A 114,707-nucleotide genomic window follows, 5' to 3' on the forward strand; every position below is an offset into this window, starting at 1 on the left:
GAGGTCGACCACGGTCCCGCTGTCGTCCGTGTTCATGACGACGGCCGGGCTGAAGAGATCACCGTCGCGCCAGATCGCGTTCGATCCTTCGGTGCCCGCCGGATGCACCTCCACGCCGAGCGACTTCCCGCCGGAGAGGTCCGTGGCGGTGGTCACCGCTCCGCTCTCCTGGTCGTCGAACTGCCAGGTGTGGTCCGAGGTGATCAGCGTCTGCTTCGGCTGGACGGTGATGGTGGCGCTGCCCGCCTGGAGGTTGGTCACCAGCCAGGTGGTGGTGAGCGCGCCGGCGCCGACGGTCCACAGGTCCGCGATGCCGTCGCCGTTGCTGTCCCCTGCCCGCAGGGACAGGGAGGCGCCGGTGTTCCACCCCGAGGCGGCGAGGGTACGGGCCGTGTAGCTCACCTGCCCGGTGTTCTCGTCGTAGCGCAGGTCGGTCCAGAGGTGCAGGGCCCCGGTGGTGCGGTTCCACAGGAACACGGCGTTGCCGGTGCTCGTCGGAGCGGCGGTGATGGTCCAGTTGTTCCAGTCGGTGCCCCCGGTCGGGGTGAGCGCGCCGGTCGAGGCCGTCCCGTAGTAGCCGGCGGTGGTCGGATTGGTGAAGTAGTAGGTCAGCTGGTAGCCGTTCGTGGCGTCGCCGCTGGTGCCGACCAGGTCGGGGAAGACCCATCCCGAGCCACGACTGTCGCCGACGTTGGCCAGCTGGATGGGGGAATTGTTGTTCTGGTCCCACAGTGACTGCGGATCGATGTTGACCTGGACGCTGTGCTCCGGCATCAGGACCGAGCCGTCACCGTTGCCGGCGATGACCCCGCCACCACCGGCGTTGTCGCCGGCGGGGTAGTAGACCAGCACATCCTGGAAGCTGCCCCCGGTGAACCGGCCCGTGAGCACCTGGGCGCCGTTAAAGTCGGCGGGGGAGTTGTTGCCCGTGACGCCGTTGCCCCGGGCACCCATGTTGCTGATGGCAGGGTTGAGGCCCGCCTCGCCGTTGTTCTCGGCCAGCCAGAGCCCGGGCCCCAGGTTGTTGGTCGAACCGACGGTCAGCAGATCCGCCCTGCCGTCACCGGTCAGGTCCCCCTCCGGGGCGGGCGTGGGCGGCGGATTGGAGTTGAAGGGGAGAACGTCCGTCTCACCGAAGTTCTTCCCGGCGGCGGTCACGCTGGTGACCGCGATCATGTTGGTGAAGCGGGTCGGCGTGACGGTGATGCTCGCGTTGCCGTTGCTGTCGGCCGTGACGGGCACCGGCGGCGCCGCGTTCAGCTGGTAGGCGTAGCTGGTGGGGGTGGTCCCGCTCGCCGGAGGCGTGATCGTGAAGGTGGCCGGTTGGCCGATCGTCATCTGACTGGTGGGCGGGACGATCTTCGGCGGGCCGGCGCGCGTGGCGTCGAAGGTGAACCTGCAGGTGGCCGACCAGTTGCTGGCGGTGCGGAAGTCCGTGACCTGGACCTTCCAGGCGAAGGTCGTCTTCACGCCGTTGCTGACGTCTGGGACGACGCCCGCTGCCTTGGCGAGCGTCTCCCGGGGCACGATGTAGACCGCGGTGCTACCCGAGGAGTCCGTCAGCGAGTTCGGGTCCGTGGAGGCAATCGGGGTCTGGGCAGGGTCGTCCTTCCAGACCTTGAAGGTGACCCCGAGGGTGCCCCTGTTGGGATCGGAGACCGGGGCGTAGAGCGAGACCGCGGTGTCGCCGACGATCGTGGGGGTGGCCGCGGCGCAGGACGTCGTCGGCGAGGTGGTCATCCCCGTCGGGGTGTTGGGCTTGTGGTTGTAGCGGATGGTCAGCGTCGGGCTGGTCTCGAGGAACTCCTTCCAGCTCTGGGTGTCGCTGGCCTCGTTGGCGGCGACCATCCAGAGGGTTCGGGTGTCCTTCTTGTTGGTGACGTCGGTCCTGATCTGGCTGCTGACGTCGAAGGAGACGGCGGCGGCGTCGCAGCCGCTGTAGCCGTAGGCGAAGCTCTTGGAGGCGGCCAGCGGGCCCTTGCTCTGTGACTCCCAGTAGTTCCAGGTGGCGTTGCTGGAGGTCAGGGTCGTGCCGGGGGCGTAGACGTTGACGGTCTTGTCGGTGCAGTTCCACGACTTCGTGTTGGTGATCTTGAAGAACGCGTCGTAGATCTCCGCCCCGGTTAGGGTGCCGTGGGGGACCGGAAAGTTGATCAGGGTGTTGGAGCGTTGGAGGCCGGAGTTGCCGACCTGCATCCGGCCGATGAGGTCGGGGGTGTTCTTCCAGTAGTTGGTCGACTGGTGCTGGAAGGAGATGGTCGCCCAGGCAGACATCTTCTGGCCGATCGGCGTCCAGGTGAACGTCGGGTCGATGTAGACCGGGTAGACGGTCCTCGCGTCGTCCAACATGCCCCGGTCGGGAGTGAGGCGGAGCTTGCCGGCCGCGATCTTGACGCCGATGGCGGCGGTCCGGGCGCCGCGGCCGGGGGCGGCGGGGCTGGACGTGGCGGCCCGGCTGGTGGGGCCGGCCTGGCTGGTGGCAATGGCGGCGGAGTCCCACATGGCGGGGGCCGGCGCGGCGAGCACAGTGCGGCCGGTGCGGTCGCGTCCGCTGATGTTGCCGGCCGGGTCGGCGGCCAGGTTGACGTTCCTGGCGGTGGTGGCCAGGTCCAGGGTGCTGAGCCTTGGGTTGGCGGCGGCGGTGCGGTTCTTGACCACGAAGACGTGGGAGAAGGCGCCCTCGCCGGTGACCCGCACGGTGAGGTCGACGCCGGGTAGCACGTCGGCGTAGGTGGCGGTGGGTCCGTCGAGGGTCGGCGCGGGTAGGGCCAGTGGTGCGGTGACGGACAGGGCTCGATCACCGCTGGTCATCTCGGCCAGGGGGCCGGTGCCGCCGGCGGAGACGCGGATCGGGTTGGTGGTGACGGCGGCGGTGATGCTGCCGTCGGCCTGCCGGACCAGGGTCGGGTCGAGGTCCTTCCACCGGCCGTCGACCCGGGTGCGGGTGGGTACGGCGGACTGGGTCAGCTCGACGGTGCCGTCGGGGCGGGCGGTGTACGTCGAGGTCGAGGTGCCGGCCGCGGTCGCCTCGACCGGCTTGCCGGTGCGCTTCGCCTGCGCCATGGCCTGGTCGACGCTGAGCGCGCCACCGGCCGGCTTCGGGGCCGGCTTCGTCGCCGGCGCGGCGGCGGCCGGCGAGATGGTCAGGGACGTGGCCGCGGTGGCCAGGAAGAGGCTGGCGGCGACGCCGGTCGCGACAGCTCTGCTCCCTCTCGTCCGATCTGGAGGGCCGTTTCTGGGCATGAAGAGGTGCCTCCCCCGTGTGGCTGTCTACGGGCCCGCGTCGCGAGTCCGGTGAGCGGCCACAGTGAAACAGTTGATATGGCTTCCGGGGAACGCCTTTCGTCACTGCAAGTTGTCCCGTTCGGACTCTCTGCGACCGATCTGGACAGTGTGATCTTCATCTATCGTTATCTTTCCGTGACCTTGATCGATCGAAGACATGAAACATTGTTCGCGCCACGGGGGTGCGCGACTGAACACTCTGCGTGGCTTTCCTGGTATCTCGCAGAGGTGAGGTTCGGATGGTCGAGCACGGGGGCTTACGCCTGTTGACTCGTCCCAGACGTCTGGTCGCGGTAACCGTGGCCACGTCACTGGTGGCGAGCTTGTTGTCGGGATCGCCCGCGATGGCGAAACCGGTGGACGACGCGCAGCCGAAGCTGCCCGCCGTCTCGCCGGGCCGGTCGGTGAAGGGCGTGAAGCCCCTTCCAACCAGATTCAAGGCTCCGCCGGACCAGGCGAAGACCACCTACAAATCGACCCGCACGACGTGGCCGAAGTCCACGTCCGTACGGGTGGAAGTGGGTACGTCCGGGCCCACGGCCGGGGGTCGGGTGGCAGCTCCGGCGAAGGTGCGCGCGGCGGGCACCCCCGTGTGGGCGCAGCCGGTGGCGGCGAAGGCCGGCCGGCCGGCGGGACCGCGAAGCCTGGACGTGCAGGTCGCCGATCGGAAGGCGGCGGAGGCGGCCGGCGTGGACGGCGTACTCCTGTCGGTCACGCCGGACGTCGCCTCGGGTGCCGTGCGGGTCGGCGTCGACTACGCCGACTTCGCCGAGGCGTACGGCGGCAACTACGGTGCCCGGCTGCGGCTGGTGCAGCTGCCGGCGTGTGCACTCACCACGCCGACCCTCGACGCGTGCCGCGCTCCGAAGCCGCTGCGGTCGACCAACGACGCTACGGCGAGCACCGTGTCGGCCGAGGTCACGCTGGCGCCAACCGCCTCCGGGGCGCGGACGACCAGCACGACGGTGGCGCTCGCGGCGGTCGCCACCGCCGGTGAGGAGGGCGGCAGGGGCGGCACCTATGCCGCCACCGACCTGATGCCCTCCGGCTCCTGGAGCGCGGGCAGCAGCACGGGTTCCTTCTCGTACTCCTACCCGGTGACGGTGCCGCCGAGCCGGTCGAAGCTCGCCCCCCAGGTCGCCCTGGCTTACGACTCGGGTGGCGTCGACGGGCAGACCTCTTCGACAAACGCGCAGGCGTCCTGGGTTGGCGACGGCTGGACCACCCCGAAGTCGTACGTCGAGCAGACCTTCGTCTCGTGCAAGGACGACCCGGGCGGCAGCCCTTCCCCGGTCAAGACCTACGACCGCTGCTACACCGGCCCGATCCTGACCATCGCGCTGAACGGATCGTCCAGCTCGCTGATCTGGGACTCCGGCAAGAGCGTGTGGAAGCTCCAGAACGACACCGGAGCCGTGGTCACCAAGGTGACCAACTCGGGTAACGGCAGCGGCACGTACAACACCGACTACTGGCGGGTCACGGAGCGCGACGGCACGACCTACGAGTTCGGTCGCAACCGCCTGCCGGGCTGGACCACGGGCAAGCCGGAGACCAAATCAGTCGACCACACCCCGGTCTACTCGCCGCACTCGGGCGACCCCTGCTACAACTCGGCCGGGTTCTCCTCCTCGGTCTGCACGATGGCGTACCGGTGGAACCTCGACTACGTCAAGGACGTCCACGGCAACGCGATGGCCTACTACTACAACCAGGCCACCAACTACTACGGCCGTAACCAGGGCGCCACCGACGTCTCCTACGTCCGGGACAGCTACCTGGCCCGAATCGACTACGGCTTCCGGGACAACGGCGCCTACGGAACCGTGCCGAACCGGATCGTCTTCAACACCGGCGACCGCTGCCTGGCGGCCACCTGCCAGCCGCTGAATTCCACCACCAAGGCCAACTGGCCGGACGTGCCGTTCGACCTGGTCTGCAACTCCGGCACCGACTGCCAGTCGTGGAGTCCGTCGTTCTTCTCCACCGTGCGGCTGACCTCCATCGAGACCCAGCAGTACGACACGACGACCTCCACCCACAAGCCGGTGGACCGATACACCCTGGCCCACACGATGCCGGCGACCGGGGACGGCACCTCGCCGACGCTCTGGCTGTCGTCGATCACCCGTAGCGGGCACGACACCACCTCCGGTGGCTCCACCGCCGCCATCACGCTGCCCTCGGTGTCGTTCAGCGGCATCAAGCTGGCCAACCGGGTCGACGTCACCGGCGGCCTGCCGTCGTTCTACCGGCAGCGCATCTCGGCGATCACCACCGAGACCGGGTCCGTCGTCTCGCCCAGCTACGAGCTGCCGCAACCGTGTACCGCTCCGGTCACGGTCACCCCGGCGTCGAACACGAAGTCCTGTTACCCGACCTACTGGACTCCGGACGGGTACACCAACCAGACCCTGGACTGGTTCAACAAGTACGCCGTCACCCGGGTCACCGCCACCGACCCGACCGGCGGCGCCCCGGCCACCTCCACCAGCTACGAGTACGTGGGGGGTGCCGCCTGGCACTACGACGACAACGAGGTGGTCAAGGCCAAGTACCGCACCTACGGCCAGTTCCGCGGCTACGGCAAGGTGCGGGTGCGCAACGGCGACGGGGTCAACGATCCCCGCACCCTGGCGGAGACGACCTTCTACCGCGGCATGAGCAGGAACAACAACACCACCGTCGTCAACGTCACCGACTCGGCGGGTGGCGTCCACGAGGACGTCGACCAGCTCGCCGGCCGCGCGCTGGAGACCACCAAATACCTCGGTGACGGCGGCCCGGTGGACAGCTCGACGGTCACCTCGTACTGGGTGTCGGGAGCGACCGCGACCCGCAGCCGCACCGGCCTGCCCGCGCTGACCGCCACGTTCAGCGCCCCGGTGCAGACCTGGCGGCGGCAGGCGGTGACCAGCGGTGCGACCACCACCTGGCGGTACAGCCAGACCGACATGTCGTACGACACATCGACCAGCTCGGCTACCTTCGGTCTGCTCAAGCACACCTACGACCACACGGTGCCGGCGAACGCCGCCTACGACAGGTGCACCACCAAGACGTACGCCCCGGCGAACACCGGCCTGAACCTGGTCGGCCTGACCAGCCAGATCGAGACGGTGTCGGTGGCCTGCGGCGGGTTCACCCAGGGCTCGCCGACGTCGGAGCCGGGCAGCGTGAACACCCTCACCGAACCGGCCACGGTCAACCGCCCCGCGCAGGTCGTCTCGCACATTCGCACCTACTACGACGACCCGACCTTCGCGACCACCTTCCCGCAGGCCGCGCCCACCAAGGGCAACGTCACCATGGTCCGGCAGGCGTCCGACTGGGTCTCCGGCGCGTACGTCCACCACACGACCGACCGGGCCGAGTTCGACGCGTACGGTCGGGCCACCGGTGGCTGGGACGGCAACGGCAACAAGACCACCACCGCCTACACGGACAACGCCGTCGGGCTGACCACCGGCGTGACCGTGACGAACGCGGACGGGCACGTCTCCACCAACACCGTCACGCCGCTGCGCAACCTCACCACCTCCAGCACCGACCCGAACGGCGTGGTGACCCGCACCCAGTTCGACGCGCTCGGCCGCACCACGGCGGTGTGGATGGCCTCCCGGGCCACCAGCACCCCCGCCAACGTCAAGCACACCTACACGGTCTCGAAGACCGGACCGACGGCGACGACGACCGAGACGCTCAACATCAACAACGGCTATCAGAAGTCGACCACCATCTACGACGCGCTGTACCGGGTGCGGCAGACCCAGTCGGTCACTCCGCAGGGCGGCCGGATGGTCACCGACTCGTTCTACGACACCCGCGGCTGGGTGCGGGCGACGTACAACGGCTGGTGGGACGCGGCCACCGACCCGGACACCACGCCGGTCTACGCCGACAGCCTGGTGAAGAAGGCCCTCAACCAGACCTTCAACACCTACGACGGGCTCGGCCGGGTGATTCTGACCGAGGCTGCCCGGGACGGCTTGGTGAAGTCGTCAACTAGGACCGTGTACAACGGCGACCGGACGACGGTCATCCCCCCGGCCGGCGGCACTACCACCGCCGTGCTGACCGACCCGATGGGCCGGGGCGAAAAACAGCTCCAGTACACGACGGCACCGACGCTCAGCAGCCCGGCCAACCCGTTCACCGGCGTCTTCCATCTGACCGGTGGCACGACGGTCGCCACCAGCTACGGCTATGACAGCAACGGCAACCAGTCCACGCTGACCGACGCGGGCGGCAACGCCTGGACCAGCCAGCGCAACCTGCTGGGACAGGTGGTGAGCAAGGACGATCCGGACGGCGGCGTCAGTACGATGCGCTACGACGGTGTCGGCAACGTCGTCGAGTCGACGGACGCTCGCGGCAAGACGGTGTCGTACACCTTCGACAAGCTGAACCGGAAGACCGGCAGCTACGCCGCACCGGCTTCGGCGCAGTCCACGAGCAACCAGCTCGCCACCTGGGTGTACGACAACGACAATGCCGCCGTGGCGTCGATGACCAACCCCATCGGCAAGCTGACCACGGCGACCGCGTTCCGCAACGGCGCCGCCTACGGCACGCAGTGGGTGGGCTTCAACGAGTTCGGCTCCTCCAAGGGGGAGACCATCACCATCCCGGCTGTGGAGGGGTTGCTCGGCAACTCCTACGGCTTCAGCCACAGCTACAACGCCTCAACCGGGAAGCCGATCACCGACACCTACCCGGCTCGGGGGAACCTGCCCGCCGAGACGGTCCTGCACGGCTACGGCGGCGTGCTCGACACGCCGACTAGGACGGGTGGCCTCGCTGTTTACAGCGATTCCACGGAGTACGACGCCTGGGGTCGGGTGATCCGTGGCGTCGTGGGATCGGCCACGAGCCTGGCCTCGATCGTCAACACCTACGACGACCACAACGGTCGGCGTAAGCAGCAGTTGGTGACCAAGACGACCACGACGACCACCAATGTCGACAAGCAGGACTATGAGTACGACCTGTCCGGCAACATCGTCAAGACGGTCGACACGCGCTACGAGCCGGCCACGGTGTCGGAGACGCAGTGCTACCGGTACGACCCGCTGCGGCGCTTGACCAAGGCGTGGACGGCGACCGACGGCTGCGCGGTCACCCCCACGACCGGCAACCGCGCGATGGTCGGTAGCGGAATCGGCGCGACCAGCGCGTACTGGACCGAGTGGGACATCGACTCCCTCGGCAATCGCAAGAGCCAGAAGCAGTACTCGCTGACCGGTGGCACCGACACCACCACCACCTACACCTACGACGGCAACGGCAAGGGGCAGCCGCACACGCTGACCGGCACGACCACCACCGGTGGTCTCACCGGCAGCACCTCCTACGCCTACGACGGCGCGGGCAACATGACCACCCGTCAGGCCGGGCAGGGCACGCAGACCCTGAACTGGGACGACAGCGGCGAGCTCGCATCGGTGACCGGCGGCACGGACGGGAACAGCTCGTTCCTGAACGACGCCGACGGCAACCTGCTCATCCAGAAGGACCCGGGGGTGACCACTCTCTACCTGCCGGGTGAGCAGATCGTGTTGAACACCAGCAACCAGACGCTGAGTGGTACCCGGTACTACGCGCTGCCCAGCGGCGCGATGGCGTACCGCACGGGCAGCGGCAGCGCGTACGGCTTCACCGTGCCGGACCACCAGGGCACGCCGAGCCTCTACCTCAACAACACCGCCCAGCAGCCGACCTGGCGGCAGTACACGCCATACGGGGCGCCGCGAGGTGCCACGGTCTCGGTCCCCGACAACCGGGGCTTTCTCAACCAACCGCTCAACCCGAACACCGGCCTGACCCAGGTCGGCGCCCGCAACTACGACCCCAACATCGGACGCTTCGTCTCGCTCGACCCGCTGCAGGACGTGGCGGATCCGCAACAGTGGAACGGCTACTCGTACGCCAACAACTCCCCGGTCACGATGAGCGACCCGAGTGGCCTCATCCCGAGCGACTGCCTGGAGTTCGACTGCCGCGGGTACGATCCGCGCCCGCTGAAGGAGGGAGACGGTCGAGGCGCCGGCGGATGCCCGGGCGGATGTGGAACCGACGCCAACATCGCCTGGGGCGAGCGTAACGGCAAGAAGAGTACCAAGTCTCGTAAGTGGGACCACCCGCGAAACCTGGGCTACGGCATCATGGTGCCGGAAACGGTGCCGCACGAGGAGTTCATGCGCCGCTGGGCCGCACAGCGGGCCGCGCACTTCGCGGCCAAGAGCCAGGGCAACAACGACGAGCTGATGCGGGTCGACACCCGGGGCCTCGCGATGAACATCTGTCACGAGATGGGTCGACCCGGCGGGTGTGACCAGTGGATCGAGGAACTCTGGTCCGACCACTTCGAGTGGGGTGCAGAGAACCTTCCCGATGATGACCGGCTCATCTCGGGGGTCGGCAACCTAGGCGGTCTGGGCAAGGGCAAGGGCTCGCGGGGCGGGTGCAACTGCGGCTGCAAGAGCTTCAGTGGTGACACCGAGGTGCTGATGGCCGACGGCACCAGCAAGCGACTTGACGAGGTCGAAGTCGGCGACGAGGTGATCGCATCCGACCCGGAGACCGGTGAGCAGGGGCCTCGAACGGTTACGCACGTGTGGGTTCACTACGACGATCTGATTCTGCTCGATCTGGTGGGCGCTGCAGTCACAACCACCGAGGACCACCCCTTCTGGAACCAGACGGACCGGAAGTGGCAGCGGGCAGATGATCTCGACCCGGGTGACCTCGTGTTGTCGCCGGATGGCGGAACGCGGAGTGTTCGGGGTCTCCGTGCGGATTCCAGCTTCAACGACCTGGCCTACAACCTGACGGTGAGCGGGATCCACACCTTCCATGTGTTGGCCGGTGGCACGCCAATCCTGGTGCACAACACTGGGCCGGATGGTTGTGTCCCTGGTGCGCCCGGGCCCTCCTGGAAGAACGACTTCGACAAGCTGCCACAAGGTCGCCAGGGAAGCGTGAGGACGGTCGGCACCGAGGTCGAGCTTCGGGAAGTCTTCAATCAGTGGACTCGCGGCGCTGAACGTCTCCCCGCTCGCGGGCCAAAAGTTCCTGACGTGTTCAAGGGGGCGGACGGCACGGTCATTCAATGGCGAACCGCTTCAAAATCCGGCGGTGCTACGATCGACATTTTCCCGGCGGGTTCGAGGGGTCTCAAGGTTCATGTCCAGGAGTGACGCCAGCATCCGCGAGATTCTGTACGAGGGCCTGGATGACTGGGTGCCGATCGACCAAGTCATCGCCTCTGCCCGCGAGCTGGCCGTCATTGATGGGAGTGACTTTCGGGAGGTTTCCTCCATGCTGATTACACGCTTGATCGAAGAAGGGCTGATGGTCCCCGGCTCGCTCGAGTCGCAGGGTTTCGAGGCGTGGACGGGTTTGCCTCGCGAGCTCGTTGATCGCGTTCTCGCGGACTGTAAGAAGTTGAACTGGGAGCCGTTCGGTGCGGGCTGTTGGCTGGCCAACACCGATTATGGTGACGAGGTCGCGAAGGGCTGAGCTTCGTCGGGCAGGCATGGTGGGCGGGCGAAATGTCCGCCCACCATGTATCCAGGCAACAGTGCTTCGAGCCCCCGATGTCGATAGGCGAGAAGGGTCGCCGCGCTGGTGCTCGAGTGCCAGGCACTGGATGGACTGCATTGTCTCGTCCTCGACCGAGGCTGACAAATTTCTCATCGCCGTTGCGCGATGGCAGGGGTTGCTCCTGGGTTCTGTCCGCGCCACGACGCATCGAGCCAACGATTTCGATGCTGGCGGATGGTGTGCCATCCGGCTTCCCCGTAACATCGATGGGTGCGCCGCCCTCCTCGGCCGCGGCCTCTCGCAGCCACGCGGCCCCGCCTGCTCACCGCCCTGCTCGCCGTCACCGTCCTGACCGGCACCACCGCCGCCTCGTGCGGCGACGACAAGCCGAACGTCACCCTCGCCTCGGCCGCCAAGAACGCCGTCGCCGAGGTCATCGACGCCCCGGCGACCGTGACCGCCCGGGCCGCCGCCACCCTCACCGCGCCCGCCGACGGCACCCTGGCCAGCCTGCGCGTCCAACCCGGACAGCGGGTCAAGCGCGGCCAGGTCCTTGCCGTGGTCGACTCGCCGTCGGCCCGGCAGCGGCTCCGTCAGGCCAAGGAGGCGTTGACCGCCGCGAAGCGGGCCGGCCGGGGCGTCGGCGCCGGCGACCTGTCCGGCAGCCGGCGCGGCACCGACAAGGCCGCCGACGAGGCGTTCGACGCGGCCCGGGACGCCGCCGACAAGATCGCCGACAAGCAGCTCAGGGACGCGCTGCTGGCCCAGGTGACCGCCGCCCAGAAGCAGTACGCCGCCGCCGCGCGCAGCGCCGACCGGGCGGTCCGTTCGGTGCAGCGGGGCGTCGCCGGGCTGAACTCCGCCGTGGGCGCGCTGTCGTCGGCGCAACGGCTCCAAGCCCAGCAGGCGTACGACCTGGCGAAGGCGACCGTCGACGCGTTGACCCTGCGCGCCCCGATCGGGGGTGTGGTGCAGCCCGGTGGCACCCCGAGCGGTGGCGGCACCGATCTGGCCGCGCTGCTCGGCGGCGGTCAGCTCCCTGCGGACCTCGGCCCGTCGGCGCCCACCGGGTCCCGGGCCGGCCCGCCGCCGGGGGTGGACGACGCCATCGGTGTCGGTGGCCGCGTCACCGCCGGCGCAGCGGTGCTGACCATCGTCGACACCGGGGCGCTCGGCCTGGCCGCCGAGGTCGACGAGACGGACGTGCTGCTGGTCCGGCCCGGGTTGACCGCCACGGTCGAGCTGGACGCGGTCACCGGCGCGACGTACGAGGCCACCGTCCGCTCGGTCGACGTGCTCCCCACCAGCTCCGCCCGGGGCGGGGTGACCTACCGGGTCCGCCTCGCCCTCGGGGCCGGGAAGCTGGGCGAGGGGGAGGCCGCGCCGACGCCCCGCCCAGGCATGAACGCCATCGTCCACCTCCAGGTACGCCAGGCCGCCGACGCGGTCACCGTGCCCGCCTCGGCGGTCTTCTCCGCCGACGGCCGGGACGCGGTCTGGGTGGTCCGCGACGGGAAGGCGGACCGGGCCACGGTGACCGTCGGCGTGCAGGGGCCCGACCTGGTGCAGATCCTCGACGGGGTGCAGGCCGGCGACCGGGTGGTGGTGCGCGGCGCCGACCGGGTCACCGACGGCCAGGAAGTCCGGTGAGCCCGGCGCCGGCGATCGAGGCGGTCGACGTCTCCCGGACCTACGAGCTCGACGGCGTCTCGGTACCCGCCCTGCGCGGGGTGTCGCTGACCGTCCAGCCGGGCGACTACGTGGCGCTGGTCGGGCCGTCCGGCTCCGGCAAGTCCACCCTGATGCATCTGCTCGGCGGGCTCGACCGGCCGACCGGCGGCCGGCTGGTGATCGGCGGCCGGGACGTCGGCAGCCTCTCCGCGCCGGAGCTGGCGACCTTGCGCAACGAGACCATCGGCTTCGTCTTCCAGGCGTTCCACCTGCTGCCGCGCACCTCGGCGGTGGACAACGTGGCGCTGCCGCTGGTCTACCGGGGTCTGGGCGCCCGGCAGCGGCGGGAGCGGGCCGCGGCGATGCTGGGCCGGGTCGGCCTGGGGCACCGGCTGGACCACCGCCCCAACCAGATGTCCGGCGGTGAGCAGCAGCGGGTGGCGATCGCCCGGGCACTGGTGACCGACCCGACGGTGCTGCTCGCCGACGAGCCGACCGGCAACCTGGACAGCGCCACCGGTCAGGCCGTGCTGGCGCTGCTGGAGCAGCTCAACGCCGAGTCGGGGGTGGCCCTGGTGATGGTGACCCACGACCGGGAGGTGGCCGCCCGGGCCCGCCGGCAGATCGCCATGCGCGACGGGGTGGTGGAGTCCGACAGCGCCGCCGAACCCCTGGTCACGGCCGCGCCCACGGTGCCGGCGAAGGGTGCGCCGCGGCCGGTGGCGGCGGAGTCGCCCGCGACCGCGGCGGGCCATGATCGACCGCTGTCCGGCCCCGACGGGCGACCTGAGACACTGAGGGCCGCTCCCAGCGCGGAGCCCCGGTCCGCGTCCGGAAGCGGCCCGGGGTACCCGCCCGGTGGCTCCGGTGGGCCCGCCGGAGCCACCGGGCGCCTTCCGCGCGGCGCGGCCGGCCGTACCCCCGATGGTGCCGGCGACGGCTCCACCGCCGAGCGGACCGGGCCCACGGCGGACGCCGGGGGTGACCGGTGAGGGTCGCGGAGGCGTGGCGGGTGGCCCTGGACGCGCTGCGGGCCAACCGGATGCGCAGCGCGCTGACCATGCTCGGCGTGATCATCGGGGTGGCCTCGGTGGTGCTGCTGGTCGCCATCGGCACCGGTACGAAGCAGAAGGTCGAGCAGCAGGTCGAGGGGCTCGGCTCCAACCTGCTGCTGGTGGTGCCCGGCAAGATCGAGGTGGGTACCGCGCCGGTGGTGTCGCCGCTGACCCTGAAGGACGTCGACGCGGTCTCCCGGGTGGTCGGCGACCCGAGCCGGGTGGCGGTGACCGTCGCCTCGGGCGCGACCGCCCGCGCCGGCAACCGGTCCGACTTCACCACCGTGCAGGGGGTGCTGGAGACCACCCCGACCGTCTTCACCCGGTCGCTCGCCCGGGGCCGCTACCTCACCGGGGCCGACGTGGACACCAGCCGGCGGGTCGCGGTGCTCGGCGACTCGGTGGCCCGCGCGCTCTTCCCCGACCGGGACCCGCTCGGCCAGCAGGTGACGCTCGCCGGGGTCCGGTTCCGGGTGATCGGCGTCTTCACCCCGTTGGGCCAGAGCCTCGGCGTCGACCGGGACGACGAGGTGCACGTGCCGGTCACCGCCGCGCAGCGGCTCTGGGGCACCCAACGGGTGGACGGCATCGCGGTGAAGGCGCCGGACCGGGAGCGGATCGACGAACTGGGCGCCCGGATCGTGGCCGAGCTGGGCCGGCGGCACCCGGACACCGAGTTCAGCGCGGTCACCCAGCAGCAGATCCTCGGCGTGCTCGGCGACATCCTCGGCGTCCTCACCGGCGTGCTGGCCGCCATCGCCGGCATCTCGCTGCTGGTCGGCGGGGTCGGCGTCTCCAACATCATGCTCGTCTCGGTCCGGGAACGGACCCGGGAGATCGGCCTGCGCAAGGCGGTCGGCGCCCGGCCCCGGGACATCGGGGTGCAGTTCCTGCTGGAGGCGGTGCTGCTCACCGCCATCGGCGGGCTCACCGGCATGGCGCTCGGCGTCGGCGCCGCGCTGCTGGTGGACGCCTTCTCACCGATCCCGGCCGCGATCACGTGGTGGTCGCTGGCGTTGGCATTCGGCGTCTCCGCCGCGGTGGGCATCGTCTTCGGCGTGGTTCCCGCCCAACGCGCCGGGCGCCTAGACCCCGTCACCGCCCTCCGCGCCGAGTGACCCCCGGGCCCCACTTTCGTTGATCAGGAAGTCGGGTCGGGACCCGGGCCCGCCGCGTGCCACCGCAAGGGTGTCCGTCGCAGGTCTCGACAATGGGACGGGGGGCGCAGGCGGGGAGAAAACGCCTGGTCACGGTCGGGTGATCGCGGGCTCAGGCATGATCAGTTGTACGAAGGGATCGCGCCGGTAACAGCCGCCCCGCTACCGTACTGGTAACACGCGCGTTGCCGCCCCGGACGCACACTTCGGTCGCTCGGCACGCGCCGGGCATGGGATGGGTCGGGTGAGCCATGGCCGGGTCGCAGTCCGACGGTCGGCTGTCGGATGTCAAGTTCCTCACCGTCGCCGAGGTGGCGGCGGTGATGCGGGTCTCCAAGATGACGGTCTACCGCCTGGTGCACAGCGGTGAGCTCACCGCGGTCCGGGTCGGCCGCTCGTTCCGGGTTCCCGAGCACGCGGTGCACGACTATCTCCGGGGCGCGTTCCAGGAGACCGCCTGACCCGTCGACTGCGACGTAACGGGCATCGACGGGGCCGCGTTGGTCCTGCTGACGCTCTCCGGCTACCCTGGAGCCGACCGTGACCGCACGCCGGTGCGCCCCGACGACGCCACCAGGCTGGTCCGGTCCGTTGTCCGCACGCGGTCGCCGGCACCACCGAGGTGGTGCCACCCGTCCGCCCCGCACGTTGCATCGAAAGGCTGTCGTATGGGCTCGGTGGTCAAGAAGCGCCGCAAGCGCATGGCTAAGAAGAAGCACCGCAAGCTGCTGCGCAAGACCCGCGTCCAGCGTCGCCGTCTCGGCAAGTGACCGATGCCGGGCTGCGGCCCGGCATCCGGCACCACTTGCCAACTGTCGACCCTCGGAGGCTCAGGTGATCAGGCCGTGGACGTCCCGGCTCGATCCCGCCTGCCGGTCAAGGCGTGCGAGATGACCCCCGGTGGCACCGCTGGTGCTCCGGGGGTCGTCGTCGTGACCGGGGTCGGTCGCTACCTCGGCGCGCACGTCGCCGCCCGGCTCGCCGCCGACCCGCGGATCGAACGGGTGATCGGGGTCGACCCGGCCACCCCCGGGCCCGAGTTCACCGACCTGCTCGACCGGGTGGAGCGGATCCGGCTCGACCTGGGCTCGCTCGGCGGCCTCCTCGCCGACCTCGACGTCGACGCCGTGGTGCACCTGGCGCTGGTCAGCGCCCCCGATTCGCAGCACGGCGGCCGGGCGGCGATGAAGGAACAGAACGTCATCGGCACCATGCAACTGCTCGCCGCCTGCCAGCGGGCACCCAGGCTGCGCAAGCTGGTGGTCCGCTCCTCCACCGCCGCGTACGGCGCGTCCTTCCGCGACCCGGCGGTCTTCACCGAGGAGACCGAGCCGCGCGAGGTGCCGCGCGGCGGTTTCGGCCGCGACATCCTCGACATCGAGGGGTACGTCCGCGGGTTCCGTCGCCGTCGCCCCGACGTCACCGCCACCGTGCTGCGCTTCGCGCCGTTCATCGGCTCCACCGCCGACACCACGCTCACCCGCTACTTCTCCCAGCCGGTGGTGCCCACCGTCTTCGGCCGCGACCCCCGGTTGCAGTTCGTGCACTTCGACGACGCCCTGGAGGTGCTGCACCGGTCCATCGCCGAGGAGCACCCGGGGACCTACAACGTCGCCGGCCCCGGCGTCCTCTCGCTCTCCCAGGCCATCCGTCGGGCCGGCCGGGTGGCGATGCCGGTGCTGGAGCCGGGGCTCTCCGGCGCCGCCGCGATCGCCCGCAACCTCGGCTTCGGCCGCTACGGCCTCGACCAGGTCGACCTCTTCGTGCACGGCCGGGTGGTCGACACCAGCCGGCTGGAGCGGGAGTACGGATTCACCCCGCGCTCCACCGCCGCCGCCTTCGACGACTTCATCCGCGCCCACCGAGGCGGAGTGGTGCTGCACCGCAACCAGTTGGCCGCGGCCGAGCAGCTGGTGCTGGAGCGCATCCGGCAGGTCCGCTCGGCCGTACGGGAGCGGTCGTGACCGGCCCGGACGAGCGCCGCGAGGGCGCCGGGGCCGACGGCCGGTACGACGTACCGCTGACCGCGGCCGCTCCGGAGTCGGAGCCGGCGCGGCGCAACGGGCACCGGCGCCCCACGGCGGCCGTCGCCCCCGACCGGACCCGGCTCGACCCGGCCAGCTCCGGCGAGCCGGACCTCTCCGCGACCGACGAGCCGATCGCCGAGCCGTCCCCGCGGCCCGACCCGGCGAACGGGACCGCTGCCACGGGCGGAGCGGACCCGGCGAACGGGACCGGCCCGGCGGCCCGGCGGCCGGCGGTGCCGGACCGGCACGACCACTGGGACCAGAAGGTCGCCGCCGGGCTGGCGTTCCTGCGCCGGCGCCTCTCCGGCGACTACGAGGTGGACGAGTTCGGGTTCGACCCGGACCTGACCGGGTCGGTATTCCACCCGCTGCTGCGGCTGCTCTACCGGGACTGGTTCCGCACCGAGGTCACCGGCCTGGAACATGTGCCGGCCGACGGGCCGGGCCTCGTGGTGGGCAACCACTCCGGCACCGTGGCGCTGGACGCGCTGATCCTCTCCACCGCACTGCACGACCAGCACCCGGCGCAGCGCTACCTGCGGTTGCTCGGCGCCGACCTGGTCTTCCGGATGCCGGTGGTCTCCGAGATCGCCCGCAAGACCGGCGGCACGGTCGCCTGCAACCCGGACGCGGAGCGGCTGCTCGGCAACGGTGAGCTGGTCGGCGTCTTCCCCGAGGGGTTCAAGGGCATCGGCAAGCTCTACGCCGACCGCTACAAGCTGCAACGCTTCGGCCGGGGTGGGTTCGTCTCGGCGGCGCTGCGCACCGGCACCCCGATCGTGCCCGTCGCCATCGTGGGCGGCGAGGAGATCTATCCGATGCTGGCCGACATCAAGCCCCTGGCCCGGCTGCTCAAGCTGCCGTACTTCCCGGTCACCCCGACGTTCCCGTGGCTCGGGCCGCTGGGCATGGTGCCGCTGCCGAGCAAGTGGCTGATCGAGTTCTGCCCGCCGATCCCGACGGCGCACCTGACCGACTCCGCCGACGACCCGCTGGTCGTGTTCAACCTCGCCGACCAGGTCCGGGAGACCATCCAGCAGACCCTGCACAAGCTCCTGGAACGCCGCCCCGACCCGTTCGGCCCCTGAGGCCGGTGCGCCTCGGCGCCCCATTCGTCCCGACGGGCCCCGGGCGGGCACGGCGCACCCCTACGATGACCCCGGTCGATGACCGGACGGGGGAGACACATGGGGACGCACTGGGCGACGGCGCGGCGGGTCGCGGCGGCCCTGCTCGGACTGATGATGGTGGCATTGATCGCCCCCGCCCCCGCCCAGGCCGCGGAGTATCCCGGCGGGCGGCGCATCTACAGCGTCGCCCTCGGCTCCGTGCCGGCCAACGGCGACCCGGCGACGGGTCCGGTCTGGGTCCGGTTGGCCATGTACTACTTCTACGCCGACGGCACCATCCGCGAGAGCTTCTGGTACTGGAACCACGCCACGGCGGTCGGTGACGCCCGTACCGGCTACCGGACGACGGGGTGCGCGGGGCACGACTGCGAGGTGCGGACGGCGAAGAACTTCGAGCCGACCGCGGCGGCCAAGACCCTCTACGGCACCTGGACCACGTCCGGGGACACCACGACCATCTCCTGGAGCGAGGGATCCGTGGAGACCTGGCGGGCCAGCGATCCGGTCAGCGACCTCACCCGGCTCGACCTCGTCGGCTCCAACTACGGGGTCACCGAGGGCTGGGGCTTCGGCAGTCTCGCGCCGAACGACACGTACACGCCGATCAGCAGCGTGCCGTTGAAGCAGTACCGGGGCGAGTACGCGGCCTACAACAACGTCCGCGGCTACGCCGGGCCCAGCCAGATGGACCTGCAGCTCTTCTCCCGGTGCAGCGCGAACTGTCTCAGCCGCCTGAGCGAGCCGACCACCGCGTGCTCGGCGTGCCCGACCGGGGCGTCCTCCTCACCGGTCCGTTACTACCTGGCCGGCTCCGGCCGGCGGAACTTCTACGAGCACTGGTGCACCTGCCTGACCAGCGCCGCCTGCTACACCGGCGGCTCACACCGCAAGCCGCAACTCCAGGTGATCGGCGACAACGGCACGTTCCACGGCTGGATCGGTGTCGAGGCGTCCAACTTCACCGCGAACACCGGCTACTTCGCGGTGCACTACCACCTCGACTTCTGACCGTCGCGCCTCAGCCGCTCCATTCGGCCCGTCATCGAACCGTCTGTTGATCCGTACGCAGGGGAGTCCAGTCATGTGTGACAGGTGGAGGGCGGTCCGGCGGTCGTTGGCGGCCGTGCTGGTCGCGGTGACCATGGCGACTTTCGTCGCGCCCACGCCGGCACAGGCGGTGGACTATCCGGGCGGGCGGCGCATCTACACCGTCGCGCTCGGCGCGATCCCACCGGCGGGCGAGCAGGCCGGCGGCCCGGTCTGGGTGCGCCTCGCCATGTACTACTTCTTCGGCGACGGCACCGTCACCGAGGGCTTCTGGTACTGGAACCGCGCCACCGCCGTCGGCGCCTCCGGCACGGGTATCCGCACCACCGGCTGCCCCAACCACGACTGCGAGGTGCGCACGGCCACCGGGTTCCAGCCCGGCGCGGGCAACAGGAGCCTCTCCGGGACCTACACCACCTCGGGTGACACCGTCACCATCTCCTGGAGCGAGGGCTCCCGGGAGACCTGGCGGGTGGGCGCGGCGGGAACCAACCTCGCCAGGATGGACTTCGTGAGTTCCAACTACGGGGTCACCGTGGGTTGGGGCTTCGGCAGTTCCGCGTCCAACAACGCCTACGTGCCGGTGGGGGACATCCCCAAGGTGATGTATTCGGGTGAGTACGCCGGCTACAGCGGGTCGACCGGGGTGCGCGGCTCCAGCAACATGCACATCAACCTCTTCTCCCGGTGCGGCGCCACCTGCCTGAGCCTGCTCGGCCAGCCGACCACCGCGTGCTCGGCGTGCGGCGGCGGGGCGACCTCCGCGCCGATCCGGTACTACCTGGCGGGAGCCGGCCGGCGTAACTTCTACGAGCACTGGTGCACCTGCCTGACCAGCGCCGCCTGCTACACCGGCGGGTCACACCGCAAGCCGTACCTGCAGGTGATCGGTGACGACGGCAGCTTCCAGGGCTGGGTCGGCGTCGAGGCGTCGAACTTCACCGCCAATACCGGCTACTGGGCGGTGAACTACCACGTCGCCGGCTGACCCGGCCGGTCAGACGGCGCGGCGACGGCGGTGCAGCGCCAGGCCCGCGCTGACCGCGCCGGCCAGCAGCCCGGCCGCCGCGGTCGACGGTACGGCGATCTTGACCGCCCGCCGCCCGGTGCGGAAGTCCCGCACCTCCCAGCCCCGCTGGCGGGCCTGCCGCAGCAGCGTGCCGTCCGGGTTGATCGCCACCGCCCGCCCGACCGCGGAGAGCATCGGCAGGTCGTTGGCGGAGTCGCTGTAGGCCGCGCAGCGGGACAGGTCCAGCCCCTCCACCGCGGCGAGCTGACCGACCGCCTCCGCCTTCGCCGGGCCGTGCATCAGGTCACCGACCAGCCGCCCGGTGTACGCGCCGTCGACCACCTCGGCGACCGTGCCGACCGCGCCGGTGAGGCCGAGCCGGGTGGCGATCACCCGGCCGATCTCCACCGGGGCGGCGCTGACCAGCCAGACCCGCTCACCGGCGTCGAGGTGCCGCTGGGCCAGCCGTCGGGTCCCGGCCCAGATCCGGGGGGCCATCAGCTCGTCGAAGATCTCCTCGGCGAGGCGCTCCACGTCGTCCACCCGCCAGCCCTCGACGAAGGCGAGAGCGGCCTTCTTGGCCTGCGACATGTCCCCGGCGTGCTCGGTGGCCAGCAGCCGGAACCGGGCCTGCTGCCAGGCGAACCGGGCCAGGTCCCCGGTGGTGAAGTACTTCCGGGCCGCCAGGCCGCGGGCGAACCAGTAGATCGACGCGCCCTGCATCATCGTGTTGTCCACGTCGAAGAAGGCGGCGGCGGTGGGATCGGGGCACGGTGGCGCCGGCGTCTCCAGCTCGGCGTCCGCCCACCCGGCGGTGTGCCCGTGGGCGTCGGTGCTGACCGTGACCTTACGGCTGCCGGTCATGCCACTTCCCCTCGTCCGAACCGTGACGTCTGCACCGCCGAGCCTAGCCGGACGCCGGAGAACGGCGGTCGGGCGAAGGGTGAACTGTGGCGTGCGCAGCTCCGCCGACCGGTCGGCTCAGCGGTCGGCGGGGCAGCTGTCCGGCGCCGGACCGAGGGCGTCGCTGGCCGCCGGAGCCGGCAGTTCGCAGGCGATGGCGGCCCGCAGCGCGTCGGAGCGCTCGCGGATCGTGTCCAGCAGGGTGAGGGAGCGCCGGGTGCGGTCCCGCTCGGCGCGGCTGGCCCCGTCGAGCAGCCCGGTGACCGCCCGCCGCTGCCCTGCGACGAAGGTGTTGACGGCGTCCAGCCCGGCCGGGTCCGACCGCTGCGCCGCGGTCGTGGTCAGCAGCCGTACGCCCTGCCGGGTGTCGGCGTCCATGTCGTCGAGCACGGCGCTGTAGCCGGCCAGGTCACCGTGCAGGGTGGCGGCCTCGTCGAGCCGGGTGCGGGCGAAGTCGAGGAAGAGCTGCCCCCGGCTGAGGTCGGAGCTGGCCAGGGCGAGCTGGGCCCGCTCGGTGGAGCGCTTCATGCCGTACAGCGCGTCGCCGGGGACCGCGTCCTCGCTGGCGGCGGAGATCCCCGACAGCGCCACGGCGCCGGCGGCGATCCCGACCAGGATCGCGCCCCGGGCGCGGACCTGGCGCGCGGTGACCGCGCCGAGCAGCGAACCCCGGGAGGTGGCGGTGGCCGGCGTGGTGCCGGTCGCCGCGCCGGCGTTGGCGCCGACCCCCTCCCGCTCCGCGGTGGCCACCAGCATCGCGCGGAGCCCGGTGCGGAACTCCGGGTCCACGTCGACGTCCGGGCGTTCGGTGACGAGCCGCCGCCCCACCGCCACGAGGGCGGTGAGCTGGTCGTCGGCGCGGGACCGGACATGGTGCCGCCGGCCGCCGTTGGCCTCGTCGAGAAGCTGGGCGAAGCGTGCGGCCCGCCGACGGGAGAAGAGGTCGCTGTCCACCGCAGGCACCCCCTCTCGCTGGTCACGGCCGGTCGGCCGCGGTGGTTCCCAGCGACCGGCGGCGGCGTACGCCGACGGGCGGAGTGCGTGGCCGGCGCTGTACCGGACCGGGTGGGTCCGGCGGCGCCGGGACAACCACCGGTCGCACCCGGAAAAACGGTCCGCGAGGGGCCGGGGTTACGGGGCGGCCGGCAGCGAAATCACGATGCGTGATCGTCGTCGCCGGGCGCTCAGGGTTGGAAACCGTCCGGGAGCAGGCGGGCCAGGGCGCGCACGGCACGGTACTGGAGCGCCTTGATGGCGCCCTCGTTCTTGCCCATCGCCCGGGCCGTCTCGGCCACCGAGAAGCCCTGGAGGAAGCGGAGCACGATGCACTCCTGCTGTTCCGGGTTGAGCTGCTTGACGGCGGTGAGCAGCGCGACGTTGGTGATGTGCTCCACCACCGCCGCCTCCGGGCTGCCCTCCGGGCCGCGGTCCTCCCGGTCGGCGTCGAGCACGTCGCCGGTGGTCACCTCCAGCCGGTAACGGCCGGACTTGAAGTGGTCGGCGACCAGGTTGCGGGCGATGGTGACCAGCCAGGCGCCCAGGTCGCGGCCCTGCCAGGTGAAGCTGCCGATCCGCTTGAGCGCGCGGAGGAAGGTGTCCGAGGTGAGGTCCTCGGCGAGCTGCCGGTTGCCCACCCGGAAGTAGACGAAGCGGAAGACGGTGTCGACGTACCGGTCGTAGATCAGGCCGAACGCCTCGGACTCGCCGGCCTGCGCCCGCTCCACCAGCCCCCAGACCTCGGTGGCCGGGTCGGACGGGTCGGGCCGGCTGGGAAACCCGGTGGCGGGTGTCGTGGCGGCCGGCACGGCGGGGATCACGGCGGTGTCACCCGCCGGCACCGCCGGCAGCACCGCGGTCTCGGGGCCGGACGAGTCGGCCACCGCGGGCGGCTCGCCGACCCGCCGGCTCTGCGCCGGCATGCTGGGCCGGGCGGGGGACACCACCCGGCCGCCGTTCGGCTTGGCGTTGCCGCCCGGTACGACCTGCCGGGCCGGTGCCTCGTTGTGTCGGTTGCGCAGGCGCCGGGACGCGCCGTCGGCGCGGCTGCGGGTGTCGTCGGAGCGGACCGGCTCCAGGCGTTCGTTCGGCGACGTCCGGGGTGTCGGGCCGGTGAGGCCGTTCAGGCCGGCGGGTCGTTCCGCGTAGCCGAAGGTGGTCACCGTGCCTCCCCGGTGCGCGCGGCCGGACGCGCCCGGTGGCGACGGGACGCCGTGGCGGCGTCCGGTCGGCCCCGGGCGGGCAGGGCCTTACAGGGGTGTGCCGACGGGCGGCAGATCCCCTTGAGGTGCTGGTCCAATGCGCTCACAGGCACGGGGGCCTCCTCGGGCTGAGGGGTGTCGACTCACGGCAAATCGGGTGAGCCGACCCGAGTGATGATAGGGCCAACGTCACCCGCGCGTGGCAAGTCCGTTACACAGGGCCAAAGTATTTCCCCCTGGGTCGCACGAACGGCGGACCGGTTGTCCGTCGTGTGCGGTTGACTTTCACGTCGTGGCTTGATCCGGAGTGGAAAGTCCTGGTGGGAGCCGTCGCCACCGGCTCCCCGGCGGGTCGCGGGCCGGACGACTCCGGCCGCGTGGCGGATGCCCCGGGGACCCGGCGGGACGGGTCCGGTCGGCCGTGCGGCCCACCCGTGGTGACCGGGTGTCGGCGGGGCATGGCCGGGCGGGGTGCCGCTGTGCCAGACTCAGCCACCGTGCAGGACCCCGCCGACAGCCCCGCGCCGAACCTCGCCGACCGACTCAGCCGAGCGGCGGTCGCCCACGGCGACCGCCCCGCGCTGCACCACCGCGATCGCACCGTCACCTGGTCCGAACTCGACGCCGCGGTGACCGCCACCGCCGCCGCCCTCGCCGCGGAGGCACCCGCCGCGACCGACGGGCACCCGCCCCGGGTGGCGATCGCGCTGCCCAACTCGCCGGACTTCGTGGTGGCCTACCTGGCCGTGCTGCGGGCCGGGCTGGTCGCGGTGCCGGTCAACCCGGGCTTCACCGCCCGGGAGCTGCGCCACGTGCTCGCCGACTCGGGCGCGACGGTGCTGCTCTGCACCGGGGCGGTCCGCGACCGGGTCGCCGGGTTCGCCGCCGAGCTGCCGGCCCTGGCGGCCGTGCACACCGAACTGCCCACGGGCGGGCCGGCGGCGCCGCCGGCCCCGGCGCGCGGCGGCGAGGACCTGGCGGTGCTGCTCTACACCTCGGGCACCGAGGGCTGGCCCAAGGGGGCGATGCTCCCGCACCGGGCGCTCGCCGCCAACCACGACCAGCTCGACCGGATCACCCCGCCGGTGGTCGGGCCGGACGACACCGTGCTGCTCGCCCTGCCGCTGTTCCACGCGTACGGGTTGAACTCGGGGCTGGGCGCGGTGGTCCACCACGGCGCCTCCGGGGTGCTCGTCGACGACCTCGGCGACACCGGCGCGCTCGACGTGATCGCCCGGCACCGGGTCAGCGTGCTGGTCGGCGTACCGTCGATGTTCCTGGCCTGGGCCGGCGCGGACGCCGACACGGTCGCCGCGGCCACCGCCTCGGTGCGGGTCGCGGTCTGCGGCGCCGCGCCGCTGGACCCGGCCACCGCGGCCCGCTTCACCGAGGCCACCGGACACCGGGTGCACGTCGGGTACGGGCTGACCGAGACCGCCCCGGTGCTCACCTCGACCCTGGTCGGTGGGGAGCCGAAGCCCGGCTCGGTCGGCCGGCCGCTGCCCGGCGTCGAGCTCCGCCTGGTCGGGCCGGACGGGGTCGACCTGTGGCGGGACGGCGCGACGGCGCCGGAGGACGACGGGGACGACCCCTTCCTGGTCGACCCGTCGCCCGGCACCGACCCCGGCCAGGTCGTGGTCCGCGGGGCCAACCTCTTCGCCGGCTACTGGCCGGACGGCCGGGGCGGCCCCGACGCCGACGGCTGGTGGGCCACCGGGGACGTGGCCTACGCCGACGACGAGGGTGACCTGTTCCTGGTCGACCGGCTCGGCGAGCTGATCCTGGTCAACGGCTTCAACGTCTACCCGCACGAGGTCGAACTGGTGCTCGACGGGCACCCGGGGGTCGTCGGCTCGGCCGTCCTCGGTGTGCCGCACCCCCGGACGGGGGAGACTGTCCGGGCGTACGTGGTGCCGGCGCCGGGGCGTCCGGTCAGCGGCGAGGAGCTGCTCGCCCACTGCGCGCGCAACCTGGCCCGGTTCAAGTGCCCGACCGACGTGGAGTTCGTCGACGAGCTGCCGTACTCCGCGATCGGCAAGGTACGCAAGACCCAGCTGCGGCCGGCGCCGCCCGCCCGCTCTACGGAGGTGCCCGATGTCCACTGACGCCCGGCTCGCCCTGATCACCCGGCCCGGCTGCCACCTCTGCGACGAGGCCAAGGCGGCGCTGGACCGGGTGGTGGCGGTCACCGGTGACCGGTGGGTGGAGAAGGACGTGACCGGCGACGTCGAGCTGGAGCGCGAGTACGGCGACCGGCTGCCGGTGGTGCTCCTCGACGGCCGGGAGCACGGCTACTGGCGGGTGGAGGAGGAGCGGCTGCTGCGGGACCTGACCACCCCACAGCTCTGAGCCGGCCTTATGGTGCTGCGATGACCCCTGCGCGCCACCACCTGGTGTGGGACTGGAACGGCACCCTGCTCAACGACCTCGACCTGGTGGTGGAGGCGACCAATATCGCCTTCGCCAGCGTCGGCGGGCCGTCGGTCACCACCGACGAGCACCGGGTCCGGTTCCGCCGGCCGATCGCCGACTACTACGCCGAGATGCTGGGGCGGGCGGTCGACGCCGAGGCGTTCGGCGAGCTGGACCGGATCTTCCACGAGGCGTACCGGAGCCGGCTGACCACCTGCGCGCTGGCCGACGACGCGACCGCGGCCATCGCGGCCTGGCCGGGCAGCCAGTCGCTGCTCTCGATGTGGTTCCACGACGAGCTGGTGCCGACCGTGCACACCTACGGGCTGACCCCGCACTTCAGCCGGGTCGACGGGCTGCGCGCCACGGTCGGCGGGGGCTTCAAGGCGGAGTGGCTGGAGAAGCACCTCGCCGAGCTGGGGCTCGACGGTCGCCAGGTGGTGCTGATCGGCGACTCGCTCGACGACGCGCACGCCGCCGAGAGCGTCGGCGCGAGCTGCGTCCTCTACACCGGCGGCCTGTCGGACCCGGCCCGCCTCCGCGCCAGCACCCACCCCACCGCCGACACCCTCACCCAGGCGGTAACCCTGGCCACCACCCTCCCGTAACCTCCCCCCGCCTCCCGCCCCGCCCCCGCCCCCAGGCGCTTCCGGCGTCGATCATGAAGTTGCCGGCGATGTGGATCTCCCTGGCGCCGTCAACTTCATGATCGACGGGGAGAGGGAGGGGAGAGGGAGGGGAGGGGGAGGAGTGGGGGTCAGGCGCGGAGGTGGGCCAGGACGGCGCGGACGCGGCGGTGCTGGTCGGCGTCGGGGGGCAGGCCGAGCTTGGTGAAGATGTTGCCGACGTGCTTCTCGACCGCGCCGTCGGAGACCACCAGGGTCCGGGCGATGGCGGTGTTCGAGCGCCCCTCGGCCATCAGCGCCAGCACCTCGCGCTCGCGCGGGGTCAGCTCCCGCAGCGGGTCGTCCCGGCGGCGGCGGACCAGCAACTGGCCGACCACCTCCGGGTCGAGCACCGTGCCGCCGCCGGCCACCCGGGCCAGCGCGTCCAGGAACTCGTCGATCGCGGCCACCCGGTCCTTGAGCAGGTAGCCGATCCCGCCGCCGCCGGCCTCGCCGGTGCTCGCCAGCAGGTCGTCGGCGTACGACACCTCGACGTACTGGGAGAGCACCAGGACCGGGGTGCGCGGCACCAGCCGGCGCGCCTCCACCGCCGCCCGCAGCCCCTCGTCGGTGTGCGACGGCGGCATCCGCACGTCCACCACCGAGACGTCCGGCCGGTGCGTCACCACCGCCTCGACCAGCGCGTCGCCGTCCCCGACGGCGGCCACCACCTGATGCCCCGACTCGGTCAGCAGCCGGACCAGCCCCTCCCGGAGCAGCACGGCGTCGTCCGCGATCACCACCCGCATGGTCCGGTTTTCTACCACGTCGTCCGACCTCACAGCGGCAGCGTGGCGCTGATCACGGTCGGGCCGCCGACCGGGCTGACCACGTCGAGCGTGCCGCCGGCGGCCCGGGCCCGGTCGGCGATGCCGGCCAGGCCGTGCCCCTTGGCCAGGTGCGCGCCGCCCACGCCGTCGTCGGACACGACGATGGCCAGCTGCCCGCCGGCCCGGGTCACCTCCACCCGGCAGGTGCTCGCGCCGCTGTGCTTGGCCACGTTGGTGAGCGCCTCGGCGACCACGAAGTACGCGGTGTTCTCCACCGCCGGGTCCAGCCGCCCGGCGGGCGTGCCGAGGTCCGGGTCGGTCACCAGCTCGACCGGGGCCAGGGCGCGGCCGGCGAGGGCGGCCAGCGCGCTGGGCAGGCCGCGGTCCACCAGGATCGGCGGGGCGATGCCCCGGGACAGGGCCCGCAGCTCGGCGAGGGCCTCCCGGGTCTGGGCGACCGCCTCGTCCAGGGTCCGGCCGGCCGCGTCCGGGTCGGTCGCCAGCTGCTGCCGGGCCCGGCTCAGGTCCATCGCGAGGCGGACCAGGCGCTGCTGGGGGCCGTCGTGGATGTCGCGTTCGAGCCGGCGCAGGGCGACCGCCTCGGCCGACGCGGCGGCCCGCTTCTGCTCCTCCAGCGTCGTGATCCGGTGCCGCATCTCGGCCACCCCGGTCAGCAGCGTCCGGGCGAAGCCGGCCTGGAGCAGGGCGCAGCCACGGGCCACCAGAGGCAGGGTGAACAGGGCGAACAGCCCGAGCGCGGTGTTCAGGGCGATCCGCGCGACGGAGCTGTCACCCATCCCGAGGAGCTGACTGAGGTCCTGGTCGTCGGGGCCGTGCGGGATGGCCCAGTCGTACGCCCAGTAGAGCGCGCCGGTCACCGCGACGGCCCACCAGACCAGCGTCAGCGCGAAGGTGACCAGGGACACGACCAGCTTGGAGATGCCGTGGGCCAGGTCGAGCCAGGACTGCGCGTCGCGCATCGGCACGAAGACCCGCCGCCAGAGCTTCGCCCCGGGCTCCGGCGTCCGGTACGCCGGCCGGACCCGGGGCTGGCGCAGCACCGCCGGCAGGCGCAGCCGCTCGATGTCGGCCAGGCCGCGGGCGGCGTAGAGGGTGCCGGCGAGGATCGGCAGGCCGACCGTGGTGACCAGCAGCCCGACGCTCAGTGCGAGCCCCACCACCAGGAGCACGAAGCTGACCAGCGCCAGTGGCAGGCCGAGCAGCACGTAGCCGGAGTCGCGCAGGAGCTGGCCGGCGACGCCGCGGGCGGGCGCCGGGGCGGGCAGGGTCGCCACGGGGAGAGCGGTCATGCCGTCGAGGCTAGGTGCGGGGCCGGCACCGGCCCATCCCGTTCGCCGGCCTTCCGGGGGTGGGGTTCTCCCTACCCGGAGCGTGAGGCTCGCCTCGGAGCGAGCGATGACACAGCGCAACCGGGCGCGTGCGATTGGTCAGAGAAGTCGGGATTGAGCAATAATCGCCGTGCGGCGTCGCGCGGGCGCGGTCTATCGATCTTGCGGAATGGAGGGCCTGGTGAAGGGGCGTCGCGAGCCGGCAAGATCGCGATTTGTGCACGTCTTCACAAGCGCCTACTCTGTAGTTCCGACGCGCCCTGCTAGCACAGCCGGCAATCTCGGTCGCCAGCGGGAGTCCCGATACGGCCGGTCGCCGGCCGAGGATCGCACCGCACGGAGTCTCATGAGTCAGCACCGTCACCCTGGCGCGCCCGGCCGCGCCGGTGCCGTACCGGCGCTCCCGGACCTTCCGGAGGCGACCGTCGCGCGGCTCCCCGAGTACCTCCGCGCTCTGCACAACCTCGCCGAGGCCGGGCACGAGACGGTCTCCAGCGAGGGGCTGTCCAGCGCCGCGGGGGTCAACTCGGCCAAGCTCCGCAAGGACCTCTCCCACCTCGGCTCGTACGGCACCCGGGGCGTCGGCTACGACGTCGCGCTGCTGATCGACCAGATCGAGTCGGTGCTCGGGCTCACCCACTGCCGCTCGGTCGCGCTGGTCGGAGTGGGTAATCTCGGTCACGCCCTGGCCGGCTACGACGGCTTCGCCAGCCGGGGTTTCCGGATCGCCGCCCTCTTCGACGCCGATCGCGCCCGGGTCGGCGAGGTCATCAACGACCTGGTCGTACGGCACGTCGACGAGCTGCCCCGGGTCGCCGCCGAGGAGTCGATCGCGATCGGCGTCATCGCCACCCCCGCCCCGGCCGCCCAGCGGGTCGCCGACCAGCTCGTCGCCGTCGGCGTGACCAGCATCCTGAACTTCGCGCCGTGCGTACTCTCGGTGCCGGAGGGGGTCGACGTGCGCAAGGTCGACCTCGCCATCGAGTTGCAGATCCTGTCCTTCCACGAGCACCGTAAGGCGTCGCTGACCGCGCTCCCCGCCGCCGGGGCAGCGCTCACCGCCCTGCCCGGCGGGCTCGCGGCCACCGACACCCAGGAGGCGATCGGCACGTGAAACTGCTCGTCGTCGGCGCGTCCTACCGCACCGCTCCGGTCGCCACGCTGGAGCAGCTGGCGGTCGCTCCCGCCGATCTCACCCGCACCCTGGACCGCCTCGTCGCCCAGCCGTACGTCGCCGAGGCGGTGCTGGTCTCCACCTGCAACCGGGTGGAGGTCTACGCCGCCGTGTCCGGTTTCCACGGCGGACTCGGCGACATCTGCGCCGTCCTGGCCGAGCAGGCCGGTTCCCCGCCCGCCGCGCTCGCCAACCACCTCTACGTGCACTACGACGCCGCCGCGGTCGACCACGTCTTCCGGGTCGCCACCGGGCTGGACTCCATGGTGGTCGGCGAGGCGCAGATCCTCGGCCAGCTGCGGGACTCGTACCACTGGGCCAGCGGCGCCGACACCGCCGGCCGGCTGCTGCACGAGCTGATGCAGCAGGCGCTGCGGGTCGGCAAGCGGGCGCACGCCGAGACCAACATCGACCGGGCCGGGCAGAGCGTGGTCACCGCCGCGCTGGACCTGGCCGCCGACCACCTCGAGGGCGACCTCGCCGGCCGGCCGGCGATGGTGGTCGGGGCGGGCGCGATGGGCTCGCTGGGCGTGGCGACGCTCTCCCGGCTGGGCGCCGGCCCGATCACCGTCACCAACCGGGGCGCCGACCGGGCGGTGCGGCTGGCCGAGTCGTACGGCGCGAACGCCGTCCCGATGGCCGATCTCGTCACCGCGCTCTCCACAGTGGACATCGTAGTGGCCGCCACCGCGTCCACCGAAGCGGTCCTCACCCTCGACGTGGTGACCCGGGCGCTCGCCGCCCGCGACGCCGAGCGGGGCCCGCTGGTCCTGCTCGACCTGGCCGTGCCGCGCGACGTCGCGCCCGGCGTGGCCGACCTGCCCGGCGTCGAGGTGATCGACATCGACCGGATGGCCACGCTGCTCGCCACCGGCGAGGCCGCCGCCGACGCCGCCGAGGTGACCCGGATCGTCACCGGCGAGGTCGAGGCGTTCCTGTCCTGGCTGCGCGGCGCCGACGTGGCGCCCACCGTGGCCGCCCTGCGCGGCCGGGCCGACGACGTGGTCACCGCCGAGCTGCGCCGGCTCGCCCAGCGCCGCCCCGACTTCAGCGACGACCAGCGCGCCGAGGTCGCCCGGACGGTGCACCGGGTGGTGCAGCGGCTGCTGCACCAGCCCACCGTGCGGGTCCGTCAGCTCGCCGCGGAGCCCGGCGGTGACCAGTACGCCGCCCTGCTGCGCGAGCTGTTCGACCTGGAGGTCCCGCAGACCTCCCCGGTGGACAGCGTTCCCGACGTCGTCGACAGCGACGGCGGCCGGCCGTCGTTCGGTGTCGCCGACGTACCGCCGTCGTTCGGCGTCGCCGACGTACCGCCCACCGGAGGTGAGCGATGAGCAAGCCCCTGCGCCTCGGTACCCGGGGCAGCGCCCTGGCGATGGCCCAGTCCGGCCAGATCGCCGAGGCCCTGACCGCGGCGACCGGCCGCGAGGTCGAACTGGTCGAGGTGGTCACCGCCGGTGACCGGTCGACCGCCCCCGTGCACCGGCTCGGCGTCGGCGTCTTCGTCTCCGCCCTGCGCGACGCGCTGGTCGCCGGCACCATCGACCTCGCGGTGCACTCGTACAAGGACCTGCCCACCGCCGCGGCGGCCGGGCTGCACATCGCGGCGGTGCCGCCCCGGCAGGACCCGCGCGACGCGCTGGTCGCCAAGGGCGGTCGCACCCTCGCCGAGCTGCCGCCGGGCGCGGTGGTGGGCACCGGCGCGCTGCGCCGCATGGCCCAGCTGCACGCGCTCGGACTCCAGCTGGAGGTCACCCCGATCCGGGGCAACGTCGACACCCGACTCAACCGGGTACTCGGCCCGGACGGCGACCTCGACGCGGTCGTCCTGGCCCGGGCCGGCCTGGCCCGCCTCGGCCGGACCGACGTGATCACCGAGACGCTCGACCCGATGCTGATGCTGCCCGCGCCCGCCCAGGGCGCGCTGGCGGTGGAGTGCCGGGCCGACGACCCCGAACTGGTCGAGCTGCTCGCCGTGCTCGACCACGCACCGTCCCGGGCCGCGGTCACCGCGGAACGGGCGTTGCTGGCCACCCTGGAGGCCGGATGCTCCGCCCCGGTCGCCGCCTACGCCGAGCTCGCCGAAGGCGACGCCGGTGATGAGATCTACCTGCGCGGGGCGGTGATCAGCCCGGACGGCACCCGAGACCTCCGGCTGTCCCGCACCGGAACGCCCGCCGACGCGGCGGAGATCGGCAAGGCACTCGCCGCCGAACTCCTCGAACTCGGCGCCGACTCGATCCTCGGCCACGAAGGACACACCGGCCCGGGGACCCAGCAATTTGGGAGCACAGAATGACCCGCACCCGTAAGCCCGTAGGCCGGATCGCGTTCGTCGGGGCCGGCCCCGGCGACCCGGGCCTGCTGACCCGCCGGGCGCACGACGCCCTGGTCGACGCCGACCAGGTGGTGTACGACCGGGGAGTCCCCGAGTCGCTGCTCGACGCCGTCCGCGCCCAGGCCAGGTCCGACGCCCAGTTCAGCCCGGCCGAGGGCGCCCCGGGTGACGTGGCCAAGGTGCTCATCTCCGCCGCCCGCTCCGGGCTGAACGCGGTGCACCTGGTCGCCGGTGACCCGTTCGGCCACGACTCGGTGGTCAAGGAGGTGCAGGCGGTGGCGCGTACCGCCGCGCACTTCGAGGTGGTGCCGGGCGTCGGCCAGGCCGAGGGCGTCGCCACCTACGCGGGCGTGCCGCTGCCGGGCGTCCGGACCGCCGCCGACGTCGAGGACGTCAGCACGCTGGACTTCGAGGCGCTCGCCGCGGCCGTCGGCCGGGGCTCGCTGGCCCTGGCCGTTGACGCCGGTGACCTGGCCGCCATCCGGGACGGCCTGCTGGCCGCCGGGGTCGACGGCGGCACCGGCGTCGGGGTGACCGGCGACGGCACCGGCGAGACGCAGTACACCACCACGTCGACCGTGGACTCCTTCGTCGCGGCGGCGCTCGGCTTCACCGGCCGGGTGGTGCTCACCATCGGTGAGGGCGTCGGCCAGCGCGACAAGCTGAGCTGGTGGGAGAACCGGCCGCTGTACGGCTGGAAGGTGCTCGTACCCCGGACCAAGGAGCAGGCCGGCGCGATGAGCGCCCGGCTGCGCGCGTACGGGGCGATCCCGTGCGAGGTGCCGACCATCGCGGTCGAGCCGCCGCGCACCCCGGCGCAGATGGAGCGGGCGGTCAAGGGCCTGGTCGACGGCCGGTACGCCTGGGTGATCTTCACCTCGGTCAACGCCGTCCGGGCGGTCTGGGAGAAGTTCGCCGAGCACGGCCTCGACGCCCGCCACTTCGGCGGCGTCAAGATCGCCTGCATCGGTGAGGCCACCGCCGACGCGGTCCGCGCCTTCGGCATCCAGCCGGAGCTGGTCCCCGCCGGTGAGCAGTCCTCCGAGGGCCTGCTGGCCGAGTTCTCGCCGCACGACGAGATCCTCGACCCGGTCGGCCGGGTGCTGCTGCCGCGCGCCGACATCGCCACCGAGACGCTCGCCGCCGGGCTCACCGAGCGCGGCTGGGAGGTCGACGACGTGACCGCGTACCGGACGGTCCGGGCGGCCCCGCCGCCCGCCGAGATCCGCGACGCGATCAAGTCGGGCGGGTTCGACGCGGTGCTCTTCACCTCGTCCTCCACGGTGCGAAACCTGGTCGGCATCGCCGGGAAGCCGCACGCGCGTACCGTTGTTGCAGTCATCGGGCCCAAGACGGCGGAGACCGCGACGGAGTTCGGCCTCCGGGTCGACGTCCAGCCGCCGCACGCCTCGGTCCCCGACCTGGTGGAGGCGCTCGCCGCCTACGCCGTCGAGCTGCGCGAGAAGCTCGCCGCCATGCCGGCGAAGCAGCGCCGCGGCTCGAAGGTGCAGGGGCCGACCGCCCTGAGGTTCCGCTGACAGGAGGCTCCCGTGTCGTACCCCGAGATCCGGCCCCGCCGGCTGCGTCGTAACGCGGCCGTGCGGCGGCTGGTCTCCGAGACCCGCGTCGACCCGGCCGAGCTGGTCGTGCCGATGTTCGTCAAGGAGGGGCTGACCGAACCACGGGCCATCGCGTCGCTCCCGGGGGTGCTCCAGCACTCCCGGGACTCGCTGCGCAAGGCCGCCGTCGAGGCGGTCCAGGCCGGCGTGGGCGGCATCATGCTCTTCGGGGTGCCGACGTCGCGCGACGCCACCGGCTCCGGCGGCATCGACCCGGACGGCATCCTCAACGTCGCCATCCGGGACGTCGTCTCCGAGGTGGGCGACGCCACCGTGGTGATGAGCGACCTCTGCCTGGACGAGTTCACCTCGCACGGGCACTGCGGGCTGCTCACCCCCGACGGCGGCGTGGACAACGACGCCACCCTCGCCGCGTACGCCGAGATGGCGGTGGCCCAGGCCGCCGCCGGGGTCGGCGTGGTCGGGCCGTCCGGGATGATGGACGGCCAGGTCGGCGTGGTCCGCCGGGCCCTCGACGCCGCCGGGCACCAGGACGTGGCGGTGCTGGCGTACGCCGTGAAGTACGCGTCCGCCTTCTACGGCCCGTTCCGCGACGCGGTGGAGTCGGCGCTGGACGGCGACCGGCGCACCTACCAGCAGGACCCGGCGAACCTGCGGGAGTCGCTGCGCGAGGTCGCGCTGGACATCGCCGAGGGCGCCGACATCGTGATGGTCAAGCCGGCGCTGCCGTATCTCGACGTGGTGTCGGCGGTCCGGGCCGCGGTGGACGTCCCGGTCGCCGCCTACCAGGTCTCCGGCGAGTACGCGATGGTCGAGGCGGCCGCCGCGAACGGCTGGATCGACCGGGAGCGGGTGATGTTGGAGACGCTCACCTCGATCCGGCGCGCGGGCGCGCAGATCATCCTCACCTACTGGGCCGTCGAGGCCGCCCAGCTGCTCCGCGACCGCTACTGAGCCGGTGGCGGCCGCTGCCGCCACCTCCCTCTCCCGCACGCTTTGCTCTGCTGCCGCCCACGCAACGGTGGAGCGCTTCCAGTGTTGCCGTCGGGACAGCAGAGCAAAGCGTGCGGACGGGGTGGCCGGGTGGCCGGGAGCCGGGTGGCCAGGTGGCCAGGTGGCCGGGTGGTCGGGGTTGCCCGGCCGGCGCGTCGGGCGCCACGGCAGCGGCACGGGTTTTCCACAGCTTTGTCCACAGGGATTGCCGGTGGTGGCGGGCGGCGGGCAGGGTGCCGGCATGGCCTCCGCGCTCGACCCGCCGCCCACCGGCCCCACCGTCGGCCAGTTCCCGATCGCCGGCCTGGTCCGCAGGGCCAGACGTCTCGCCGGCCTGGGGCAGCGGCAGATGGCCCGGTTCGCGAAGGTCGCCCCGTCGACGGTGGGCCGGGTGGAGACGGGGGAGATGACTCCCAGTCTCGCGGTGCTGGAACGGCTGCTCGGCGCGGCGGGCCTCTACCTCGCCGTGGTCGACCCGGACGGCCGGGTCATCCAGCCGATGGCGGACTGGGACGACACCCGCGACGGCGCGGGCCGGCGGTACCCCTCCCACCTGGACACCATCCTCGACCCCGAGCCGGGAGAGTGGTGGGGCGACATCTACGGCCTGGCCCGGCCCCCGGAGACCTTCCACCGCTGCCCGATCGACCGGGAGGCCCGCCGGCGCCGCAGCCAGTGGGAGGTGCGGGTGGCGCAGCACCGCCACCTGCCGCCGCCGAAGGACATGCGGGAGCGGTACTGAGACGGCCCGCCGCCCCGGGGAGAACCCGGGCCGGCGGGCCGTCGCCCGTACGTCGGACGGTCAGTCGTCGTCGGTGATGGTCCCGACCGCCAGCGGGTCGGCCAGCCGCAGGCTCAGCGGGCCGGCGACCGCGATCGCGATCCGCTCGTCCGCCTCGACCTTCCGGTCACCGCGGACGGTCACCGGGAAAGCCAGCGAGGTCTCCCCGGCGGGCAGCACCCGGCAACCCAGGTACGGGTCGAAGTCCGACCCGGCCGTGGCGGTCAGGCCGTCGGCGGCGGCGCAGATCCTCGTCGGCACCGACAGCGGCCGCGACACCGTCGCGGTGAACGTCAGGGTGCTGTCACCCTTGTCGCCCTCCACCACCGAGGCGTCGCCGACCCGCAGCGACGGCTGGGTACGGAAGCGCGCGACCTGCGGGTCGTGGTCGCTGGCGCCCCGCGAGCCGTCACCGGTGAAGTCGGCCGGCCAGTCGGCGTTGACGTGCGCGGCCCGCACCTGGACCAGGTCCTCGTGGAGCGCGTCGTTGACGAAGAGGTGGTCCAGCGTCTGCGCCGAGCCCTGGAAGCTGTACGAGTAGGCCGCCGAGGGCACGTCGGCCACCAGGTCGTCCCAGAGGTTGTGCAGGCCGGCCTCGTAGAGCGGGGCGAGCTGGTCCGAGGGGGTCGGGTTCGCACCGGTGGCGACCGGATCGTCCGGGCGGGGGAAGACGTTCAGGTCCCCGCCGTAGACCACCCGGGCGTGCCGGTCGGACTTCTCGATCGCGGCGACGATCGCCGCCCCGTACCGGGCCTGCTCGGTCCGCTGCCCGACCTTCGTGTCCGGGCCGGACGAGTAGTGGTTGCTCAGCGCGTACAGCAGGTGGGACTCCGCGGAGTCCGGCGTCGCCCGCACCACGAACTTGCCCAGCTGGGGCGCGCGGGTGAAGACGTTGGTGCCGTCCCGGCCGGTCGAGGTGTCCGTGTCCGCCGGCAGCAGCGCGTTGAGCGCCTTCGGGTTCTGCACGTCCGCGTTGGACGGCAGCCCGGCCGCGCGGTACTCCACGGTCGGAGCGGTGCCCAGCAGCGGGTCGGTGGCGGTCGCCCCGGCCAGCGAGAGCCGGTCGGTGCGGTAGAGGAACGCCGAGGTGATGCCGCGGGCGTCCGCGCCGGTCCGGTCGTACGCGGCGGCGTACGCCGGGCCACCGGCGGCGGCGACGGCGAGCGCCAGGTCCTGGAGAGTGTCCGGGGCGCCGTCGGCGTCGTTGGTGTCACCACACACCAGCTCGGTGCCGGAGACCGTGCAGATGTCCTGGTCCTCGGTCTCCTGCACCAGGATCAGGTCCGGCGAGTGCAGGTCGTTCCGGATCTGGTCGGCGAGCTCGGTGAGGTGCTCCCGGTACTCCGCCTCGTCGGCCGGCACGTAGTCGAACGGTGGGGTGACGCCGGTGCAGCCCGGGTTGCCGGTGAAGTCGCAGCCGTCGAAGGGGTCGTCCCGGTGGTCGTACAGGTTCTCCACGTTGTAGGTCGCCACGGCGGCCTCGCGGGAGCGGTTCGCCGGGCTCGGCGGGTGGTTCGCCGACGGGTCGGCGCCGGCGGTGAGGGAGAGCGCCTCCGGCTGCACGCTGAACTTGCTGAAGCCGTAGGAGACCGCCCCGTACGCGTCGGCGGCGAGCGTGTCGAAGGTACGGGCCGGCGGGAGCAGCGCGGTCGAATCGCCGGCGGTCGCCTTCACGCCGCCGCCGCCGAGCAGGATCCGCTGGCCGTTGCCGTTGTCGAAGCGCTGCCCCGGCACGTCGTCGAGCGGGTGGGAGTCCCGGAACACCCGACGGGCGTACGGGTCGGCCCGCGTCATCAGCGGGTCCTCCCGGTCGACCACCCAGACCTCGGAGTCGGCGGTGGAGCCGAAGACGTCCCGGGGGCCGGTCACGCCGCTGCCGGCGCGGACCCGCAGCCGGGCGCCCTCGTGCCGCTCCCAGAACCGGTCCGCGGCGCCCGCGTCGGCCGGCGGGGTCGCGTCGTGGACCGCGACGTCGGTGCCCACGTCCAGTCCGGAGGCGAGCTTGCGGACCAGCGAGGCGCTGGAGAGCTGGGTCTGGTTGAAGTACTCCGACACCCGGGCGCGCAGCACCACCTCGTCGCCGACGGTCGGCGCGTAGCCGCCGATCAGCGTGGTGAACGAGCCGGTGAAGACGAAGACGCCGTCCGAGCTGAGCGGGTCGCCGTCCTCGGCGCCGGCACGGCTCTGCAGGTAGAAGCCGTGCTGGTTGGCCCCGGCCGAGGTGCGGGTGAGCGACTTCTGGGTGATGACGCCGCGCACGTCGTACAGGGCGGAGCTGGTGCCGTTGCCGCTGGCCGGGGCGAGCGGGGAGCGGTCGGTCCGCGGGTTCTCGCCGTCCCGGGTCGGGCCCTGCACCTCACCGACCGAGAGCACGGTGGTGACCTGGACGGTGAGCGTGCAGGTGGCGGTGCCGCCCTCGGCGTCGGTGGCGGTCAGCGTCACCGCGTACGCCCCGCCGGGCAGGCCGGTCGCGGTGACCGTGGCGGTGGCGGTCCCGCCGGCCGCGGTGGCCGGGGTGAGGGCGGTGCGGCTGATCGAGCCGGTGGCCGGCGTCGGGCTCACCGCGGTGACGGCGAGGTCGGTGATCGTGTCGTCCGCGTCGGTGGCGGTGACCTGGCGGGTGGCGGTGGCTCCCGCCTCCAGGGTCAGCGTGCCGCCGCAGTTCAGCGCGGCGGGCTGGTCGACCGGGCCGCCGTCGTCGACGGTGTGCGCGCCCAGCCCGTCGAAGGTGTCGGTGGCGAAGCCGGCCCAGGTGGCCGCCGGGTCGAACGCGTTCGACGGCTCGGTGTCGCCGGACGTCACCGTGGGCAGCCGGCGCAGCGTGTTGTCGGCGGTGCCGGTGAGCCCGGCGCCCCACTCGGTGCCCGGGTCGACGCCGACCTGGCCGATCGAGTCGAGCACGGTGGTGCCCCGGCGGAGCACGATGGCGTCGTCGCCGTTGAACAGGCTCGCGCCGGTGGTCTGGTCGGCCTGGGCGAGCACCACGGGGGCGGCCGAGGCGGCGGCGAACACGAAGACGTCACCGGCGGCGACGGTGCCGCTCAGGGTCACGTTGGTGGGCGTGGTGGAGCCGTTGAAGTGCAGCTGCAGCTGGTAGCCGCCGGCGGTCAGGTCCACCGGGGAACCGGTGCCGTTGTACAGCTCGATCGCCTTGTTGTTCGACGAGCCTTCGACGTACTCGGAGATGAACAGGTCGGTGGGCGCGGCGGTGGCCGCGGTGGGTGCGACGCCGATGACCGGGATGGTGACGGCGGCGGCGGTTGCGAGCGCGGCGTAGCTGCGGCGCGGGCGCATAGGGCCTCCACGATGGGTGGACGTGACTAACGCACGTTAAGCCGCGCTGCTGGCCGCCGTCCATCCTCCGGACAGCGCGGTGGTGAACGACGGTCAGCGCGCGGCGTCGAGACGGTGCACCAGCTCGGCCACGTCCACGCTGTACTCGCACCAGTCCCGGTCGGGGCGGTAGCCCAGCTCGGCGTTCACCTTCAGCATCGCCTCGTTGGCCTGGGCGTTCCAGGTCTGCACCTCGGCCACTTCCGGCTCGGTCGAGCGCAGCTCCAGCAGCATCCGGGCCTTGATCGCCCGGTCGATGCCGTAGCCCCGGTGGTCCTGGGCCACGATCGTGTCGTACTGGTCGGCGCGGGTGGGGTGCTGGGCCGGCACCACCACCTCGGTCAGCCCGGCCACCTCGCCGGTCTGCTCGTGCAGGGCCAGCACGATGTACGGCTTCATGCCCCGCCGGTGCAGCGTGTCGAGGCTGTCCCGCAGCCGCTGCGGGTCGTACGAGCTGGGCCGCAGCTCGCCGTCGTCGACGTCGCGTACCTCCGCCTTGGCCCGGGCGTACGCCTCGATCAGGTCGTCCGGCGGGCCGCCCGGGCAGAACTCCAGGTGGTAGCCCGCGCCGACGCCGGTGGCCATCTCGGCCAGCGCCGGCCAGTCCACCGCGCCCAGGTCGAGCACGCTGCGGGTCTCCACGTACTCCTTGGCGAAGCCGAGCGACTCGTAGAAGGCGACCGCCGGGGTGTCGCCGACCACCTCGACCCCGATCGACTGGAAGCCCTCCTGGTAGACCCGGCGGGCGGCCAGCAGGACGAGGTCACGGCCCAGCCCGGTGCGCCGCACCGAGGGGTGCACCAGCACCTCCAGCACGCCGATGTCGCCGAGGAGCAGCACGTGCACGTGCCCCAGGATGGGGCCGGGCCGGCCGTCGGCGCCCGGGTCGCCCTGGGCCACCCAGGAGATCCGTCGTTCGCCCGGCATCACCTCGGAGAGGTATTCCCGCAGGGAGCTCTCCCGCCAGGGCGGGTCCTGCGGAAGATCCGCCGCCAGGACCGCGTTCAGCGTGTCCAGCAGCGACGCGATCTCGTCGGACGACGCGGTCCGGGGTTCCCACTCGCGCACCATCACCCCTACAGCTTGCCGGCAACGGTTGCCCGGGGGAAGTGTCCGGTCCGGCAATGTACGCGGACGATCACGTCACGTGTGGGTGGCCCGACCGTAGCCGTTGGCCTTGTCGAACACGTCCTGGGCGTACCGGCGCACGTCGTTGTAGGAGAGGATGGCGCCCCACCAGTCGCCCGGAATGGTCATGTTCCGGCCGCCCTTGCAGAGGTACCGCCCGGCGGCGAGCGCCGCGTCGTCCAGGTCGTGGGGGTCCTTGCGGCCGTCGTTGTCGGCGTCCGCCCCGATCTCCTGCCAGGTGGTGGGGATGAACTGCATCGGCCCGATGGCCCGGTCGTAGACGGTGTCCCGGTCGAAGAGCCCCCGGTCGGTGTCGGTGATCCGCATCCGGCCGCCCTGACCGTCGAGCGGATCGCCGATGATCTCCGGCTCCGCCCGGCCGTCCGGCTTGAGCGTGGCCCCGACGGCCTGGCCGTGCCGCGACTCGACGTACCCGATCGCGGCGAGGGTGGTCCAGCTCAGCTGGCAGCTGCGGTTGGTCTGGGCGAGCACCAGCTCGGCGTAGCCGTACGCCTGCATGGCCACCGGCGAGACGCCGATCCGGGCCCCGGTGGTCCGCGCCCACTCGGCGAGCGCGTCGGCGGGGCGGCCGGTGGCGGGCGGGACGACCGGCCCGGTCGGCGCCGCCGTGCCCGGCAGCGGGGTGGCCGGCAGCGGCAGGGCGGTGGTGGCCGGCAGCACGCTGCCGCCGGCCGCCGTGGGCGCCCCGAGGCCGGTGCCGGCGGTCGCGTCCACCGCGACCGGGCGGGGTGCCCGGACGGCCGCCGGCACCACCAGGGCGCCGACCGCCGCGGTCGCCGCGACCAGCGCGACCAGGAACAGCGCGGGCAGGGCCAGCCGCCCGCTGGGACGCCGGGACCAGGCCCGGGTGGCACGAGCCGCGTCGGCGACCGCCTGCCGGGGCGGCGGCAGCCGCACGGCGTGGGCGAACGGCACCCGCCGCCGCGCCGCCCGGCCGGCCGGGGCGGGCGAGCCCCCGGCGGCGGTCTGCTCGGCCAGGGCCGGCTCGCCGGTGCCGGTGTCCTGTTTGTCCTCGACCCGGGTGGCCCGGTCCGCGTCGGTGGTCGGCGTGGCCCCCGCCGGCTCGCCGGTGCGGGTGTCCTCTTCGGCCTCGGTGGTGGGGGTGGTCCGGTCCGCGTCGGCGGTCTCGGCGGTCTCTTTGGCCCCGGCCCCGGTCTGGTCACCGGACGACGGCGGGGGTGCCGTCTCGCGGGTCGCCCGGCGGGGGCGGGGCAGCGGATTGGCCTCGGGCGCGGCACCGGAGCTGGCGAGCGGGCCGTCGGGCGGCGTCGCCGGTCGCAGGGGGCGTACCGTCGATCTGTCCTCGCCGCTGGCCACCTGACGAGTATCACCCATGTCCGTCGGGGCGTCAGGCCCGGCCGTACGCTGACGGCATGCCCCGGTACGAGTTCCGTTGCCGCGCCTGCGGCGACACCTTCGAGGTCAACCGCCCGATGGCGCAGGCCGGTGAGCCGGCGTCCTGCCCCCAGGGCCACGCCGACACCGTCAAGCTCCTCTCCACCGTCGCGGTCACCGGCCGCGGCGGCGGCCCCGTCGGCGGCGCGCCACCGGCGCCGGCCGGCGGCGGCTGCTGTGGTGGTGGCGGCTGCTGCTGACCCCACCGGGGGAATCGACCTTGCCGGTGCGCAGGTGGAGTGGCACCTTGGGTTCCAGGTCGCCCGGCCGTTCTCACGATGCGTGACGACTCGACCATAGGGCAGCATGAACCCGACGTCAGGGGCGGAGGTTCCACGCATGTCGCCACGGATCCACCTCCCGAGCGGGTGGGTGACCTTCGTGTTCACCGACATCGAGGGTTCGACCCGGTTGGCCCAGCTGCTCGGGCCGGGCTACCGCCCGGTGCTGTGGGAGCACCGGCGGCTGCTCCGGGACACCCTCGCCGGCACCGACGGCGCGGAGCTGCTGACCGAGGGGGACTCGTTCTTCCTCGCCTTCCCCGACGCCGCGGTGGCCCTGACCGCTTGCCTGACGGCCCAGCGCGCGCTGTCCACTCACGACTGGCCGCACCCGGACGCCGCGCCGAAGGTGCGGATGGGGCTGCACACCGGCTACGCCGAACCGCGGGACGGCGAGTACGCCAGCCCCGAGGTGCACCGGGCGGCCCGGGTGGCCGCCGCCGCGCACGGCGGACAGGTGCTCTGTTCGGCGTCGACGGCCCGGCACGCCGACCCGCTCCCGGCCGGCGCCGCCCTGCTGGACCTGGGGCTGCACCGGCTGCGCGGCTTCGACGACCGGGAGCGGCTCTTCCAGCTCGTCGCGCCGGGCCTGGAGCGGCAGTTCCCGCGCCCGCGTACCGCCGACGCGGTGGCGCACAACCTGCCCACCCAGGTCACCTCCTTCGTCGGGCGGGAGACCGAACGGGCCGAGCTGGACCTGCTGGTGCGCCGGCACCGGCTGGTCACCGTGCTCGGCGCCGGTGGCGCCGGCAAGACCCGGCTGGCGGTGGAGCTGGCCTCCGGGATGGTCGAGGCGTACCCGGACGGGGTCTGGTTCGTCGACATCGCCACGGTGACCGACCCGGGCCTGGTGGCGTTCGCGATCGCCGCGGTGCTCGGGCTGCGTCCCGAGCCGGGCCGTCCGATGGTGGACACCCTCGTCGAGTACGCGGCGGTGCGCCGGATGCTGATCGTCCTGGACACCTGCGACGCGCAGCCGGCGGCGTGCGCCGAGCTGACCGCGCGGCTGCTCGCCGGCGGGAGCGGGGTGGCGGTGCTGGCCACCAGCCGCGAGTCCCTCAACCTGCCCGGCGAGGTGGTGTGGCGGATCCCGCCGCTCTCGGTCGACCCGCAGCCCGGCCGGGGCGAGAGCGACGCGGTCGCGCTGCTGCTGGACCGGATGGCGGCGGCCCGGGGCGGCCGGCCGCCGGACTGGGCCGAGGCCGGTGACCTGCGCCGGGTGGTGCAGCGGCTGGACGGCCTGCCGCTCGCCATCGAGCTGGCGGCGGCCCGGCTGCGGGTGCTCTCCGCCGGGCAGCTCGCCGCCCGTCTCGACGACGTGCTCGGCACGCTCGACGCGGGGCGGGGCGACCCGGAGCCGCCGGTGGAGCGGGGTTGGGCGGGCAACCAGCAGGACACCGTCGACCTGGTGGCCGCGGCGGCCGGTGGCGCACCGCCTTCCCCGGCGCACCGGGCGGTGCAGCGTTCCGCCACCGAGCGGCACCTCACCATGCAGGCGACGGTGACCTGGTCGTACCGGACGCTCGGACCGGGCGCCGCCCGGCTGTTGCGCTGGCTGGCGGTCTTCGCCGGCCCGGTCGACCTGCCCACCGTCGAGTGGCTGCTCGACGCCGACCCGCTCGACCCGCTGTCGGTGCTGGTGGACAAGTCGATGGTGCTGGCCGAGCCGCACGCCTCGGGGAGCACGTACCGGATGCTCGACCCGATCCGGGCGTACGCGGCCCGGCGACTGGTCCAGGCGGGCGAGGAACGGACCGCCCGGGACCGGCACGTGGCGTGGTCCGCGCACGCGCTGGAGGCGGCCCACCTCGGGCCGGACGGGCGCCCGGTCACCCTGTCGCTGTACGCACTGGACCCGCTGGCCGGGGAGCTGCGGGCCGCGCTGCGCTGGTGCACCACCGGGGGGAGCGCCCGGGCGGGCCTGCGGTTGGCCGGTGGGCTGGACCAGTGGTGGCGCGAGCGTGGGCTCTCCCGCGAGGCGCGGCTCTGGCTGTTCCGGCTGTACGGGCGGATCGCCGAGACCGGCGAGGCGATCCCGGAGGCGGAGCTGGCGGCGGCGTACCACCTGCATTCGCTGCACGCCGGCGCGGACGGCGAGTTCGCAGAGGAGTTGCGCTACTCGCAGCGGGCGGAGGCGGCGGCCCGGCAGGCCGCCGACGCCGGGCTGCTGGCCCGGGTGCTCGCCGGCCGGGCCGCCCCGCTGATCGACATGGGGCAGTTCGCCGAGGCGGAACGGGTCTGCCGGGAGGTCATCGACTGGGCGCACGAGCAGGGGGTGGCCGGCGACGCGCTCTTCGCCATCTACAACCTGGCCGAGCTGCTGTGGCGTCGGGGAGCGTTGGACGAGGCGGCGGAGCTGCTCGGGGCGGCCCGCCCGGTGGAGGCGGCCCGGCCGATCGAGCGGGGCCGGCGCTCGGTGGACATGCTCCTCGGCATGGTGGCGCTGGCCCGGGGCGACCTCGTCGCCGCGCACGAGCACCTGCTGGTGGCGCTCCGGTCGCGGATGAGCCACGGTTACCACGGTCGGGCCTGCGACACGGTGAACGCGGTGGCGGTCCGCTGCGCGGCGGGCGGGGACTCATCGACCGCCGCCCGCCTCTTCGGCGCCGCCCAGGCGACCCGGACGCAGTTGCGGGCCACGCCCGGCATCTACGGCACGTACTGGTTGGAGCAGCAGGCGGAGCTGCGCCGGGTGCTGGGCGACGCGGACTTCGACGCGGCGTACGGCGAGGGGGCCGAGCTGGGCCTGGAGGAGGCGGCGGCGCTGGCCCTGCGGGTGGAGCACCCGGATCTGGGGGCGGACTCGGTCCGCTTCGGCGTCTCCGGCGCGACCGCCCCGCGCCAGAGCGGCCCGGACCTCGGTCGCGGCGCCACCAGCCGGCTACCCGGGCCGGGGCGGTGACCGGGCCCCCTGTCCCGCCTCCGGCGTCGACAGGGGGCCCTTCGTTCAGCGCAGAGCGGCGCGGCGCTCGGCGTCGGCCTTCATCCGGGCGGCGCGGTCGAGGTCGGACTGCTGGACGGCGGCGGTGGAGCCGAAGATGCTGACCGCCTCGTAGTAGGTCCAGGCGAGGCTGTAGCAGGCCGGGCGGACCACCACGTGGTAGGTGGCGCAGACCCGCTTGAGGTCGGCGTAGAAGGCGCTGTCCAGGCGGGACTTGTTGGCGGAGAACTGGCCCATCGCCTTGTAGTTGCGGTAGCCGAAGTCGTGCCGGTAGCAGGAGAGGCTGAAGGAGAAGCCGAGCGGGTTGTCCGGGCTGGACGAGCAGTAGTCGGTCGACCAGTCGAACGCGTACTCCGACCAGGCGGCCTTGTTGAGGCGGCCGGAGTTCCAGGCGTGGTAGCTGGTCGAGCTGGTCTGGGTCCAGCTCGACAGGACGCTGAGCTTCTGCTCGGTGCTGACGGCGGCGGACGCGGGGGAGGCGAGGCCGAGCAGCGTGAGCAGTGCGATCGTGCCGGCGGCGAGGAGGGTGGCGAGGCGTCTGGACACGGGTACCTCCGCGGTGGTGTGCGGGCGGTGGGTTACCGGCGGGTCACCGGATGTCGATCAGTGTCGATCAAGCCCCGAACGCCGAGCGGCAGTCATCGTGAACTATTGGTGACATACGTTGAAACAGACGAATGCCCCGGACGCGGGAGGCGTCCGGGGCATCCGCCCGACGTCAGTGCACGAAGCGCGGCGGGCTGACCGGGCTCTCGTTGGCCAGCCGGTCCAGCGCGGTCAGCTGGTACGTGTACCGCCGGCCGGGCACGGCCGTGTCGTCCACCCAGGACTGGACGTCCCCGGCGGAACCCCGCACGGTGGCGACCAGGTGGCCGGCGTCGGCGAGGTCGCACCGGTCGGCGACGTCCAGCCCGTCGAAGCGGTAGACCGCGTACGAGGTGGCGTGCCCGAACGGGCCCTCGCCGTCGGCCGGCTGCCGCCAGGTCAGGCGTACCCCGTCGGCGGTCCGCTGCGCGCCGGTGACCACCGGGGGGAGCAGCGGCTTCGCCGGCAGGTGCGGCATGGCCGGGACCAGCGCCGGCCGGGAGTAGTGCTCGGCGGCGTAGATGTCGGTGGCCCCGAGCCGGTTCGCCTTCACCTGCACCGCGGAGAAGTGCACGTTGCCGAGCACCTCCGGGTACGACCGGTTGAGCGTCAGGTGGTCGGAGAGTTCGCGCGGGTTCTGCCAGTACGGCCCGTACGCCGGGTCACCGCTCTTGTAGTCGGCCTGGCCGATGTAGAGCTGCACCCGGGTGCCGCGCACCTGCTCGGCCCACCACGGCACCAGCCGCGCGTAGTCGGCGGCCGGGTACTGGCCGATGTACCAGTAGAGCTGCGGCACCACGTAGTCGATCCACTCCTGCTTGATCCACTTGCGGGTGTCGGCCGAGATGATGTCGTACGACTGGCTGCCGGTGGTGTCCGAGCCCAGCGGGTCGACGGAGGCGTTCCGCCAGATGCCGAACGGGCTGACCCCGAACTTCACCCACGGCTTGGCTGCCTTGATCCGGCCGCTCATCTCCTGGATCAGCAGGTTGATGTTGTCCCGTCGCCAGTCGGCCCGGTCGGTGAAGCCGCGGTTGAACTCGGCGAAGGTGGCGTCGTCCGGCACCTGGTGGGTGCCGCTCGGGTACGGGTAGAAGTAGTCGTCGAAGTGCACGCCGTCGACGTCGTACCGGTTGACCGCGTCCATCATCGCGGTCTGGACGAACTCGCGGACCGCCGGGATGCCGGGGTTGTAGTAGAGCCGGCTGCCGGCGACGCCGGCCGGCGGGTAGGCGAAGGTCCAGTCCGGGTGGGCGCGGGCCGGGTGGTCCGGCGCGAGCTTCGTCAGGTCCGCGCCGGCCCCGCCGGGGGCCGGCATGGAGATCCGGTACGGGTTGAACCAGGCGTGGAACTCCAGGTTCCGCTTGTGCGACTCGTCGACCAGGAAGGCCAGCGGGTCCCAGCCCGGGTCCTGCCCCCGCACCCCGGTCAGGAACTCCGACCAGGGCTCGTGCGGCGACGGCCAGAAGGCGTCGGCGGTCGGGCGGACCTGCACCACGACCGCGTTGTGGTTCAGCTTCTGGGCGAGGTCGAGCCAGCCGCGGTACTCGGCCTGCTGCGCGGCCACCCGGTCGGGGGCGGTCTGGGACGCCTTGCTCGGCCAGTCGATGTTGACCACCGAGGAGATCCACATCGCCCGGAACTGGCGCTTCGGGGTGGCCGGGTCGGTGGTGCAGGTGGTGGTGGAGGTGTCGGCGGTCGCGTCGGGTGCGGCGCTCGCGGGCGTGCCGGCGACGAGCGCGCCGAGCAGCGCCACGGCCAGCCCGGCGGCCCCGAGCCGAGTTGCCTTCATGCGGTGTGTCCCTTCGTCGGGCTCCCGTGGGTGGCGGCCGCCATCGGCAAGATTCGCCGCCGGCTATGTGCCGCTGGTAGAAAATTTTCACACCGTACGGGCTCAGCGCAAGGGTCTGACCCGGATGTCCGGATACCGGAGCCCGGGCAGGTCCAGCGGCGCGGCCCGCGCGGCGGAGAGTGACCAGATGCACACGGCGAGTCGATGCCGGGTTGGGGTGAGAAGTCGTGATTGGCGAGGGTCTGTGCTGGGTAGCATCGCCGGTCACCGGCCGCCACCAGGGTGGTCGCACGGTGGGGAGGAGTGCTCGGGTTGTCCATGCTGCGTACCAAACCGATCAAGGACGTCATAGCGCAGAGCGAGGCCGACGGCAGCGACGGCACACCGGGGCTCCGGCGCCGCCTCGGCGCCCGCGACCTCACCGGCTTCGGCATCGGCATCGTGATCGGCACCGGCATCTTCACGCTCACCGGCATCGAGGCGCGCGACAGCGCCGGACCCGGCGTGGTGATCTCGTTCGCCATCGCCGGCGTGGTCGCCCTGCTCGCCGCGCTCTGCTACGCCGAGCTGGCCTCCAGCGTGCCGGCCGCCGGCAGCGCCTACACCTACGCGTACGCCACCATGGGCGAGGTCGTCGCCTGGATCATCGGCTGGGACCTGCTGCTGGAGTTCGCGCTCGGTGCGGCGGTGGTGGCCCGTGGCTGGTCCGGCTACCTCGCCGAACTCCTCGGGCTGCCCACCGCCTGGTTCGGCGAGGAGGGCAGCATCGTCAACGTCGGCGCGATCGGCATCGTGCTGCTGCTCGGCATCGTGGCGATCGTCGGCGTCCGCGAGTCCGCGCGGGTGACCAACCTGCTGGTGCTGGTCAAGGTCGCCATCTGCGTCTTCATCGTGGTCGCCGGTCTGTTCTTCGTGAAGGCCGCCAACCTCACCCCGTTCATCCCGCCGTCGGAGCCCGCCGGTGGCGGCGACGACGGCATCAAGCAGCCCGTCACCCAGGCGCTGTTCGGGCTGGAGCCGTCGGTCTTCGGCTTCGTCGGGGTGCTCAGCGCCGCCGCGGTGGTCTTCTTCGCCTACACCGGTTTCGAGGCGGTGGCCAACCTGGGGGAGGAGGCCCGCCGACCCCGGCGCGACCTCACCCTGGGCCTGCTCGGCACCCTGCTGATCTCCACCGTGCTGTACATCGGGGTCTCGCTGGTCGTGGTCGGCATGGTGCCGTACACCGAGATCGACCGGGGCGCCCCGATCGCCTCCGCCTTCAACGCGGTCGGCGCCGGCTGGGCCGGGGCGCTCGTCTCCATCGCCGCCGTCGCCGGCCTGACCAGCGTCATCCTGGTCGACCTGGTGGCCATGGGCCGGATCGGCTTCGCCATCTCCCGGGACGGCCTGATCCCGCCCTCGATCGCCAAGGTGCACCCGCGCTGGGGCACCCCGTACCGGATCTCCGCCGTGATGACCGTGGCGGTGGCGCTGCTCGCCGGCTTCCTGCCGCTGTCGGCGCTGGCCGACCTGGTCAGCATCGGCGCGCTCTGCGCCTTCGTCATCGTCTCGGTCGCGGTGCCGATCCTGCGCCGCCGGCGCCCCGACCTGGACCGGCCGTTCACGGTGCCGTTCTCCCCGGTGCTGCCGATCGTCTCCGCGCTGGCCTGCTTCTACCTGATGCTCAACCTGTCGGTGGAGACCTGGATCCGGTTCCTCATCTGGATGGCGCTCGGCGCGGTCATCTACCTCGGCTACGGCTACCGCCGCAACCGGCTCGCCGCCCGCGGGCAGGGCGTCGCCCCCGAACCCCGGCAGCCGGCCGCCGGCAGCTGACCGCTCGTACGAACAGGCCCCCGGTCATCGCTCGGCGATGACCGGGGGCCCGTTTCACGTACAGCTCAGGGGCGCGGCTGCGGGCCGGCGGTGGGCCCCTTCACGGTCGGCCTGCCGTCGGTCCAGGTGACCTCGTCCAGCCAGACCTGACGGCCCGGGTCGGTGGTGCCCTCCTGGCCGGGTGGCCAGGCGTGGTACACCAGCCAGGTCCGGCCGTCCTTGACCACCATCGAGGCGTGGCCGGGGCCGGAGGCGACCTCGTTGGTCCTGAGGATCGGGTTCTCCGCGGCCTTCACGCAGGGACCGGTCGGGCTCTCGCAGACCGCGTACCCCTCGGCGTAGTCGGCCTTGTCGTAGGCGTTGGCGGCGAAGAAGAGGTACAGCTTCCCGTCCTGCCGGTGGAAGAACGGCCCCTCGATCAGGGTGCCCTCCCACGGCTCGGTCTGCTTGAGCAGCTTCGTCGGCTCGCCGACCAGGCTCAGCCCGTCGTCGGAGAGGCGCTGGGACCAGAGCCAGGTGTCCACCCCGATCGCGTTGCCGTCGTTCTTCCAGAGCAGCCACAGGCTGCCGTCGGCGTCCCGGAAGGGGCTCGCGTCGATCGCCCCGCCCAGCTCCGCCTGACAGATCAGCGGCCCGGTGGAATCGTCCCGGTACGGCCCCTGCGGGCTGCTCGCCACCGCCCGCCCGACGCACTGCCGGCCGGACTCCCGGCCGGCGACCGTGTAGTAGAGCAGGAACCGGTCCGGGGCCAGCTCGATCGCCTCCGGCGCCCAGGTCTTGCCGGCGTCGGCCCAGTCGGGCAGCTCGGGCAGGGCGTCGCCCGCCTCGCTCCAGTCGACCAGGTCGGCCGAGCGCAGCACCGGCACGTTGCGCCCGCCGCTGTTGGTGTGGAAGAGCCACCAGGCGTCCCCGGCCCGGATCACGTGCGGGTCGGGGGCGTCGGCGCGTACCACCGGGTTGGTGAACATGGTCGGGTCGCTCCGCGTACTCGAAGGGGTCGGCTCGTCGCCGCACCCGGCGACGAGCAGTGCGGCGGCGAGAACCGCCGCCGCACCACGTCGCCGGGACACCGGCCTCATCCCTTGAGGCCGCTGCGCGACACGCCCTGGATGATGTGCCGCTGTGCCAGCACGAACAGGATCAGCACCGGCACGCTGGCCAGCACCGCCCCGGCCATGATCACCGGGTAGTCGCTGACGTAGGCGCCCTGGAGCAGACCCAGGCCGGGCGGCAGGGTGAGCCGCTCGGGGCTGAACAGCACGTAGATCGGCCAGAGGAAGTCGTTCCAGTTGGTCAGGAACGACAGCACCGCCAGGGTGGCCAGGGCGGGCTTCGACAGCGGCAGCAGCACCCGGGTGAAGATCTGCCAGTGGTTCGCGCCGTCCAGCACCGCGGCCTCCTCCAGCTCCGGGGGGATGGAGATGAAGAACTGCCGCAGGAAGAACACCCCGAACGCGCTCGCCGCGCCCGGCACGATCACCACGGTCAGGGTGTCGAGCCAGCCCAGCCGGTCGGCGATCACGAAGTTCGGGATGATCAGCGAGGTGGGCGGGATGAACAGGGTGCCCACGATCAACGCGAAGCCCACGCCCCGGCCGCGGAAGCGCAGCCGGGCCAGCGCGTACGCGGCCATCGAGGCGGTCACCAGCACCAGCAGCGAGTGCAGGGTGGCGGCGAGCATGCTGTTGAAGAACCAGCGCAGCACCGGGTTGGAGGCGTTGCTGAGGATCTGCTCGTAGCCGTACGTGGAGAACGGGTTCGGCACGAAGCTGGGCGGGATCTTCTGTGCGTCGCCGTAGGTCTTGATCGAGGTGATGACCATCCAGACCAGCGGGGTCAGGAAGATCAGGGCCAGCAGCACCAGGACCGCGTAGCGCGCGGAGCGGCGGAGAGTCGTCATGGTCGGCCCCTCAGTCTTCCCGGTACCGGAAGAACCGGAAGTTGATCAGGCTGATCACCGTGAGCGCCAGCGCGAAGACGATGCTCATCGCGGCGGCCCGGCCGGCGTCGTTGTCCCGCAGCCCCTCGTCGACGATCCGCCACACCACGGTCCGGGTCTGCTGGCCCGGCGCGCCCTGGGTGATCAGGAAGGACTGACCGAAGACGTTCGCCGAGGCGAGGATCGTGGTGGTCAGCACGAAGAGCATGACCGGGCGCAGCCCCGGCAGGGTGACGTTGCGGAACCGTTCCCAGCCGTTGGCGCCGTCCATCCTCGCCGCCTCGTACAGCTCCGGCGAGATGTCCTGGAGGCCGGCCAGGTAGATCACCGCGTTGAACCCGGAGGTCCACCACACGGTCACCCCGACCAGCGACACCCACGCCCAGGGGACGTCGGTCACCCACGGGGTGTCCGCCGGCAGCCCGACCAGGCCGAGCAGCCGGTTGACCAGGCCCAGGTTCGCGTCCAGCAGGAATCGCCAGAGCAGACCGATCACCGCCACCCCGAGGACGTACGGGGCGAAGTAGATCGCCCGGAAGAACGTCCGGCCGGGGAACGACTTGTTCAGCAGCAGGGCCAGCCCCAGCGGGATGACCACCAGCAGCGGCACCGAGAAGACCGTGAAGATCGCGGTGGCCCGGACGCTCGACCACCAGTCGCCGTAGATCGCCGACTCGCTGTCGAACAGGTCCTTGTAGTTGTCCAGCCCGACGAAGGGCCGGTACGGCAGTTGCAGGTCCCACTGGTGCACGCTCAGCCAGACACCGAAGAGGATCGGCAGCAGGCCGAAGGTGAGGAACAGGAGCAGGTACGGCGCGAGGAAGAGGTAAGGGGTCGCGCGGTTGCCCCGGTTCGACACGCCCCGGCGGGTCTTCCCGACCGCCGGGGGCGGCGCGTCCTTGCGCGCCGCCCCGACCTCGATCACGTCCGCCAAGGGACTCAGCTCCCGTACTTCTTGCGGTTGTCCTCGAGCTGCTTGTTGGCCTTGGCGACACCGTCGTCCAGGGCCTGCTTCGGGGACTTCTTGCCCAGCGCCGCCTCGTTGAACGAGTTGTAGAAGGTGGTCATCACCTCACCGAGCCCCGGGGAGGCCGGCGGGAACGCCGCGTAGTCCAGCTCCGGCGCGAGCGAGGAGATCTGCGGCAGCGCCTTGAAGTCGGCGCCCTCGCGGACCTCCTTGCGGGCCGGCACCTGGCCGCCCTTGGCCCAGTCCAGCGAGTGCTCGCTGAGCCAGTTGATGAAGACCTTCGCGCCGGAGATCTTGTTGTTGTCGGCGCTGCGCTGCTTGACGATGGTGAAGTTGTGCGAATTCGCCCAGGCGGCCTGCTGGGTGCCGATCTGCGGCAGCGGGGCGACCCCGATCTGCGCGTTCGGGTCCTTGGCGATGTCGTTGATCTGCCAGATGCCGTTCCAGTTGAAGGCGTTCTTGCCGCTCTTGAGCGCCAGGTAGTCGGCGTCCTGGCCGACGTTCGCCGGGGAGTGGCCCTGCTTGATCAGGTCGACCAGCCAGGTGCACGCCTCGACGGCCTGCTCCGAGTTGAAGGTCGCCTTGGCCACCTCGGCGTCGAAGAGGGTGCCGCCCCACTGGTGCAGCAGCGAGTAGAAGGTCATGCCGCCGGTGAACTGGAAGGGGCTGATCCAGAAGCCCTGGATGCCGGACTTCTTCAGCTCCGTCAGCGCCGCGGTGTACTCGTCGCGGGTGGTCGGCGGCTTGTTCGGGTCCAGGCCGGCCTTCTGCATGACGGCCTTGTTGTAGTAGAAGCCGAGCGGGTGCATGTCCAGCGGGATGCCGTACCGCTTGTTGTTGTAGAGCCCGCCCTTCCAGACGGTGGGGGCGAAGTCGCCCTCGCTGAGCTCCAACGCCTTCGACACGTCGTCCAGCTCGGTGATCACACCGCGGGCGGCGAAGGTGGCCAGCTGGTCCATGTGCATGACCGCGATGTCCGGGCCGGAGCCGCTGGAGACCGCACCGGGGAGCTTGCTGTAGTAGTCCTCCCACCGGTACGTGTTCACCGCGATCGCGATGTTCTGGTGCTCGGAGTTGAACTGCTCGACCAGCTTCTTGAAGATGTCCCCGTCGCCGCCGGTGAACCCGTTCCACAGGTTCAGCGAGACCTTGGGGCCGGTGTAGTCCTTGCCGCCGTTGCCGGAGGCGGTGGACTTGCTGGCACTGCCGCCACCGCAGCCGGCGAGGGTCAGCGAGGCGGCCGCGCCGAGGCCGACGCCGAGCCCGAGCAGGCGCCGCCGGCTCATTTCGTTCTGCATCATGCGGTTCTCTCCTTGGGGGGGACGGAATTAAGTATTACCTGGTCAGAGCCGGGGCGCGAAGCGCAGGACGTTCCAGGAGACCGCCGGCAGGCGCACGGAGCACCGACCGCCGTCGGGGGTGGGGGTGGGCAGTTCCCGCGGCGTCACCCGGTCGGGCTCCGCCTCGGTGTTCATCGCCTCCGGGTCGTCGCCGGCGGCGAGGCTCAGGTGCTCGACTCCGCGCAGGCCCGGCAGGCCACGCAGGTCGAGGTCCAGGGGGAGGTCGTCGGAGCCCCGGTTGACCGCGAAGACGGTCAGCTCGCCGGTCTCCTCGTCGTGCACCGCGACGGTGTCCAGCACCGGGACGGCGCCGTACTTCTTCGTCTCGTAGTCGGGCGAGATGGGCTCGGTGCGCAGCACGGTGCCGCGGGCGTACCGGGCGGTCAGCGCGAACGGGTGGAAAATGCTCTGCCGCCAGGCCGGGCCGCCGTTGCGGGTCCGGATCGGGGCGATCACGTTGGCCAGCTGCGCCTGGCAGGCGACGCCCACCCGGTCGGCGTGCCGGAGCAGCGTGATCAGCAGGTCGCCGACCACCACCGCGTCGACGGCGGTGAAGTCGTCCTCGATCAGCGCCGGCGCCTCGACCCAGCCGCGCCGGTCCAGGTCGGCCTGGAGGCGGGACTCGTACCAGACGTTCCACTCGTCGAAGGAGATCTTGAGCTTGCGCTTGTGCCGCTGCTTCGCCGCCACGTGGTCGGCGGTGGCGACCACCTCGGTGATGAAGTTGTCCATGTCCACGGCCGAGGCGAGGATGCTGGCCCGGTCACCGTCGGACGGGTCGTAGTAGGTGTGCGCGGAGATGTAGTCGACGTGCTCGTAGGTGTGCTCCAGCACAGTCGCCTCCCAGGAGGCGAAGGTGGGCATGCGCCGGTTGGAGCTGCCGCAGGCGATCAGGCTGATCGAGGGGTCGATCATCTTCATCGCCCGGGCGGCCTCGGCGGCGAGCCGGCCGTACTCGTCGGCGGTCTTGTGGCCGACCTGCCACGGGCCGTCCATCTCGTTGCCCAGGCACCAGAGCCGGACCCCGTACGGGTTCTCCGCGCCGTGCTTGCGGCGCAGGTCGGAGAGCTGGGTGCCGCCCGGGTGGTTCGAGTACTCGAGCAGGTCCAGCGCCTCCTGGACGCCGCGGGTGCCGAGGTTGACCGCCATCATCGGCTCGACGCCGGCCTCGGCGGCCCAGGTCATGAACTCGTCCAGCCCGAAGGCGTTGGTCTCGATGGTCTTCCAGGCCAGGTCGAGCCGGCGCGGCCGGTCGCCGACCGGGCCGATGCCGTCCTCCCAGCGGTAGCCGGAGACGAAGTTGCCGCCCGGGTAGCGGACCACCGAGACGCCCAGCTCGCGGGTCAGGTCGAGCACGTCGCCGCGCAGGCCGCGCGAGTCGGCGGTGGGGTGACCGGGCTCGTAGACCCCGCCGTAGACGCAGCGCCCCATGTGCTCGACGAACGAGCCGAAGAGCCGCCGGTCGGCGGGTCCGATCGCGAAGGCCGGGTCGATCGTCAGCTGAGCACTGCGCAAGGGGTGCCACCTTTCCGTTCACTGTGCCGGGTGACCAGGAGTCACTCCGTCCCTACGGTTTCTACAACGTTGTAAGCAACGTTGTAAAGGGTTCGTTACACGATAGAGTCCGAGGCGGTTACCCGCAGGAGGGACGAGATCGTGCGACACAGGCTCAAGGACGTGGCCGAACGGGCCGGAGTGTCGGTCAAGACCGTTTCGAACGTGGTCAACGGCTACCTGCACGTGAGACCGGACACCCGGGCCCGGGTCGAGGAGGCGATCGCCGAACTCAACTACCGGCCCAACCTCTCCGCCCGCAACCTGCGCAAGGGGCGGACCGGGGTGATCGCCCTGGCGGTTCCCGAACTGGACATACCGTACTTCGCGGAGCTGGCCCGGCACGTGGTCGCCGCCGCCGCCGAGCACGGCTGGACGGTGCTGATCGACCAGACCGGCGGCGGCCCCGAGCAGGAGCGGGTGGCCGCCTCCGGCATCGCCGACCACATGATCGACGGGTTGATCTTCAGCCCGCTGGCGCTCACCGCCGACGACCTCGCCAACCTGGACGGGATGCCGATGGTGCTGCTCGGCGAGCGGGTCGACCACGGCCCGGCCGACCACGTGGTGATCGACAACGTGGCCGCCGCCCGGGAGATCACCGGCCACCTCGCCGGTCTGGGCCGCCGCCGGATCGCCGCCATCGGGTCGCAGCGCACCCCGGAGGGGGCCAGCGCCCGGCTCCGGCTGGAGGGCTACGCCGCCGGGCTCGCCGACGCCGGCATCACGTACGACGACCGGCTGGTCGCTCCCGCGCCGGCCTGGCACCGGGCCGACGGCGCCGCCGCCATGCGGCAACTGCTCGACAGCGGGGCCCGCCCCGACGCCGTCTTCTGCTTCAACGACACGCTGGCCCTCGGCGCGCTGCGCGCCCTGCACGAGGCCGGCCTGCGGGTGCCCGAGGACGTCGCGGTGGCCGGCTTCGACGACATCGAGGACGGCCGCTTCTCCATCCCCACCCTCAGCACCATCGCCCCCGACAAGGAGCGGATCGCCCGCCTGGCGGTCGAACTCCTGGCCGGCCGCCTCAACGGCGACCGCGCCGCGCCCCCACGCGAACTCCAGGTCCCCTACCAACTGACCCCGCGCGAATCCACCCGGTCCACCACCACCTGACCACCCCCGGCGGGCGCGGTCAGTCGAAGAAGCGGGCCAGCTGGGTGGGGGTCGGCCCCTCGGCGCCCGGGGCGAGCGGGGTGAGGTCGGCGAAGATCGAGGCGCCGTCGCAGCCGGCGTGCAGCGGATACCAGCGCGGGGTGCCCGGTGGGCGCTGACCGCAGATGCCCTTGACCGTCTGCACGTCCAGCAGGCGTACGTGGGTCGGGTCGGCGACCGCGTTGACATGCCCCCACCAGGGGCTCATCACGTGCAGCACACCGCCCGGCCGGAGCACCCGGTGGCACTCGTCCACCAGCGGCAGGAAGTCGATCAGGTGCTCCAGGATGTGCACCGCGAAGAGCGCGTCGACCGAGTCGGTCGCCAGCGGCAGCGAACCGGAGAGGTCCGCCACCGCGTCCACCCCGGGCGCCGGGAAGATGTCCAGGCCCAGGTTCGTCGGGTACTGCTTCTGGCCGCCGCAGCCCAGGTCCACCACCACCGGGTCGCGCCCGTCGACGCGCACCCGGTCCCAGACCCCGTACACGCCGGCCAGCCGGCCCACCAGCGCCCGGACCAGCCGCAGCTCGTCCGGCTCGGCCACCTCGCCGGTCAGGTGGGCGACGCCCCGGTCGAACCGGACCTCCACGGCGAGGTCCCGCAGCCGCTCGTCGTGCCGGGCCTGGTCGGCCCAGGACTCGGCGAGGAACCCGTCGATCGCCCGCAGCCGGTCGGCCGAGGGCGGTGTCTGCGCCAGCGCGACCATGGCCACCTCCCGCCGGCCGTTACCCGCAGCGCCGCCCGGTATGCCTCGCCACCGGACGGTTCAGCCGGAGATGGTCCGCCGGGCGGTCCGGCCGGCGCCCCGGACCCGCTGGCGCGGCGTCGCGGCCTTCGGCCGCTTCAGGTGGTAGCGGTGCAGCTCGTTGTTGCCGGGCAGGGAGGGGTCCTCGCTCATCGCGACCAGCTCCCAGCCCTGGTCGCCGGCCCGGTTGAGGTGGGCCAGCGCGGTGTCGCCGTACGGCGTCACGTCGATCATCGAGCCGTCCGGGCCGTACCAGATGAAGACGACCTCCCAGCCGACGTCGGTGGTGGCCGCCTGGCGGCGCCGGACCAGCAGCGCGTACTCCCACTTGAGCATGAGGTCATTCTCACCCCGCGCGCGCCCGGCGGCACGGATCAATCCTCGGCGATCCGTCCGGCGTCCACCCGGAGCCGCCGGTTGACGCTCACCGCGTCCAGCATCCGCCGGTCGTGGGTGACCAGCAGCAGCGTCCCCGGATAGTGGGCCAGCGCCGACTCCAACTGCTCGATCGCGGGCAGGTCCAGGTGGTTGGTCGGCTCGTCCAGCACCAGCAGGTTCACCCCACGCCCCTGCAACAGGGCCAGCGCGGCCCGGGTCCGCTCGCCGGGGGAGAGGGTCGCCGCCGGCCGCAGCACGTGCGCCGCGCGCAGGCCGAACTTGGCCAGCAGCGTCCGCGCGTCCGCCGGGTTCAGCTCGGGTACGGCGGCGCCGAACGCGTCCAGCAGGGGCTGGTCGCCGAGGAAGAGCCCGCGGGCCTGGTCGACCTCGCCGACCACCACCCCGGGGCCGAGCGCGGCGTGCCCCTCGTCCAGCGGCAGCCGGCCCAGCAGCGCGGCGAGCAGGGTCGTCTTGCCGGAGCCGTTCGCCCCGGTGATCGCCACCCGGTCGGCCCAGTCGATCTGGAGGTCCACCGGTCCGAGGGTGAAGGCCCCCCGGCGGACGACCGCGCCGCGCAGCGCGGCCACGACCGCCCCGGCGCGGGGCGCCGCGGCGATCTCCATCCGCAGCTCCCACTCCTTGCGCGGCTCCTCGACCTCGTCCAGCCGTTCGATCAGCCGTGCGGTCTGCTTGGCCTTCGCCGCCTGCTTCTCGGTGGCCTCGCTGCGGAACTTGCGGCCGATCTTGTCGTTGTCGGTGGCCTTGCGTCGGGCGTTCTTCACACCCTTCTCCATCCAGGCCCGCTGGGTGCGGGCCCGGGCCTCCAACGCCGCGCGGGTGTCGGCGTACTCCTCGAAGTCGGCGCGGGCGTGCCGGCGGGCCACCTCCCGCTCCTCCAGGTACGCCGCGTAGCCGCCCCCGTAGTGCCGGACCTGCTGCTGGGGCAGGTCCAGCTCCAGCACCCGGGTCACCGTACGGGTGAGGAACTCCCGGTCGTGGCTGACCAGCACGGTGCCGGCCCGCAGCCCGGTGACGAACCGCTCCAGCCGTTCCAGGCCGGCCAGGTCGAGGTCGTTGGTGGGCTCGTCGAGCAGGAAGATGTCGTACCGGCTGAGCAGCAGCGAGGCCAGCCCGGCCCGGGCCGCCTGGCCGCCGGAGAGGCCGGTCATCGGGTGGTCCAGGTCGACGGTCAGCCCCAGCTCCGCGGCGACCTGCTCGGCGCGTTCCTCCAGGTCCGCGCCGCCCAGGGCGAGCCAGCGCTCCAACGACTCGGCGTACGCGTCGTCGGCGCCCGGGCCGCCCGCGGTCAGCGCCTCGGCCGTCGCGTCCAGCACCGCCTGCGCCTCGGTGACCCCGGTACGCCGGGCCAGGAAGTCGCGGACCGTCTCGCCCGGCCGGCGCTCCGGCTCCTGCGGCAGGTAGCCCACGGTGGCGCTCGGCGGGTTGAGCGAGACGCTGCCCAGCTCCACCGGCTGGAGCCCGGCGAGGGTCCGCAGCAGCGTCGACTTGCCCGCCCCGTTCACCCCGACCAGCCCGACGACGTCCCCCGGGGCGACCACCAGCTCGAGGTCGGAGAAGAGCAACCGGTCACCGTGCCCGGCTGCGAGGTCCTTGATGATCAACGTGGCGCTCATGAGGAGCCGAGCCTATCCCGCACGATCCAGGGGAAATCGGTGCCGCGGGAGATCGTTCCACCGCGGTCTCCCCGCAACCGGCGGGCGGAGAAGGCGGCGGGGCGGACGCGAGGGAGACTCACTGGCGTGGTGACCACTTTGGCGATCGACTGCGGGGGCGGCGGGATCAAGGGTTCGGTGCTGGACGCCGCCGGCACCATGCGGGCCCGACCGTTGCGGGTGCCCACCCCGTACCCGCTGTCGCCCGGACTCTTCGTGAAGACGCTGCTGGAGCTGGGCGGCCGGCTGCCGGCCGCGGACCGGGTGACCGTCGGCATGCCCGGCATGATCCGGCACGGTGTGGTGGTGGCGACGCCGCACTACGTGACCCGGTCCGGCCCGCGCAGCCGGGTCGACCCGGACCTGCTGGCCGAGTGGTCCGGCTACGACGCGCGCACCGCGCTCGCCGAGGCCTTCGGAATGCCGGCGCTGGTGCTCAACGACGCCGAGGTGCACGGCGCCGGGGTGGTCGCCGGCACCGGCTGCGAGCTGGTGCTGACCCTCGGCACCGGGCTGGGCAGCGCGCTCTTCGACGGTGGGGTGCTCGCCCCGCACCTGGAGCTGTCACACGCCCCGGTGCGCTGGGGCACCACCTACGACACGTACGTGGGGGAGCCGGAGCGGCGGCGACTCGGCGACGCGTTCTGGTCCCGGCGGATCCGGCAGGTGGTCGACGGGCTCCGGCCGGTGTTCCGGTGGGACCGGCTCTACCTGGGCGGGGGCAACTCGCGGCTGATCCGCCCGGAACAACTGGCCCGGATGGGCGACGACGTCGTGGTCGTCCCGAACACGGCCGGGATCATCGGCGGGGTCCGGGCCTGGGAGCTGGTCGCGGACCGGCACGGCGCCACCCCCTGACGCCATTCCCCTCGCAGGAACACTCGCGGCGCGGCTGATGTTGTGCCAGCGTCGGAGCAGAGGCGGCTCGACACGAGGAGGTGGGTCGGATGGATCTTCTGGCGGAGTACCGGCGGGCGACCATGTACTTCGAAGCGGGTGACCCGACCGGAGCGGCGCGGCTGCTCGAACCGATCGTCGAGGCAGAGCCGGGCAACTCCTCGGTACGGCAGCTGCTGGCCCGGGCGTACTTCCAGTCGGCCCAGCTCAACCGGGCCGAGGAGCAGCTACGCGAGCTGGTCGACCGGGACCCCAGCGACCACTACGCCCACCACGTGCTGGGCCGGACGCTGGAGCGGCTGAACCGGCACGCCGACGCGCTGCGGCACCTGCGGATCGCCGCGGCCATGAACTCGACCAACGACGACTACACGACCGCGCTGCGCCGGGTGGAGACCCGGGTCGGCCTCGGTCGCTGACGCTGGCCCTCGGGGCGGCCCGTCCGGGCCGCCCCGACGCGTCTCCGGGAGGCGGGGTCGCCCCGCCTACCATTGCGGAATGGGACCTGAGCTGGCGGTGGACCGGGTATGAAGCTGAAGCTGGACCTGCACGACATCTTCAACAAGGGCCAGGACATCGACCGGGCGCTGCGCGGGATCATGGACGAGGCGGTGGCGAAGAAGGCCACCCTGGTGGAGATCATCCCCGGCAAGGGCTCCGGCCAGCTCAAGAAGCGGGTGCTGCGCTTCCTCGACCAGAAGGACGTCAAGCAGCTCTACCACCGGGTCGAGAAGGACTCGAAGAACTTCGGCCGCCTCTTCGTGCACTTCCGCTGGAAGTAAGAGCCCCGGCCTTCCGGCCTCCCACGCGATCCCCAACACCGCTTCTGACCTGCTCAAACGCCTTTCATCAATTTCCGGTGTCTTCCGCGATTACTCGCGCTCGGTTGTGCCGGATCTGTCCCCGACCCTCAACCTGTGCGTCGCCGGCGAGGCGGTCGCTGCCGGCCTGGTACGCACGCCGCAAGCGTTGGCCCGTCGGCCGAGGGTTGTGACGGTGCAGCCGCGGCAAGACATGAGGCGGTCTGGGGCGACACCGCGCCAGACCCCGCCGCCGTTACCGCTCACCGACACGCATCGACCCGGACCTGCACACCGCACCATGGCGGCAGGTCCGCTGCCCACACCCGCCAGCCGCCCATCCGGTTCAGCCAGCCGTCCGGGCCCGCAGCGTCGCGGCCGTCCGGGCGGGGTCGTAGTCCGGCTCGACCCCGTCGACGATGATCGCCGCGCCGTCGATGTTCCGGGTACGCAACGGCAGGATCTCCTGGTAGGCGGGCGAGTCGTACCAGGCACGGGCGGCGTCCCGGTCCGGAAACTCGAGGATGACCACCGTGCCGGGCCAGTCGCCCTCGATCACCTCGACCTCGGGAACGTGCACCCGGAACCGCCCGCCGAACGGCTCCAGGGTTGACCGGACCCGCTCCATATAGGTGAAGACGTCCTCGTTGAGCTGCGGGCTACGCAGGTGGACGAGCACGAAGGCGGGCATGGGTCCTCCCGTGGGATGCCGTTCGTCCGGCCGGGACACCGGGCGGCTGCCCTCAACTTACCGGCGCGGCCCCGGTGTCGACCGCCACTCGACTCAGGCTCGTTCGAGCAACACCACCAGGACCTTACGGTTGCTCCTGGCCTGGTACGTGTTTGTTGATCCACGGCGGGGCGAGCGTGAAGACGGTTCAGATGGCGCTGGGGCATGCGACGCCGATCATCACCCTGAACACGTACGCGGGGGAGTGGCCGGAGGCGATTGACGGACGCGGAACCTGGTCGACGCGGCCCTTTCTGGCGCTCGGCTGGCGGTGGCCCGGTGACGGGCCGACTTGCGCCAGATCTGTTCCCGAAATCTTGAGTTGGCGTTGCGGCCCAGGTCAAAGCGCTGGTCTGCGCCGATTCGTGCACTTCCGCTGGAAGTAAGAGTCCGTCTGGGCCGGCGGGACTTCTGGGTGGCGATCGGTCAGACGCGGCGCGGTGCCGCGCCCGTTCCGGCAGACTGCGCTGAGGACGTCACGATTCGAGGATCGAGGAGTCACGAGTGCGCCTGACCAAGTACGGCCATTCCTGCGTACGCGTCGAGCACGACGGGGGAGTGCTGGTCATCGACCCGGGGACGGTCAGCGAGCCGGAGGCGCTGGACGGCGTCGACGCCGTGCTGATCACCCACGAGCACCCCGACCACGTGCACGTCGAGGCCCTGGCCGCCCAGCACGAACGGCGTCCGTTCACCGTGCACGGGCCGGCGTCGCTGGCCACCATGCTGAACGGAGTGGCCGACCTGCTCGAGCCGGTGGAGCCGGGCGCGGGGTTCACCGCCGCCGGCGTCCCGGTCCGCGCCTACGGCGGGCGGCACGCGGTGATCCACCCCGACATCCCGGTGGTGGACAACCTGGCGTACCTGATCGACGACCGGGTCTACCACCCCGGCGACTCGCTCGTCGTGCCGGAGGACACCCAGATCGACACCCTCTTCGTGCCCATCCACGCCCCGTGGACGAAGTTCTCCGAGTCACTGGACTTCCTCCGGGCGGTCGCCCCGCGCCGGGCGTACGCGCTGCACGACGGGTACCTCAACGACACCGGGCTGCGCGTGCTGAACGGCAACTTCAGCCGGCTCTTCGAGGGGGAGTACCGCCGGCTCGACCCGGGCACCCGGGTCGACGCCTGAGCGGCTACACCCACTCCCGGCGCACCGGAGGCTCCCCCGGCTCCTCGTGCGGGGGTTCCGCGTCCTTCGTCTCGACCAGCTCCTCCGGCGCGAACCGTTTCGGCAGCTTGCCGAACCTGGCGCGCCGCCGCGCCTCGGACTCGTCGTCCGTCGGCCGGTCGGCGGGCCCGCGATCCTCAGTCATGGCGACCTCCCATCCCATTGTCCCCGCCGAAGCCACACCCGCCGGCGTGAACAGCGACCCCGCATCCGCCCGGAAGGAGCAGCGCGACGGCCACTCCTTCCGGGCGGGGTGCGGGTCAGAGGGGATAGGTGCGGGCCACCGCCAGCATCTCCGAGCTGTGCGAGCCGACCACCCCGACGCCCGACGGTCGGGGGCGGAAACCGGGCAGCGCGTCGAGACCGTCGCTGGCGTCCATCGCCCGTAGCGACACCTTGCCGCCGCCGGCGCCGCCCGGGTACAGCACCAGCGTGATGTCGAGACCCTCCGGCGGCGGCGCGTGGAAGACCACCCCGAAGCCCCAGGGCCGGCCGGAGTCGGTCCGCGCCCCGGGCAGCCGCCGCCCGTTCACCGTCACCGACTCCACCACCGTCGTCCCGTCCACGTGCAGCGAGGCGAGGCGGGCCGGCCGCTGCGGGGTCAGCCGGACCCGCAGCACCCGCTGGTTGCCGGAGCGGGTGTCGGAGAGGACGTCCAGCTTCGGCGCCGGCAGGTTCGCCGGCTGTGCCGGCCCGGCCCGCAGCTCGGTATCGCCCAGCCCCGGGAAGTCGTCGACCCGGGCGGGCTTGTCGACGTACCCGTCGGTCCAGGGCTGCGGGTCCTCCTCGTGGCTGAGCCAGCGGGCCTGGCCGGTGCCGGCGTCCAGGGCGTACATCAGGTGGGTGGGCGCGGGGTGGGCGGCGTCGAAGCGGTCGACGGCCAGGCCGACCCCGGCGAACACCGCCGCCGCGACCGCGGCGGCGACCGCCGGCAGCGCGCCGAGCCGGCGGGCGCGGAGCGCGACCAGGCCGCGCTGCCCGCCCGCCTGCGGGTGCAGCAGGTCGACCACCGGCAGCGCGGCCAGCCCGAGCAGCACCGCGAAGAGCGCCGCGACGCCGCCCATCGCCATGCCGAGCGCCGGGAAGAGCAGCACCACCGTCGGCAGCAGGATCACCACGGCCACCGCGCCGGCCAGGGTCACCGCCACCACCGGCACCGGGCCGTCGACCCGGCTCGCCAGCGCGACCAGCCCGGCCAGCGCGCCGGCCAGGGCCGGCAGGGTCGCCAGGTACGCCCCGCCGGGCACCGCCACGGCCAGCAGTACCCCGAGTACGGCCAGCCAGGCCAGCCCGCCGATCGCCAGCGCGGCCGGGCCGGCCCACCGGCGGGTCAGCGCGTACCAGGCGAAGAGGATCGCGGCGGCGAGCGCCACCACGGCGAGCCGGTACCAGGTCGGCCGGTACGGGTCGAGCAGCTCGGCGTAGCCGGGGCGGACCGCGGTGATCCCCGCCCACAGCAGCTGGGCGGCGAGCGGGGCGGCGACCAGCGGCACCAGCCCCAGGCCGAAGCCGGCGGCCAGCCGCCCCCCGGTGGCCCGGCCGCGGCGCACGGCGAGCCAGCCGAGCGCCGCCACCGCGACCAGCGCCAGCAGCGCCAGCGGCAGGGTCAGCCAGCCGGGGTAGCGGACCAGCCCGCCGGGCGCCGGGAAGTAGGTGGCGTCGTGTCCGGAGCGCAGCGCCTTCAGGTCGGTGCCGCCGAACTCCCGGGCCAGCCCGAGCGCGTTGTCGCCGTGCTGCTGGAGGCTGCCCCGGTCCATCGCGGCCGGCGTGTCCAGCGGGGTGTGGTAGATCGCCCCGCCGTCGATGTAGGCCGAGTTCAGCCCGACGAAGTCCTCGTCGAGGAAGGCGGTGAAGTCGGTGTCGTTGGGCAGCGCCCGGTAGATCTCCACCGCGAAGGAGGTGCCGACCGGGTACGGGGCGGCGCGGCCGAAGACGTCCACCAGCTCCGCGTTGTTCCGGGAGGTCTCGAACATGATGACCGGTCCGGTGGCGCCGCGCGCCTCCAGGTTGAGCACCACCCCGCCGCCGGCGGCGAGCGGGTGGCTCGACGCGAACGCCGACGCGCCGCAGAGGCACGCCTCCTCGGCGTCGGTCAGCACCAGGACGATGTCGTTGCGCGGCCGGGGACCGGCGGTCAGCGCGCGGGCCACCTCCAGGATGGTGGAGGTGCCGGCGGCGTCGTCGTTGCCGCCCGGCCCGGTCTGCACCGAGTCGTAGTGCGCGACCAGGAAGACCCGGCCGGTGGGGTCGCTGCCCGGGATCCGGGCCACCACGTTGCGCACCCGGGCCAGGGTCGCCCCGGCGGCGGCCCCGCTGAGCTGCCCGGCCTCGGGGGCGACGGTGTCCTGCACCTCCGTCTCCAGGCCCAGCCCGCGCAGCGCGCCCACCAGGTGTTCGCGTACCTGGTCGTTGGCGGCGCTGCCGGCGACGTGCGGCCGGGCCGCGATCGTCTGCACCGTCCGGTACGCCCGGCCGGCGCTGAACTCGTCGGCGGGGGCGTCCGCCGGGCGGGGCGCCGGGGTGGCCAGGGTGACCAGCATGACAGCGCCGACCGCGACGAGGGCGGCGAGCGCGGCCACGGCGGCGGGGAGCCGGCGACGGGGCCGGGCGAGCGCCCGGTCGGCGGCGGCGGGGGGCCGGGCGAGCGCCCGGTCGGCGGTGGGGACGGGGGGTGCGCCCACGGCGGGACTCCTCGGGTGGTGCGGGGGTGGGCACCATCCTGCCCGCCCCGACGTGACCCGGATCATCTCGGGACCGAACCGTAACGCGCGCACTCGCCCGACCGCTCACCGTGTGACGGGCTTGCCCAGGTACGCCCGTGCCGGCGGGGTCGTGTTGTGTGGGACCGTTGTCTAATACAGGATCAGCAGGGCACTCGGAAGGAGTCCCGACATCACCAGCGAACTCCCGCGTCTCGCGGCGGTGACCCGGCCGCACCGGGGGAGCGGCATGGCCGGTCCCTCCGTGGCGCCGTACCCGCAGGGCGGCCTCGGGCGCAACACCAACCTGCCGCCCGGTGAGCGGCTGCGGGTCCTGCTGGTGGAGGACGACGAGGGCGACGCCTTCCTGGTCGGCGAACTGCTCGCCGAGACCAACTCGATGATCGACCTGCTGGTCGCCACCAGCCTCAGCGAGGCGCGGCAGCGGGTGGCCGGCGTCGACTGCGTCCTGCTCGACCTGGGACTGCCCGACGCGCAGGGCCTGGACGGGCTGCGCAAGGTGCTGGAGATGAGCAGCGGGGCCGCCGTCTGCGTGCTGACCGGGCGCTCCGACGAGCACCTCGGCATCGTCGCGGTCGCCGAGGGCGCCCAGGACTACCTGGTCAAGGGCCAGGTCGACGGGGTGCTGCTGACCCGGGCGCTGCGCTACGCCGTGGAGCGCAAGCGGGCCGACGAGAACGCCCGCCGGCTGCGCGAGGTGGAGCTGCGCCAGGCCGAGTCCGCCCGGCTGGAGCGCGGCCTGCTGCCCCAGCCGCTGATGACCACCGACCAGGTGGCGGTGCACACCTTCTACCGGCCCGGCCGGCACGCCGCGCTGATCGGCGGGGACTTCTTCGACGTCGTGCAGACCCGGCCCGACCGGGTCGACCTGATCGTCGGCGACGTCTGCGGGCACGGCGTGGACGAGGCCGCGCTCGGGGTGGAGCTGCGGGTCGCCTGGCGGGCGCTGATCCTGGCCGGCGTGCCGGACGACGAGGTGCTGCCGGCGCTGGAGCAGGTGCTGATGAGTGAGCGCCGGCTCCAGGAGATCTTCGCCACCGTCGCCACCGCCTCGCTGGACCTGCACGACAACCGGGCCACCGTACGGCTGGCCGGGCACCCGCCGCCGCTGCTGCTCTCCGGGGGCCGGGTCGCCCCGGTCCCGGCGCCCGGTGGCCTGTTGCTCGGCGTACGACCTCGCCGGCCCGTAGCGTTCGACCTGGAGTTCGAGTCCGATGACTGGTCCCTGTTGATGTACACCGACGGTCTGATCGAGGGGCGGGTGGACGACGGTGACGACCGGCTGGACGTGCCGGGGTTGACCGGTCTGCTGGAGGAGCCGGCCAACCTCGCGGTGCCGCTGTCCGAGCTGCCGGCCTGGCTGGTCGGTCGGGCCGAGCAGATCAACGGCGGCCCGCTCGCCGACGACGTCGCCATGCTGCTGGTCACCCGCGGTGGTGGCCGGTGACGTCGTACCGGCCCGGCTGGACCCTGCGCCGCCGGGTCGTCGCGCTGCTCGCCGTGGTCGGCACCCTGCTGATCGGGCTCGCCGCCGCCGAGGCGGCCGTGGCGACGCAGAACCGGCAGTACACCGACGCGGTGCTGACCAGGACCGGCCCGCTGCGGGTGCAGGGGCAGGAGCTGCTCAACGCGCTGCTCGACCAGGAGACCGCCGTCCGCGGGTACGCGGTCAGCGGCGACCCGGCCGACCTGGTCCCGTACCAGAACGGGCTCCAGCAGGAGCGCGACATCGTCGCGGAGATCGAGAAGCTGGGCCGGGACTACCCCGGGATCGTCGCCGACCTGCGGGTGGCGCAGCGGCAGGCCGACGACTGGCGGCGGTCGGTCGCCGAGCCGGTGATCGGCACCACCCAGCGCGGCGGCACCGAGGCCGGGCAGGCCCTCGTCACCGACCAGGCCCGGCAGCAGTTCAGCCAGGTCCGGGCCGCGGTCGCCGAGCTGCAGGCGGAGATCCTGCGGGAACGGGAGCAGAACGCCCGGGACATCAGGGCGACCAGCAACCTGCTGGTGGTGCTGCTGATCATCGCGGCGGTCGTGGTGGTGATCGCCGGGGCCGTGCTGCTGCTCTCGCTGGACCGGATGGTGGTGCGGCCGTTGAGCGGGCTCGCCTTGCAGGTGCGGGAGGTCGCCGAGGGCGACTACCAGCACCACATCTCCGGCTCCGGCCCGCCGGAGTTCGTCCGGCTCGCCGACGACGTCGACGTGATGCGGCAGAAGATCGCCAAGGATCTGGCCGAGGTGCGCGCGGCGCGCGAGAACATCGAGTGGGTCAACAGCCAGCTGCAGAAGCAGGCCGAGGAGCTGACCCGCTCGAACCGCGACCTGGAGCAGTTCGCGTACGTGGCCTCGCACGACCTCCAGGAGCCGCTGCGCAAGGTGGCGAGCTTCTGTCAGCTGCTCCAGCGCCGCTACGCCGGGCAGCTCGACGAGCGGGCCGACCAGTACATCGCCTTCGCGGTCGACGGCGCGCAGCGGATGCAGCGCCTGATCAACGACCTGCTGGCCTTCTCCCGGATCGGCCGGCTCACCACCGGCTTCACCGAGGTCGACCTCGACCGGGTGATGGGCGACGTCGCCGCGCAGACCGAGCTGAGCCGGCAGCACGCCGGGGCGGAGCTGACCTGGGACGACCTGCCGGTGATCCGCGGCGAGGAGCCGCTGCTGACCAACCTGCTGGCCAACCTGGTCAGCAACTCGATCAAGTTCCGCCGGCCCGACGTCCCGCCGAAGGTGCACGTCTCGGCCCGGCTGGTCGGCGACGAGTGGGAGATCGTCTGCCGGGACAACGGCATCGGGATCGAGCCGGAGTTCGCCGACAAGATCTTCGTGATCTTCCAGCGGCTGCACGCCAAGGACGCGTACCCCGGCACCGGCATCGGCCTCGCGATCGTCAAGAAGATCGTGGAGTACCACGACGGCCGGGTCTGGGTGGACACCGGCGTCGACGTGGGCACGGCGATCCACTTCACCCTCCCGGCGCTGCCCGAGGACGTGGCGGCGGCGCAGGCCGCCCAGCAGGCCGCGGACGAGACCGTCGACGACGCCGGGGAGGCCACCGGCGACGGGGTCACCGGCGACGAGTCGACCCGGAGCGGCGACGCGAGCGCGGCCGTCGAGGGCGGGGCCACGCCCGTCGGCCGGCAACCGGACGGCGCGGCGGACGGCGACGGGCCCGGCGAGGCGCCGGGACGCGATACAACGGGTGGCATGAGGGAGACGGTGGGATGACCGCGCCGGCGGACGGCAAGAGCCCGATCGAGGTCCTGCTGGTCGAGGACGACCCGGGCGACGTGTTGATGACCCAGGAGGCGTTCGAGGAGCACAAGCTCCGCAACCGCCTCAACGTCGTCTCCGACGGCGCCGAGGCGCTGGCCTACCTGCGCCGCGAGGGCCGGTACGCGGACGCGGTGACGCCGGACCTGATCCTGCTCGACCTCAACCTGCCCCGACGCGACGGTCGGGAGGTGCTGGAGGAGATCAAGGAGGACGAGCAGCTCCGCCGCATCCCGGTGGTGGTGCTCACCACCTCTCAGGCCGACGAGGACATCCTGCGCAGCTACCAGCTGCACGCCAACGCCTACGTGACCAAGCCGGTGGACTTCGACCGCTTCATCGCCGTCGTCCGCCAGATCGACGAGTTCTTCGTCAGCGTGGTCAAGCTCCCGCCGCGTGGCTGACCGGCTGCGGGACGACGTCGGGGAGCTGCTGCGGGAGACGGCGGCGGAGATCGTGCTGCCGCTGTTCCGCCGGCTCGACGCGGAGGACGTCGCCGAGAAGGCCCCCGGCGACCTGGTCACCGTCGCCGACCGGAGGTCGGAGGAGAAGATCTCCGCGGCGCTGCGCCGGCTCCTGCCGGGCTCGGTGGTGGTCGGCGAGGAGGCCGTCGCCGACGACCCCACCCTGCTGCGGCACCTGGGCGGCGGCGGTGACGTCTGGCTGGTCGACCCGGTCGACGGCACCGGCAACTTCGCCGCCGGCCGGCAGCCGTTCGCGCTGATGGTCGCGCTGCTGACCGACGGTGCGCTGACCGGCGCCTGGGTGCTCGACCCGCTGGCCGACATCCTCGCCGACGCCCGGCTCGGCGAGGGCACCCGGCTGGACGGCCGGCCGGTGCACGTCGCCGACCGGCCGGCGGTCCTGGGCGCGCTGCGCGGCACCGCGATGACCCGCTTCCTCCCGTCGGGCACCCGGGAACGGGTCGAGGCCGGTGGGGCCCGGATCGGTGAGCTGCTGCCCGGCCAGCACTGCGCCGGCCGGGAGTACCTCGACGCGCTCACCGGTGACCAGAGCTTCGTGCTCTTCTGGCGGACCCTGCCCTGGGACCACGCCCCGGGCGTGCTGCTGGTGCGCGAGGCGGGCGGGGTGGCCCGCCGCTTCGACGGCACCGAGTACCACCCGGCCGACGACGACCGGGGCCTGCTGGTCGTCGCCGACGAGCACCTCTGGACCGACGTGCACGACGCCCTCCTGGACGCCTGAACCGGCCCGTCCGCCCCCGCCATGCGGCGTGTCGGGGGCCGACGCGAGTGGACGGCCCGGCCCGTACCGGACGGAGTGGACCACCGGGTGGCTCGGGGGGACGCGGACGGCGCTGGGTGACAGCGTCGGGACGCTCTGTCGACGATCGATGCCCCGGGCGGTCGCGGGCCTGGTCAACGGCGCTGCGTCCGGTATCGTGTCCGGCGGTCTCCCGCCCGCGGGCCGTCGTCCCGGGGCCGGCGGGGCCGCTGCCGCGCCGTGGTCGACCGGGGCCCCGCGGCCGAGGGAAGGACACCGTCGTGCCCAGGACCAGCTTCACCCGGCCGCGCGCCCGCCGGCCGCTGACCGTGCTGCTCGCCACGGTGGCGCTGCTGCTCGGCGTCGGGGTCGTGCCGGCCGCCGCGGAGCCCAACGAGGGGGGCACCAAGCAGCTCCGCGAGCAGCTGGAGGCCGCCGCCAAGGGCCACATCGAGGCCAAGGCCAAGCTGGACAACTCCAAGCGCCGCCAGGCCGCGCTGACCGCGGAGCTCAAGGCGGTCGAGGGACAGCTGGTCGAGCTGAACGCCCAGGTCGGTGAGGTGGCCGCGCAGTCGTACCGGCTGGGCCGGCTCACCCCGACGGCGTTGCTGCTCAAGAGCGCCAGCCCCGACGCCCTCGTCCAGCGCGCCGGCGAGCTGGACGTGATGGCCCAGCGCGACTCCAAGCGGCTGCGCTCGCTCGCCGAGGCGAAGGCGACCGCCGCGCAGGCCAAGACGGCCATCGACGGCGAGGTACGCGAGCAGCAGAAGCAGCTCGCCGCGCTGGCCAAGAAGAAGCGCGACGCCGAACGCGCCCTCGCCACCGTCAGCTCCGGCAGCAGCTCCGGCTTCAGCGGCGGGTCCCGCTCGGCCAGCCCGGCGCCGCGCAACTCCGACGGCTCGTGGCCGTCGGAGTCCTGCTCGGTCGACGACCCGACCACCGACGGCTGCATCACCCCGCGCACCCTGCACGCCCTCAAGCAGGCCCAGGCGGCCGGCTACAAGCGGTACGTCAAGTGCTTCCGCACCGGCGGCGACGGCGAGCACCCGAAGGGTCGGGCGTGCGACTTCTCCGCCGCCACCAGCACCTTCAAGGACGAGACGGCGACCGGCGGGGACAAGGCGTACGGCGACAGCCTGGCCAACTACTACAAGAACAACGCCAGCCGACTCGGCGTGCTCTACGTGATCTGGTACCGGCAGATCTGGATGCCCAACACCGGGTGGCGGGCGTACAGCGGCTCCGGCAGCCCCGCCGCCAACCACACAAACCATGTTCATCTTTCGATGTACTGACCCGGAGTGCCGGGAACGCTGCGTACCATCTCGACGGTGAGCAGTTCATCGTCCGAGGTCGTGGCCGGGCCGGCCGCCGTCGGGGCACCGGCCACCTCCCGCGCCCTGCCCAACGGGCTCGCCGCGTTCCTGGTCTTCCTCGCCAGCGGCGCCGTGCTGGTGCTGGAGACCGTCTCGCTGCGCCTGGTCGGCCCGTACGTCGGAGTGACCCTCCAGGTGACCAGCTCGGTGATCGGCATCGCGCTGGCCGCCATCGCGTACGGGGCGTGGACGGGCGGCTGGCTGGCCGACCGCCGGGACCCGCGCGGGCTGCTGGCCCCGGCGCTGGTGCTCGCCGGCATCGCCACCGCCGTCACGCTGCCGGTGGTCCGGTACGCCGGTGAGGTGCTGCGCGGCGGCGCGACCAGCGGCATCCTGCTCCTGACCGCACTCGCCGTCTTCGTCCCGGCGGCCCTGCTCGCGGCGGTCACCCCGCTGGTGGTCAAGCTCCAGCTCGCCGACCTGCGCCGCACCGGGCAGGTGGTGGGGCGGCTCTCCGGCATCGGCACGCTGGGCGGCATCACCGCCACCCTGGTCACCGGCTTCGTGCTGGTCGCCGCGCTGCCCAGCACGGTCATCCTGGTCGCGCTGGCGGTGCTGCTCGGGGTGACCGGCCTGGCGCTCGGGGTGTACCTGCGCCGGCAGGAGGTGGCGGGGCTGCCCGGCCCGGCCCGGACCAAGGCGACGCTGGCGGTGCTCGGGCTGGTCGGGGCGGGGCTGAGCGCGGTCGCCCCGAACCCGTGCGACGTGGAGACGGCGTACCACTGCGCCCGGGTGGCCGGCGACCCGGCCCGCGACTCCGGCCGGGTGCTCTACCTCAACTCCGCCGAACACTCGTACGTGGACCTGGCCGACCCCACCCACCTGGAGTACGCGTACACCCAGTGGATCGGCGCGGTGGCGGACGTGATGGCGCCGAAGGGGCAGCGGCTCGACGCGCTGCACCTCGGCGGGGGCGGGTTCACCATGCCCCGCTACCTGACCGCCACCCGGCCCGGCACCGACAACGTGGTCTTCGAGATCGACGGGGAGCTGGTCGAGCTGGACCGCCGGCTGCTCGGCGTACGACCGGGGCCGGAGCTGAAGGCGGTGGTCGGCGACGCCCGGATGCTGGTCGACGGCGAGCCCACCGCCAGCCGCGACCTGGTCGTCGGGGACGCCTTCGGCCACCTGGTGGTGCCGTGGCACCTGGCCACCCGGGAGATGGCCGGGGAGGTCCGCCGGGTGCTGCGTCCCGGCGGCATCTACGTGCAGAACGTCATCGACCACCCGCCGGGCCGGTTCATCCGCAGCGAGCTGGCCACGGTGGCCGCCGAGTTCCGTACCGTCGCGCTGATCGCGCCGCCGGCGGCCATCGACGGCCAGGTGGGGTCCAACTTCCTCATCGTCGCCTCGGACGGCCCGCTGCCGCTGGACGCGCTGCACCAGCGGCTGGACGCCCTGGCGACCCCGCCGGACCTGCTCACCGACGCCGGCCTGGCCGGGTTCGTGGACGACGCGCTGGTGCTCACCGACGACTACGCGCCGGTGGACCAACTGCTCGCCACCGCCTGATCGGGTGATGTTCCTGACCGATTACGACCAGTCAGGTGTAGCGGGGCCGGACCGGGGCAACTCCTCCGACCATGGGTGGAGCAGCGCGTAACGGGGCACAGGCACAGCTCCTCGGTGATCGGTACCGCCTCATCGAGCAGCTGGGGGCGGGCGGCATGTCCGTGGTCTGGCGCGGCTACGACGAGGTGCTCGGCCGCCAGGTCGCGGTGAAGGTGCTCGCCTCCCGGCTGGCCAGCGACAAGGCGTTCCGGCACCGGATCCGGATCGAGGCGCAGGCCGCCGCGCGGCTCTGCCACCCCAACATCACCAACGTGTACGACTACGGCGAGTCCGAGCAGGTCGGGTTGACCGTGCCGTACGTCGTGATGGAGCTGGTCGACGGCGGCCCGCTGACCGCCCGGCTCGGCCGCGACCGGCAGCTGCCCTGGCGGGAGGCGGTGACGATCGGCGCGGAGGTCACCTCGGCGCTGGCCACCGCGCACGCCCGGGGCGTCGTCCACCGCGACGTCACCCCCGGCAACGTCATGCTGACCCCGACCGGGGTGAAGGTCGTCGACTTCGGCATCTCCGCGCTGGTCGGCGAGAGCGAGAAGGGGCCGGACGGCGCGCTGCTCGGCACCCCCGCGTACCTCGCCCCGGAGCGGCTGGACAACGGCCAGGTCTCCCCCGCCACCGACGTCTACGCGGTGGGTCTGCTGCTCTACCGGATGCTGACCGGCCGACTGCCCTGGCAGGCCAGCACCACCACCGAGATGCTCCGCGCGCACATGTACAACGACCCCGAGCCGATGCCCGAGGTGCCGGGGCTGCCCGACGAGGTGGCCGAGCTGGTGGGGCGCTGCCTCGCCAAGCGCCCGCAGGACCGCCCGCTCACCGCCGAGGTGGCCCGTACCCTCGCCGGCGCAGCCGGGATGATCGCGGCCGTGCCGGTCTCCCCGGCGCCGGGGACGCTCGACCCGGCGCAGCTGGCCAGCGCCGGCACCACGATCCTGCCCTGGTCGTCGGAGACCGACGCGCTGCCGTTGTCGATGCGGACCCGCAACCGGCGGACGGCGTCCCGGCGGCGCAAGGTCGAGGCCGGGGTGGCCGCGGCCGGCCTGGTCGCGGTGACCGCGACGATGTGGGGGGTGACCTCCGGCAGCTCCGCCAGCGGCGGGGTGGAGCCGCCCACCGAGGCGCGGATGGGGCTGCCGGAGCAGAACGTCTGCGGCGTCTCCTACGCGCTGCGCAAGGACTCCGGCAAGGACTTCGCGGCGGAGGTGACCCTCACCAACACGGGCAAGCAGGAGCTGCGCGACTGGACGATGAGCTTCACCTTCCCCGGTCGGCAGAAGGTCACCAGGGCCACCCCGGCGTCGGTCCGGCAGCAGGGGAGCACCGTGGCGGTCCAGCCGGCCGCCGGTCGTGCCCCGCTCGCGCCGGGCGCCTCCGAGAAGGTCGCCCTGACCGGGTCGTACACCGGCAGCAACCCGCTGCCGGTGCAGTTCAAGCTCGGTGACGCCGACTGCGCCGTCCAGGTCTCCGGGGTGGCCGGCTCGACGCCGAGCACGGCCCCGGCGACCAGAGCGGCGACGGCCAAGGCCCCGGCGGCCAAGACCCCGGTCCGGAAGGCCCCGGCGCGGAAGGCGACCGGTGGCGGCGGTTCCACCGCCGAGAAGAGCTCCGGTGGTGGGTCGAAGGCCAAGGCGGGCAGCGGTAAGGGTGGTGGTGGAAAAAAAGTCGTGGTCGTGGAAAGGGACGAGGACGGTGACGACGACTGACGTCGTGCCGGCCGGTCGGGCGGTCAGCCGAGGCCGGCGAACCGCTGCACCTGGTTGATCGTCCCCTCCACGATGAGCACGCTGCCCGCGCTGAGCACGGTGTCCGGGGTGGCGTACCGGAACGGCTCACCGGGCAGCTTGGCCCCGACCACCAGCACGCCGTGGTGCTCCGGCATCGCCAGTTCGCGCAGCGGCCGGTCGACCAGGGACGCCGGCACCGGCACCTTGGCGATCGCGAAGTCCTCGCCCATCTCGACGAAATCGAGCATCCGGCTGACGATCAGGTGGGCCACCCGCTCGCCGGTCTCCGCCTCCGGGAAGATCACGTGGTGGGCGCCGACCGAGGCGAGGATCTTGGCGTGCTTGTCCGAGGTGGCCCGGGCCCAGATCTGCGGCACGCCCACCTCGGTCAGCGCCAGCACGGTCAGCACGCTCGCCTCCACCGAGGCGCCGATCGCGACCACCGCCCGACTGAAGTCCCCGATGCCCAGTTGCCGCAGCGCGCCCTCCTCGGTGGAGTCCGCCTGCACCACCCGGGCCAGCGACGACGACCAGCGCTGCACCTGGTCCGGGTCGTGGTCGATGCCGAGCACCTCGTGATCGAGCCGGGTCAGCACGCCGGCCAGGTGGCAGCCGAGCCGGCCCAGGCCGATCACCGCGATGTCGCCCCCGCCTCTAGCCGACAATGGGTTGCTCCTTCGGATAGCGGTACAGCCGCCGTCGGGTGTTCAACGCGATGGCGGAGCCGAGGGTGAGGGGGCCGACCCGGCCGATGTACATCAGGGCGGTGAGCAGGTACTGGCCGGGTTCGGGGAGTCGTTGGGTGAGCCCCACGGAGAGCCCGGTGGTGCTGAACGCCGAGGTCACCTCGAACAGCGACTCGTTGAACCGGACCCCCTCGGTGATCAGGACCAGCCCGACCGTGCCCGCCACCACCAGCGCCACGCTGAGCAGCGCGACAGTCAGTGCCTGGCGCTGGCTGGCCTCGGCCACCCGCCGCCGGCCCACGGTGACGTCCGGCTCGCCGCGCAGCTCCGCCCAGATGCAGAAGGCGAGCAGGAAGAAGGTGGAGACCTTGATGCCGCCGGCGGTGCTGGCGCTGCCGCCGCCGATGAACATCAGCGCGATCAGCAGCGGGTAGCTCTCCTCGCTGAGCCACTCGACGTTGATCATGTCGAAACCGCCGGTGCGGCTCAGGGCCATCTGGGTGAACGTGGCGAGCAGCTTGCCGGGGGCGTCGTACGTGCCGATGGTGCGCGGGTTGGTCCACTCGGCGAGGAGCAGCATGGTGAAGCCGCCGACCAGCAGCGCCAGGCTGCCCCAGATGGTCAGCTTGGTGGCGACCGCCCAGCGGACCGGGCGCCGCCAGTGCCGGACGGCCTCGAAGAGCGCGGGAAAGCCGAGGCCGCCGATGATCCCGCCGAGGGCCAGCGGCAGCGACACCCACGGGTCGCGGGAGAAGGCGAGCAGGCCGTCGGAGTAGAGGGTGAAGCCGCCGTTGTTGAAGGCCTGCACGGAGTGGAAGCCGCCGGACCAGAGGGCCCGGCCGGGCGGATAGTCGTAGACCAGCCAGAGCCGGCCGGTGACCACCAGGGTCATCAGCGCCTCGCAGGCGAACACCGTGCCGGCGATGCGCAGCAGCAGCCGGCGGACGTCCCCGATGCCGTACTCGACGGTCTCGGCCTGCACCAGCAGCCGGTTGCGGAGCCCGAGCTGCCGGGAGACGGCGAGGCCGACCAGGGCGGCGCCGGTGAGGATGCCGAGCCCGCCGAGCTGCGTGAGCACGGTGATCATCGCCAGTCCGAAGCCGTTCCAGTAGTTCGGCGTGTCGGTGACCGTCAAGCCGGTCACCGACACCGCGGAGGTGGCGGTGAAGAGCGCGGTGACCAGCGGGGTGTACCGCTGCTCGCCGGTTGCCCAGGGCAGCATCAGCAGGCCGGTGCCGATCGCGATCGCCACCAGGAAGCCGAGCGGCACCAGCCGCACGGGGTGACCAAGGGACCGGCGCACCAGACAATCCTCCGGTTCCGGGCACGGCGGGGTCGGCGAATGGCGCATCCCGCAGGGTTCACGCGGTGGAAAGCCACCGACCAACTGGCGGTCAGCCGGGGCGGGTGTGCTGGGCGCGACCCTTCGACGACAGGAGACGGCGTTGCGACGTACCCTTTCCGCCCTCGGTGTGGCCGGCGCGCTGCTCGCGGTGGCCGTTGCGGTGCCCGGCGCGGCCTCGGCCCGTGAGGACGACGCGGAGCGTGCCCACCGCGCGGACCGGGCGACCCACCGGCCGGTGGTGATCGGCCACCGTGGCGCGAGCGGCTACCGCCCGGAACACACGCTGGAGGCGTACCGGCTGGCGATCCGGATGGGCGCCGACTACATCGAGCCGGACCTGGTCCCGACGAAGGACGGCGTGCTGGTCGCCCGGCACGAGAACGAGATCTCCGGTACGACCGACGTGGCCGCCCGGCCCGAGTTCGCCGCCCGCCGGGCCGCGAAGACCATCGACGGCGTGACCGTCACCGGCTGGTTCACCGAGGACTTCACCCTGGCCGAGCTGAAGACCCTGCGGGCCAAGGAGCGGCTGCCGCAGGTGCGGGTCGCGAACACCGCCTTCGACGGCCGGTTCGAGGTGCCGACCCTCCAGGAGGTCGTCGACCTGGCCCGCGCCGAGAGCCGGAAGCGGGGCCGCACCATCGGCATCTACCCGGAGACCAAGCACCCGAGCTACTTCGCCTCGATCGGGCTGCCGCTGGAGGAGCCGCTGGTCGCGGTCCTGCGCCAGAACAAGCTGACCCACCGGGGCGACGCGGTCTTCATCCAGTCCTTCGAGACGGCCAACCTGCGCAAACTCGACACGATGATCGACGTGCCGCTGGTCCAGTTGCTCGACGCCGGTGGCCGTCCCTACGACTTCACCGCCGCCGGTGACCCCCGGACCTCCGCCGACCTGGCCACCCCGGCGGGTCTGCGGTGGATCGCCGACTACGCCGACGGGGTCGGGCTGAACAAGAACCTGATCGTCCCCCGGGACGCCGCCGGCAAGCTCCGGGCGCCGACCACGGTGATCCGGGACGCGCACCGGGAGCGGCTGGTGGTGCACGCCTGGACGTTCCGCGCCGAGAACCAGTTCCTCCCGGCCGACTTCCGCATCGGCGCCGACCCGAACGCCCGGGGTGACAGCACCGCCGAGTACGAGCTCTTCTACGGCCTCGGCCTGGACGGCGTCTTCGTCGATCAGCCCGACACCGCGGTCGCCGCCCGCGCCGGCCTCGCCGCGCGCTGACCGCCGACCACTGGCGGCCGCACCTCGACCGCCGCACCACCGGGATCCGCACCCGACGGCGCGGCTCCCGGTGGCTCAGGCACTTGATGGGGTACGCGAACCTCCGCCTCAAGTGGGGCACCCTGCGGAGCTACGTGGTGTCGTGCGGCCCTTTGGAGCTGATGACGTGAACGGATCAGCGTGTCGGGCCGGTGGGAGGGTGGACATCGCGCTGGATCGATCCTGGATGCGACCGCGGAAGCGTGGTGTCGCTCGAGCGCGGCGGGCCACCGTCGCCAGGGCGGGCACGGCGCTGCCGGATGGCGCAGGGCGTCCAGCCCACTGAGTCGTCTGCGACATCAGCTCGAAAGCCTCCGAACCCCTACCGCGTCGGGCGCTTCGCGGTCTTTCGTTCCAGGTGGGTCAGCCTTCCGTGTCCCGTCGGCGTCAGTGAACGTCCGGTTTCGCGCGGCTCGGTAGCCGAAGCGCGGCTCGGAGCGGCAGCGCGCGCCAGCCCGTGTCCCGGGACGACACATCGCCGTGTCGGCCGGTGGGTGCGGTGGCCATCGACCGCCTCGCCGCTGGTGTCGCAGGATGGGTGCTTGTTACGGTCGGCCACCCGGTCGATGTCACTTGTGTGTCGCTGCCACATAGCCCGTGGGTGACGTCACTTCTAGCGTGAGCCGACACATGCTTCCTGTCCTCACCTGGAGTCGCGATGACGGTCCGGCACACCCGGCGGGCGTTCCTCTCCGCCGCCACGATGATGGCCGCGGCGCTCGCCGCCACGGCCTGCGGCAGCCCGCAGGACACCGCCTCCGGCGGCGGTGACACCGCCCCGGTCAAGGTCGGCCTGGTCTACTCCCAGTCCGGCCCGCTGGCCAGCTACGGAAAGCAGTACGTCGAGGGCTTCAAGGCCGGCCTCGACTTCGCCACCAAGGGCACCGGCAAGGTCGGCGACCGGAAGATCGAGCTGACCGAGGTCGACGACGCGGGCGACCCCGCCAAGGCGGTCTCCGCGGCCAAGGACCTGATCGGCAAGGGCACGAAGATCATCGCCGGGTCGACGGCGTCCGGCGTCGCGCTCCAGGTGGCCCCGATCGCCGCGCAGAACAAGGTCCTCTTCATCTCCGGCCCGGCCGCCACCGACGCGGTCACCGGCGCCAACCGGTACACGTTCCGCTCCGGCCGGCAGTCCTACCAGGACGTGGTGACCGCCAAGTCGTTCATCGGCGACCCGACCGGCAAGAAGGTGGTGGTCTTCGCCCAGGACGGCGCGTTCGGTGACGCCAACGAGGCCGCCGTCAAGACCGTGATCGGCGGAGCCGGCGCCACCGTCAGCAGCGTCCGCGCCCCCGCGAGCGCCTCCGAGTTCACCCCCTTCGCCAGCCAGATCAAGGCGGCCAAGCCGGACCTGCTCTTCGTCGCCTGGGCCGGCACCACCGCCCCGGCCATGTGGCAGACCCTCGACCAGCAGGGCGTGCTCTCCAGCACCACGGTCGTCACCGGCCTGGACATCCGCGCCTCCTGGCCCACCTTCGGCGCCGCCGGCAGCAAGATCTCCTTCCTGTCGCACTACTTCGACGGGGCCAGCGACACCGAGGCCGCCAAGGCCGCCAGGGCGAAGGTCCCCGGCGGCGCCCTCGACCTGTTCCACCCGGACGGCTTCGCCGCCGCGCAGATGGTGGTCCGCGCCGCGCAGGAGGGCGGCGACGACGTCGACAAGATGGTCAAGGCCCTCGAAGGCTGGACGTTCGACGGGGTGAAGGGGCCGATGACCATCCGCGCCGAGGACCACGCCCTGCTCCAGCCGATGTACCAGGCGAAGCTCGCCGGCAGCGGCACCGCGTTCACCGCCACCGCGCAGAAGAGCCTGACCGGCGACGAGACCGCGCCGCCGGTCACCCGGATGAAGGGCTGACCCAGTGCTCGCCACCCGCGGTCTGACCTGGCGGATCGGTGAGGTCGCCATCGTCGACAGCGTCGAGGTCGACCTGGCGCCCGGGGAGTTCCTCGGCGTCATCGGGCCGAACGGCGCCGGCAAGACCTCGTTGTTCAACCTGATTACCGGCCTGCGCCGGCCGACCGAGGGCCGGATCATGCTGGACTCCGAGGACATCACGGACCTCCCGCCACACCGACGGGCCCGGCTCGGGCTGGGCCGTACCTTCCAGGCGTCCTCGGTCTTCGGCTCGCTCACCGTCCGGGAGAACGTCCGGCTCGCCGTACAGGCGCACCGGGGTGGCTCGATGAAGCTGTGGCGGCGGGCGGCGGCCGACCGGGAGGTGGCCGTCGCCGCCGACGCGGCGCTCGACCGGGTCGGCCTCCACCACCGGGGTACGGCGCCCGCTGGCACCCTCGCGCACGGCGAGAAACGCAAGCTGGAGATCGCCCTGCTGCTCGCCGGGGAACCCCGGGTGATGCTGCTGGACGAGCCGATGGCCGGGGTCAGCGCCGAGGACGTGCCCGAACTGGTCGCCGTGATCAGGTCGCTGACCGGCGACGTCGGCCGATCGGTGCTGATGGTGGAACACCACATGGACGTGATCCTGGAGCTGGCCGACCGGATCGCCGTGATGCACCACGGCGCGCTGCTGGCCTGCGACACCCCGGACACCGTGATGGCCAACGCCACCGTCCAGGAGGCGTACCTGGGGGAGTCCCTGTGAGCGCGAGGAGCGAGCCGGACCTGCGAGCCCCGCAGTCGCGAGCGAAAGGCGGCGCTGTGAGCGCGAGGAGTGAGGCTGTTCTGACGGTGGAGGACCTGTCGGTGCGGATCGCCGGGCTGCACATCCTCCAGGGGGTGTCGTTCACCGTCGCGCCGACCGGGGTGACCGTCCTGCTGGGCCGCAACGGGGTGGGCAAGACCACCACCCTGCGCGCGATCGTCGGGCTGACACCGCGCAACGGCGAGGTGCGCGGCGCGATCCGGATGGGGACGCAGAGCCTGCTCGCGCGCCCCACCCACCGGCTGGTCCGCGGCGGGCTCGGCTACGTGCCGGAGGACCGCTGCGTCTTCGCCGGTCTCACCGTCGCCGAGAACCTGCGGCTGGCCGAACGGCGGGGCGCCACCCCGGCGTACGACAAGGTCTTCGCGCTCTTCCCGGAGCTGGACCGGCGCGGACGGCAACGGGCCGGCTCGCTCTCCGGCGGTCAGCAGCAGATGCTCGCCATCGGCCGGGTGCTGCTCAACGACAACCGGCTGCTGCTGATCGACGAGCCGACCAAGGGGTTGGCGCCGAAGGTGGTGACCGAGGTGGCCGAGGTGCTGGAACGGGTGGCCGAGACGGTGCCCGTGCTGCTGGTGGAGCAGAACCTGGCCGTGGTCCGCCGGCTCGCCCGCGACGCGGTGGTGCTCGCCGCCGGCCAGGTCGCCTGGACCGGCGAGGCACGGGAACTGCTGCTGGAGACCAACCTGACCCGTTCGCTGCTCGGCGTCGGCTCCGGCGACGTACCGCACACCGGCACGCCGGCCGCCGCGCGGAAGGACGGGCGCTGATGGACACCCTCATCCTGCTGACGCTGACCGGGCTCGGCCTGGCGGCGCTGTACTTCCTCGTGGCGTCCGGGCTCTCCCTGGTCTTCGGCCTGGCCGACGTGCTGAACTTCGCGCACGGGCTCTTCCTCGGCGTCGGCGCGTACGCCACCTGGTGGGCCGCCGGGAACCTGCCCGGCGCCGGGGCCGACGGCCTCGGGTTCGTGCTGGCGGTGGCGTTCGGGGTGGCCGCCGGCGCGCTGGTCGCGGTGCTGGTGGAGCTGGTGCTGATCCGGCCGCTCTACACCCGCACCATCGAACAGGTGCTGGTCACCGTCGGCCTGTCACTGGCCGGGGTGGCGCTGCTCCAGGCGACCTGGGGCGCGGACGCGCGGCCCTTCCCGCGTCCGGAGTGGGCGCAGCGGGTGACCAGCGTCCTCGGCGCCGCCGTGCCGAACGCCATGCTCCTGCTGATCGTCGCCGCGGTGCTGGTGCTCGGCGCGCTGCTGGCCTTCCTCCGCTGGACCCGGTACGGCCTGGTGATCCGGGCCGGGGTGGAGAACCGGGAGATGGTCACCGCGCTCGGCGTCGACGTGCGGAAGGCGTTCACGCTGGTCTTCGCGATCGGCGGGGCCGCCGCCGCGCTGGCCGGCGCGCTCGGCAGCACCTACTACGGCACGGTCTCGCCCGGGCAGGGCGGCGCACTGCTGATCTTCGCGTTCATCGTGGTGGTGATCGGCGGGATGGGCTCGGTCGTCGGGTCCGCGTACGCGGCGGTCGCGGTGGGCCTGCTGCAACAGTTCGTCAACTACTACGGCCCGTCCGGCCTGGGTGACATCTGCGTGGTCGGGCTGCTCGCCGTGGTGCTGCTGCTGCGTCCGCAGGGCTTCGCCGGAAAGGTGGCTCACGCATGACCGACTCGATGGTCGACGCGCCCCCGGCCGCGGTGCCGGCCGAGTTGGAGCCCCGCCGCCCGCGTTGGCACGGGCTGCGCCGGTACCTGCCGCTCGTCGCGCTGGTGCTGGCCGCGATCGTGCCGTACTCCACGGTGCACCTGCCGGGGCTCTTCGAGGGGCCGCTGAACTCGCCCGGCACCCTGCAACTGCTCGCCATCTGCCTCATCTTCGGCGGGCTGGCCGCCGGCTACGACCTGCTCTTCGGCCGGACCGGCATGCTCTCCTTCGGGCACGCGCTCTACTTCGCCGCCGGGGTGTACGGCACCGACATCCTCATCACCCGGGCCGGGCTGCCGCTGTGGCAGGCGGCGCTGCTCACCGTCACCGGCGCGACCACCCTCGCGGCGCTGCTCGGCGCGGTGGCGCTGCGCACCGTCGGCATCGCCTTCGCCATGGTCACGCTCGCCTTCGCCCAGGTCGGGGCGATCCTGGTGGCGCGCGACTTCGGCGGGTGGACCGGCGGCGAGGAGGGGCTGCCGCTGGACGTCTCCGGGCTCCCGCCGGCCCTGGTCGGGGTGGCGAACACGGTCAACCTGTACTGGCTGGCGCTGGCGTACCTGGCGCTGGTGGTCTTCGTGGTGCACCGGGTCTCCGGCTCGCCGACCGGGCGGGTGCTCGCCGGGCTGCGCGACGACGAGCGGCGGATCGGGGTGCTCGGGCTGGACCCGTACCGGTTCAAGCTGGTGGCGTTCACCCTGGCCGGCGGGCTGGCCTCGGCCGGCGGGGTGGTCTACTGCCTGGTCGTCGGCGGCGCCTCACCGCACGTCACGTCGTCCGAGCTGACCCTGTCGCTGCTGGTCATGGTGGTGCTCGGGGGCCCCGGCACCCGCTGGGGTCCGGTGCTCGGCGGTGTCCTCTACATGTACCTGGACCACCGGCTCACCGCCTTCGGCGCCAGTGACGCGGTGGACGACCTGCCGGCGGTGCTCAGCCACCCGCTGAGCCAGCCGCTGTTCGTCCTGGGCACCATCTTCATCCTTGCCGTCTACTTCTTCCCCGGCGGCCTGGCCAGCCTGGCTCCCCGCCTGGCTCCCCGCCTGGCTCACCTCCGCACCGCCCTCCACCGTCGGTGACCACCCACGTCGATCATGAAGTTACTGCCGCGACACGCCGCGCCGGATGGCGATAACTTCATGATCGACGGCCCGACCGGGGCCGGCCGCCACGGCGGCCGGCCCCGGTGGCCGTCAGGGGCGTTGCCCTGCCCGGTCCACGACGGTGACTTCCAGCTGGGCTGAGTCGGCGGTACCGAGGAGGGTGTGGTCCTCGGCGTCGAAGACGAGCACCACGCCGGCGCGGCCCTGGGTCGTCGACCAGGAGATGCCGACCCCCGGACGGCCCGCCGCGTCGCGAACGTCCGGGACCACCTCGATCCCCGGGATCCGGGCGGCGGCCTTGAACAGCGCGGCGCGCGTCGCCGGGCTAAGGTACCCCTCGGCGAGCAGCAGCACGTCCTTGGCCATGGCGTTCGTATCGGTCGGTCCGCCGCCGCTGGCGTTCCGCTTGAGATGTTCGAGCATGGCGTCCGGGTCGGTGGGCAGGTCCGCCCGGTACGCCGGCTCGGGCTCGCAGGGCTCCGTCACCTTCGGGACCACCTTGTCGCCCTTCACCGCAGCCCTCCGCCCGTCGCGGCATCCGGGCAGCGGGTACTCGGCAGGATCCCTGGGGTCGGTGCTCCGGATGAGGCCGTCGTGGGTGCCGTCCACCGACCGCCAGAGCTGCCGCTCGGCGCCCCCGGAGCGGATGCGGGTGTAGATGAACTGGTCGGGGCGGGGCGCCGCGTGGGGACGGGTGAGTGCCGCCGCCGCCGCCCGGTCCAGAATTTCCGCCGCGTTCGCGGGGGGCACCTCCCCGCCGACCTGGTCCGGACCGAGCACCAGCACTCCGGTGGCCGCCGCCGCCAGGCCCAGGGTGGCCATGCCGGCCACCAGGAGCCGGCGCACCGGTCGGGACCGGCGCCTTCTCCCGCGCGTGCCGCCGATTCCCGGTGCGGCGGCCGGGCCGGTCACCGCCGAGCTGGTCATCGCCGAGCCGGCCGCGCGCTCCGCGGTGATCGCGGCGAGCAGCCGGTCCCGGGCCGGGGTGAGATCGTCGGCGGACGGGAGGGGCGTCTCCCGGCCCACCTCGCTGAGCAACTGCAGGTCATCCATGGCTCACGGGCTCCTCGATGTGGTTGGTCGGATTCACGTCGCCGAGGGCCGCGCGCAGCTTGACGCGGGCCCGGTGCAGCCGGGACCGGACGGTGCCGACCGGGATCAGCAGCGCCTCGGCCACCTCCTCGTAGGTCAGCCCGGCCCAGGCGACCAGCAGCAGTACGTCCCGATCGCCGGGGGGCAACCCGGTGACGGCCGAGATCAGCGGCTGGCGCAACGCCTGCGCGCTCACCTCGGCGGCGACCCGGTCGGCGAGACACGACTCGTCCCGGTCGGGTGCGATCGTCTGGCGCAGCCGGTGGTCGCGGAGTTCGTCCCGGCGGTGCTGGCCGATCAGGTTCGTGGCGATCCCGTAGAGCCAGGGCCGGGCGTCGCGCCGGTCGAGGTCGTACCGGCTCCGCTTGTGGAAGGCGGCGAGGAACGTCTCGGCGGTGAGGTCGTCCGCGACCTGCCGGCCCAGGCGGCGGGCCAGGTAGCGGTGGATGTACGGCGCGTGCCGGTCGAAGATGGCCGAGAACCGTTCCGGTTCCTGGATGGAGCGGGCGATGACCCGGGCGTCGTCCTCCTCGTCGGTGGTGTCCCTGGCGTGCCGTGTCCGGTTCATAGGGGTCCTTTGCTCGGCGACAGGTGGTTCACCTGTTATCCGCGCGGAGCCGGAAAGAGGTTCACGCCGACCGACCCGAACGACGCTGGGCGGGAGCGCGGCCCCCCGTGTGGCCGCGGTCCCGCCCTGATGTCGTCGGCTCAGCTGTTGAGCATCTCGTACGCCTCCGCCGGCGCCTTCTGCACGTCCTTGCCGCTGGGGGCGGGGAGCTTCGGCCCCTTGCCGAAGTCGAAGTACTTGACGCTGTACTTGTGGGCCTTCTGCTTACCGGCGGCGGGGATCTCCAGGATCAGCGAGGCGAGGTTGCCGTCCGCGCCGACGACCGCGGTGAACGGCACCTTCTTGCCGGCCTCGCCGAGGGCCGCCACGTCCACCGAGCTGAGCGCGTCGGCCACCTCCGTGCCGTCGGTCAGGTCGGCGAAGCCGGTGTACGTCCCGTCGCCCTTGGCGGTCACCGTGTCCGCGGTTTCGATGATCACGCCCATGTCGCCCGGGTCGGTGCCCGTGTAGACCGGCGCGTCTTCCTTGATCTTGGAACTGTCCAGCGCCATCCAGCGCGTCGGGATCTTCATCATCTCCTGCAGTCCGTCCATGCCGGAGACCTTCACCTTCATCCAGCCGCGCGCCTCGATCACCCGGAATGTCATGTCCATCGTGAACCCCGGGTCGGCGACCGCCTCGACGACCCTGATCTCCAGCGCCTTGGTGGCCGGGTCCACCGCGCCGCTGATCTTCTGAGCGCCGTCGGCGCCGGTGAAGCGGAAGGCGCCGTCCTCCTCGTCGGGCACCGCTGCCAGCAGCGCCGACTTCGGGTCGACCGAGGGGGAGGCGGCCGGTTCGGCGGCCGGTGCGGCCGAGGAGCCGCCGGTGTTCTCGTTCTTCGACCCGCATCCCACCAGGAGGGTGGTGGCGGCCAGCACGGCGGTCGCGGTCGTCGCGACCCGCCGGACCGTTCCGGCGGTGCCGGTTCGCTGCGTCATCTGGTTGACTCACTTTCTAGGGGTTGCTGCCGGGGCAGATCCTGACAGACCCGCACCGCCGGCGCGCTGCCGTTATGCTGCCGTCCGGCTGCCGTGCACCGCCCTACCGCACGGCCAGGGCTGTCAGGAGCGGAAACTCGGATGTCGGCGGCGTTGCGCTTCGAACTTCTCGGGCCGCAGCGGGCCTGGCGCGGGGACCGCCGGCTCGACCTCGGGCCGGGCAAGCAGCGGGCCGTGCTGGCCGTCCTGCTCCTGTCCGCCGGCCGCCCCGTGCCCACCGCGCAGATCGTCGACGCGGTCTGGCCGGACGACCCGCCCGCGAACGGGCCGAACGTGGTGCAGAAGCACGTCGCCGGGCTGCGCCGGGTGCTGGAGCCGGACCGGTCCCCGCGCACCCCCGCCCAGGTGCTCACCCTCACCGACGCCGGGTACCTGCTGCGGATCGACCCGGATACGGTCGACGCGGTCCGCTTTGAGCGGGCCGTAAGCCGGGCCGAGCGGCACCGGGCCGAGGGCCGGCCCGCCGAGGCGCTGGCCGAGCTGGCGGTGGCGCTGGAGCTCTGGCACGGTGAGCCGTTCGGCGGGTTCACCGGGCCGGTGCTGGAGGCGGCCCGGCACCGGTTGGTGGAGACCCGGGCCACCGCGCTGGAGACCCGCGCCGAACTGGAGCTGGAGCGGGGTCGGCACCGGGAACTGGTCGGCGAGCTGGTGCGGCTGGTGGCCGAGTTCCCGCTCCGGGAGCGGCTGCGGCAGCAGCTGATGCTGGCGCTGCACCGCAGTGGCCGGCAGGCGGAGGCGCTGGCCGCCTACCGGGAGTTCGCCGGGCTGCTCCGCGACGAGTTCGGCATCGAGCCCGGGGAGGTGCTCCAGGAGCTGCACCGCCGCATCCTGCGCGCCGATCCGACCCTCACCCCCGCCGCCGGGGCTCCGCCGGCGCTTCCGGGCTCGGCGTCGCCGGCTCCGACGCCCGCCGGTGCCGCGCCGCCGCCGGTCACCGCCGGGGAAACCCCCGCCGGGTACGCCGTGCCCGCGCCCCGTCCCGCCGCCGACCCGGCACCCGACCCCGTCCCCGCCGCCGTCCCGGCCCCACCGGCCGGGCCCCCGGTCGCCGCCCCTGCCGACCGGCAGACCGCCGCGCTCCCGGCCCCGCCGGTGCCCGCTGCGCCGGTGCCCGGCCCGGCCGGCACGCAGACCGCTGCGGCTCCGGCCTCGGTCGGGGCTGCCCTGCCGACGCCGGTCCACGACGCCGGTCCGGCCACCGGCTCCCCGGCTCCGGTCGGGACCGCCTCACCGGCACCGGGTGCCGTCGCCGGGCCGGACGCTCGTCCCGCCGTGCCGGCCGGTCGGCCGTTCCCCACGACGCCGCCGCCGTTCCTTCCCGACCCGCCGCCGGCCCCGCCCCGCCGGCAACCCGCCCCCCGCTGGGTCAGCGTCACCGCCACGGTCGTCGGCTCGCTGCTCGTCCTGCTCTCCTTCGGCTGCTTCACCTGGCTGGTGGTGCTCGGGTACGCGGCGTGGCGGCGCAGCTGGCGGCTCGCCCTGGTCGGGCTCGGCTACCTCGGCGGCGCCGTCCTGCTGACCTGGCTGCTGCTCCGGGGCGACCCGGACGTCGACCCACCCACCTGGGAGGTGCTCTCCGGGTTCAGCCTGCTCGGCGTCTGCTGGCTGGGCGGGGCCCTGCACGTGGTGCTGCTCAGCCGCGAGGTGTGGCGGGTGCTCACCGGCCGTTCCGATGACGGGGCGACCGACGAGCGTCGGATCCGCCGGGAACAGGCCCGCTATCTGCTGCACCACTATCCGGCGGCCCGGTTCGAGCTGTCGATCGGCCGGCCGGATCTGCCCCGCGCCTTCGACGACGGCGGCCTGGTCGACATCAACGCCGTCGGAGAGCACGTGCTGGCCACCCTGCCCGGCCTGGACGCGGCTCGGCTGCGCCAGGTCGCGATGGACCGCTGGCTGCGCGGCCCGTACGGCTCGATGGAGGAGCTGGCCGCCCGTTGCCTGCTGGCCCCGGCCGTCACCGACGCCCTCCGCGACGTCCTGGTCTTCCTCCCACCTCCCACCCCACCGCCCCCCTCGCCGCTGCGGTGATCGAGGCGTTCGGGTCGGGATTCCACCCCCAGGACGGCGCAAACCCTCTCGTTCAGCGCGACGGCGCGGGTGGCGGGGGCGGGGACGCTGGTAGAAATGCCGGATGAGCCAGGATCGGGCGGCGGTACGGGAGCGGGCCGAGGCGGTGCTGCGCCGGTTGGCCGGCGAGCACGCCCGACTGCGGGAGGACCAGTGGCGGGCGATCGAGGCGCTGGTGGTGGATCGGCGCCGGGTCCTCTGCGTGCAGCGCACCGGCTGGGGCAAGTCGGCGGTCTACTTCGTCGCCACCGCCCTGCTGCGCCAGGGCGGTGAACACGGCCCCACGGTGATCGTGTCGCCGCTGCTGGCCCTGATGCGCAACCAGGTGGAGGCGGCGGCCCGGGCGGGCATCCGGGCCCGCACCATCAACTCCGCCAACCTCGACGAGTGGGACGAGATCACCGGGGAGATCCACGCCGGCGCGGTCGACGTCCTGCTGATCAGCCCGGAACGGCTCAACAACCCGGACTTCCGGGACACCGTCCTGCCGAAGCTGGCCGCCACCACCGGGCTGCTGGTGGTGGACGAGGCGCACTGCGTGTCGGACTGGGGGCACGACTTCCGGCCGGACTACCGCCGCCTGCGCACCTTCCTCGGCAACCTGCCCGAGCGCACCCCGGTGCTCGCCACCACCGCCACGGCCAACGAACGGGTCACCGCCGACGTCGCCGAGCAGCTGGGCACCGAACTGGCCGCCCCGGCCGCCCAGCGGCCGGACGTCCTGGTGCTGCGCGGCTCGCTGGACCGGGAGTCGCTGCGGCTGGGCGTGGTCGACCTGCCCAGCCCGGCACACCGGCTGGCCTGGCTCGCCGACCATCTGGACCAGCTCCCCGGCTCCGGGATCATCTACACGCTGACCGTCGCGGCGGCGGGGGAGACCGCCGAGTTCCTGCGGGGGCGCGGCTGGTCGGTGGCCTCCTACACCGGGCAGGCCGACGACGCTGACCGGCGGGCCGCCGAGCAGGACCTGCTGGACAACAAGATCAAAGCGTTGGTCGCCACCTCCGCGCTGGGCATGGGTTTCGACAAGCCGGACCTCGGCTTCGTGGTGCACCTGGGCGCGCCTCCCTCGCCGATCGCCTACTACCAGCAGGTCGGCCGCGCCGGCCGGGCCGTCGCGCACGCCGAGGTGCTGCTGCTGCCCGGTGTCGAGGACGCCGCCATCTGGCGCTACTTCGCCTCGCTCGCGTTCCCGCCGGAGGAGCAGGTCCGGGCGGTGCTGGCCGCCCTGCGCACCGACCGGCCGATCTCCACCCAGGCCCTGGAGCCGATCGTGGACCTGCGCCGGACCCGCCTGGAGCTGATGCTCAAGGTGCTCGACGTGGACGGCGCGGTCCGCCGGGTCCGCGGCGGCTGGCTCGCCACCGGCGAGCCCTGGGTCTACGACGAGGCCCGGTTGCGCCGCGTCGCCGAGGCGCGCACCGCCGAGCAGCAGTCCATGCGGGAGTACGCGACCACGTCCCGGTGCCGGCTGCGCTACCTGCGCGAGTGCCTGGACGACGCGGAGGCGGGCGACTGCGGGCGCTGCGACCGGTGCGCCGGGCCGCTGTTCACGTCCGAGGTCTCCGACGCCGCCCGCGCCGCCGCGCAGGCCTTCCTCGGCCGGCCCGGGGTGGAGATCACCCCGAAGAAGCTCTGGCCGACCGGGCTGGAGGCGGTCGGCGTACCGCTGAAGGGGCGGATCCCCCCGGGCGAGCAGGCGCTGCCGGGGCGGGCCGTGGGACGCCTCTCCGACCTGGGCTGGGGTGGGCGGCTGCGCGGTCTGGTCGGGCCGGACGCGCCCGACGCCCCCGTCCCCGACGACGTGGCCGTCGCCGTCGTCGAGGTGCTCAAGGCGTGGGCGCACGGCGATGACCCGTGGCCGCGCCGCCCCGCCGGGGTGGTCGCGGTGGGTTCGCGGACCCGCCCGACGCTGGTCGGCTCGCTCGCCGAGCGGATCGCCGCGGTGGGCCGGCTGCCGCTGCTCGGCCGGGTCGTTCCGACCGGTCCGGCCGGGGCCGGCGGGCCGCGCGGCAACAGCGCCCAACGGGTACGCGCCCTGCACGACGCGTTCACCGTCCCCGACGAGCTGGCCGACGCCCTCGCCGGGTTGGACGGGCCGGTGCTCCTCGTCGACGACCTGGTCGACTCGGGTTGGACGATGACGATCCTCGCCCGGTCGCTGCGCCGCGCCGGCGCCCCGGACGTGCTCCCGCTCGCTCTCGCCGTCGCGGGCTGACCGGCCTTCGCCCGGTCCGCGCCGGGGCAGAAAGTTCCCGGGACGGGCGGATTGCGACCGTCGCCACGGTGACCGGCCGGCGGCCGGCCGGTGACCGGCGCGGCGGTACCGTGGGCGCATGCCATCCGTCACGCAGACGTACACCGTCACCGGGATGACCTGCGAGCACTGCGTGCGCGCGGTCACCGGTGAGCTGTCCGCCCTGCCCGGCGTCGAGGAGGTCCGCGTGGACCTGACCGCCGGCACCGCGACGGTCACCAGCGCGGGCCCGCTCGCCGAGGAGTCGGTCCGGGCGGCCGTGGACGAGGCCGGGTACGAGTTGGCCGGCGGCGGTGCCTGAGCGCCCGCCCACCCCGCCGGCGGCCCTCGGCGGGGTCGCCGACGCGCCCCCGCCGTCAGCCGGGTCGCTTCCCGGCGACGGCCTCCCGACCCGGTCGCTTCCCGGCGACGGCCTCCCGACCGGGCCGGACCGGAGCACGCTGCGGCTGGCCGCGACCGTCGGCGGGCTGGTGCTCGCCATCCTGCTCGGCTTCGGCCTCGGCCGGGCCAACCCGCCGCCGGCCGTCCCGGGCGCGGTGAGCGCCGCGAGCACCGGCGGGCAGCACACCCACGCCCCCGGCACCGGCGCGCACGACCACGGCGCCGCCGCCGACCAGGCCGCCCCGAGCGACGCCGGGGGGCTCTCGGTCAGCGCGGCCGGCTACACCCTCGCCCCGTCGGCCGGGGAGTTCGCCGCCGGCCGGGCCGGGGAGTTCCGCTTCCAGATCCGCGACGAGCGGCGCCGGCCGGTCACCCGGTTCGCCGTGGTGCACGACAAGCCGCTGCACCTGGTCGTGGTCCGCCGGGACCTCACCGGCTACCAGCACCTGCACCCGACGATGGCGGCCGACGGCACCTGGACGGTGCCGCTGACCCTGCCGCAGCCGGGCGTCTGGCGGGCGTACGCCGACTTCACCGCGCTCGCCGACGACGGCCGGCAGACCGCGGTGACCCTGGGGGTGGACCTGGTCGCGCCCGGCGGCTACACGCCCCGGCCGCTGCCACCGGCGGCCACCACCGTGACGGTCGACGGGTTCACCGCCGGGTACGAGGGCACGCCGCAGGTCGGCACGGCCGTCCCGCTGCGCTTCCGGGTCCGCGCCGGGGAGACGCCCGCCGCCCTGGAGCGCTACCTGGGCGCGTACGGCCATCTGGTGGCGCTGCGCGAGGGCGACCTCGGTTACCTGCACGTGCACCCGGAGCCGTCGGCCGCCGGTGACCCGGTGACCTTCCAGGTGACCGCGCCGGGCCCGGGGCGGTACCGGATGTACCTGGACTTCCAGGTGGCCGGCGAGGTGCGGACCGCCGAGTTCACCGTCACCGTCCCGTGACGGTGGCCGGCCGCGTCAGCCGGCGCGGCGGACCGGGCGGCGGGCCAGGTAGCGGAGCAGGTCGCGGATGTGGTGCTTCTCCTCGGCCGGCACCGTCGGGTCGGCGAGCCGGTCCAGGATGACCCGCACGTCCGCCTCCACCGGGCTGTCGTCGGTGCGCCGCCGCGGGGTCGGCCCCGCGTCGGGCAGCCCGAGCGCGCGGAACGCCGCCGCGACGGGCAGGTCGAGGGCGGCGCAGAAGCCCCGCACCTTGGCCAGCTCCGGGTAGTCCTGCCAGTCGCCGGCGAGCCAGCGGAAGACGGTGGACCGACCCACCCCGGTGTGCGCCGCCAGGTCGCTCACCGTCCAGCCCCGCTCGTCGCGGGCGTCGTCGATGGCGCGTCGCACGAACCGTGCGAAGGCCATCTGTGGTGAAACCTCTGCGGAACCCATCGTTCCTTTCCTGCCGGAAAGCTCGTGTCCGGTGCGCCCTCTGAGGGTAGTACGACGACGCGTCGTTGCAATTGACCGATCGACCCGACGTCCCGTCGACGGGACCAGCCATCGATGGGTGGGGTCGTCGTCCAGCGTCGCTCCCCACCCATCCACTAGGCTCGACGAACCCACCGCCGGCCGTGCGGAGCGCCTCCGTCGCGGGCCGGCCCCAGCGAAGAGGAGCAGCATGGCCGACCCCGTCCGTCCGGTGCCGCACCGCCCGGGTGCGGTCAGTCTCTTCTTCGTGGCGAAGGGCGCCGTCTTCGCCCTGGCCTTCTGGATCTGGCTGCTGGTGCTCGTGCTGACCGGCGACGAGGCGACCGGGGCGCACGTGCTGGCCGCCACCGGGGCGATCACCACCACCCTGGTCGCCGTGGTGCTCGGCGCGCGGATGGCGTTGCAGCGCAGCGCCGCCGACCGGCACGCGGAGCTGAAGCGGCTGCTGGTGGACATCTCCTGGAACGCCTTCGCCGCCGCCGGCAACGCGGAGACCTCCGGCACGGTGGTCCCGTTCCCCACCTCGCCCGCCGAGGACGAGCGGTCGTCCCGACGCGGCGGCGAACGGGTCTCCGCCTTCGACCGGGGCCACTCCGGGGAGCGATCGACCGGCCGGGACCGGGGCACCGGCGGGGACCGCCGCCACTGACCCGCTCAGGCCGTCGGGGCCCCTTCGGGTACGCCGGCGAGCAGCGCCTCCAGGCGGGGCGTGACCTGCCACTGGTCCACCAGCTCGCGGTACTCGGCCCGCTGCTGCCCGGTCGGGTCGGTGCCGGTACGGCGGGCGCGGATGAGCAGGTTGCGCGGGGTGTGCTGGGAGTCGACGAACTCGACCACCTCGGCCCGGTAGCCGTGCAGCCGGAGCAGACCGGCCCGCAGCGCGTCGGTGAGCACGTCGGCGAAGCGCTCCCGCAGGATGCCCTGCCGGGTCAGCAGCTCGTACGGCGCCGGGGCCGGCCGGGAGCGTAGCTGCGCGGCGATGTCGTGGTGGCAGCACGGGGCGGCGAGCACCCAGCGCGCGTTCCACCGCACCGCGCGGGCCAGCGCCTCGTCGGTGGCGGTGTCGCAGGCGTGCAGCGCGAGCACGAGGTCCGGCGCGGGCTCCACCACCGCCTCGGCGATGGTGCCGGCGACGAAGGTGACCCGCCCGGCCCAGCCGAGACGCTCGGCCAGCTCGGTGTTGCGTCGCCGCTGGTCCTCGCGGACGTCCACCCCGACCAGTTCGACGTCGAGGCCCCGCTGGGACAGGTAGCGGTAGGCGGCGAAGGTCAGGTACGCGTTGCCGCAGCCGAGGTCGACCACCCGCAGCGGGCCGGTCAGGTCGTCCGGGAGGGTCGCGGCCAGCGCCCGTAGGAAGGCGTCGACCTGTCGCCGCTTCGCGGCCGAGCCGCCGATCTCGGCGAAGATCTCGTCACCCGGGTCGAGCAGGTACTCCTTGGCCCGGTCGTGCCCGCCCGGCTCGACGGCCGCCGTCCGGTTCGCGGCGGAGCGGTGGACCTGGGCCTCGCCGGACTTGGTCACCCGCAGCTGGAGGGTCGCGGTGGCGGTCTCCACGTGCCAGTTGCCGAAGGGCTCGGCGAGCAGCGCGTCCACCGCCGAGTCGGCCTCCGCGCCCGGGGAGACGTTCCGGGTGTACGGGCGGGCGCCGTCGGAGGTGGAGATCTGCAACCGGGGGCCGGCCTTCAGGACGACCGGGCGCAGTTCGGCGCGGACCACCGAGGGGCGCTGCCCGCGACGGCGGCCGGCGGCGACCGCCCGGGTCAGCGCGGGGTCGAGCAGCAGCGCGCGTACCTCGGTCAGGGCGGCGTCCAACGGTTCCGGCATCGCTCCATCATCCTCGCTGTCCGAGGGCCGCCCGGCGGCAGGCCACCGTGGGGTGGGGTTGGTCGCTGTGGCGTCCCGCCGTGGGGTCCGTGCCGGCGGGGAGAAAGGGGACGTCCCCCGTACCGCGTCGGCGGTGCGGGGGACGTCGGGTGTCGCTGGTCAGTCGGCGGTCGCCTCGGCCGGCGTACCGGTGCCGGAACCGGCACCACGACGGCGCCGGCGGCGGCGCGGCTTGGTCGACGACTCGCCCTCGGCGGCGGCGGTGGCCGGCTCGGCGGCGCCCTCGCCCGAGGAGATCACCGCGGTGGCCTCACCCGCGCCCTCCGCGACGCGGCGGCGACGCCGGCGGCGCGGGGTACGGGTGCCTTCCTCGGCGCCCTCGACGGGCGTCCCGGCGGCCGGCGTGCCGGCGTCGGAGCTGTCCCGGCGGGGCTCGCCCCGGCCGCGGTCGTCGCCCCGGCTCCGGTCGTCGCCCCGGCCGCGGCTCTCGCCCCGGCCCCGGCCCTCGCCGCGCCGGGAACCCCGGGCACCGCCCTCGCCGCGACGCGGCCGGCCACCCAGGTCCTCCTCCACCTCGGCGGAGAGCCCGGCGCGGGTCCGCTCGGCGGTCGGCAGGGTGCCGGACACCTCGGTGGAGATGGCCAGGTCGGTGTAGAGGTGCGGAGAGGTGTGATACGTCTCCGGCGGCTCCGGCATCTCCAGGCCCAGCGTCTTGTCGATGATCCGCCAGCGGGGCATGTCGTCCCAGTCGACGAAGGTCACCGCGACACCGGTCGCCCCGGCCCGGCCGGTGCGGCCGATCCGGTGGGTGTAGGTGTCCTGGTCCTCGGGGCAGTCGTAGTTGATCACGTGGGTGACGCCGGTGACGTCGAGCCCGCGCGCCGCCACGTCGGTGGCGACGAGGATGTCGATCTTGCCGGCCCGGAACGCCCGCAGCGCCCGCTCCCGCGCGCCCTGTCCGAGGTCACCGTGGACGGCGGCGACCGCGAAGCCACGGAAGTCGAGGTCCTCGGCGACCCGGTCGGCGGCCCGCTTGGTGCGGGTGAAGATCATGGTGAGGCCGCGCCCCTCCGCCTGGAGGATCCGCGCCACGATCTCGACCTTGTTCATCGAGTGGGTCCGGTAGACCAGCTGCTGGGTCTGCGGCGACGGGCCGGTCTCGGCGGTGTGCCCGGCGTGGATCGTCATCGGCCGGCGCAGGAAGCGCCGGGACAGCGCGACGATCGGGTCCGGCATGGTGGCCGAGAAGAGCATCGTCTGCCGGTCCTCCGGCAGCATCGCCAGGATCTTCTCGACGTCGTCGAGGAAGCCCAGGTCGAGCATCCGGTCGGCCTCGTCGAGCACCAGCGCGCGGACCCGGTCCAGCCGCACGTGCTTCTGCTTCTGCAGGTCCATCAGCCGGCCGGGCGTGCCGACCAGGATCTCGACGCCCTTGCGCAGCGCGTCGATCTGCGGCTCGTACGCCACGCCGCCGTAGATCGGCAGCACCCGGACGCCCCGGGTGCGGCCCGCGGCGGCGAGGTCCTTGGCGACCTGGATGCCCAGCTCGCGGGTGGGGACGACGACCAGCGCCTGCGGCACGCCGTCGCCGCCCTCGGCGGGGGCGAAGACCCGCTCCAGCAGCGGCACGCCGAAGCCGAGGGTCTTGCCGGTGCCGGTCGGCGCCTGGCCGATCATGTCGACGCCGCGCAGCGCGATCGGGATCGCGTACTCCTGGATCGCGAACGCGCGGGTGATGCCCGCCGCGGCCAGGGCCTCGACGGTCTCGGGCCGCGCACCGAGCGCGGCGAACGTGGGGGCCTCCGGACGAACCGGGGCGGTGGGGGCCAGCTCCTGGCCCTCCAGCTCTTCGAGAATCTGCTCGCTCATGTGGATCTGGGGGTGCCCTCTCGTGGTGCGCCCCGTCTTGTCCTCAGGGCGCGATCGGTATGGCGCGGGCCACGCGATCGGCGGCGGTGAACGCCGAGCCGGACCGGGCCGCACGCGCGCCGCAGGCAGGACTTCGATGAGATCGGCGCCTGCGGCAACTGCTCCATCCTACCCGAGCGGCTCCCCGCCCAGCCCTGAGCACGATGACCGCGCCTCCGCCGGGGGTAAATTTTGTGACCTGGGTCACTATCGCGGGGCGTCGGGTCGGCGTCCGGGGCGGTAGCCTGCGCTCGTGCCCGCCCCGAATGACCCCGAATCCGCCCCGCTGGGCTCCGCCGCCGTCGTCGACCTGCTCGGCCTGGTCGCCTACGGCGAACTGCTCGCCTTCGACCGGATGGCCGCCGACGCCAGGCTCGCCCCAGACCTGCGCCGGCGGGCGGCGCTGAGCGAGATGGCCGCCGCCGAGATCGGCAACTACCGGCGGCTCGCGGACTGGCTCACCGCCCTCGGGGCGACGCCCGACGACGTGATGGCCCCGTACGTGGCGCCGTTGCAGGCGTACCACGACTCCACCGAACCGAAGGACTGGCTGGAGGCGGTGACGAAGGCGTACGTCGGGGACGCCATCACCGACGACTTCCTCGGCGAGATCGCCGACCGGCTGGACGAGCCGTACCGGCAACTGGTGCGCGACGTGCTGCACGAATCCCGGTACGCCGACTTCGCCGCCGCCGAGATCCGGGCCGCGATCGAGGCCGACCCGCGGGTGGCGAACCGACTCTCCATGTGGGCGCGGCGCCTGGTCGGCGAGGCGCTCTCCCAGGCCGGCCGGGTCGCCGCCGCCGACCGGGGCGCGCTCACCGCGTTGATCGTGCGGGACGGCGCGGACGTGCCGGCGCTGTTCCGCCGGCTCACCGCCAACCACACCGCGCGGATGACCGCCGCCGGCCTCAACAACTGAACGGTCCGGGCCCGGCCCGCGGCGGCTCAGCCGCCGCGGGCGCCGGACCGGGTCAGCGGACGGTGAACCCGACCGCCCGCGGGGACGCCTCGGCGATCTCGACGTAGGCGACCTTGCTGACCGGCACGATGACCCGCCGGCCCTTCTCGTCGGTCAGGGACAGCGTCCCCTCGGCCTTGCCGAAGGCGTCGGTCACGATCTGCTCGATCTCGGCCGGCGACTGCGCGCTCTCCAGAACCAGCTCGCGCGGCGCGTACTGCACGCCGATCTTGACCTCCACTGTGCCTCCTCAGGTGGGCGAAAGAGCCGCCGTTGGGAAGGCTATCCGATCTCGGGGCCGGATGTTCAGGCTGACTCACCTTGCAGCGGGAAGCTCGCGATCCCACGCCAGGACAGGGCGGCGACCAGCGCCTCCGCCTCCGCCTTCGGCACCTGGCGGCCGCCGGCCAGCCAGAACTGGGCGGCCGTCTCCGCCGCCCCGACCAGACCGGAGGCGAGCAGTTCGGCGTGCGCCCGGCTGACGCCGGTGTCCGAGATGATGGTGTCGGTTATCGCCGCGATGCAGCCCTGCTCGACCCGCTCCACCCGCTGGCGCACCGCCGGGTCGTTGCGCAGGTCCGACTCGAAGACGAGACGGAACGCCTCGCTCTCGTGGTCGACGAAGTCGAAGTAGGCGCGCACCGAGGCGCTGACCCGCTCCTTGTTGTCGATGGTCCCGCGCATCGCGTCGTGCACCTTGGCGACGATGGCGTCGCAGTGCGTGTCGAGCAGCGCCAGGTAGAGCTCCATCTTGCCGGGGAAGTGCTGGTAGAGAACCGGCTTGGAGACCCCGGCCCGCTCGGCGATGTCGTCCATGGCGGCGGCGTGGTAGCCCTGCGCGACGAACACCTCCTGCGCGGCGGCGAGCAGCTGCTTACGGCGCGCCGAACGGGGCAGGCGGGTGGGCCGGCCGGCGGTGTGCGCACCGTTCCCCACAGCGGTCATGGGATCCTCCGAGTTTCTTCGTACGAGCCGGCACTTTTACCCCGTACCGGTCAGGGCTCTCACCTGGTCCCGGAATTGGCCCGCCGCTGTAACTTATCGCCACTGTCACCACACGGTAGCCTCAGCTGGGGCGACCAAGGAGCGCGCGGTGAGTGAAACAGGGCAACCCGGTGCCGCCACCCCGGGAGAGCACGGCGACGGGACGGGTCAGCAGGACGACCCGGCCCACTCCGCCAGCGGGTGGGCACCTCCGGCCACCGGGTGGTCCGGCGGGGCGGACGCCCCGAGGGGCCGCGAGCCCGCCGCCCCGTGGCGCCGGTCCGAACCGACCACCGGCTGGGGCGCCTCCTCACCGCACCACGGCGACCTGCCGGCCCCCTTCTCCAGCCCGCCCGCCGACGGCGAACCGGCCCCGCGCAACGGACACCCCCCGCGCAACGGCGTCAGCCACCCCGACGAGGAGTCCCCACTGCGCCGCTCCGCCCCGATGAGCGCCCCACCCGTCGACGCCCCGCGGTACGGTGTCGAGCCGCGCCGGGACGGCGACGGCGACCAGCTGGTGGTACCGGCCCAGCGGCCGGTACCCCCGGCCGAGCAGCAGGAACCGGACGCCGCCGGCCGCCACCTCTCCGAGGAGCCCCCGGGGCCCCGGGTGAGCCGCTGGTCGGAGGGGAACTTCCCCGCGTCCGCCCCGCCCGCCGTGCAGGTGCCGCCGCCCGGCACCGCCCCCTCCGGCTTCGAGGTGCCGCCCGGCTTCCACGCCCCGCAGCCCGACGCCGAACCGGCCCGGGCCACCGAACCGCCCGCCTGGGCGGACCGGTTCCCCGCCGAGCCGCCGGCCGCCGGCCCCGACCCGCGTGCCGCCGAGGCGTCCGCCTGGGCGGACCGCTACCCGGCCGACTCCGACCAGCGTGCCGAGCCGGTCGCCGAGCATCGCCCGCCCCCCGCCGACGAGCCGGACTGGACCGGTCCGAGCTGGAACCGGCCGAGCTGGGGCGGCAGTTGGGCGCCCTCCTGGGCGCGCGAGGAGGAGCAGCAGGTCGGGCGGCGTGCCCGCGCCGAGTGGGCCGCCGAGCCCAGCCGGCCGTACGAGCCGGTGCGTGCCGAGCCGGCCCGCCCCTACGAGCCGGTGCGCGCCGAGCCGGCCCGGCCGTACGAGCCGGTGCGTTCCGAACTCCCGCGCCCGTACGAGGTCACCCGCTCCGAGCCCGAGCCGCCGCCCGCCCAGGAGGAGCGGTCCGGTCCGGGCACCACCGCTCCGGACCGCGCCGACCGTGGGCTGGCCGAGGACCGTCCCGTCGGCCCGGACCGGGCCGCTGCCCCCGCCGTCGACCGGGCCGCCGCCGACTGGGCCGCTCCGGACCGGGCCCACGCCGGGGACCGGGACCGGGACGCCGCGGGCCGAGCTCCCGCCGCCGGCCGGGACGCCGCCGGCCGGGACGCCGCCGGCCGGGTGCTCGGGTCGGATCGGTCCGTCGGGCCGGACCGGGCCGCGGCCGGTGACCGCCCGGCGATGGAGCAGCGGGCCGCCTGGGGTGGCGGTCGCGCCGCCGCCCCCAGCAGCGCCCCGCCCGCGCCCAGCAGCACGTCCTCCGCGCCGAGCAGCGCCCCACCGGCCCCGGCGGAGCGGCCGGTGGCCGATCGGGCCGAGCAGCCGTTCCGGCTCCGGTCCGTGCCGGCGGAGCCGACCCCGGCCGAACCCCCCGGCCACCTGTCCACCCCCACCGGTCCCGGTGCCACGACGGTCCCCGCCACGAGCGGCCCGCGTCGCCCGGACCGCGCGTCGTCCGCGCCCGCACCAACGAGCGCACCCCCTTACGCGGCCCGCCGATCCGCTCCCGACCCGGCGCCCACGTCCGAGCCGGCCGTGGACGACCTGAGGTCGGACCACGGCATGGCGGTGCTGCCGCAGCGCGTCCCCGCCGAACCGGACGTGCCCGTCGTGCCGGAGCCGCCAGCCGTGGAGCCACCCGCCGAGACACCGGAACTCGCCCGCATCGCCACCCACCTGCGCCGCGAGGACGAGCCCGCCCCGTTGCGGGAACGCCCGGAGGGCTTCGACGTCAACGCCATCCTCGACGCCGTCCGGGAGGTCGCCGGCGTCCGGGACGCGGCGCTGCGCCGGACCCCGGCCGGCGCGCACAGCCTGCGGCTCGACCTCTCCGACGGGGCCGACCCGGCGGAGGTCAGCCGGATGGTGGCCCGCCTGCTCCAGGAGCGGATGGGCCTCGCCGCGGCGCCGCAGAACCTCCCCGGGGCGCCGGCCGCCCCGATGCGCCGTCGCGCGGCCGAGTCCCGTACCCCGCAGCCGCGCGCCGGCGAACCCCGGGACCGGGCCGGCGACGCGGAGCCCCGCCGGGCCGCGCCCCGGGAGCAGGATCCGGGGGCGGGCCGTGGCCGTGCCGCCGAGCCGACCGGCGGGGACGGTCGTACCGGTGGCGACCGGGCCCGCACCGCCCAGGAGCCGCCCGCCGGCCGCCCGGTCGCACCGGGAGCGGTCCCGGTGGCCGATCCCGCCGGCACGATGGCCGGGGTCGCCCGCCGGCGTCGGCAGGGCTCCGCCCACCGGGGACGGGCCAGTGTGGAGGAGGCGACGGCCGGCCTGGCGGTCCCGGCCACCGGTAGCCCGGTGACGGGCGGCACGTCGTACTCCGGCGGGCAGATGACCACGACGGAGACCGCGCCCTCCCGCCCGCTGGACACCGGCGGCGTGCCGGGGCCCCGGGTGGTGATCGACCACGTGCAGGTGAGCACGTTCGGCCTCGACGCCACAGTGGAGGTGCGCCTGCTCGCCGGTGGCGAGGTCGCCGCCGGCCACGCCACCGGGCCGGCCGTGGACGGGTACGTCCTGCGGCTCTGCGCGGTGGCCGCCGCGGCGGCCGTGGACCGGCTGCTGCGCGGGGCGGAGCGGGACGCCGACCGGGGACGCTGCTTCGTCGAGCACGCCGCAGTGGTCCCCTTCGGCAACTGCGAGGTCGCCACCGTGGTGGTGCTGCTGGTCTGCGACGGCTGGGTCGAGCAGTTGGCCGGCTCGGCGCTGGTCGCCGGGGATCCCCGGCAGGCGGTGGTCCGGGCGACGCTGGCCGCGGTGAACCGTCGTCTCGAGGCGCTGCTGGCCTGAGGCGGCCATGGTCACGGTGACGGTACGGGTCGGGACGGGAAGACTGGAGGCATGAAGCGCGCCGCCCTCTGGCCCGACCACCTTCTGCCGCCGCACCACGTCCCCCCGCCCTGGCCCGGCCGGCCGGTCCGCCTCGACGGCACGGTCACCTACGTCCGGGAGACCCCCGCCACCGGGCCGGACGCCGAGCCGGCGCTCTACGTGCACGGGCTGGGCGGCTCGTCGCAGAACTGGACGGACCTGGCCGGCCTGCTCGCCGACCGGCTCGACGGCCAGGCCATCGACCTGCCCGGCTTCGGGCGCAGCGAGCCGAGCCAGCGGTACACCATCCCGGCCTTCGCGGCGCGGGTGATCCGCTGGATCGAGCACTCCGGGCGGGGCCCGGTGCACCTGTTCGGCAACTCGCTGGGCGGGGCGGTCTCGGTGCAGGTGGCGGGGCTGCGGCCGGATCTGGTGCGGACCCTCACGCTGATCTCCCCGGCGCTGCCCTTCCTGGACTTCCGCCGGTCGTTGCAGGGGCGGATGCTGCCGCTGCTGGCCATTCCGCGCGGTGAGCGCCTGGCGGCGTGGCGGCTGGCCCAGCTGGCCCCCGAGCTGATGGCCCAGCAGGCGATGGAGGCGTGCGTCGCCGACCTGAGCCGGATCAGCGAACAGCGTCGCCAGGAGGCGCTGGAGGAGATCCTGGTGCGCTACGAGGCCGCCCACTACGCGGCCGCGTACGTCCGGACCTTCCGCGGGCTGGTCGCCAGCTTCCTGCGGTCGTACCTGCCGGGGCCGGGGTCGATGTGGCGGATCGCCGCCTCGATCCAGGCGCCCACTCTGGTGGTGGGGGGCATGCGGGACCGGCTGGTGGACGTGCGGGTGGCGCCGCAGGCGGCCCGGGTCATCCCGGACAGCCGGCTGCTGATGCTGCACGACGTGGGGCACGTGGCCCAGCTCGAGGTGCCCCGCACGGTGGCGCGGGCGGTGGTCGGGCTACTCGCCGAAACGGGGGAGGCGACCGGGCCGGTGGACGTGGCATCCTGACCAGGATGCCCGATTTCTTCCGCCGCGGCGGCCGGCGCCAGCGGCCGCACCGTCACGCCCGTCGTACGCCCGCGCCGACCCCCGTGGCCCGTCGATGGCCGGTGGTGGTGCTGGTCGCGCTCGCCCTCGCCGCCGGTGCCGGCGGGGCGCTCTCCGCGGAGCGGCCGGAGGCCGGCGCCGGCATGGTGGCCGCCAACGCCCCTGCTGCGGCCCCGTTCGCGTCGCCGTCGCCGGCCGTCACCGCGAGCCCGTCCCCGTCGGTCGTGGCGCCGCTGCTCCAGCTGGCCGGCCCGGTTCCCGCCGCCGGGCGCGGCAGCTTCGGCTACGACGACCGGCCCGGGGCGACGCTGGGCCGGGCGGGCCGGGTGCAGCGGTACCGGGTCGCCGTCGAGAACGGCGCCGGGGAGGACGTGCAGGACTTCTCCGACGTGGTGCAGGAGGCGCTGGCCGGCCCGGGGAGCTGGGTGGACGGCGGCCGGCTGCGGCTGCGCCGGGTACCGGGCGGGTCCCCGGCGGAGTTCACCGTCTTCCTGGCCACGGCGCGGACGGCGGGACGGTTGTGCCTGGCCGGGGGAGTGGACATCCGGGTCGGTGGGCGGCCGTACACCTCCTGCCGGGCGCCCGGGAAGGTGATCATCAACCTGGACCGGTGGCGGACGTCCGTGCCGCACTTCGTCGGGGCCGGGGTGCCGCTGTCGCGCTACCGGCTGTACGTGGTGAACCACGAGGTGGGCCACCAGTTGGGGCACCGGCACGAGCGCTGCCCGGGGCCGGGTCGTCCGGCGCCGGTGATGCAGCAGCAGTCGCTCTTCCTGGACGGCTGCACGGCCAATCCGTGGCCGTACCTGGGCGGGCGGCGGTACCGCGGGCCGTCGGTCTGAGCCGCGGCGAGGTTCCGTGAAACATCTTCACCATGGCTGGCGATTGACGCTGATTGCCCGATTGGTCTGCCATGCTGGTGACGTGGAGCCCTTCGAGCCGATCCCGCCCGAGCGTCCCCATCCGGCCGGCCCGCGCCGGGTCGGCGGGGCGCGCGCGGCACTGGGCCACGCCGGTCGGGCGGTCCGGTCGGGCCTGCTCCGGCTGCGCCGGCGGGACCGCGGCCTCGTGCTCGGGCTGGCCCTGCTCGCCACCACGGCCGCCGGGCTGGCGCTGGTCCGCGACGGCGGCCCCCCGGCCGCCCCGCCCCCGGTCGGTGGGTGGGCTCCCGACGGGCACGGCGCCGGCGGACGGGCCGCCCCGGCCGGCTACCCGACCAGCGGCCCCGGCCGCTTCGTGACCGCCGACGGCCGGTCCGCGATCCAGGGCCTCGACGGTCCGCTGCTCCGCTACCGGGTCGCCGTCGAGCAGGGCAGTGGCCAGGACGTGGACGCCTTCGCCGCCGCCGTGGACGGGACGCTGGCCGACCCGCGGAGCTGGATCGCCTCCGGGGAGGTGCGGCTGCAACGGGTCCCCGACGTCGCCCCCGCAGACTTCACCGTCTACCTGGCCACCCCGGCGACCTCCGAACAGATGTGCGCCGAGGGCGGCCTGAGCACCGAGGGTTACACCTCCTGCCGGCTGCCCGGCCAGGTGATCATCAACCTGGCCCGCTGGATGGACGCCGTACCCGACTACGGCGCCCCGCTGGAGACCTACCGGACCTATGTGGTCAACCACGAGGTCGGCCACGAGCTGGGCGAGGAGCACCAGGCCTGTCCCGGCCCCGGCGAGCCGGCGCCGGTGATGCAGCAGCAGACGTACGGCCTGGACGGCTGCGTCGCCAACGCCTTCCCGTACCTCGACGGCATGCTCCACACCGGCGAACTCGTTCCCGGCATCTGAGTTATTCCCGCTCCCGAATGTCGGGCTACGTGTCCCTCCTCATGGCCGAGCGCCGCCGTATCGGGCGACAATGACGCGGTTCGCCACCAGCCGATCCCGGGGAGTCCACCGTGTCGCTGCCCCCGCTCGTCGAGCCCGCCGCCGAGCTGACCGTTGACGAGATCCGCCGCTACTCCCGCCATTTGATCATCCCGGACGTCGGGGTCGAGGGGCAGAAGCGGCTGAAGAACGCCCGGGTGCTCTGTGTCGGCGCCGGTGGCCTCGGCTCGCCGGCCCTGATGTACCTCGCCGCCGCCGGCGTGGGCACGCTCGGCATCATCGACTTCGACACCGTCGACGAGTCCAACCTCCAGCGGCAGATCATCCACGGCGTCTCCGACGTCGGCCGATCCAAGGCCGAGTCCGCCGCCGCGTCGATCCGCGAGATCAACCCGCTGGTCAACGTCGAGATCCACAACACCGCGCTGGACCGGGAGAACGTCCGCGACATCTTCTCCCGGTACGACCTGATCGTCGACGGCACCGACAACTTCGCCACCCGGTACATGGTCAACGACGCCGCGGTGCTGCTCGGCAAGCCGTACGTCTGGGGTTCGATCTACCGCTTCGACGGCCAGGCGTCGGTCTTCTGGGCCGAGCACGGCCCCTGCTACCGCTGCCTCTACCCGGAGCCGCCGCCGCCCGGCATGGTTCCCTCCTGCGCCGAGGGCGGCGTGCTCGGGGTGCTCTGCGCGTCGATCGGCTCGATCCAGGTCAACGAGGCGATCAAGCTGCTCGCCGGCATCGGCGAGCCGCTGGTCGGCCGGCTGATGGTCTACGACGCCCTGGAGATGGAGTACCGCAAGATCAAGGTCCGCAAGGACCCGAACTGCGTGCTCTGCGGCGAGAACCCCACGGTCACCGACCTGCTGGAGGACTACGAGGACTTCTGCGGCGCGGTCTCCGAGGAGGCGCAGGAGGCGGCGGTCGACTCGACCATCACCGCCGGCGAGCTCAAGGAGTGGCAGGACGCCGGGAAGGACATCTTCCTGGTCGACGTCCGCGAGCCCGCCGAGTACGAGATCGTCCGCATCCCCGGCTCGACGCTGATCCCCAAGGGCGACATCCTCTCCGGCGAGGCGCTGGTGAAGCTGCCGCAGGACAAGCAGATCGTGCTGCACTGCAAGTCCGGTGTCCGCTCCGCCGAGGCGCTCGCCGCGCTCAAGGCGGCCGGGTTCCGCGACGCCGTGCACGTCCAGGGCGGGGTGCTCTCCTGGATCAAGCAGATCGACCCGTCGCTGCCCGCGTACTGAGGTGTCGGGGAGGGGCTCTCCGGCACCGGAGGGCCCCTTCCCGGCGCACCCGCCCCCCGGCGGCCGGCCCGGCCTGGCCGATTCCCCGAGGCGAGATCGGGTTTCCGCAGGTAGCGTGTGCGCGTGGTCGACATGGACGCCGCGATCGGTTTCGTCGTGGCACACGGGGACGCGGTGGACCGCGCCCGTCTCTCCCGGCTGCGCTCCGGTACGCCGGTGCCGCCGGAACTGCTCGACGTGGCCGAGGCCGGGCAGACGCCGGACGGCGGCTGGCCGGCGACCCTCGGCGGTGCTGTCGGCTCGATCGACGCGACCTGCTTCCGGCTGGCCGAACTGGACGACCTCGGCGCCCTCGGCCGCCCCGCCGCCCGGCACGCGCTGGACTGGCTGGCCGCCCGGCAACTGCCCGACGGCGGCTGGGACGAGGACGCGGCACTGGCCGACGACGCCCCGGAGTGGGCCCGCCCGGGCGACCCGGAGGCCCGCCTCTACCTCACCGCCAACGCCGGCTTCTGGCTCAGCGTGGCCGGCCTGGACGCCCGCGCCGCCGGCCCGCTCGACCACCGGGTCGGCGGCGCGTACGCCGGCGTGGTGCAGGCCGCGGCGCAGGCGCTGGCCGCGCAGCTCGCGCCGGACGGCAGCTGGCCGTCCTTCCTCGCCGCCGGCTGGCTGAGCGCGGCCGTGCTGCACCGCCAGCAGATGTACTACGAGTCGGCGCGGATCCAGGCGGTGCTGGCCGAGCGGATGCCGCAGATGTCCCCGGCGGACGTGGCCTCGCTGGCCGCCACGCTGCGCCGGGTCGAGGTGGGCGAGGAGCAGTGGGTGCTGGTGTCGGCGCGCAAGCGGCTCGCCGAGACCCAGCGCAGCGACGGCGGCTGGGACAGCGACGACGGCCACCAGTTCGACGTGCACACCACGCTGACCGTGATCCGCGCCTGCCGGCCTACTTCAGCTGACTGATCACCAGCGGCCACCAGGCGTCGGGGGCGAACGCGGCCCGGTCGATGCTCTCCAGGACGGTCCGCAGCTCCTCGGCCCGCTCGGCCCGGCCCTCCTTGCCCTCGTCGGCCTCGACGAAGAGCGCGAACTGGTAGAGGAACTCGACGAAGGTGCGGAAGTCGCTGTTGACGGCCTGGACGTCCTGCTGCGCCAGGTCGTACTGGAGGATCTCCCCGGTGCGTGGGTCGAGCACGTAGAGCAGGTCGGGGTTGTCGGCGACCGCGCCGACCACGATCAGCCGGACGTCCAGCGCGCCGTCCTCGGTGGTGAGCGCGATGGTGTCGTACAGCTCGATGTCGCCTTCGAGGAAGGCGGTGTAGACGACCGCCACGTCGAGCGGGATCTCGTCGCCGGCGGGGAGCAGGTCGGGGCTGAACCCGCCCTCCAGCCACGCCTCGCGCGGGTAGGGGATGAGCTCGTCGGAGTTCCACAGTGCCGTGAACCGGGGATCAGCAGCCATGACGGTCCTTAAGCAGGGTCGACGAATGGGTCAGGAGGACAAATTGGCGGCGATCAGCAGGCGCCGCCAGTTGTCGGCGTACTCGCCGGCATGCCGGCCCTTGCGTAGCCGTTGCTCTCCACCGGCGGGGCCGAAGACCACGGCCGTCAGCTCCGGGTAGCGGGGGCCGAGCACGTGCTCGTCGAAGAACGTGGCGACATCGGGGGCGATGACGGTGAACTCGACGTCCTCGTCGGGGTGCTCGTACTGGTAGACGTAGGCGCTGGACTCCATGTAGTACACGTCCAGGTCTTCCCGGTCGAGATAGATCGGGTCACCGCCGCGGATCTCGGCGCGGAGGCCGGCGGGGACGCTGTCCATCTCGTAGCCGACGATCAGCGGGCTGCCCATCGGGTCGTCCGGGTCGACCTCGTCCTCCGCCCAGGCCTGCGGGGTGAGGATCTCCTTCGGCGCGTGGAACCGGAAGTTGTCGCCCTCCAACCGCTGGAACAGGCTGTAGACCTCGGCTACGCCGGGCAGGCCGGCGATCGGCTCCAGCGGTGCCGGTCCCTCGATGCGGACGCCGAAGCCGTGCTCGGACTCGACCCGGGTGAGCAGCTCCAGCTTCTCGGCGATCCGGGCGAGGACGGCGGGGTCCGGCCGGGTCATGGCAGGACCTTCACGATGATCGGGGTGCCCGCGGGCACGTCGCGCAACGCCACGGAGATGTCGCTGCCGATCTGGCGGTTGGTCCAGGCGTCCATCAGCCTGAGGTTAGCGTATTCGTCCTTTCCGTCGAGTTGCAGCTCGTGGACGTGGTCCGGGTCCAATCCCTCGCCCCGGGCCCGGATCGGCCCCCGGCCGTCGTAGAGGCGATCGACGAGCTCCTTGTTGGCCAGGTACTGGTTGGTCGTCCGGTCACCGTGCTGCTGGGTCAGCTTCTCGTTCTTCGTCAGCCGGCGGATCACCCGGTCCCGGAAGACGTTGGTGCGGGTCCGGGTGCCCGGCTTGGTCCCTCGGCCCCCGCGGTGGTAGACGTTGTTGGCCGTCCGGTCCGACTTCGCCTTGCTCAGCCGCCCCTCCTGGCCGAGCCGGACCAGGTCCTTGGCCTTGCGGTCGAAGTCCTTCTTGTCGAAGTCCGGGCGGTTGCGCAGCACCAGCACGGCCGGGCCGCGGGGAGTGGTGCCGGCCGTCTTGGCGGTGCGGAACACGTCGGCGTTCTCGAGGTGCGCCGAGAGGATCTTGGCGCCCTTGGCCTGCGTCTGCCGGGGCGGCGCGGTCCGCCCCTTAGCCATTGAGCACCGTGTCCACGGCCATGCCGATCAGCTCATCGATGATCAGCCCGGTGATCATCTTGAAGATCGGGATCTCCAGCAGCGACGCGCCGAAGGTGACCGCCGCGGTGGCGATCGCCTGCGCGATCTGGATCGCCAGCACCACGAGCTGGATGATCACGTTGATCTTCAGGGCGAGCACCACACCGGCGGCGGCCATCAGCCCGATCCCGATGACGCTCGCCGGGTTGGCGGCGTCGGCGATGTTCCGGGCCGCCGACTCCTTGTCGTTCCACTCACTGGCGAACGCGGTGAAGCTCTCTCCCCGGTTGGTGTCGAGCACCGTGCGCGCCGCCGACTCCAGCTGGGCGACCGAGCCGTTGATCCGGTCCGCCAGGCCGGTCCACTCGCCGGCGAGCCGGAAGATCGCTGTCTCGTCGGACTCCGGCCAGTCGTACCCGATCATGGAGAGCAGCGAGGCGAGTTCACCCGGCAGCGTCAGACCCACACCGACTCCTATCGTCGTCCGTCGGTGGCGGTTCAGCCACCCAGTGAGCCGAGGATCGAGCGGAACGAGGCGCTGACGCCCTCCTCGATCTCCCGGTAGCTCTCGGCCATCCCCTTCAGGCCGTCCGCGTAGCTCTCCAGCTCGGCGACGTTGGTGCTGAAGCACTCGGTGAGCGCCTCCACGCAGGCCTGGTGCCCCACGCCCAACAGCGTGCCGATCCCGTCGCCGCCGAAGGCGGCGGCGTAGCCGCCCGCCGCCGCCTGGAAGGCCTCGAACGCCTGGCGGACGCTCTCCTTGGCCTGGGCGAGCTGGTCCGCCCCCTGGCGCAGGGCGTCGATGTCCACATCGAGCGGTTCCACGGTCAACTCCGCTGCTGAAGCTTGCGCATGGTCTCGCTGATCGCGGTGCTGATCTCCCGCATCTGGCGCAGGCTCTGGTCCTGGAGGCGCTCCACGGTGGCGGTCATCGCGGCCAGGTCGGGCATCGGCTCGTCGACGGTGCCCGCGTCCTGACCGTCCAGTGCGGCGTTCACCGCCTGCCGCAGCTCCTCGGCCAGGCGCTCGGAACCCTCGCGCAGCACCCGCGGGTCGATCTCCACGGCGCTGACCCGACGGTCGGCGCCGAGGGTGACCCGGATCCGCCCGTCGGCGGCCTCGCCCACCGACTCGACCCGTTCGGGGGGCGTGACGGTGCGGCTCACCTCGCGCAGCGCGGCCCGCGCCTGTGCCAGTTGCTGTTCCAGGGCGCTCTCGCCCAGCATGCCGCCTCCCCAGCCGAGCAGTGCCGAACCGAGCACCAGCCTAGCGACCCGGTGCGACCGTCGGGTCACCCTCCATGCGGGACGGTCAGCCGCGCAGGTGGCCGTCGCCGGTGACCACGTACTTGGTGGAGGTCAGCTCGGGCAGCCCCATCGGGCCGCGGGCGTGCAGCTTCTGCGTCGAGATGCCGATCTCCGCGCCGAAGCCGAACTCGCCGCCGTCGGTGAACCGGGTCGAGGCGTTGACCATCACCGCCGCCGCGTCCACCCGGGCCACGAACTCCCGGGCCGCCGTCGCCGAGTCGGTGACGATGGCCTCGGTGTGGCCGGTGCCGTACCGCCGGATGTGCGCGACCGCCGCGTCAAGCGAGTCGACCACGGCGACCGCGATGTCCGCCGAGAGGTACTCGGTGGCGAAGTCCTCGTCGGTGGCCGGCACCACCGCGTCGGAGAACGCCGCCACCCGGGCGTCGCCGTGCACGGTGACCCCGGCCTCGGCGAAGGCGGCCAGCACCGCCGGCAGGAACGCCTCGGAGACCTCCGCGTGGACCAGCAGCGACTCGGCGGTGTTGCAGGTGGACAGACGCTGGGTCTTCGCGTTCAGGGTGACCGCGACCGCCTTCGGCACGTCGGCGGCGGCGTCGACGTAGACGTGGCAGTTGCCCACCCCGGTCTCGATCACCGGCACCGTCGACTCCTCCACCACGGTGCGGATCAGCGACGCGCCGCCGCGCGGGATCAGCACGTCCACCAGGCCCCGGGCCCGCATCAGCTCCTTGACCGAGTCGCGGGAGCCGGCGTCGAGCAGCTGCACCGCGTCCGCCGGCAGGCCGGCGCCGGCGACCGCGTCACGCAGCACCGCGACCAGCGCGGCGTTGGAGTGCGCCGCCGACGAGGAGCCGCGCAGCAGCGCCGCGTTGCCGGACTTCAGGCAGATCCCGGCGGCGTCCACGGTGACGTTGGGCCGCGCCTCGTAGATGATGCCGACCACCCCGAAGGGCACCCGGATCTGGCGCAGCTCCAGCCCGTTGGGCAGCGTCGAGCCGCGGACCACCTCGCCCACCGGGTCGGGCAGGGCGGCCATCTGCCGCAGCGCGTCGGCGATGCCGGCGACCCGGCCCGCGTCGAGGGCCAGCCGGTCCAGCACGGCCGCGCTCAGCCCGGCCGCCCGCCCGGCCGCCAGGTCCGCCTCGTTCGCGGTCAGGATCTCCGGCGTACGCGCCACCAGCGCGTCGGCCATCGCGGCCAGCGCGGCGTCCTTGACCTTACGGGTGGCCACGGCCAGCTCCGCGGCGGCGTCCCGGGCCCGTCGCGCCTGCTCGACGACGCTCATGCTGCACTCCTCAGGTGTGGGAGGGCCCCTGCCGGCAGGGGCCCGGCTTACAGCAACACCAGGTCGTCGCGGTGGACGACCTCTCGTTCGTAGGCGGGGCCCAGGGCCGCGGCGAGTTCACCGGTGGAGCGGCCCAGCAACCCGGGCAGCTCCACCGCGTCGTAGTTGACCAGGCCGCGGGCGACCGGGGCGCCCGCGGCGTCCACCAGATCCACCGGGTCACCGGCGGTGAACGCGCCGTCCACCGCGGTGATCCCGGCGGGCAGCAGCGACTTGCGCCGCCCCACCACGGCCTGCACCGCACCCGGGTCCAGGTACAGCCGGCCCCGGGGCGAGGTGGCGTGGGCCAGCCAGAAGAGCCGGGCGGCCGGGCGCCGGTCGCTGGGGTGGAAGAAGGTGCCGACCGGCTCGCCGGCGAGCGCGGCGGCGGCCAGCGGCGCGGCGGTGAGCACCACCGGGATGCCGAAGCCGGTCGCGATCCGGGCCGCCTCGACCTTGGTGACCATGCCGCCGGTGCCGACCCCGGCCCGGCCGGCGCCGCCGATGTCGATGCCGGCCAGGTCGCGCTCGCCGCGGACCTCGGTGATCCGGCTGCTGCCGGACCGGGTCGGGTCACCGGTCCAGAGCGCGTCCACGTCGGAGAGGAGCACCAGCAGGTCGGCGTCGACCAGGGCGGCGACCAGCGCGGCCAGCCGGTCGTTGTCGCCGAACCGGATCTCCTCGGTGGCGACGGTGTCGTTCTCGTTGACCACCGGCACGGCCCGGAGGTCGAGCAGCTTGCGCAGCGTGCGGTACGCGTTGCGGTAGTGCGCCCGCCGGGTGACGTCGTCGACGGTCAGCAGCACCTGCCCGACGGTGAGCCGGTGCCGGGCGAAGCCGGCCGCGTACCGGCCGATCAGCAGGCCCTGCCCGACGCTGGCGGCGGCCTGCTGGGTGGCCAGGTCGCGGGGGCGCCGGGCCAGGCCGAGCGGAGCCAGGCCGGCGGCGATCGCGCCGGAGGAGACCAGCACCACCTCGCGGCCGTCGGCGGCGAGCGCGCCGAGGGCGTCCACCAGGGCGTCGACCCGCGTGTCGTCCAGACCACCGGCCGAGGTGGTCAGCGAGGACGACCCGATCTTGACGACGATCCGTCGGGCCGAGGTGACTGCGTCGCGCACCCGCCCATTCTGCGCGACCGATCCGGCCGCCCCCGGCAGCGTTCCCATATCGTGGCAGCTCGTGACGCCTGAGGAGTACGTGGAGGCGGTGCTCGCGCTGGTCGAGCGGATCCCGCCGGGCCGGGTGATGTCGTACGGGGCGGTGGCCGACGCCCTGGCCGAGCGCTCGGGTCGGGCCTCCGCCCGGCTGGTCGGCTCGATCATGGCCCGGCACGGCGGCGGGGTGCCCTGGCACCGGGTGGTGAACTCGGCCGGCCGGCTGCCGCCCGGGCACGAGGTCCAGGCGCGGGCGCGGCTGCGCGCCGAGGGCTGCCCGCTGCGTCCCGCCGGGGTGGACATGGCGGCGGCGAGCTGGTGGCCGGAAGAGGGGATGTGACCGGCGCCATAACGTGAGTAACATTCGGCCGCATGGACGCGCCCCCCGTACCAGCCGGCTCCCCGGTCACGGCAGCGCCGGTCGTGGGCCCGCTGCCGCGCCGGGTGCACGCCGGGTACGCGCTGGGCTCGCTGGCCACCGGCGCGTTCGGCACCGTGCCGGGGCTGCTGCTGCTGCCGTATCTCACCGACACCCTCGGCGTGGCCGCCGGGGTGGCGGCCCTGCTGGTGCTGCTGCCGAAGGCGTGGGACGTGCTGGTCAACCCGGTCGCCGGGCGGATCTCCGACCGGACCCGCTCCCGCTGGGGGCCCCGCCGGCCGTGGCTGCTCGGCGCCGGGCTGGCCCTCGCCGTCGCCTTCGCCGCCATCTTCGCCGCGCCGTTCGGCAGCGGCCCGGCCGCCGGGGCGTACGTGGCGGTCGCCTTCCTCGCCACCGCCACCGCGTTCGCCTTCTTCCAGGTGCCGTACGTGGCGATGCCCGCCGAGCTGACCGACGACGGCGCGGAGCGTACCCGGCTGATGAGCTGGCGGATCGCGGTGCTGGCGCTGGCCATCCTGGTCTCCGGGGCGGTGGCCCCGATGGTGGTCGCCGCCGGCGGCGACGGGCTGGCCGGGCACCGGTGGATGGGCCTCTTCGTCGCCGCGCTGATCGGCCTCGGCGCGGTCGGCGCCTTCCTCGGCACCCGCTCCGCGCCGGTCGGCGCGGTCACGCAGACCGAGCCGACGCTGCGCGCCCAGCTCGCGGTCGCCGCCGGCAACCGACCGTTCCGGGCGCTGCTGACCTGCTTCGTGATCCAGTCGGCGGGGGTGGCGACCATCCTGGCCGGCGTCAGCTACTTCGCCGACCAGATCCTGCGCGACCCGGCGAACGGCCCCACCCTGCTCTTCGCCTGCTTCGTCGGGCCGGCGCTGCTGGTGATGCCGCTCTGGACCCGGGTCGGCGCGCGGCTGGGCAAGCTCTCCGCCCTGGTCGCCGCGTCGCTGCTGCTCGCCGCCGGAGCGCTGGCCCTGGTCGCCGCTCCGGTGCTGCCCGCCGCCGCGGTCTACGCGCTGGTCGCGCTGATCGGCATCGGGTACGCCGGCCAGCAGGTCTTCGCCCTCGCCCTGCTCCCCGACCGGGTGGCGGACGAGACCGCGCGCACCGGCCGCCGCCAGGCGGGCGTCTTCACCGGCCTCTGGACCGCCGGGGAGACCTTCGGCCTGGCCCTCGGCCCCGGCATCTACGGCCTGGTCCTCCAGCTCTCCGGCTACGTCTCCTCCACCACCGGCGCCTCCGCCGCCCAACCCCCCTCCGCCCGCCTCGGCATCCTCCTGGGCTTCACCGCCCTCCCCGCCCTCCTGATCGCCCCCGCCACCCTCCTCCTCCGCCCCCGCCGCCCCCCATCCCCGCCGATCATGCAGTTGTGGTGGGGGAGAAAAGCCGCTGATCGTCACAAGAAAGGCACCACAAGTCCATGATCGATGAAGACGGGGTGCCCGCTGAGCGGGTGCTGGCGGAGATTCGGGAACTGCGGGGGCTGGACCGGCCGACGCACGGGGGGCGGTTGTTCGCCTACGTGTACGACCCGGGGGTGGCGGGGCTCGATGACCTCGGGGCGGCCGCGTACGCGCTGAGCGCGCACGTCAACGGGCTCGATCCGACCGCCTTCCCGTCGCTGCTGGCGATGGAGAACGCGCTGGTCGGAGCCGCCGCCCGGCTGCTCGGCGGTGGCCCCGGCACGACCGCCCCGGACGTCGTCGGCAGCGTCACCAGCGGCGGCACCGAGTCGCTGATCCTGGCCGTGAAGGCGGCCCGGGACGCCCGGCCCGGGCTCGCCGAGCCGCGGATCGTGGTACCGGCCAGCGCGCACGCCGCCTTCGCCAAGGCCGCCCACCTGCTCCGGGTCACCCTCGACACGGTCGCGGTCGACCCGGTCACCCTGCGCCCGGCGGCGGCCGACGTGGCCGCCGCGATCCGGCCGGAGACCGTGCTGGTGGCCTGCTCCGCCCCGTCGTACGCGCACGGCGTGGTCGATCCGGTCACCGAGATCGCCGCCGCCGCGGCGGCGGCCGGGACCCGCTGCCACGTGGACGCCTGCTTCGGCGGTTGGACCCTGCCGTACCTGCGTCGGCTCGGCTCACCGGTGCCGCCGTTCGACTTCACCGTCGCCGGGGTCACCTCGATCTCGGTGGACCTGCACAAGTACGCGTACGCCCCCAAGGGCGTCTCGGTGCTGCTGCACCGTGATCCGGCGCTGCGCGCCCCGCAGTACTTCGCGTACGCCGACTGGCCCGGGTACACGATGGTCAACCCGGTGCTCGCCTCCACCCGATCCGGCGGCCCGATCGCCGCCGCGTACGCCACCCTGCGGCACCTCGGCGACGCCGGCTACCTGCGGCTGGCCGCCGCCACCCGGGACGCGGTCGCCGGCCTGGCCGACGCGGTCCGCGACGTCGACGGGTTGCGGCTGATGGCCGAACCGGAGTCCACGGTGGTCTGCTTCACCGCGACCGACCCGGAGCTGGACCTCTTCGTCCTGGTCGACGAGCTGACCGCCCGGGGCTGGCACACCCAGCCGCAGCTGAGGTACGCCGGCCTGCCGGCCAGCGTGCACCTGACGGTGACCGCCTCGGTGGCGCCCCGGGTGGCGGAGTTCGGGCCGGACCTGGCCGACGCGGTCGCCGCCGCCCGGGCGGCCGGGCCGGTGCGGCTGCCGGCGGAGCTGGTCGCGCTGGCGACCTCGCTGACCCCGGACGCGCTGACCCCGGAGCTGATCGCCGACCTCGCCGCCGGGCTGGGGCTCGGCGCCGGCCCCGGTCCGCTGCCGGGGCGGCTGGCCACGGTGAACGCCCTGCTCGACGCGGCACCGCCCGCGCTGCGGGAACGGCTGCTGGTGGAGTTCGTCGGCCTGCTGCAACGCCCGACGTGGTGACCGGCGGGGGTGGCCGCCGCCACCCCCGCCGACCCGTCACCGGTAGGAGATCGTGTCCTCGTTGTTGCCGACGTCCGGGTCCAGCAGGTTGTACCCACCCGGACCGGTCGCGGCGCCCCGCACCTCCGCCGTGCCCGGCGTCAGCCTGGCACCCGGGGGCAGCCGCACCCCGAGGCGGACGACCAGCTCGCCCCCCGCCTCGACCGGGCCCAGCTCGCAGCTCAGCGGCGGCCGGTACCGCCCGGGGTCCGGGCCGCAGCCGGACCAGGCGGAGCCGTGCGGCAGCAGGGCCACCGGCAGGTGGAGCGTGACGGGCACCGCGTCGGCCCGCCGGTCTCCGAGGTTGCGGATCCGCACCTGGATCTCGCCGACCCGGGAGCCGTCGGTCGGGTCGTCGGCCAGGACCAGGTCCTTCGCGGTCACCGCCAGGTCCGTGGAGTACGGGTTCGGGCCGAACGCGGTCGGCCCCTCGACCTGCGTGAACCGCTCGCCGGTCCAGCGGTAGCCGCGCCACTGCCGTTGTGACCAGTCGCCCGGCCAGCCGCCGCCCGGCGCCAGGTCGGCGACCTGCACCCGGACGACGCCGTCGACGCGCACGTTCAGCCCGGTCAACCATTGCGGCTGATCGATGGTGCTCGCCGTGATCCGGCCGACCGTGACAATCCGGCCCGCGTCGTCCCGGTCGAACGCGACGGCCTGCTGGGGGCCACCGCTGCCCAGCGCGCACCGGATCAGCGCCACCGTCTCGGCCGCCCCGTCGCCGTCGACGTCGCCGGTCTCGACCTCCGCGATGGCGTTCGTCCCCTCCCGGGCGCCGCGGGCCTCGGCGGCCAACCG

At 73.4% G+C, this 114,707-nt stretch carries 97 protein-coding genes (2 of these 97 running past the window's edge); 56 read left to right on the forward strand and 41 right to left on the reverse strand.

Annotation, left to right across the window (positions count from 1 at the left end):
* Positions 1–3,243 carry the 5' portion of a LamG-like jellyroll fold domain-containing protein gene (locus AC5L3Z_RS00525; RefSeq protein WP_494838701.1) on the reverse strand. It extends 1,278 nt beyond the left edge of the window, so only the first 3,243 of its 4,521 coding nucleotides appear in the window; the start codon lies at positions 3,241–3,243; the stop codon falls past the left edge of the window.
* A 386-nt stretch (positions 3,244–3,629) separates the two neighbouring features.
* On the opposite strand from AC5L3Z_RS00525, the gene AC5L3Z_RS00530 reads away from it, so the two are divergent.
* The 11 genes from AC5L3Z_RS00530 to AC5L3Z_RS00580 all read left to right on the forward strand — a co-directional run bounded on the left by AC5L3Z_RS00530 (position 3,630) and on the right by AC5L3Z_RS00580 (position 19,905).
* Positions 3,630–10,484, forward strand: coding sequence for an RHS repeat-associated core domain-containing protein (locus tag AC5L3Z_RS00530; protein ID WP_494838703.1), 6,855 nt, complete (start codon positions 3,630–3,632; stop codon positions 10,482–10,484).
* The gene (locus AC5L3Z_RS00535) at positions 10,471–10,806 is read left to right on the forward strand and encodes a hypothetical protein (RefSeq protein WP_494838704.1); all 336 of its coding nucleotides are present in this window, start codon (positions 10,471–10,473) and stop codon (positions 10,804–10,806) included. Before AC5L3Z_RS00530 ends, AC5L3Z_RS00535 begins: the two co-directional genes overlap by 14 nt.
* Positions 10,807–11,100: 294 nt before the next feature.
* Complete coding sequence (locus AC5L3Z_RS00540; protein WP_494838705.1) at positions 11,101–12,480, forward strand: efflux RND transporter periplasmic adaptor subunit; 1,380 nt, start codon at positions 11,101–11,103, stop codon at positions 12,478–12,480.
* Positions 12,477–13,493, forward strand: a complete 1,017-nt coding sequence (locus tag AC5L3Z_RS00545; protein WP_494838706.1) for an ABC transporter ATP-binding protein — start codon at positions 12,477–12,479, stop codon at positions 13,491–13,493. Before AC5L3Z_RS00540 ends, AC5L3Z_RS00545 begins: the two co-directional genes overlap by 4 nt.
* On the forward strand, positions 13,490–14,674 hold the full coding sequence (locus AC5L3Z_RS00550) for an ABC transporter permease (RefSeq protein ID WP_494838708.1): 1,185 nt from the start codon (positions 13,490–13,492) through the stop codon (positions 14,672–14,674). Before AC5L3Z_RS00545 ends, AC5L3Z_RS00550 begins: the two co-directional genes overlap by 4 nt.
* Positions 14,675–14,964: 290 nt before the next feature.
* Positions 14,965–15,174 carry a helix-turn-helix domain-containing protein gene (locus AC5L3Z_RS00555; RefSeq protein WP_334525276.1) on the forward strand — a complete coding sequence of 70 codons (210 nt, stop codon included), beginning with the start codon at positions 14,965–14,967 and terminating at the stop codon, positions 15,172–15,174.
* A 207-nt stretch (positions 15,175–15,381) separates the two neighbouring features.
* Entirely contained in the window at positions 15,382–15,483 is a 102-nt protein-coding gene (locus AC5L3Z_RS00560) for a 30S ribosomal protein bS22 (RefSeq protein ID WP_007465623.1), read from the forward strand.
* Positions 15,484–15,603: 120 nt separating this feature from the next.
* The gene (locus tag AC5L3Z_RS00565; RefSeq protein WP_494838710.1) at positions 15,604–16,677 is read left to right on the forward strand and encodes an NAD-dependent epimerase/dehydratase family protein; all 1,074 of its coding nucleotides are present in this window, start codon (positions 15,604–15,606) and stop codon (positions 16,675–16,677) included.
* A 296-nt stretch (positions 16,678–16,973) separates the two neighbouring features.
* Entirely contained in the window at positions 16,974–17,828 is an 855-nt protein-coding gene (locus AC5L3Z_RS00570) for a lysophospholipid acyltransferase family protein (protein WP_494839561.1), read from the forward strand.
* A gap of 99 nt (positions 17,829–17,927) precedes the next feature.
* Positions 17,928–18,878, forward strand: coding sequence for a hypothetical protein (locus AC5L3Z_RS00575; RefSeq protein WP_494838712.1), 951 nt, complete (start codon positions 17,928–17,930; stop codon positions 18,876–18,878).
* A 73-nt stretch (positions 18,879–18,951) separates the two neighbouring features.
* A complete protein-coding gene (locus AC5L3Z_RS00580; RefSeq protein ID WP_494838713.1) occupies positions 18,952–19,905 on the forward strand; it encodes a hypothetical protein in 954 nt (317 codons plus the stop codon).
* 9 nt (positions 19,906–19,914) lie between these two features.
* On the opposite strand, the gene AC5L3Z_RS00585 is transcribed toward AC5L3Z_RS00580, so the two are convergent.
* From AC5L3Z_RS00585 to AC5L3Z_RS00595, 3 genes are all read right to left on the reverse strand, one after another.
* A complete protein-coding gene (locus tag AC5L3Z_RS00585) occupies positions 19,915–20,790 on the reverse strand; it encodes an HAD family hydrolase (protein WP_494838715.1) in 876 nt (291 codons plus the stop codon).
* Between the two features lie 117 nt (positions 20,791–20,907).
* Positions 20,908–21,783 carry a DUF5667 domain-containing protein gene (locus AC5L3Z_RS00590; RefSeq protein ID WP_494838716.1) on the reverse strand — a complete coding sequence of 292 codons (876 nt, stop codon included), beginning with the start codon at positions 21,781–21,783 and terminating at the stop codon, positions 20,908–20,910.
* A 230-nt stretch (positions 21,784–22,013) separates the two neighbouring features.
* Complete coding sequence (locus tag AC5L3Z_RS00595; RefSeq protein ID WP_494838718.1) at positions 22,014–22,988, reverse strand: ECF subfamily RNA polymerase sigma factor, BldN family; 975 nt, start codon at positions 22,986–22,988, stop codon at positions 22,014–22,016.
* Between the two features lie 497 nt (positions 22,989–23,485).
* Between AC5L3Z_RS00595 and AC5L3Z_RS00600 the strand changes: the two genes are divergently transcribed.
* The 3 genes from AC5L3Z_RS00600 to AC5L3Z_RS00610 are packed head-to-tail and all read left to right on the forward strand — an operon-like array spanning position 23,486 to position 26,047.
* On the forward strand, positions 23,486–25,132 hold the full coding sequence (locus AC5L3Z_RS00600) for an AMP-binding protein (RefSeq protein WP_494838720.1): 1,647 nt from the start codon (positions 23,486–23,488) through the stop codon (positions 25,130–25,132).
* A complete protein-coding gene (locus AC5L3Z_RS00605; RefSeq protein ID WP_494838722.1) occupies positions 25,122–25,376 on the forward strand; it encodes a glutaredoxin family protein in 255 nt (84 codons plus the stop codon). Before AC5L3Z_RS00600 ends, AC5L3Z_RS00605 begins: the two co-directional genes overlap by 11 nt.
* Positions 25,377–25,396: 20 nt before the next feature.
* Positions 25,397–26,047, forward strand: a complete 651-nt coding sequence (locus tag AC5L3Z_RS00610) for an HAD family hydrolase (RefSeq protein WP_494838723.1) — start codon at positions 25,397–25,399, stop codon at positions 26,045–26,047.
* Positions 26,048–26,196: 149 nt separating this feature from the next.
* Here the strand turns inward: AC5L3Z_RS00610 and AC5L3Z_RS00615 are convergent, their stop codons facing one another.
* Together AC5L3Z_RS00615 and AC5L3Z_RS00620 are read right to left on the reverse strand one after the other, a co-directional pair.
* On the reverse strand, positions 26,197–26,853 hold the full coding sequence (locus AC5L3Z_RS00615) for a response regulator transcription factor (RefSeq protein WP_334525249.1): 657 nt from the start codon (positions 26,851–26,853) through the stop codon (positions 26,197–26,199).
* Positions 26,854–26,882: 29 nt separating this feature from the next.
* A complete protein-coding gene (locus AC5L3Z_RS00620) occupies positions 26,883–28,184 on the reverse strand; it encodes a sensor histidine kinase (protein ID WP_494838725.1) in 1,302 nt (433 codons plus the stop codon).
* A 385-nt stretch (positions 28,185–28,569) separates the two neighbouring features.
* Between AC5L3Z_RS00620 and AC5L3Z_RS00625 the strand changes: the two genes are divergently transcribed.
* The 6 genes from AC5L3Z_RS00625 to AC5L3Z_RS00650 all read left to right on the forward strand — a co-directional run bounded on the left by AC5L3Z_RS00625 (position 28,570) and on the right by AC5L3Z_RS00650 (position 35,050).
* Complete coding sequence (locus tag AC5L3Z_RS00625) at positions 28,570–29,337, forward strand: redox-sensing transcriptional repressor Rex (protein ID WP_494838726.1); 768 nt, start codon at positions 28,570–28,572, stop codon at positions 29,335–29,337.
* The gene (locus AC5L3Z_RS00630; RefSeq protein ID WP_494838728.1) at positions 29,334–30,731 is read left to right on the forward strand and encodes a glutamyl-tRNA reductase; all 1,398 of its coding nucleotides are present in this window, start codon (positions 29,334–29,336) and stop codon (positions 30,729–30,731) included. Before AC5L3Z_RS00625 ends, AC5L3Z_RS00630 begins: the two co-directional genes overlap by 4 nt.
* Positions 30,728–31,696, forward strand: coding sequence for a hydroxymethylbilane synthase (gene hemC, locus AC5L3Z_RS00635; protein ID WP_494838729.1), 969 nt, complete (start codon positions 30,728–30,730; stop codon positions 31,694–31,696). The genes AC5L3Z_RS00630 and hemC overlap by 4 nt, the downstream gene beginning before the upstream one ends.
* On the forward strand, positions 31,693–33,273 hold the full coding sequence (locus AC5L3Z_RS00640) for a bifunctional uroporphyrinogen-III C-methyltransferase/uroporphyrinogen-III synthase (RefSeq protein WP_334525235.1): 1,581 nt from the start codon (positions 31,693–31,695) through the stop codon (positions 33,271–33,273). The genes hemC and AC5L3Z_RS00640 overlap by 4 nt, the downstream gene beginning before the upstream one ends.
* 12 nt (positions 33,274–33,285) lie before the next feature.
* Entirely contained in the window at positions 33,286–34,269 is a 984-nt protein-coding gene (gene hemB / locus AC5L3Z_RS00645; protein ID WP_494838731.1) for a porphobilinogen synthase, read from the forward strand.
* Positions 34,270–34,549: 280 nt separating this feature from the next.
* Entirely contained in the window at positions 34,550–35,050 is a 501-nt protein-coding gene (locus AC5L3Z_RS00650; protein WP_494838733.1) for a helix-turn-helix domain-containing protein, read from the forward strand.
* A gap of 60 nt (positions 35,051–35,110) precedes the next feature.
* Here the strand turns inward: AC5L3Z_RS00650 and AC5L3Z_RS00655 are convergent, their stop codons facing one another.
* The 3 genes from AC5L3Z_RS00655 to AC5L3Z_RS00665 form a co-directional block, all read right to left on the reverse strand.
* Positions 35,111–38,383, reverse strand: a complete 3,273-nt coding sequence (locus tag AC5L3Z_RS00655; RefSeq protein WP_494838735.1) for a lamin tail domain-containing protein — start codon at positions 38,381–38,383, stop codon at positions 35,111–35,113.
* Between the two features lie 93 nt (positions 38,384–38,476).
* The gene (locus tag AC5L3Z_RS00660; RefSeq protein WP_494838736.1) at positions 38,477–39,493 is read right to left on the reverse strand and encodes a GNAT family N-acetyltransferase; all 1,017 of its coding nucleotides are present in this window, start codon (positions 39,491–39,493) and stop codon (positions 38,477–38,479) included.
* Between the two features lie 72 nt (positions 39,494–39,565).
* The gene (locus AC5L3Z_RS00665; RefSeq protein WP_494838737.1) at positions 39,566–40,888 is read right to left on the reverse strand and encodes a lytic transglycosylase domain-containing protein; all 1,323 of its coding nucleotides are present in this window, start codon (positions 40,886–40,888) and stop codon (positions 39,566–39,568) included.
* Positions 40,889–40,944: 56 nt separating this feature from the next.
* Here AC5L3Z_RS00665 and AC5L3Z_RS00670 point away from each other — a divergent pair, with 56 nt between their 5' ends.
* Together AC5L3Z_RS00670 and AC5L3Z_RS00675 are read left to right on the forward strand one after the other, a co-directional pair.
* Entirely contained in the window at positions 40,945–41,166 is a 222-nt protein-coding gene (locus tag AC5L3Z_RS00670) for an FmdB family zinc ribbon protein (RefSeq protein ID WP_334533080.1), read from the forward strand.
* Positions 41,167–41,305: 139 nt separating this feature from the next.
* A complete protein-coding gene (locus AC5L3Z_RS00675) occupies positions 41,306–44,149 on the forward strand; it encodes an ATP-binding protein (RefSeq protein ID WP_494838738.1) in 2,844 nt (947 codons plus the stop codon).
* Between the two features lie 45 nt (positions 44,150–44,194).
* Here the strand turns inward: AC5L3Z_RS00675 and AC5L3Z_RS00680 are convergent, their stop codons facing one another.
* Together AC5L3Z_RS00680 and AC5L3Z_RS00685 are read right to left on the reverse strand one after the other, a co-directional pair.
* Positions 44,195–44,734, reverse strand: coding sequence for a phospholipase (locus AC5L3Z_RS00680; protein WP_494838739.1), 540 nt, complete (start codon positions 44,732–44,734; stop codon positions 44,195–44,197).
* Between the two features lie 172 nt (positions 44,735–44,906).
* Complete coding sequence (locus tag AC5L3Z_RS00685) at positions 44,907–46,565, reverse strand: glycoside hydrolase family 10-like protein (RefSeq protein WP_494838740.1); 1,659 nt, start codon at positions 46,563–46,565, stop codon at positions 44,907–44,909.
* 318 nt (positions 46,566–46,883) lie between these two features.
* On the opposite strand from AC5L3Z_RS00685, the gene AC5L3Z_RS00690 reads away from it, so the two are divergent.
* Entirely contained in the window at positions 46,884–48,380 is a 1,497-nt protein-coding gene (locus AC5L3Z_RS00690; protein WP_494838741.1) for an amino acid permease, read from the forward strand.
* Positions 48,381–48,445: 65 nt separating this feature from the next.
* Here AC5L3Z_RS00690 and AC5L3Z_RS00695 read toward each other — a convergent pair whose 3' ends face one another.
* Genes AC5L3Z_RS00695 through arfA form a run of 5 tightly spaced genes read right to left on the reverse strand, consistent with a single transcriptional unit; the run spans position 48,446 to position 54,141 of the window.
* Positions 48,446–49,459 (reverse strand): glycoside hydrolase family 43 protein, encoded by a 1,014-nt coding sequence (locus AC5L3Z_RS00695; RefSeq protein WP_494838742.1) that lies wholly within the window; start codon positions 49,457–49,459, stop codon positions 48,446–48,448.
* Complete coding sequence (locus tag AC5L3Z_RS00700) at positions 49,456–50,280, reverse strand: carbohydrate ABC transporter permease (protein WP_334533098.1); 825 nt, start codon at positions 50,278–50,280, stop codon at positions 49,456–49,458. Before AC5L3Z_RS00700 ends, AC5L3Z_RS00695 begins: the two co-directional genes overlap by 4 nt.
* A gap of 10 nt (positions 50,281–50,290) precedes the next feature.
* A complete protein-coding gene (locus tag AC5L3Z_RS00705) occupies positions 50,291–51,244 on the reverse strand; it encodes a carbohydrate ABC transporter permease (RefSeq protein WP_334533147.1) in 954 nt (317 codons plus the stop codon).
* Positions 51,245–51,258: 14 nt separating this feature from the next.
* Positions 51,259–52,587 carry an ABC transporter substrate-binding protein gene (locus AC5L3Z_RS00710; RefSeq protein ID WP_334533101.1) on the reverse strand — a complete coding sequence of 443 codons (1,329 nt, stop codon included), beginning with the start codon at positions 52,585–52,587 and terminating at the stop codon, positions 51,259–51,261.
* 42 nt (positions 52,588–52,629) lie between these two features.
* Positions 52,630–54,141: an arabinosylfuranosidase ArfA gene (gene arfA / locus AC5L3Z_RS00715; RefSeq protein ID WP_494838744.1), complete on the reverse strand. Its 1,512-nt coding sequence runs from the start codon at positions 54,139–54,141 to the stop codon at positions 52,630–52,632.
* Positions 54,142–54,282: 141 nt separating this feature from the next.
* Here arfA and AC5L3Z_RS00720 point away from each other — a divergent pair, with 141 nt between their 5' ends.
* Positions 54,283–55,296, forward strand: coding sequence for a LacI family DNA-binding transcriptional regulator (locus tag AC5L3Z_RS00720; RefSeq protein WP_494838746.1), 1,014 nt, complete (start codon positions 54,283–54,285; stop codon positions 55,294–55,296).
* Positions 55,297–55,315: 19 nt separating this feature from the next.
* On the opposite strand, the gene AC5L3Z_RS00725 is transcribed toward AC5L3Z_RS00720, so the two are convergent.
* Genes AC5L3Z_RS00725 through AC5L3Z_RS00735 form a run of 3 tightly spaced genes read right to left on the reverse strand, consistent with a single transcriptional unit; the run spans position 55,316 to position 58,092 of the window.
* A complete protein-coding gene (locus tag AC5L3Z_RS00725; RefSeq protein ID WP_494838748.1) occupies positions 55,316–56,041 on the reverse strand; it encodes a methyltransferase domain-containing protein in 726 nt (241 codons plus the stop codon).
* A 60-nt stretch (positions 56,042–56,101) separates the two neighbouring features.
* Positions 56,102–56,416: a hypothetical protein gene (locus AC5L3Z_RS00730; RefSeq protein ID WP_334533111.1), complete on the reverse strand. Its 315-nt coding sequence runs from the start codon at positions 56,414–56,416 to the stop codon at positions 56,102–56,104.
* A gap of 38 nt (positions 56,417–56,454) precedes the next feature.
* Complete coding sequence (locus AC5L3Z_RS00735; RefSeq protein ID WP_494838750.1) at positions 56,455–58,092, reverse strand: ABC-F family ATP-binding cassette domain-containing protein; 1,638 nt, start codon at positions 58,090–58,092, stop codon at positions 56,455–56,457.
* A 126-nt stretch (positions 58,093–58,218) separates the two neighbouring features.
* On the opposite strand from AC5L3Z_RS00735, the gene AC5L3Z_RS00740 reads away from it, so the two are divergent.
* The 3 genes from AC5L3Z_RS00740 (at position 58,219) to AC5L3Z_RS00750 (ending at position 59,810) form a co-directional block, all read left to right on the forward strand.
* Positions 58,219–58,989, forward strand: a complete 771-nt coding sequence (locus tag AC5L3Z_RS00740) for an ROK family protein (protein ID WP_494838751.1) — start codon at positions 58,219–58,221, stop codon at positions 58,987–58,989.
* A gap of 89 nt (positions 58,990–59,078) precedes the next feature.
* Entirely contained in the window at positions 59,079–59,447 is a 369-nt protein-coding gene (locus AC5L3Z_RS00745) for a tetratricopeptide repeat protein (RefSeq protein WP_334533120.1), read from the forward strand.
* 108 nt (positions 59,448–59,555) lie between these two features.
* Positions 59,556–59,810 carry a Smr/MutS family protein gene (locus tag AC5L3Z_RS00750; RefSeq protein ID WP_088987488.1) on the forward strand — a complete coding sequence of 85 codons (255 nt, stop codon included), beginning with the start codon at positions 59,556–59,558 and terminating at the stop codon, positions 59,808–59,810.
* 364 nt (positions 59,811–60,174) lie between these two features.
* Here AC5L3Z_RS00750 and AC5L3Z_RS00755 read toward each other — a convergent pair whose 3' ends face one another.
* Positions 60,175–60,519: a DUF1330 domain-containing protein gene (locus tag AC5L3Z_RS00755; protein WP_494838753.1), complete on the reverse strand. Its 345-nt coding sequence runs from the start codon at positions 60,517–60,519 to the stop codon at positions 60,175–60,177.
* A 543-nt stretch (positions 60,520–61,062) separates the two neighbouring features.
* On the opposite strand from AC5L3Z_RS00755, the gene AC5L3Z_RS00760 reads away from it, so the two are divergent.
* A complete protein-coding gene (locus AC5L3Z_RS00760) occupies positions 61,063–61,692 on the forward strand; it encodes an MBL fold metallo-hydrolase (protein ID WP_494838755.1) in 630 nt (209 codons plus the stop codon).
* 4 nt (positions 61,693–61,696) lie between these two features.
* Here AC5L3Z_RS00760 and AC5L3Z_RS00765 read toward each other — a convergent pair whose 3' ends face one another.
* Positions 61,697–61,876 carry a hypothetical protein gene (locus AC5L3Z_RS00765; RefSeq protein ID WP_494838756.1) on the reverse strand — a complete coding sequence of 60 codons (180 nt, stop codon included), beginning with the start codon at positions 61,874–61,876 and terminating at the stop codon, positions 61,697–61,699.
* A 115-nt stretch (positions 61,877–61,991) separates the two neighbouring features.
* Complete coding sequence (locus AC5L3Z_RS00770; protein ID WP_494838757.1) at positions 61,992–64,412, reverse strand: M28 family peptidase; 2,421 nt, start codon at positions 64,410–64,412, stop codon at positions 61,992–61,994.
* 268 nt (positions 64,413–64,680) lie between these two features.
* Here AC5L3Z_RS00770 and AC5L3Z_RS00775 point away from each other — a divergent pair, with 268 nt between their 5' ends.
* The 7 genes from AC5L3Z_RS00775 to AC5L3Z_RS00805 all read left to right on the forward strand — a co-directional run bounded on the left by AC5L3Z_RS00775 (position 64,681) and on the right by AC5L3Z_RS00805 (position 73,596).
* A complete protein-coding gene (locus AC5L3Z_RS00775; protein ID WP_494838759.1) occupies positions 64,681–65,898 on the forward strand; it encodes a PP2C family protein-serine/threonine phosphatase in 1,218 nt (405 codons plus the stop codon).
* A complete protein-coding gene (locus tag AC5L3Z_RS00780; RefSeq protein ID WP_494838760.1) occupies positions 65,895–67,679 on the forward strand; it encodes a sensor histidine kinase in 1,785 nt (594 codons plus the stop codon). The genes AC5L3Z_RS00775 and AC5L3Z_RS00780 overlap by 4 nt, the downstream gene beginning before the upstream one ends.
* Positions 67,676–68,128, forward strand: a complete 453-nt coding sequence (locus tag AC5L3Z_RS00785) for a response regulator (protein ID WP_494838762.1) — start codon at positions 67,676–67,678, stop codon at positions 68,126–68,128. The genes AC5L3Z_RS00780 and AC5L3Z_RS00785 overlap by 4 nt, the downstream gene beginning before the upstream one ends.
* Entirely contained in the window at positions 68,121–68,930 is an 810-nt protein-coding gene (locus tag AC5L3Z_RS00790; RefSeq protein WP_494838764.1) for an inositol monophosphatase family protein, read from the forward strand. The genes AC5L3Z_RS00785 and AC5L3Z_RS00790 overlap by 8 nt, the downstream gene beginning before the upstream one ends.
* 299 nt (positions 68,931–69,229) lie before the next feature.
* Positions 69,230–70,243: a coiled-coil domain-containing protein gene (locus AC5L3Z_RS00795; RefSeq protein WP_494838766.1), complete on the forward strand. Its 1,014-nt coding sequence runs from the start codon at positions 69,230–69,232 to the stop codon at positions 70,241–70,243.
* Positions 70,244–70,279: 36 nt separating this feature from the next.
* A complete protein-coding gene (locus AC5L3Z_RS00800; protein ID WP_494838768.1) occupies positions 70,280–71,836 on the forward strand; it encodes a fused MFS/spermidine synthase in 1,557 nt (518 codons plus the stop codon).
* Between the two features lie 155 nt (positions 71,837–71,991).
* Positions 71,992–73,596 carry a protein kinase domain-containing protein gene (locus tag AC5L3Z_RS00805; RefSeq protein ID WP_494838769.1) on the forward strand — a complete coding sequence of 535 codons (1,605 nt, stop codon included), beginning with the start codon at positions 71,992–71,994 and terminating at the stop codon, positions 73,594–73,596.
* A gap of 23 nt (positions 73,597–73,619) precedes the next feature.
* Here the strand turns inward: AC5L3Z_RS00805 and AC5L3Z_RS00810 are convergent, their stop codons facing one another.
* Entirely contained in the window at positions 73,620–74,252 is a 633-nt protein-coding gene (locus tag AC5L3Z_RS00810; protein ID WP_334615091.1) for a potassium channel family protein, read from the reverse strand.
* Positions 74,253–74,271: 19 nt separating this feature from the next.
* On the reverse strand, positions 74,272–75,606 hold the full coding sequence (locus AC5L3Z_RS00815; RefSeq protein ID WP_494838771.1) for a TrkH family potassium uptake protein: 1,335 nt from the start codon (positions 75,604–75,606) through the stop codon (positions 74,272–74,274).
* A gap of 142 nt (positions 75,607–75,748) precedes the next feature.
* Here AC5L3Z_RS00815 and AC5L3Z_RS00820 point away from each other — a divergent pair, with 142 nt between their 5' ends.
* From AC5L3Z_RS00820 to AC5L3Z_RS00845, 6 genes are all read left to right on the forward strand, one after another.
* On the forward strand, positions 75,749–76,879 hold the full coding sequence (locus tag AC5L3Z_RS00820) for a glycerophosphodiester phosphodiesterase (RefSeq protein WP_494838773.1): 1,131 nt from the start codon (positions 75,749–75,751) through the stop codon (positions 76,877–76,879).
* A gap of 697 nt (positions 76,880–77,576) precedes the next feature.
* Positions 77,577–78,779, forward strand: a complete 1,203-nt coding sequence (locus tag AC5L3Z_RS00825; RefSeq protein WP_494838775.1) for a substrate-binding domain-containing protein — start codon at positions 77,577–77,579, stop codon at positions 78,777–78,779.
* A gap of 4 nt (positions 78,780–78,783) precedes the next feature.
* Positions 78,784–79,527 (forward strand): ABC transporter ATP-binding protein, encoded by a 744-nt coding sequence (locus AC5L3Z_RS00830; protein WP_494838776.1) that lies wholly within the window; start codon positions 78,784–78,786, stop codon positions 79,525–79,527.
* A 56-nt stretch (positions 79,528–79,583) separates the two neighbouring features.
* Positions 79,584–80,357 (forward strand): ABC transporter ATP-binding protein, encoded by a 774-nt coding sequence (locus AC5L3Z_RS00835; protein ID WP_494838778.1) that lies wholly within the window; start codon positions 79,584–79,586, stop codon positions 80,355–80,357.
* Entirely contained in the window at positions 80,357–81,247 is an 891-nt protein-coding gene (locus tag AC5L3Z_RS00840; RefSeq protein ID WP_494838780.1) for a branched-chain amino acid ABC transporter permease, read from the forward strand. The genes AC5L3Z_RS00835 and AC5L3Z_RS00840 overlap by 1 nt, the downstream gene beginning before the upstream one ends.
* Entirely contained in the window at positions 81,244–82,362 is a 1,119-nt protein-coding gene (locus AC5L3Z_RS00845; RefSeq protein ID WP_494838781.1) for a branched-chain amino acid ABC transporter permease, read from the forward strand. Before AC5L3Z_RS00840 ends, AC5L3Z_RS00845 begins: the two co-directional genes overlap by 4 nt.
* 114 nt (positions 82,363–82,476) lie before the next feature.
* On the opposite strand, the gene AC5L3Z_RS00850 is transcribed toward AC5L3Z_RS00845, so the two are convergent.
* From AC5L3Z_RS00850 to AC5L3Z_RS00860, 3 genes are all read right to left on the reverse strand, one after another.
* Positions 82,477–83,439 carry a CU044_5270 family protein gene (locus AC5L3Z_RS00850; RefSeq protein ID WP_494838783.1) on the reverse strand — a complete coding sequence of 321 codons (963 nt, stop codon included), beginning with the start codon at positions 83,437–83,439 and terminating at the stop codon, positions 82,477–82,479.
* Complete coding sequence (locus AC5L3Z_RS00855) at positions 83,432–84,046, reverse strand: RNA polymerase sigma factor (protein ID WP_494838784.1); 615 nt, start codon at positions 84,044–84,046, stop codon at positions 83,432–83,434. The genes AC5L3Z_RS00850 and AC5L3Z_RS00855 overlap by 8 nt, the downstream gene beginning before the upstream one ends.
* Before the next feature lie 140 nt (positions 84,047–84,186).
* Positions 84,187–85,026, reverse strand: a complete 840-nt coding sequence (locus AC5L3Z_RS00860) for a hypothetical protein (protein ID WP_494838786.1) — start codon at positions 85,024–85,026, stop codon at positions 84,187–84,189.
* Between the two features lie 141 nt (positions 85,027–85,167).
* Here AC5L3Z_RS00860 and AC5L3Z_RS00865 point away from each other — a divergent pair, with 141 nt between their 5' ends.
* The 4 genes from AC5L3Z_RS00865 to AC5L3Z_RS00880 all read left to right on the forward strand — a co-directional run bounded on the left by AC5L3Z_RS00865 (position 85,168) and on the right by AC5L3Z_RS00880 (position 90,744).
* Positions 85,168–87,117 carry an AfsR/SARP family transcriptional regulator gene (locus AC5L3Z_RS00865; protein WP_494838787.1) on the forward strand — a complete coding sequence of 650 codons (1,950 nt, stop codon included), beginning with the start codon at positions 85,168–85,170 and terminating at the stop codon, positions 87,115–87,117.
* 103 nt (positions 87,118–87,220) lie between these two features.
* Complete coding sequence (locus tag AC5L3Z_RS00870) at positions 87,221–89,374, forward strand: RecQ family ATP-dependent DNA helicase (protein WP_494838788.1); 2,154 nt, start codon at positions 87,221–87,223, stop codon at positions 89,372–89,374.
* 118 nt (positions 89,375–89,492) lie between these two features.
* Positions 89,493–89,714, forward strand: coding sequence for a heavy-metal-associated domain-containing protein (locus tag AC5L3Z_RS00875; RefSeq protein WP_334532830.1), 222 nt, complete (start codon positions 89,493–89,495; stop codon positions 89,712–89,714).
* On the forward strand, positions 89,707–90,744 hold the full coding sequence (locus AC5L3Z_RS00880; protein ID WP_494838789.1) for a DUF8832 domain-containing protein: 1,038 nt from the start codon (positions 89,707–89,709) through the stop codon (positions 90,742–90,744). The genes AC5L3Z_RS00875 and AC5L3Z_RS00880 overlap by 8 nt, the downstream gene beginning before the upstream one ends.
* A 15-nt stretch (positions 90,745–90,759) precedes the next feature.
* Here AC5L3Z_RS00880 and AC5L3Z_RS00885 read toward each other — a convergent pair whose 3' ends face one another.
* Entirely contained in the window at positions 90,760–91,176 is a 417-nt protein-coding gene (locus tag AC5L3Z_RS00885; RefSeq protein WP_494838790.1) for a helix-turn-helix domain-containing protein, read from the reverse strand.
* Positions 91,177–91,405: 229 nt separating this feature from the next.
* Here AC5L3Z_RS00885 and AC5L3Z_RS00890 point away from each other — a divergent pair, with 229 nt between their 5' ends.
* Positions 91,406–91,864, forward strand: coding sequence for a hypothetical protein (locus AC5L3Z_RS00890; protein ID WP_494838792.1), 459 nt, complete (start codon positions 91,406–91,408; stop codon positions 91,862–91,864).
* Between the two features lie 5 nt (positions 91,865–91,869).
* On the opposite strand, the gene AC5L3Z_RS00895 is transcribed toward AC5L3Z_RS00890, so the two are convergent.
* Both AC5L3Z_RS00895 and AC5L3Z_RS00900 read right to left on the reverse strand, forming a co-directional pair.
* A complete protein-coding gene (locus AC5L3Z_RS00895) occupies positions 91,870–93,039 on the reverse strand; it encodes a class I SAM-dependent methyltransferase (protein ID WP_494838793.1) in 1,170 nt (389 codons plus the stop codon).
* 159 nt (positions 93,040–93,198) lie between these two features.
* The gene (locus AC5L3Z_RS00900; RefSeq protein ID WP_494838795.1) at positions 93,199–94,908 is read right to left on the reverse strand and encodes a DEAD/DEAH box helicase; all 1,710 of its coding nucleotides are present in this window, start codon (positions 94,906–94,908) and stop codon (positions 93,199–93,201) included.
* A gap of 292 nt (positions 94,909–95,200) precedes the next feature.
* Between AC5L3Z_RS00900 and AC5L3Z_RS00905 the strand changes: the two genes are divergently transcribed.
* Positions 95,201–95,869, forward strand: a complete 669-nt coding sequence (locus AC5L3Z_RS00905; RefSeq protein ID WP_494838797.1) for a ferritin-like fold-containing protein — start codon at positions 95,201–95,203, stop codon at positions 95,867–95,869.
* A 52-nt stretch (positions 95,870–95,921) separates the two neighbouring features.
* Here AC5L3Z_RS00905 and AC5L3Z_RS00910 read toward each other — a convergent pair whose 3' ends face one another.
* Together AC5L3Z_RS00910 and AC5L3Z_RS00915 are read right to left on the reverse strand one after the other, a co-directional pair.
* On the reverse strand, positions 95,922–96,149 hold the full coding sequence (locus AC5L3Z_RS00910; protein ID WP_494838798.1) for a DUF3107 domain-containing protein: 228 nt from the start codon (positions 96,147–96,149) through the stop codon (positions 95,922–95,924).
* 65 nt (positions 96,150–96,214) lie between these two features.
* The gene (locus tag AC5L3Z_RS00915) at positions 96,215–96,853 is read right to left on the reverse strand and encodes a TetR/AcrR family transcriptional regulator (RefSeq protein ID WP_334532807.1); all 639 of its coding nucleotides are present in this window, start codon (positions 96,851–96,853) and stop codon (positions 96,215–96,217) included.
* Positions 96,854–97,001: 148 nt separating this feature from the next.
* Here AC5L3Z_RS00915 and AC5L3Z_RS00920 point away from each other — a divergent pair, with 148 nt between their 5' ends.
* The 6 genes from AC5L3Z_RS00920 to AC5L3Z_RS00945 all read left to right on the forward strand — a co-directional run bounded on the left by AC5L3Z_RS00920 (position 97,002) and on the right by AC5L3Z_RS00945 (position 105,076).
* On the forward strand, positions 97,002–99,974 hold the full coding sequence (locus AC5L3Z_RS00920) for a hypothetical protein (protein WP_494838800.1): 2,973 nt from the start codon (positions 97,002–97,004) through the stop codon (positions 99,972–99,974).
* 51 nt (positions 99,975–100,025) lie between these two features.
* Positions 100,026–101,000, forward strand: coding sequence for an alpha/beta fold hydrolase (locus tag AC5L3Z_RS00925; protein WP_494838801.1), 975 nt, complete (start codon positions 100,026–100,028; stop codon positions 100,998–101,000).
* Between the two features lie 5 nt (positions 101,001–101,005).
* Complete coding sequence (locus AC5L3Z_RS00930; protein WP_494838803.1) at positions 101,006–101,881, forward strand: DUF3152 domain-containing protein; 876 nt, start codon at positions 101,006–101,008, stop codon at positions 101,879–101,881.
* An 82-nt stretch (positions 101,882–101,963) separates the two neighbouring features.
* Positions 101,964–102,824 (forward strand): DUF3152 domain-containing protein, encoded by an 861-nt coding sequence (locus AC5L3Z_RS00935; RefSeq protein WP_494838805.1) that lies wholly within the window; start codon positions 101,964–101,966, stop codon positions 102,822–102,824.
* Between the two features lie 110 nt (positions 102,825–102,934).
* A complete protein-coding gene (gene moeZ / locus AC5L3Z_RS00940; protein ID WP_494838806.1) occupies positions 102,935–104,116 on the forward strand; it encodes an adenylyltransferase/sulfurtransferase MoeZ in 1,182 nt (393 codons plus the stop codon).
* A gap of 132 nt (positions 104,117–104,248) precedes the next feature.
* The gene (locus tag AC5L3Z_RS00945) at positions 104,249–105,076 is read left to right on the forward strand and encodes a prenyltransferase/squalene oxidase repeat-containing protein (RefSeq protein WP_494839564.1); all 828 of its coding nucleotides are present in this window, start codon (positions 104,249–104,251) and stop codon (positions 105,074–105,076) included.
* On the opposite strand, the gene AC5L3Z_RS00950 is transcribed toward AC5L3Z_RS00945, so the two are convergent.
* The 8 genes from AC5L3Z_RS00950 to proB form a co-directional block, all read right to left on the reverse strand.
* Positions 105,060–105,575, reverse strand: a complete 516-nt coding sequence (locus AC5L3Z_RS00950) for an SUKH-4 family immunity protein (protein ID WP_494838808.1) — start codon at positions 105,573–105,575, stop codon at positions 105,060–105,062. The genes AC5L3Z_RS00945 and AC5L3Z_RS00950 overlap by 17 nt on opposite strands.
* 30 nt (positions 105,576–105,605) lie before the next feature.
* Complete coding sequence (locus AC5L3Z_RS00955) at positions 105,606–106,223, reverse strand: hypothetical protein (RefSeq protein ID WP_494838810.1); 618 nt, start codon at positions 106,221–106,223, stop codon at positions 105,606–105,608.
* Positions 106,220–106,849 (reverse strand): hypothetical protein, encoded by a 630-nt coding sequence (locus tag AC5L3Z_RS00960; RefSeq protein ID WP_494838812.1) that lies wholly within the window; start codon positions 106,847–106,849, stop codon positions 106,220–106,222. Before AC5L3Z_RS00960 ends, AC5L3Z_RS00955 begins: the two co-directional genes overlap by 4 nt.
* Positions 106,842–107,336: a WXG100 family type VII secretion target gene (locus AC5L3Z_RS00965; RefSeq protein WP_494838813.1), complete on the reverse strand. Its 495-nt coding sequence runs from the start codon at positions 107,334–107,336 to the stop codon at positions 106,842–106,844. Before AC5L3Z_RS00965 ends, AC5L3Z_RS00960 begins: the two co-directional genes overlap by 8 nt.
* Before the next feature lie 32 nt (positions 107,337–107,368).
* Positions 107,369–107,695 carry a hypothetical protein gene (locus AC5L3Z_RS00970; protein WP_494838814.1) on the reverse strand — a complete coding sequence of 109 codons (327 nt, stop codon included), beginning with the start codon at positions 107,693–107,695 and terminating at the stop codon, positions 107,369–107,371.
* A gap of 2 nt (positions 107,696–107,697) precedes the next feature.
* On the reverse strand, positions 107,698–108,096 hold the full coding sequence (locus AC5L3Z_RS00975) for a YbaB/EbfC family nucleoid-associated protein (RefSeq protein WP_494838816.1): 399 nt from the start codon (positions 108,094–108,096) through the stop codon (positions 107,698–107,700).
* Positions 108,097–108,181: 85 nt separating this feature from the next.
* On the reverse strand, positions 108,182–109,426 hold the full coding sequence (locus tag AC5L3Z_RS00980; protein WP_494838817.1) for a glutamate-5-semialdehyde dehydrogenase: 1,245 nt from the start codon (positions 109,424–109,426) through the stop codon (positions 108,182–108,184).
* A 47-nt stretch (positions 109,427–109,473) separates the two neighbouring features.
* Positions 109,474–110,631, reverse strand: coding sequence for a glutamate 5-kinase (gene proB, locus AC5L3Z_RS00985; RefSeq protein WP_494838818.1), 1,158 nt, complete (start codon positions 110,629–110,631; stop codon positions 109,474–109,476).
* Between the two features lie 13 nt (positions 110,632–110,644).
* Here proB and AC5L3Z_RS00990 point away from each other — a divergent pair, with 13 nt between their 5' ends.
* Genes AC5L3Z_RS00990 through AC5L3Z_RS01000 form a run of 3 tightly spaced genes read left to right on the forward strand, consistent with a single transcriptional unit; the run spans position 110,645 to position 113,870 of the window.
* Complete coding sequence (locus AC5L3Z_RS00990; protein WP_494838819.1) at positions 110,645–110,959, forward strand: MGMT family protein; 315 nt, start codon at positions 110,645–110,647, stop codon at positions 110,957–110,959.
* Between the two features lie 32 nt (positions 110,960–110,991).
* A complete protein-coding gene (locus AC5L3Z_RS00995) occupies positions 110,992–112,416 on the forward strand; it encodes an MFS transporter (RefSeq protein ID WP_494838820.1) in 1,425 nt (474 codons plus the stop codon).
* Positions 112,413–113,870, forward strand: coding sequence for a pyridoxal phosphate-dependent decarboxylase family protein (locus AC5L3Z_RS01000; RefSeq protein WP_494838821.1), 1,458 nt, complete (start codon positions 112,413–112,415; stop codon positions 113,868–113,870). Before AC5L3Z_RS00995 ends, AC5L3Z_RS01000 begins: the two co-directional genes overlap by 4 nt.
* A gap of 36 nt (positions 113,871–113,906) precedes the next feature.
* Here the strand turns inward: AC5L3Z_RS01000 and AC5L3Z_RS01005 are convergent, their stop codons facing one another.
* Positions 113,907–114,707, reverse strand: the 3' portion of a protein-coding gene (locus AC5L3Z_RS01005; protein WP_494838822.1) for a hypothetical protein. Its footprint extends 417 nt past the window's final position; the window shows 801 of its 1,218 coding nt (coding positions 418–1,218); its start codon lies beyond the right edge, outside the window; its stop codon occupies positions 113,907–113,909.

It is taken from the genome of Micromonospora sp. LZ37 (genome assembly GCF_059359015.1).

Coding starts and splice junctions, on each gene's coding strand:
- AC5L3Z_RS00530 (WP_494838703.1), top strand. CDS start 3,630: ATGGCGAAACCGGTGGACGACGCGCAGCCGAAGCTGCCCGCCGTCTCG.
- AC5L3Z_RS00535 (WP_494838704.1), top strand. CDS start 10,471: ATGTCCAGGAGTGACGCCAGCATCCGCGAGATTCTGTACGAGGGCCTG.
- AC5L3Z_RS00555 (WP_334525276.1), top strand. CDS start 14,965: ATGGCCGGGTCGCAGTCCGACGGTCGGCTGTCGGATGTCAAGTTCCTC.
- AC5L3Z_RS00560 (WP_007465623.1), top strand. CDS start 15,382: ATGGGCTCGGTGGTCAAGAAGCGCCGCAAGCGCATGGCTAAGAAGAAG.
- AC5L3Z_RS00565 (WP_494838710.1), top strand. CDS start 15,604: ATGACCCCCGGTGGCACCGCTGGTGCTCCGGGGGTCGTCGTCGTGACC.
- AC5L3Z_RS00575 (WP_494838712.1), top strand. CDS start 17,928: ATGGGGACGCACTGGGCGACGGCGCGGCGGGTCGCGGCGGCCCTGCTC.
- AC5L3Z_RS00580 (WP_494838713.1), top strand. CDS start 18,952: ATGTGTGACAGGTGGAGGGCGGTCCGGCGGTCGTTGGCGGCCGTGCTG.
- AC5L3Z_RS00585 (WP_494838715.1), bottom strand. CDS start 20,790: ATGACCGGCAGCCGTAAGGTCACGGTCAGCACCGACGCCCACGGGCAC.
- AC5L3Z_RS00600 (WP_494838720.1), top strand. CDS start 23,486: ATGGCCGGGCGGGGTGCCGCTGTGCCAGACTCAGCCACCGTGCAGGAC.
- AC5L3Z_RS00605 (WP_494838722.1), top strand. CDS start 25,122: ATGTCCACTGACGCCCGGCTCGCCCTGATCACCCGGCCCGGCTGCCAC.
- AC5L3Z_RS00610 (WP_494838723.1), top strand. CDS start 25,397: ATGACCCCTGCGCGCCACCACCTGGTGTGGGACTGGAACGGCACCCTG.
- AC5L3Z_RS00615 (WP_334525249.1), bottom strand. CDS start 26,853: ATGCGGGTGGTGATCGCGGACGACGCCGTGCTGCTCCGGGAGGGGCTG.
- AC5L3Z_RS00620 (WP_494838725.1), bottom strand. CDS start 28,184: ATGACCGCTCTCCCCGTGGCGACCCTGCCCGCCCCGGCGCCCGCCCGC.
- AC5L3Z_RS00625 (WP_494838726.1), top strand. CDS start 28,570: ATGAGTCAGCACCGTCACCCTGGCGCGCCCGGCCGCGCCGGTGCCGTA.
- hemC (WP_494838729.1), top strand. CDS start 30,728: ATGAGCAAGCCCCTGCGCCTCGGTACCCGGGGCAGCGCCCTGGCGATG.
- AC5L3Z_RS00640 (WP_334525235.1), top strand. CDS start 31,693: ATGACCCGCACCCGTAAGCCCGTAGGCCGGATCGCGTTCGTCGGGGCC.
- AC5L3Z_RS00650 (WP_494838733.1), top strand. CDS start 34,550: ATGGCCTCCGCGCTCGACCCGCCGCCCACCGGCCCCACCGTCGGCCAG.
- AC5L3Z_RS00655 (WP_494838735.1), bottom strand. CDS start 38,383: ATGCGCCCGCGCCGCAGCTACGCCGCGCTCGCAACCGCCGCCGCCGTC.
- AC5L3Z_RS00660 (WP_494838736.1), bottom strand. CDS start 39,493: ATGGTGCGCGAGTGGGAACCCCGGACCGCGTCGTCCGACGAGATCGCG.
- AC5L3Z_RS00670 (WP_334533080.1), top strand. CDS start 40,945: ATGCCCCGGTACGAGTTCCGTTGCCGCGCCTGCGGCGACACCTTCGAG.
- AC5L3Z_RS00675 (WP_494838738.1), top strand. CDS start 41,306: ATGTCGCCACGGATCCACCTCCCGAGCGGGTGGGTGACCTTCGTGTTC.
- AC5L3Z_RS00685 (WP_494838740.1), bottom strand. CDS start 46,565: ATGAAGGCAACTCGGCTCGGGGCCGCCGGGCTGGCCGTGGCGCTGCTC.
- AC5L3Z_RS00690 (WP_494838741.1), top strand. CDS start 46,884: ATGCTGCGTACCAAACCGATCAAGGACGTCATAGCGCAGAGCGAGGCC.
- AC5L3Z_RS00695 (WP_494838742.1), bottom strand. CDS start 49,459: ATGAGGCCGGTGTCCCGGCGACGTGGTGCGGCGGCGGTTCTCGCCGCC.
- AC5L3Z_RS00700 (WP_334533098.1), bottom strand. CDS start 50,280: ATGACGACTCTCCGCCGCTCCGCGCGCTACGCGGTCCTGGTGCTGCTG.
- AC5L3Z_RS00710 (WP_334533101.1), bottom strand. CDS start 52,587: ATGATGCAGAACGAAATGAGCCGGCGGCGCCTGCTCGGGCTCGGCGTC.
- AC5L3Z_RS00725 (WP_494838748.1), bottom strand. CDS start 56,041: ATGGTCGCGCTGGCGCAGACACCGCCCTCGGCCGACCGGCTGCGGGCG.
- AC5L3Z_RS00730 (WP_334533111.1), bottom strand. CDS start 56,416: ATGCTCAAGTGGGAGTACGCGCTGCTGGTCCGGCGCCGCCAGGCGGCC.
- AC5L3Z_RS00735 (WP_494838750.1), bottom strand. CDS start 58,092: ATGAGCGCCACGTTGATCATCAAGGACCTCGCAGCCGGGCACGGTGAC.
- AC5L3Z_RS00745 (WP_334533120.1), top strand. CDS start 59,079: ATGGATCTTCTGGCGGAGTACCGGCGGGCGACCATGTACTTCGAAGCG.
- AC5L3Z_RS00750 (WP_088987488.1), top strand. CDS start 59,556: ATGAAGCTGAAGCTGGACCTGCACGACATCTTCAACAAGGGCCAGGAC.
- AC5L3Z_RS00755 (WP_494838753.1), bottom strand. CDS start 60,519: ATGCCCGCCTTCGTGCTCGTCCACCTGCGTAGCCCGCAGCTCAACGAG.
- AC5L3Z_RS00765 (WP_494838756.1), bottom strand. CDS start 61,876: ATGACTGAGGATCGCGGGCCCGCCGACCGGCCGACGGACGACGAGTCC.
- AC5L3Z_RS00775 (WP_494838759.1), top strand. CDS start 64,681: ATGGCCGGTCCCTCCGTGGCGCCGTACCCGCAGGGCGGCCTCGGGCGC.
- AC5L3Z_RS00785 (WP_494838762.1), top strand. CDS start 67,676: ATGACCGCGCCGGCGGACGGCAAGAGCCCGATCGAGGTCCTGCTGGTC.
- AC5L3Z_RS00805 (WP_494838769.1), top strand. CDS start 71,992: ATGTCCGTGGTCTGGCGCGGCTACGACGAGGTGCTCGGCCGCCAGGTC.
- AC5L3Z_RS00825 (WP_494838775.1), top strand. CDS start 77,577: ATGACGGTCCGGCACACCCGGCGGGCGTTCCTCTCCGCCGCCACGATG.
- AC5L3Z_RS00840 (WP_494838780.1), top strand. CDS start 80,357: ATGGACACCCTCATCCTGCTGACGCTGACCGGGCTCGGCCTGGCGGCG.
- AC5L3Z_RS00845 (WP_494838781.1), top strand. CDS start 81,244: ATGACCGACTCGATGGTCGACGCGCCCCCGGCCGCGGTGCCGGCCGAG.
- AC5L3Z_RS00850 (WP_494838783.1), bottom strand. CDS start 83,439: ATGGATGACCTGCAGTTGCTCAGCGAGGTGGGCCGGGAGACGCCCCTC.
- AC5L3Z_RS00855 (WP_494838784.1), bottom strand. CDS start 84,046: ATGAACCGGACACGGCACGCCAGGGACACCACCGACGAGGAGGACGAC.
- AC5L3Z_RS00860 (WP_494838786.1), bottom strand. CDS start 85,026: ATGACGCAGCGAACCGGCACCGCCGGAACGGTCCGGCGGGTCGCGACG.
- AC5L3Z_RS00865 (WP_494838787.1), top strand. CDS start 85,168: ATGTCGGCGGCGTTGCGCTTCGAACTTCTCGGGCCGCAGCGGGCCTGG.
- AC5L3Z_RS00870 (WP_494838788.1), top strand. CDS start 87,221: ATGAGCCAGGATCGGGCGGCGGTACGGGAGCGGGCCGAGGCGGTGCTG.
- AC5L3Z_RS00875 (WP_334532830.1), top strand. CDS start 89,493: ATGCCATCCGTCACGCAGACGTACACCGTCACCGGGATGACCTGCGAG.
- AC5L3Z_RS00885 (WP_494838790.1), bottom strand. CDS start 91,176: ATGGGTTCCGCAGAGGTTTCACCACAGATGGCCTTCGCACGGTTCGTG.
- AC5L3Z_RS00890 (WP_494838792.1), top strand. CDS start 91,406: ATGGCCGACCCCGTCCGTCCGGTGCCGCACCGCCCGGGTGCGGTCAGT.
- AC5L3Z_RS00895 (WP_494838793.1), bottom strand. CDS start 93,039: ATGCCGGAACCGTTGGACGCCGCCCTGACCGAGGTACGCGCGCTGCTG.
- AC5L3Z_RS00900 (WP_494838795.1), bottom strand. CDS start 94,908: ATGAGCGAGCAGATTCTCGAAGAGCTGGAGGGCCAGGAGCTGGCCCCC.
- AC5L3Z_RS00915 (WP_334532807.1), bottom strand. CDS start 96,853: ATGACCGCTGTGGGGAACGGTGCGCACACCGCCGGCCGGCCCACCCGC.
- AC5L3Z_RS00925 (WP_494838801.1), top strand. CDS start 100,026: ATGAAGCGCGCCGCCCTCTGGCCCGACCACCTTCTGCCGCCGCACCAC.
- AC5L3Z_RS00930 (WP_494838803.1), top strand. CDS start 101,006: ATGCCCGATTTCTTCCGCCGCGGCGGCCGGCGCCAGCGGCCGCACCGT.
- AC5L3Z_RS00945 (WP_494839564.1), top strand. CDS start 104,249: ATGGACGCCGCGATCGGTTTCGTCGTGGCACACGGGGACGCGGTGGAC.
- AC5L3Z_RS00950 (WP_494838808.1), bottom strand. CDS start 105,575: ATGGCTGCTGATCCCCGGTTCACGGCACTGTGGAACTCCGACGAGCTC.
- AC5L3Z_RS00955 (WP_494838810.1), bottom strand. CDS start 106,223: ATGACCCGGCCGGACCCCGCCGTCCTCGCCCGGATCGCCGAGAAGCTG.
- AC5L3Z_RS00960 (WP_494838812.1), bottom strand. CDS start 106,849: ATGGCTAAGGGGCGGACCGCGCCGCCCCGGCAGACGCAGGCCAAGGGC.
- AC5L3Z_RS00975 (WP_494838816.1), bottom strand. CDS start 108,096: ATGCTGGGCGAGAGCGCCCTGGAACAGCAACTGGCACAGGCGCGGGCC.
- AC5L3Z_RS00980 (WP_494838817.1), bottom strand. CDS start 109,426: ATGAGCGTCGTCGAGCAGGCGCGACGGGCCCGGGACGCCGCCGCGGAG.
- proB (WP_494838818.1), bottom strand. CDS start 110,631: ATGGGAACGCTGCCGGGGGCGGCCGGATCGGTCGCGCAGAATGGGCGG.
- AC5L3Z_RS00995 (WP_494838820.1), top strand. CDS start 110,992: ATGGACGCGCCCCCCGTACCAGCCGGCTCCCCGGTCACGGCAGCGCCG.
- AC5L3Z_RS01000 (WP_494838821.1), top strand. CDS start 112,413: ATGATCGATGAAGACGGGGTGCCCGCTGAGCGGGTGCTGGCGGAGATT.